Origin of the sequence: Flagellimonas zhangzhouensis, assembly GCF_900102925.1 — a bacterium.
GTDB classification, from domain to species: Bacteria; Bacteroidota; Bacteroidia; order Flavobacteriales; family Flavobacteriaceae; genus Flagellimonas; species Flagellimonas zhangzhouensis.
The window spans coordinates 575298-690640 of sequence record NZ_FNKI01000002.1 but is presented as its reverse complement, the minus strand read 5'-3'; the positions used below and the strand labels follow the sequence as shown (position 1 = coordinate 690640).

Sequence of the window (115343 nt, the reverse complement as noted above, 5' to 3'; positions counted from 1 at the left end):
GCCTCCGTCTTCCAAATCCAAAACTTGAGCTACATAGGAATTGTGACAATAGTAGGCAGATACTCCCCTCGCTTTGCCATTGCTGTTGGCCCAATCGGATTTTTCCTTGACCAATTTCAATACTCCAGCATAACGCTCTGGATCATAATCATTTTTCTTAGGATCTCCTACTGGGTTGTTCATAGCACGGTCAAAAAGCTCTAATCTAAATTCGATTGGATCTTTTCCTGATGCTTCTGCTACTTCATCCATGAAAGCTTGCTCTGCTCCCGCGATAAAATTGGAACGTGGTGCACGCCAGGCTCCCGTGGTTACATTGGTAGCCAGGGTGTGCTTTTCAGCCAAATAGTTATCCACGGCTCCTGCTGGGAAACGGTCTTCAAAAACCAAAGAATCATTGGTTCCTGCTCCGCGTACATGCCAAGCAATCAAATTGCCATCAGCATCCAATCCAGCTTTATATTTTACTTTATAAGATGGACGGTAGGTTCCTTGGGTCATATCGTCCTCACGGGAATACACCAATTTAATGGGTGCATTCATTTTTTGTGAAATCACGGCTGCTTCAATCACAAAAGGTCCGTATAAACGACGACCAAATCCACCACCCATTCGGGTCATCATAATATCAATCTTTTCAACTGGCATACCCAAACGGGCTGCAACAGTTTTCTCTGCAAACTCAGGCGTTTGGATTGGCCCCAACAATTCAGCCTTTTCTGGAGTTACATGCGCAAAAAAGTTCATGGGCTCCATGGTATTGTGTGCCAAATACGGCGCTGAATAGGTGCTTTCCACAATTTTGGCTGCATTTTTAAATGCTGCATCCACATCTCCATCCTTTCGGGCAGGTGTTTCAGTTGGTTTTTCCAATAACGCCAATAGTTCTTCATCGTGGTATGAGGTGCTTTCTGCTTTGGAGCTTTGCTCCCACTCCACTTCCAAGGCCTTCTTGGCTTGCATACATTCCCATGTGCTATCACCAACAATTGCTACCAATTCTGGAATACCTCCTTGATCGGACCATTGTTTTTCGATGCCTTCGGGATATACTTCAAAATGGAACACATCTTTGATTCCAGGCATGGATTTAACCGCATCGGCATTCATACCTTTATAGGTCATACCAAATGCTGGTGGATGCACAATCATGGCAGTCAGCATCCCTTCCTTATATACATCCAAACCATATAATGGTTGACCCGTAACGATTTTCTTACCGTCCACGTTTTTGGTATCGGTACCTATGATGGAGAAATCCGAGGTTTCTTTTAATTGCACTTCCTCAGGAACTTCAATTGAAGCTGCTGCTGAAGCCATTTCGCCGTATCCTGCAGCATTGCCAGTTCCCTCATGCGATAAAATTCCTTCTTTGGTAGTAATTTCATCCGCAGAAACGCCCCAAGATTGGGCCGCTGCTTCTTTTAGCATTTGCTTTGCAGTGGCACCAGCCATTCGGAGACTTTCCCATCCCTGGCGGATGGATTGGCTACCTCCTGCAATTTGTCGAGTAAAAATATCGGTATTCAATGGCGCTTGCTCCACAATCACATCTTTCCAAGCCACATCAAGCTCTTCGGCAACGATCATGGGCATTGCTGTTTTTATATTCTGTCCAATTTCTGGATTGGGAGACATGATGGTCACCATTCCATTATCCCCTACTTTTAAAAAACCGTTGAGTTCGAACCACTCTTTGGGCAAGCTACTTACCTGCTCTGGGGTCATTTTACAAGATGCCAACCAATTAAACCCGATAACAAGTCCACCACTGGCCAGTCCTGTATTTCGAATAAAGGCGCGTCGTCCTATTTTTGTCTTTACAAGTGTCATGATAGTTGTTTTTGGATTATGATTTAGCAGCCAGTTTTACGGCTTTTTTGATTCTGGTGTATGTTCCACAACGGCAGATATTGCCATTCATGGCCATTTCAATTTCTTCGTCAGTTGGATTTGGGTTTTTCTCCAGAAGTGCAGAGGCTGTCATTATCTGACCTGCCTGACAATACCCACATTGGGGTACGTCTACTTCTAACCACGCTTTTTGTACTGGGTGATTGCCTTCTTCCGATAAGCCTTCTATAGTTGTGATTTCGGAGTTACCTACTGATGAAACCGTAAGCATACAAGCTCTTGTTGCAGTTCCATCCATGTGAATGGTGCATGCACCACATTGTGCAATACCGCATCCATATTTTGTTCCGACCAAATTTAAATGGTCTCGTAGTACCCAAAGCATAGGTGTAGACGGGTCTACATCTACCTCTTGTTTTGTTCCGTTGATGTTTAGTGTAAATGTCGCCATGTTGTTAATTAAGTTCTTCTAATTTACAGAAAATTACCCTTCAAGGTAACTACATAAATCAAACCTCTTAAAAATATTAACAAAAGTTTTAAGAAATACACCCATTAAATAAAATGATTATAAATAATACGGCGCTACGTCACGACAAGAACTTTAAATAAGCGATAAAAAAGACCTTTAATTACCAAGACATTACTTGGACTTTCTTAAAGTCTAGTATTTTAATCTGGCAAAAACAGGTAAATGATCCGAAGGGTATCTGGTGTCTTTGGAGTCACTTAAAATGGCACTTTTTAGCACCTCGAAGGCATCGGAAACAAAGATGTAATCGATTCTTCGCTGAACAGGTTTGTTAAATTGAAACCCATTGAACGTGCCATCAGGTCCAAAAGCGTTTTTGCCTGCAGCGATATGGGTATCATTCATTTGGGTTAAAATAACCTGAACCCCAGGGCTATCGCTCTCCAAATTAAAATCCCCAGTCACCACCACTGGAAAGTTTTCGGTATTAAGTTCCTTTATTTTTTGAAGAATGAGTTTGGAACTTTCCGCTCTGGCTTGCACACCTACATGATCAAAATGGGTATTGAAGACCATGAACTTTTTACCGTCACTTTTATGTTGAAAAATGCCATACGTACATGTTCTAGGAAGAGCCGCATCCCATCCTTTGGATGGTTTTTGTGGAGTAGTGGATAACCAAAAAGTGGATTGCTCTAGCAGTTCAACGCGAGTCGTGTTGTAAAAAACAGCGGTATGCTCGCCCCTTTCATCCCCATGATCACGACCTATGCCAAAATAAGCGTAATCGGCCAAGCCCTCATCGATTTCTTTCACCTGATGAATCAACCCTTCCTGAATTCCAAATACATCAGGATTGTAAAAATTGAGTTGCGAAATAAGAAACGCCTTTCGATTATCCCAATTGTTCGGAGCATCATCGGGATTGTCATATCGGATATTATAGGAAATAACATCAATGGTCTGGCTTTTCGCATTTAATACGGTTACCAAGGCACACAAAAGGAATATAATTTTCTTCATCAGTTTTATCGCTCAATATGTAAAATAAACCAGCAAACTATCAAATTTTCGGAGCATGGATGTTACGATACCTTTATTTTATGTAGTTTTCCATGATCCTCACAGAGCATCCTTAAAAAGAAGTGTTGGGTCTTCTCTTTTGACAAACCATCAAAAAATAAACCCAACAACCACCATTCTATATGTTTGTCCTTCTATTTTAGGATAAAGGATTCCGTCAAATCGGCATCTGAATTGGTTCCCACAAAAATTTCAAATTCTCCAGGTTCGGAAACAAATTCCAATTGGGCATTAAAGAATTTCAAATCATCTGGAGACAAGGTGATGGTCACCTCTTTGCTCTCTCCTTTTTTCAACATGATTTTTTGAAAACCTTTCAATTGACGTTTGGGAGGCGTGATGCTTCGTACCACATCCCTTAAATACAATTGTACCACCTCTTCTCCATCATAATCACCAGTGTTTTTTACCGTAATTGTTGCAGAAATAGATGCTCCTTGACCAATTTCTTTTTTGTCCAACCTTAAGTTAGAGTATTCAAAAGTGGTATAGCTCAAGCCATAACCAAAAGGCAATAATGGTGCATTTGGCGCATCTAAATAGTTAGATCTGAATTTTTGGAATTCACCACTTTCGGGAGCGGGTCTACCCGTAACCTTTGCACTGTGGTACACCGGAATTTGCCCCACGTATACAGGCCAAGTAGCGGTCAACTTTCCTGATGGATTATAATCCCCGAAAACTACATCGGCAATGGCATTTCCTGCCTCAACACCTGGATGCCAAACTTGCAAAATGGAAACGGGCAAATCAAATTCTTCGGGAATGGTCAACGGTCTCCCGCTCATTAACACCAATGCAACAGGTTTTCCAGTGGCTACCAAGGCTCTGATCAATTTCTTTTGACTTTCTGGAATTGAAATATCGGTTCGGCTTGAGGATTCCCCACTCATTTCAGTAGCTTCACCCACTACGGCTACAACAACATCGGAAGTTTTGGCCAAATCCACTGCTTCTTTCAACATGGCTTCTGAGGAACGGGCATCGATTGTGATTCTTTCGCCCAACGTGTTCACGTTCTTGGCAAAAGTGGCATCATCGGAAATATTGGCTCCTTTAGCATATTGAATAGTTGCACCTGAGGCGACATTATTAAATCCTTCCAAAATGGTCACCGCAAGATTAAAATCACCTGTTGGCGCCCAAGTTCCCAACATATTCTCACGACTATCGGCCAGCGGTCCTACCAAGGCAATTTTACCTGATTTCTTTAATGGGAGTATGTTATTGTGATTTTTCAACAACACAAAGGAATGCGTGGCCAACTTTCGGGACAATGTCCTATTTTCTTCCGTTAAAATATCCTTTTTAGGACGTTTCGAATCCAAATATCTGTACGGGTCCTCAAACAATCCTGAAATGTATTTTGCTTCCAATACCCTACGACAGGCATTGGTGATATCGGCCTCGGTGACCTTTCCTTCATCCAAGGATTTTTTCAAGGTGGTTAAAAAGCCTTCACCTACCATGTCCATATCCAAACCTGCTCTTAATGCCAATGCTGAAACAGCTTGCAAATCCCCCAAACCGTGGGCGATCATTTCGTTTACAGAAGTATAATCAGATACCACAAATCCATCAAACCCCCATCGGTCGCGCAGCAAATCGGTCAACAACCATTTATTTCCAGAAGCAGGCACTCCATCCACATCATTAAATGAGCTCATCACACTTGCAGCTCCAGCTTTAATGGCGGCTTCGTAAGGTGGAAGGTATTGGTTGAACATTTTGATTTTGCTCATATCCACGGTATGGTAATCACGACCCGCTTCTGATGCTCCATACAGGGCAAAGTGTTTTACGCAAGCCAACATGGTATGGGAAGCAGCTAAATCATCGCCTTGATAGCCTTTCACCATGGCTTCGGCAATTTTTGAGCCTAAATAAGGGTCCTCTCCAGCTCCTTCCGAAATTCTACCCCATCGAGGGTCTCGGGCAATATCCACCATAGGTGAAAAGTTCCAATTGATACCATCTGCAGTAGCTTCTTTGGCAGCCAATTGGGCGGCTTTTTGCACCAAATCCATATCCCAACTTGCCGAAAGCCCCAATGGAATTGGGTAGGTGGTTTTGTACCCGTGAATCACATCTGATCCAATAAGCAATGGAATTCCTAATCGGCTTTCTTTAACGGCAATTTCTTGAGCAATTCGAACCTTGTCTGGCCCAGTTACTCCAAAAAGTCCACCTACTTGACCATTCTTGATCTTGGATTCCACATCTTTGCTCACCACCTCACCAGTAGCAACTCCACCACCAGGTGTTAATAGGTTCAACTGACCAATTTTTTCTTCAAGGGTCATTTTGTTCAATAGCGCTTCTACCTCTGGAACTCTTTTTTGTGCATGAACACCCCAAAAAGAAAGCGCTAAACAGGCTAAAAGTAATTTTTTATAGTGCATGATATAAGGTTGTTATTCTGACTTATCTGCTTCTGTATTCTTGATATGTGAAAACAACCAAGGCAATAAGTCAGGTTCCGCAAATGCAGGGTCCCAACTATTGTGGTTGGCAAAATCGTACATGGTGAATTTTGGATGTACCCCTGCTTCAAGTAAAGCAGACACCATTTCAACTGACCGCAAAGGGTGAACTACATTATCCTGGGCACCATGAAACACCCACAATGGCGTGTTGTTGGCATAGAGGGATACAGATTCTGGTTCTCCACCTCCACAAATAGGTATTGCGGCCGCAAAGGTATCTGGTTTTCTGCTCAACAATTCAAAAGTTCCCATGCCTCCCATGGAAAGTCCCATCAAATAAACTTGATTATCTTTGGTGTAGGGTTGGTCTATTGTTGTTTGAAGCAGGTCCATTACCATTTGCATAGGTTTAGTGGGACCATCTTTGTATTTAAAATCCAGACCTATCGGATAGGAACTTCTATCCACATCTACTCTGGCCCAATAGCTATCGGTTGGACATTGCGGAAATATAACTACAGCGGGATAACGTTCTTGTAGGTAATCCGTGGCAAACAATTTTGCCCCGTTCCACAGTTGTTTTTCGTTATCACTACCGCGTTCACCCGCGCCGTGAAGAAACAACACTACGGGATAATTTCCATCTTCCTTAAAATTCTTTGGATACATGATGCGATATCGTAAGGTATCGTTTCCATCAACAAGCATTTCAGATTTGTATTTGGATTGCCATTGAGCGGAAACCAAAGTACAAGCAAACATCATCAAGATTAAAGTGCAAAGTTTTTTCATATCAAAATCCTAGTTTGGTTAAACCAGCCTGAACGTCTTCATTCGCCATAAAAAGGTCCCAAAGCAATCCAGTTCTGTAGTTCTCAATCATGATGATCTGTGGTCCTTGATCAATGGCTAAATAGGCTTCGGCCACCCAGTCGTATTCTGGACTAAAGGCATCGTAAAATCCAACAGGGCCCAATAAATCATCACTATTCCTATAAAAATAATGCATTGCAGCCAAAGATTCTTCGGGCGCGTATGGAATTGAGCTAATTGCAGCGGTGGGAGATATCACTCCAGTGTCGTTACTCGGGCTATGGGCATTGTACTCCATGGTTCCGTCATTGTTACGTGAATAACTAGCCGTCAATCCCCAGCAATCCTCACCATAATCCTGAAAATAATCTGGATTGTCCACACAATACTCATAATTGATCATGGTATGGTTCACATTCACATCCCAATAATTCACATAATCATCGGAAAGATTTCTTGGATCTAATCCCAGATAAGAATAATGCGCCCAAAATAAGGGGCCTCCAAATTGCTCGTTTCCATTATGTTTTACCAATAGTGGGTAACCATATTGTGTATTCGAAGAGCGGATTCCCCCTCCCGAGGCCCATCCGTTGGTAAATACTTCCTTATCTATCCCGAAATTGGGAGATGCAGCGGCCATCACATAGGTGATCAACACCTCGTTATAGCCTTTCAACTGCATGTTCATATCAAAATTGTAGTTGGGACTCCAATGCCAATACAAGGTATTCTGATTTTGTGTGTACCAATCCCATTCTACACCTTTCCATAAATCATCGGCCTGTTGTGCCAATGCCTGTTCTGCATCGGAACCATTCTTGAAGTATTCTTTCACACAGATCAAACCTTGAGCCAGAAATGCAGTCTCAACCAAATCACCTCCATTGTCCATGGAGCTGAATGGAATTACAGCACCAGTTTCTCCATTGATCCAATGGGACCAAGCACCGTGAAAACGATCTGCATTTTCCAAAAAATCCAAAAGGGTGTTCAATCGATCGACTGCTTCTGATCGGGTCACAAAACCTCTTTCGATTCCCACCAAAATGGACATCAAGCCAAAACCTGTACCTCCAGCAGTAACCACATTGGCGCTATTCCCTGGGTCATCGGGATGATATCGCTCCCGTGCTCCGCCAGAATTCGCTTCGGCATAATCCCAGAAATATTTAAAAGTGGTTTCTTGGGTCAAATCCAAAAGTTCTTCATCAGAAATTGTAGGTGTATCATCACCATTGGAACCTTTACCAGGTAATTCTGGAGTGGTTGGAATATAGGTATAATCATCCCCTCCTCCACATGAGAAAATCAATGTGGAGAAAAGAATGAGATATAAAGCATTTTTAATCATTTACTATTTTATGTTTGGGCTTTCAAATCCCAATTTCTTTAAGCCTTTTTGAACGTCTTCATTGGCCATGAACAGTTTCCAGAACAATCCGCTTCGATAGTTTTCAACCATTACAGGGATTGGACCTTGATCAATGGCCAAATATCTGGGTAAGTACCAATCAAATTCCAAACTAAAAGCATCATAAGGACCATATTTTCCAATCAAACTATCTTGTTGATTGTACATAAACCTCATGAATTTTATGCTTTCTTCAGGCGTATATGGCATAGATGAAAGTGCGGCCGTGGGTGAAATCACGCCTAAATCCTCACCAGGACGGTGCCCTGCATACCCTTTCATGGAGTAGCTGGAGGTCATACCCCAACAATCTTCACCATAACCTTCAAAATCCATTGGGTTGTCCACTGCATATTTGTAATGGATCAATGCGTGGTTTTGGTTCAATTTCCAATAGTCGCCAAATTGATCTTTCAGTTCCTTTGGCTTCAATCCCAAATAAGAATAATGTGCCCAAAACAATGGTCCAACAGGTGCATCGCTATGTTCATAATGGTTCATTTCGGTTTCCAAACCATAATAGGTGGTATCCTTGGTGATTTGTCCATCGACTCCCCAACCTTTATCGTACACTGACTTTTCAATGGAATGTGTAGGCGATGCGGCAGCCAATACATACATGATCAAGGCTTCGTTGTAACCTCCAACAGGGAAATTCATTTCCCACTCGTACTCAGGGCTCCAATGCCAATACAGCACATCTTCGCCATTTTTAGTGTACCAGTCCCATTCCACACCTTCCCAAAGTTCTTGAATCTTTTGGGCAAGCTGTTGTTCGCGCTCATTTCCGTTTTCAAAATACGCTTTTACGGTGAGTAGTCCTTGCACCAAGAAAGCAGTTTCCACCAAATCCCCGCCATTATCTTTTTTGCTGAATGGGGTTACTTTTCCTGATGGCAATAACCAGTGTGGCCATGCACCATGAAAACGATCGGCATTATCCAAATAATTAACAATGCGCTCATAACGCTCCAAGGCTTGTTCACGGGTGATAAATTCTCTTTCCACTCCGACCAAAATGGCCATAAGTCCGAATCCTGAACCTCCCGTGGTTATGATATCCTTATCGTGATTGGGATAAATCCCATCCATGTGCATTCGTTCTCTAGCCAATCCTGAAATGGGTTCCGCTCCTTCCCAAAAATAATTGAAGGTTTGGTACTGAAGCGTGTCCAACATTACCTCATCGGCAAGGGCTAGACTGTCCGCATTAATTTCAATGGAATTGACTTTTTGCTTAGTTTTTTGGCCATCGCACCCTATGATTAGGGCAGCAATGGCCAATGGAATTAAAATTAACCTCATACAAACTAAATATTCTGATAATTTGAAGTGCTGAGCACTTAATTATTCATTATTTCTTGAATTTCTTCCTGTGTCAATGCTCTATCGAATAGGAATAGATCATCGATAAAACTTGAATCGGAAAGGTGGTTCCAACCGCTAAAATTAGGGGCTCCTGATCCTATGGAAAGGATGGTGCAATTCGCCCAACTAATGGTCTTTCCATCCATATCGCCTGTGTTCACCACAGGTTCTCCGTTAAGGTAAATCAATGTTTGTGTTTCTGTTACCGTAAAGGCCACGTGTACCCATTCGTTTGCAGTTACATCTATAACATCACCATCGTTCCAGACATCACCTGCATCGGTTCCCAAGTGAAGTTTGATACGTTGTTCATCTGCGCTTCCTTCGCGGAACAATCTAAATCCTGATGACAAATCGTTATCTGTACCATTCATTGGAGGAGCAACGGTCAAGATACCTGCTCTGTCAGGGTCTCCACTCACTTTATACCAGAATGCCCCACTAAATTGGTTACTGAACAATCCATCTATTGGGAATGTCAAGTACGAATCGGTAGCACCTGCATAGGCATCACTACCCACAACGCTTTCTCCTGCAAATCCTGGAGTTCCCTCAACAGTAGCTGTTGAACCTGAACTGTCATCTACGTTGGTCCCATCAAAAGGCATGTACAATGTTGAACCGAAGTTTTTAGGTGTTACTTCACCTCCAAAAACCTCAGCCACTTCTTCCGCAGTTAATGCTTTGCTGAAGAATCTCAAATCATCAATGATACTGTTATCGGAAGCATGACCCCAATAATCAAAGGTAGGTCCTCCTGCTCCGATCGTGAAGGTATCGCAACCTGTCCAATCGATTGGAGCGGACATGGCGGAAGACAAAACTTCTGCTCCATTAAAATAAATTACACTTTCGGTACTCGAAATGGTAAATGCAATATGCACCCATTCCCCAGCTGTTACATCAATAACATCACCATCGTTCCAACTTTCACCACTTCCTGTGCCCACATTGATTTTAATGCGTTGTTCGTCAGCACTACCTTCACGGAACAAACGGAAACCTTGGTTTCGGTCTGCAGCATCATCACCTATGGTGATAATACCCGCTCTATCTGGTGTGGAATCCACTTTGTACCAGAATGACCCACTGAATTCTGCAGACATTAATCCTTCTGCTGGATAGTTGATGTATGAATCGGTAGCTCCCAAATAGGCTTGACCACCCACTTGACTTTCATCCGTGAAACTTGGAGAACCTACTGTACTTGCTGCCTTGCTTCCAATCAAATCGATATAATCACCATCAAAAGGCATGTACAACGATTCACCTGCATATTGCGGCATATATGGGTTGGCAGCATTGATCATAATTTGAATATCACTCTGCGTCAAAGCCTTATTGAAAATACGAAGCTCGTCCATTTGACTTGCATCGTAACCATGGTTCCAGTAATCAAAAGTTGGTCCGCCTGAACCTATATGTAGTTCCTCACAACCTGTCCAGTCGATTGGGGCTGGCAAATCAGCTGTTAGCATTTCAACTCCATTGAAATAAATGGTACTCTGTGTCTGTGAAATGGAAACTGCTACGTGCACCCATTCTCCTGCGGTCACATCGATAACACCTCCATCATTCCAACTTTCTGCTGCACCTGTTCCCACATTCACTTTAATGCGCTGTTCGTCGGCATTGCCTTCACGGAACAAACGGAAACCTTGGTTTCTGTCATCAGCATCATCACCAACTACCAAAATTCCTGCTCTATCTGGTGTAGCGTTTACCTTGTACCAGAACGCTGCACTGAATTCAGGACTTTTAAGTCCGTCCATTGGGAATGTCAAATACGAATCTGCAGCTCCTTCAAAAGCATCAGCACCCAAAAATCCATCACCTGAAAAGCCAGGGTTCCCTACTTCACCTGCTTCTTGGAAGCTAATAAAGTCCATGTAATCGGCATTGAACGGCATGTAGAATACTTCACCATCAAATTGAGCACTGTAAGGTGCCAACTTGGCGAAGTTCACTTCTTCTGTAGTGGTTTTGCCTTCGATATCGGTTGCGGTAACGGTCACTACGTGGTCACCATTCCCCAATCCATCGTAGGTTACTTCTTCCAATACAATTCTATAATCCTTGAACGAAGAAAAGGAAGCAATTTGAGACCCATCCATGGCCACGGAAACGCTTGAAACTTCGATGTCATCAGTTACCTCGAACGCAATATCTATGGAAGTTTCTTCCTCGAATGGCATAAGCTCCACTCCTTCTGTCGGATATGTAATGGTCACCTGTGGCGCTGATTCGTCCACACCTGCATCCACTGCGGTAATGGGGTCAATTCCTTCGTTACAAGAAATCACCAGAATCCCCAAAAGCATCCAAATGGATTTTACTATATATTTCATCTTGTGTTGTTTATTTAGTTAGTTTAATCGTCGCTTCCACTTCCTCCCAAACTTGGAAGTGCATCCAACTGTGCTTGTGGATAAGGCAATAGCTCTTTGTCGGCCGTAAAGGTTCTACCATCGTAGCTCAATTCGGAGTAGTTGTCCAAACGGATCATATCGTAGAATCGGATACCCCACTCCATGCCCAATTCGGCAAATTTCTCATCCATTACGTCATCTGAGGATAACCCTGAAACTGAAGGCATTCCTGCTCTTGTTCTCACAAGGTTTACCGCTTGGTCCGCTGTCATTCCAGAACCACTGGCCCCACGGGTCAAGGCTTCTGCATACATTAACAATACTTCTGCGTAGCGCATTACGATCATGTTTTTACCACCTGCGTAGTCATTTCGCTGATCGGTCAATTGAACGGATGGTAAATAGTGTTTACCACTGGCAAAAAGGGCTCTTGCGTAATCGTTGATCAGATCACCATCCCTTGTGGTGTTGTTTACGAAAGCTGGCAAGGTTGCATAATTTGGATCGGCCTGTAATTCTGCAATACCTCTATCCGTAAATAAAACACTGGTTTCCAATCTTTCGGTCTCTCCTCTATCCAACATAAATTTGATGAATTTCATACTTGGCTCATAAAAGCCCCATCCACCAGATGCATTTTCTCTTGCTGGAGTCCAACCTTGAGGTCCAAACGGTGCATATAAGTGATAGAAGGTATCTCCCGTACTTGAACCGTAATCCGAAAATTGAAGTTCAAAGATGCTCTCATCGCTCAACTCTCCTGGCTTTTTGAATAAGCTGTAGAAATCTGGGTGCAATGAAAATCTATTGGAATTGATGATCGCGGCAGTAGCATCGGCCACGCCTTGATAATCTTCCATTTCCAAATGTGCCATGGCTTTTAAAGCATAAGCCGTATACCGTGTAACTCCACCTGGAATGTCGGTTCTTTCGTTCGGCCTCATGTTTGGCAATAACGGAATGGCCTCATCCATTTGGTCAGAGATAAATTGCATCATCTGCTGCTTGGAAACAGGTCCGTCCGCTATTTCAGCATCAGGTTGTGTAGATTCTATAATGAACACATCGCTCCAAACTCTTGCCAAGTTAAAATGCAACCATGCACGCATTACCTTTATTTCTGCAATGTATTGGTCTGCCATTGCGCTTTCACTTTCATTGGCAAAATCCTTGAAATTTTCAATCAACTCAATTTGCGTATTTAACTGTACGATGTCACCGTAGTGCACATTCCAAAGGGAGTTGTACATCCAATATCCTTGGGCGTATACAAAGTTATCTGTATCTGCAAAAGGTTGTTGGTCACCCAAACCACCTGCATTAACATCGTCTCCACGAACGGAAAGCAATAAAGGCTCTTCCCATCCTCTTGTGGCAATAATGTAGTAGGATCCCACCAAGGCTTGCACCATATCTTCGGTGGCCGTGTAATCCAGGTCATCGGCATTCAACTGACCTTCTATGTCTTCAAACTTATCGGTACAGGATTGCAAAGTGATTATCGCAATCAGCACCCATGCCATTCTATATAATAGGTTGTTACTATTCTTCATCACAATTTTCTTTTTATAGTTTTACATTAACACCTATGGTGTAGATGGCAGGTACTGGGTACGTTTGGCGATCTACCCCGTCTGACACTTCTGGATTAAATCCGTTGTAATTGAAAAGTGTTAGCGGTCTTTCTGCGGTTAATGTGAATTTGAAGTCGGGTGCATTCCCCTTTAGTTTATCACCACGAAGGGTGTAGGCCAACTGAATGTTCTGGATCCTGAAGAAGGCTCCATCTTCTACCCAGAAATTGCTCAAACGCTGGTTCCAGCTATCTCTTAGACCTGCTGATGATGGATAGCTATTGCTAGTTCCTTCACCATGCCATCTGTTTTTGGCCAAATCGGCATCCATGTTGGTATCGTTGGTAAAGATGACCTCACCTCGTTTTCTATTCAGGATTTTGTTTCCTGTTTGTCCATAAAAGTTCATGGAGAATCCAAAGTCTTTGTAGTTCAATCCGATGTTACCACCATAGGTGAATTTTGGAAGGAACGATCCTATTACCATCCTGTCCTCATCGGTAATGGCACCATCACCATTTCTATCATTGAAAATCAAATACCCAGGTTGAATGTCCTGTCCATCGGCAATAGCACTTTGCGCTACTGGATCGGCATCAATTTGTGCTTGGTTCTGGTAAACTCCAGTGGTTTCGTATCCGTAGAAGGCATAAAGTGGTTCCCCTACCATGGTTCTTTGTCTAAATTCAGCAGAACCTGAATCGATATATCCACTTTCGTCCTCTATTTCAATGGCCTCATTTTTTACCGTGGTAAAATTGGCTCCGATAGTATAGGTGAAGTCTGGAGAAATTTCATCACTCCAATTTAGGGCCACCTCTACCCCTGAGTTACGAATAACCCCTGAGTTTCGAGATACGGTTTGGTTTGCAATCGGAATATACACTGGCATAATCGCATCTTCTGTATCCCTGATGTAATAATCGGCTTCAACGGAAAGTCTGTTGTTCAATGTGTTCATATTGAAACCGAAGTCCAACTCTTCTACAACTTCCCAAGTTAAATCGGTAAAAGTACTCGTGGCGGTAATCCCTGTATTTGGGGTATCACCCAAGTCAACTGTTTGGTTGGAAATGGTGTTTGTCCCTGAACTTGCAGGTACATTATCGTTACCTAAACGCCCCCAAGCAGCTCTCAATTTCAAGAAATCGAAGAACCCTACATTTTCCATAAATGGCTCTTCAGAAACTACCCAACCTGCACCAATTGATGGGAAATAACCCCACTGTTCTTTGGTGAACTTGGAAGATCTATCCGCTCTGAACGTTCCATATAGAAGATATCTGTTTTTGTAGTTGTAGTTGATTCTTCCAAAGTAGGACTGACCGTAAATTCTACGATTGTTTTCCTCTACATTATTATTGAAAGACAAAGGATCGGCAAAATTTAAGTACCAAGATGTTTCGTAATCGATACCTGCAATGTCACTACCTGTTGCTTGAAACTGGTTGGCAGCCTCATCTCTAAAGGAGGTACCCGCCATAACGGTCACATTGTGATCTTCATCAAATGTGTCGGTATATGTCAATACGTTATCCCAAATTTGGTTGAAGTAGTTGTTCTGACGTCTGTTGATGGATGAGATACGTTGGTCGCCATACCCCATATTATAAGGTAGGTTTACATAGCGCTCTTCCAAGGCAGAAAAGTCAACATTATAGGTGGTCTTAAAGGTTAGTTTGTCCTTAATAATATCGGTCTGCAAATAAATATTTGCCAATAGCTTTCTAATCTTCAACCTGTTATCGTTGTAATCCATATCGGGGAAAGGGTTTTGCGTTCCCCTGTAACCCAAGGCTTGCGCATTGGCATATTGGGTTGGTGTTGCCTCAGTGTTCATTGCATCGAACACTGGCAAAATGGGCACCGCAAAATAGGCCTTGAACCATGCTGAATTTTCTGGAGTTTGTTGTGTAGCGTTACTGAAAACGGTATTCACTCCCATTTTTAAGTTGTCCAACACATCAATATCCAGTTTGGAGCGGATATTGAACCTTTCGTAGTCGTTTTTCATATCCAACAAACCTTCTTGGGAAAAGTAGTTGGCACCCATGGAATACGAAACGTTATCGGTTCCCCCAGTAACACTTAAACTGTGGTTTTGAATAACACCATCACGAATGATCTCATCGTACCAATCTGTATTCACATCTGGTACATTGGGGTTAATGCGGCTACGTCCGTAACGTTGCATGGCGTTCAATATAAATTGAACATCGGCAGCAGAACCAGACTCAACGGCCATGGTAACAAATTGCTCGGCGTTTGCCATTTGCAATACGTTTTGTGCCCTTTGGATACCTGTGTATCCGTTGTACTCAATTTGAGGTTTTCTGTTTTTACCACCAGATTTTGTCTCAATGATAATCACCCCGTTAGCAGCCCTTACCCCATAAATTGCAGAAGATGAAGCATCTTTAAGTACGTTCATCGACTTGATGTCGTTCGGGTTCAAGAAATCAATGTTGCTGTAGAACATCCCATCTACTACATACAATAAACTGGTAGCATCTGAATACGTTCCAAGACCACGAATTCTAACGGTTGGTGAAGCACCTGGCGAACCTGGTGATACAATTTGAACCCCTGCCACTTTACCTTGAAGTGCCTGCACTGGGTTGGCAGATGGTGTCTTTTCAATTTGCTCAGCATCCACCGTAACAATAGATCCCGTTAAGTCGGCCTTCTTTTGCGTACCATAACCCACAACCACAACTTCATCAAGACTTTGGGTATCAGCTTCCATGGTGAGGTCGATGGTAGTCCTATTATTTATAGGTATGGTTTGTGTTGTAAATCCGACGTAACTGAACACCAAAGTTCCGTTACTTGGAATGTTCTCCAAACGATAGTTACCATCAAAATCGGTTTGGATTCCTGTAGTAGTGCCCTGAAGCACCACACTTGCCCCAGGCAACGGCTGTCCCATATCGTCGGTCACCGTTCCCGAAATCGTTATATTGTTTTGTGCCAAAAGTACGGCCTGAAACAACAAAAACGAGATTAGCAATAGTTTGCTTTTAAATTTCATAATTGTGCAAAAATAGAGTTAGATTTTTACTAAATTAATAAACAGGCCTTTCCGCGGCCTTGCGTTGGAATACATAATAAATACATCATCTATAAAGGGTCTGAAACCCCTTGTTTTGCCTAGTTTGCAGTAGTATGAACAGGTTTTGATGTAAAAAGAATTAACATAGTGATGTAGTATTGATGTAGTGGTGAAAACATTATTTTAAGACCAGAAATCTGCTTAAAGCCCACTTAAAATGTGATAAGGAAATTGGATAAATTTTCAGAACTGTCCATATCCAACTTTTTTCGTAGACGATAGCGATGTATCTCCACTCCCCTAATTGTGATCCCCATTAAGGGGGCAATTTCTTTTGTGGAAAGGTTCATCTTTAGGTACGCGCACAATTTAAGATCCTTTGGGGTCAAGGAGGGGAAAGATTTCAGCAATCGCTCAAAGAAATCTTCATGAAGCTCCTTAAAATTGACTTCAAATCGTTTCCAATCTTCCGTATCTTCAATTGAATTGTTGAGTTGTTTGATGAAAGATCTATACCGCTGCGAATTCGAAAATTTTTCCTTGTTCATTACCAGCATATTCTTCAACTCCAATATCATTTCATTTTTACGGGCAATATTCAAGGTGGTACTTGCCAACTCATTTTGTTTTAATCGTACTTGCTTGGCCAACTCTTCCTTTTCCAACTTTGCCATGCGCTCCAATTGTTCTTGCCGCATGTGTTCTTCCAATTCCCGTTGCTTACGTTCGAGTTTTCTTCGATTATACCTTCTCACCAAATAAATAGCCAAAACACCCAAGGCCAGATAGAAAACAAGGCTTCCCCAAGAAAAATACCATGGTGGAGCTATAGTAAAGCTTAAACTATTGTAATCAGAAATGGAATTTTCCATACCTGCTGTGGCGATTCTCAATGTGTAATCTCCAAAAGGCAAGTTTTGAAAGTTGATAAAGCCATTATCAGCATATTGGGCATATTCCTTTGGGCCCTGAAGTTGATAATAATAATGTGGTGAAATGTACTCCGATGCGGCTACTTCTATGGTAATGGACTCCGAATGGCGAAATGGAATTTTTATGGATTCTTCAAGTACAGAATGTTTTCGATCTTCATCGTAAAGCACTACAATCTGAGGAACAGGCAATTCTTCATTAGTTATTTGTTTGAGGCGTGGATCATTAATTTTGGCGAAACCATCCGTCAAGGTAATATAAGAGGTACTATCATTAATTTGAACCACACTCTGGGAATCGGGAGCTAAACGTTCTCGTAGGGGCAAATCAGTAATCAACAAGCTATCCCCCTTTAAATTGGTATGGATAATGGCTTTTTCATCCTCTTCGTCCACAAACCAGAAATACTCATCATCAAAAAAAAGTAGTTCCTTGTTTTCATAAGTGGTAAACTCATCAAACTTTTCAATACGATCACCAATAGGATTGTAAGAAAACCAATTTCCTTCACTATTGAGCACAATGGTGTTTTTAATATTATACAACTTTACATTGTACTCACTTGGGGCCCCTTCGTGCTCGAACTCTTGAATCTTATCAAATTCTTGGTAACCACCTTCCGATAAGTGCAAGCGTGAAAACCCTTTATATGGATGTGCCACCCAAAGCAATTCAGGCGTTTCAAAGCACAATTGTTTCACTGGCGCATCAAAACCTTGAATTTTATTGACATTCCACTCCCCATTCTCCAATTTTTGAAATTTTGCCAACCCATTGTACGTTCCTTGCACATAGGCGGCATTCTGGCCAGGTACTTTAATGATTTGATACCCTCCTGCAATTTCGCTCACCTGTTCAAAACTATCCTCAGTAACTTTATAGGTGCCCGTATTATGTCCGCAAAGCAAATCACCTTCCACTACTTGCAAATCCCACACATGGCCCTGAGAGCCATCAACAAACTGAAGTTGGTTCCCTTCGAAATAAAAAACCCCCGTATTACTCCCTAAAAACAATTTACCGTTGTACCAAGCAATATCGTAGACCATTCCCAAGGTTCCTGTGTAATCGGTATAATAAGAGATAGGGTTATTGATTCGAACCCTTGCAATTCCGTTATCCAGACCTAGCCATAACTGATTTTTGAACAACAAGGTGGACAGCACTGTATTGTTTTGAAGGCCAGATTCCCGATTGAGAATACGGTATTGTTCAGTTGTAGAATCATACAGGTACATTCCATTTTTTATGGTTCCAAAACCAAGCATCCCATTTCCCAGAAGTGTAATCTTATTCAGCTGGTGCTGTTTTAATGCTTCATTAACTGGTGAGGACCATGGGGTTAACGAATTTCCATCAAACACAAAGCAACCGTGCAATTTGGTCCCAATCAACAATTGACCTTTGTAAACGGCCATATCGTTGACCGTTTTTCCTTTTAATAAATCTTGGTTGGGAAAGGGAACAGAAGTTTCTCCCACAACTTCATAAAGCCCAGTAGATCCTGCGGCAACAATCAATTTACCATTGAATTCGACAAAATCGGAAACTACATAATCAGGATCGATTACTTTAATTTGATCATTGGCATAAGAATAGATTGCTGAAAAGGAACGGAACATTACCTCGCCATCTTTAGATGGAAAAATCTCCCAGAATTCTTCACTGGTAAATGTATGATCCTGAATTAAATGGGTTAATGAAGTGTACTCGAGCTCTCCGAATTCATTTTTGGTCCAGTATCCAAATTCTTCATAGGATCCTGTATAAACTCTATCCCCAATACTTTCCACGGAACGAATAATCGTATTGTTGGGCAATTTGTTCAACGTCCATTCCTCTCCATTAAAATGGAGCAATCCTTTATTGTTGGCTGCAAAAAGCTCCCCGTTTTCGTTTACCGATACATCCCAGTTTTTACTTCCTCCCTTATAATCCAACAGTTGATAATTTTGGATGGGCGGCAATAATTGCTGACCTACTATTGGCAAACAAGTGATGAAAAATGCAAAAATGAAAAGCCTAAATAGCATGCTGTTTAGTTTGTTCGATAAAGGTCTTTCGAAACAATGAATATACAAAACTACTGGGCTAAATATAAAAGCAGGAAGTGCCTTATTCTGCTAGGTTTTCCGTTGTAATGGTTCTAAACGTCAAATTAATTCGTGGTGATGTCACTTTTTTAGTAGGAGGCAATCGATGCTGCCAGAAGTTTTGGGTCTCACCTTTCATCACCAAAAGACTCCCATGATCCAAAACCAACGCTACTTTTTCATTGGTTGTTTTGTGCTTGAACACAAATTGTCGTTCTGCCCCAAAACTTAATGATGCAATTGCTCCATTGGGCTGCAACTCCTTTTCATCGTCACTGTGCCAGCCCATTCCTTCTTCTCCTGAATGGTATAGGTTGAGCAAGCACGAATTATAGGTGGTAGTGGTCAATTTTTCGGTGAGTTGTTTTAATTCCAGAAGCTCGGGGGTCCAATACAGTGCTCTTTTGGTGCTATTGGAATAGGTATAGGCAAAAGGTTTGTCCCCAAACCAAGCCACCTTGCGTTTGGTTTCAATACGCTTACCAAACATAACAAGCACATCGTTTTCCCATGGAATGGTGTCCAATAGTTGATGAAAGTAATGGTCAGCTTCGGGTTGATTTAAAATTGGACCAAAATAATTTACAACGCCGTCTTTGGGCAATAGATTTTGATTTGGCTCTATTTGATTGCTGAACAAATCCATTTTTAATTGGAAAGCATTTCTTGACTTTTCGTCAATATTTCCGCTACGCGCTCCTTTAAAAAGTCTGGTTCAATAATTTTGGCATAATCACCAAACATGATGAACCATCGGGCAAATCCATTTTTCCAATCATCGGTCATAAAGGTCATTTCTACTTCCTTGCCTTTTACTTCCTCTGAAATCAATCCGTAATGCCTTGTTTGACCATGGATGTATTTTGAAACCGTTTTATCCACCACTATTTTCACTTTGGTCTTGGCAACCGCCTCTTTCTTGCTCCGATGCTCATCCATGGTGCCGTGCTCCAACATAAAGTCTTTCGATGTTCTTGTTATTTGTTGAATCCTATCGGTTCGGAAATGCCTATAATCTGTTCGCAAATGGCAATACCCCAAAATATACCAATACCCATTTTCATTAAATAGACCTACGGGTTCTATGCTTCGTTCGGATGGGTTTTCTTCCCGTAAGGATTCGTATCTTAAGAACACCTGCTTTCGCTCTGCGATGCTCTCGAACAATATCTCCAAGGCATTGGGCACCTCATCATTAAACAATACTTGTCCTGAAATAATGGAAACTTGTGATTCCAATGCCTCTACCCAATCCTTTTCACTCCCACGAAGCACGGACTTTAATTTGAACATGGCCGATTCGTAATAAGACCCTAGGGATTTATCGGTGAATTGCTGCATCAACTTTTCTGCAGCCACAAAACTTCCTGCTTCTTCGCGGGTAAACATGACGGGGGGCAATCGATAACCCTCCATAATGGAATAACCAATTCCTGCTTCGCTCACAATGGGCACACCTGATGCTTCCAAAGTTCGAATATCCCGATAAATAGTGCGCAAGCTCACATCAAATCGGTCTGCGAGTTCCTGTGCCTTTATAATCCGCTTGGTCTGTAGCTGAATTAAAATGGCAACAATCCTATCAAAACGTTTTACGGTATCCATTCCCATAATCGCGTGAGCTATCTCCCAAAGATAGGATTTCAATCCAAGGATGGGAGGTGTTTTCCAGCTCATATTACTTTATCTTAATTGATTAATTGATCTCGACTGCCTGTCCGTCCGGCAGGCGGGCGCTCGACCTGACAACAAAGCTATGGTCGCCTTATGACAAGGGATTGTCAACAAAATTTTTTTTGATTTCATTTTTTGCTACTGACACGGGGCTGTCACACACCCCTTTTAATTTTGATTTCAGAAACAATAAATCTTAAAATCACAATCAAATGGAAAAGACCATCAATGAACAAACAACAGCCCAAGTCATGAGTCCAGAGCAATTTTTGGAGCATTATCAAGGACACCGAAGATTAACTAAAAAGGTGATTGAAGCCTTTCCAGAAAGAGAGTTTTTCAATTATAGTATCGGTGGGATGCGCCCTTTTTCCGAAATGGTAAAGGAATTATTAGCCATTGCTGTTCCTGGATTATCCGAAATCGTATCTGGTACAGCTTCTGAATTTAACGAACACAGGGATTATGGAAGCACAAAAGCCGAATTTTTGGAAAAATGGGATAAAGACACGGAAGAAATCAATCAATTATGGAGCAAACTCAGCATTGAACGATTCCAAGAAATCATAAAGCTTTTTGGGCAATATGAAGGATCTGTGCTATCCAATCTTCAATATTTTGTGGACAATGAAATTCACCACCGCGCCCAAGGGTATGTATACTTGCGTGCTTTGGATATTGAACCTCCATTTTTTTACGACCGAGCTTAAAATAGGATGATAGTACATGTATTTAAAACTTCTGTTGAACGCAAGGGCGAAGTAAAAAAGCTTCGTCCTTCATTAAATGGTTTGATAGACCACAATGGGTGCTGGAATTTTGACCTTGAGGATTGCGACAACATCCTCAGGGTGGAAACCCAAAACCTTAATGCTCCAATAATTGTTTCGCTTTTAAAAAGCGAAGGTTTTAGATGTGAAGAACTACAATAAACAAAAAGCCCCCTTTTAAAAGGGGACTTTTTAAATTAAAGACCTGTTTTTTGTTTCAGCTCATTGAATTGGGTCAGCAATTCTTGGTATCGGTCTTTTTCTTCTTGACCGAGCACCTTATCGCTACTGCCCATAATATTATATAAGTATGAAATTTGGGATACCATCATATTTTGAGGATATGCACCATCTTCATTCTTCAATTGTTTTAGCGCAGATTCATAGGCTTCTAATTTAGCCTCGCCAATCTTGCTCTTTTTCAATTTCTTGATTTCAGTTTCCAATTTATCTTGGTATTTACGTGCTTCGGAAAGTAAATCCATTACTTTTCCATGTAATTCTTGCTGTTCCAAAATATCAGCTTCGGTAACGCCATCTTCGGCCAATCTTGGGTCAATTACTACGTCAAAAGGCTTCTCAAAAGACTGTTCGCCCACGGTCAGTTTTGCTTTGTAGCTTCCTGGAGGAACCATTGGACCGTTTCTGAAGCGTCTGTTCTTGTTTTTGTCCCAAGCTCCCTTTGCTCTCAAGTTCCATTCAAATCGATTGAGTCCTTTTTTGGTTTCCAACTTTTTGTCGATGTACACAAAATTCATACTCAAGCCCATATCTTCCACTTTTTCGGTGGTTGAATTCAATTGGGTAGAATCGCTAACAATTTTTGCCACTACTTCATTGCTGCTGTTTAAAATCTCCAAGGCAACACCATCTTTAGTTTCCTCTGGCAAGTAATAGTCAATGGTTACGCTTGTGGCTGGATAATTTGGGTAATCACTACCATACCAAGGTGTTCTGTAACGAATGGTGTTATCTGGTTTGAAAAGCACTGGAGAATCTCCCAAACTAGAAATATTTTCATCTTGCAAAGCTGAAATATTGTCCAAAATCCAGAAACCACGTCCCATGGTACTCAAGATCAAGTCTCCTCGGAATAAGATAACGTCCGTAATTGGAACCAATGGAAGGTTTTGTTGGAACTTTTTCCACGATTTTCCATCATCAAAAGAAACAAACATTCCGTACTCGGTACCTGCATACAAAAGTCCCTTACGAACTGGGTCTTCACGAAGAACCCTTGCAAAATGATCAGATGGAATACCGTTGGATTCTGTGCTGATCAAGGTCCAATTTTTACCGTAATCATTGGTTTTATAAAAATAAGGAGTTGTATCCCCCAATAAGTGACGCTCTACTGCGATATAGGCAGTTGCTGGATCAAATTGTGAAGGCTCCACAGATTCTACCCTTCCACCTTTTGGTAATTTTTTCGGGGTAACATTCTCCCAAGTTTTTCCACCATCTTTGGTTACAGAGATAATTCCATCATTGGAACCTGTCCAAATCAATCCTTGGGTGATTTTAGACTCACGAATGGAATACAGGGTGCTGTAATATTCTTCACCAGTGATATCCCTTGTAATTGGATTTCCTGAAATCACCTGTTTGTCTGGCTCATTCGCTGTTAGATCTGGAGAGATAATTTCCCAAACTTGACCTCCATTTTTGGTCTTGTGCAAAAATTGGGAGCCCATGTAAACCACTTCTGGATCCCAAGGTGAAACATGAATAGGGGCAACACGCTGAAATCTGTATTTTAAATCTTTTGGATTGTGCCCATAAATATTGGTGGCTCCAATCGAATATTCACGACTTAATCCTGTTTTTTTACTGTAGACACTGAAACGACCTTTACAATTATTGTAAACCATGTAGTGGTTTCCTGGCATTGGAATTGTTGGTCCTGTTTCACAACCACCTGTGCTCATCATTACACTTCCATTCGCTGGGTTTGATGCCGTTGGCGCTTTACTTGGGATGGCAATGGTAGTATTATCCTGTTGTGCACCATATACCCAATAAGGATATTGATCATCCACCGCTACTTGGTAAATTTCTGCTGTTGGTTGATTGAATTGGGAAGACCAGGTTTCACCGCCATTATGGGAAACGTTTGCCCCACCATCATTACATTGGATTAATAAATCGGGATTGTTCGGATTTAACCAAATATCGTGGTTATCGCCATGGGGCACACTCATACGTCTCCATGTTTTCCCTCCATCTATAGATTTGATCAACGGGTTCGCATTGGAGAAAATAATATCTGGATTCGTTGGGTCCAATTCTATGTTTGTGTAGTAAAATGGTCTGTTAACCAATCTTTCATCGTCGGAAACATGGGTAAAAGACTTTCCTTGATCTATGGATTTGTATAGTCCTCTATCATCTCCAGGTGCTTCAACAACAGCATACAAAATTTTGGAATCCACGGCAGAAACAGCCAAATCAATCTTACCGATCAATCCTGTTGGCAAACCTTCAGAAAGTTTGGTCCAGTCTTTACCTCCATTTACAGATTTGTAGATTCCTCCATCTTTATTTTCACCACCAGAATCGATGGTCCAAGGAGTTCTGCGTGCTTTCCAAGCAGCAGCATATACTACATTTGGATTACCTGGCAATAATTCCAAATCGGCAAAACCTACTTCGTTGGAAACAAACAATACTTTTTCCCAAGTGGCTCCGCCATCTGTGGTTTTATATATACCTCGATCTTCGTTGGATTTAAACGCGTTTCCAATAGCAGCAACCCAAACAATATTATTGTTGGTGGGATCAATTTCTACAGCACCGATCTGTCCTACATTTTCCAATCCGATATGTTCCCAAGTTTCACCGCCATCGATGGATTTGTACATGCCCTTACCTTCGATAATGTTACTACGGATTCCGTCGGAACCTGTTCCTATATAAACGATATTAGGGTCGTCCAAAGCCACTTCGATAGCTCCTATGGATGGGGTTTTGAAAAATCCGTCGGAAATATTGTTCCAAGAGGTTCCGTAGTCATCTGTTTTCCAAACACCACCTCCTGAAGCACCTAAATAAAAGGTTCCAGGTAACGCAGGGGTTCCAGTTACGGTGGTAACTCGACCTCCCCTAGCGGGTCCGATGGTACGATATTGAAGCGCTTCCAAATCTTGCGCCAATGCTCCTACCGTTATAAAAAATGATAAAAGAATTTGATAAAATTGAAGTTTAAATTTCATGAGTTAGTTATGTAGTTTGGTTTCCCTCAAATCTACTAAATACTTACCCAATTTAAAATTGAAACGGACTGTTTTGTATTCTTGGCAATAGAGCATTACTTAATTGCGACTTTTCACGGCTTAATTGGTTGATATCCGTGGAATTCGAAAACAACTACTTTAATTCATGTAATTGGCAATTACTTCTGCCACCACTGGGAAAATGTTTGGGTACTATCATTCAACCGAACAATTTCACCAATTACAGGGGTCATCACAGGAATATTCTTCACATTGTTTTCTATGATTTCATCCAAAGGCTCATCCCAAGGATGACTGGACAAGGCAAATTTAGAATTGTGTACTGGAAAAATCCGTGATGCTCTTAATTGTTCCGCAGATTCGAAAACCTGCCTTGGCAATAAGTGGATTTGATTCCAATTTTCGCTGTATTGTCCTTGCTCTAAAATGGCTAAGTCAAAAGGTCCATACTTCTCACCTATCTCGGTAAAAAAAGTATCGTATCCCCCATCACCGCCAATGTATAAATTATACTCGTTTATCTTCAAGGCATAAGAAGTCCAAAGGGTTTTGTTTCGTTTTAATCCCCGTCCCGAAAAATGACGTGCTGGCGTTGCCGTAATTTCCACGGCTTCCTGTAAAACTTCTTTGTCATGCCAATCCAATTCCATAATCATGGATTGCTCGTATCCCCAATATTCAAAATGCTGTCCAACCCCAAGTCCACAGATTACTTGACCCACTTTTGACTTTAATTCAAGAATAGTCGGATAGTCCAAATGGTCCCAATGGTCGTGGGAAATGATCAAATAATCAATTTCTGGAAGGTCACTGCTATCATAAATATCGGTTCCCTTAAATGCTTTGTTCACAAAAGAAAAGGGCGAGGCATAGTTGCTAAAAACTGGATCGACCAAAAAAGTTACGCCATCCTTTCTTATAAAATAGGATGAATGACCAAACCAGACCAAAACATCTTCTGCTTGGTCGATTTCCTTGACATTGGTCTTTATGGCTAGAATTTTGCTTTTTGGAGTAACGTTCACCTTTTTGGAGAACATAAAATCCATCATGGTTCCGAAACTACTTTTGTCAGAAGTCATAACCGAAGTCTCGCTCAGGTTTTTGAATTCCCCATTTTGATAGTTAGGGGATTTTTTTATGCGTTCCAATCGTTCTCCTTTAGGAGCTTGGCCAAATTTGGCTTGATTCAAGATTATCATTGTAGCAACAGCAATTAATAGAATTAATCCCAGTAAAACTTTAAGTAGTCGTTTGAATATTCGCATGGACGTTTTTATGTACCTATTGAACCAATGCTGGTTTCACATTACAAATAACGGTTGGAAAACACCTATTTTGAATACCAGAATTACGGATAAAGTTACCCGAATTACTTGAAAAGTATTCCATGCACCCTTAAGGTATCTTTTCAAATCGCCAAAAAACAAAAAAGCTCCTTGAAGAAAATTACCTTTCTTTTGGAGCTTTTGATTTTAACTTGTCGGGATGACTGACCTCTTGACGAGGTGCTAACCCATTAATATCCAGAATATTATGTCGATTTTCCCAAAATAGGACATCCCATAGGACATCTTCGTGTGAAATAATGATTTTCACAACGTAAATATCGATATTTAAAATCAAACCACACCATCTTGTTTTATTTAATTTTAAATCAAAATAGACAAAGGAATTTTTGTGAGTTCAAAAGCTCATCACAAACAAGTTAAGCATCTATTCGGCCTATCGACAAGCAGATATAATAAGAACTTTGATTGTCAATTTTAACCTAGCCGTATAAATTACAAGATTTAGATTTTTGCCACCGGTGTTCCAGCCAAGCCATTACTGGTCCACCTTACATGATGGACACGATCGAGTTTAGAGATTTTGATTGCAGTGATACCTGAATCTTGTGATGTTTTCAATACTACCAATGACCATGCCTATACCGAAGTTGTGTAGAAAAATCCAATAAACTTATACAACCCGAATAGGATTAAGGTAACCCCCAATCCTATTCGAACCTTTTAATATATTCTTCTGGACGTTCCTTTTATTTCTTGGTCAAATGATATCCAGCCGATTCAACGGCAGAAGTGATTTCCTCTTCCGTGGCACTTGTGGTCTGTACGATCAACAATTTGTCTTGGGAAGCAAAGTCTACAGACCAATCGGTCACGCCATCCACCTTATCCAAAAATGGTTTTACGGTATTGGCACACCCACTGCACTTAATATTTGATTTGAATTGTAATGTACTCATGTTCATCGATTTTAAATTAGAAAATTACTATAGTTTAATCGTTTTAAGCCTCAAACTGTTCAATACGACCGATACACTGCTAAAGGCCATAGCGGCACCAGCTATCATCGGGTCCAACAAAAATCCATTGATCGGATACAGCAGCCCTGCAGCTATAGGAATTCCAATGATATTGTATATAAAGGCCCAAAAAAGATTTTGTCTTATACCTATAACGGTCTTATGGGAGAGCTTCAGCGCTTTGGGAATCGCATTTAAATCAGAGGTGATCAGGGTCATTTTCGCGACATCCATGGCTATGTCGGACCCTTTGCCCATGGCGATGCTGACATCTGCTTGGGCAAGTGCCTGCGAATCATTGATACCATCGCCCACCATGGCGACCACCTTTCCACTTTCTTGAAGACTTTTTACAAAATCAGCTTTCTCTGATGGGAGCACTTCGGCTTCATAGCTTTTGATACCCACCTGTTGTGATACGGCTTCGGCTGTCATCTTGTTATCACCGGTCATCATGTAAACTTCCATACCATTCCCCTGCATTTCCCGTATGGCTTCCTTTGAGGACTTTTTTATGCTATCCATAATGGCCAAAATCGCCTTTACCTTGCCTCCACCGCCAAAGTATATGACCGTTTTGGCCTCCTGCTCTAACCCTTCGACCATGTGCCCCAGGTTGTCATCCATGGCGATTCCTTTTTCGACCATCAACTTATGATTGCCCACAAGGTATTGGGTTCCATCCAATGCCTCAGCTCGAACACCTTTTCCTGTAATACTATTGAAGTTCAAAATTTCGATCGGATTTACCTTTCTATTTTTTAAAAAGGAGACCACGGCTTCAGCCAAGGGATGTTCGGACTGTCCTTCCATGGCATATAAAATTTGCTCCAGGCCCCTGTGATCGGTCACATGGTCCGCAAAGACCATATCGGTCACCACTGGCTTTCCTTCTGTTATGGTTCCCGTTTTATCCAGGACAATGGCATTTACTTTGTAACCCAACTCCAAACTTTCCGCATCTTTGATGAGGATATTGTGTTCGGCCCCCTTGCCGATTCCCACCATGATGGCCGTGGGGGTTGCCAAACCCAGCGCACAAGGACAAGCTATTACCAATACGGCAACTGCGGTCAACAGTGCATGGGTAAAAGCGTCCTCACCTCCCAGGAACATCCAGGTGATAAATGTCACCACTGAAATCGTCATTACCACGGGAACAAAAATACCGGCAATCCTGTCCACCAATTTTTGTACGGGCGCCTTGCTCCCCTGTGCTTCCTGCACCATCTTGATGATCTGGGACAAAAGGGTCTCCCCTCCCACCCGGTCAGCTACAAACTGAAAGCTTCCTTTTTGGTTTACGGTACCGGCAAAAACTTTTTCACCCTTTGTCTTTTCTACAGGGACGGGTTCGCCCGTGATCATACTTTCATCAACATAGGAACTTCCTTTGGACACTGTTCCATCCACAGGGATTTTCTCTCCCGGTCTGACCAATATCGTTTGACCTACCTTGACCGAAGAAATAGAGATTTCCCTTTCCTCCCCATCTTCTATCACCTTTAAGGTCTTGGGCTGCAACCCCATCAATTTCTTTATGGCGGAGGATGTATTTGATTTCGCCTTTTCTTCCAATAATTTCCCCAATGAAATAAAGGTGATGATCACTGTGGCCGCCTCATAATATACATGGGGTTCCATGCCTTTACTGAGCCAAAATTCAGGAAAAAAGGTATTGAATGCACTGAACAAAAAGGCAATGCCCGTACTGAGTGCGACCAAGGTATCCATATTGGCCTTACCGAATCTGGCCTGTTTGAGGGCATTTATGAAAAAACTTCGGCCAAACCAGAACAGGATAGGAACGGCAAGTACCAACGAAATCCACCTACCCAGGACCCAATCCATAAAAAACATCCCCAGAAGGAAAATGGGAAGTGTCAAAATAGCGGACCAAAGGGTTCGCTTTTTTATGGATACATAATGCTTTTTCGAAAGCTCTTCCTGTACTTCGGTAGGATCCTCGGCATCCACAATTATATCATAACCGATTTGACGTACCGCATTTTGAAGATCGCTTAGGTCCATAGCACTGTCATACTCCACAAGGACCGTACTATTGGCAAAGTTGACACTGGCATTGTAGACCCCTTCCGTATGGCCCAGCATGGATTCCACGCTGGATGCACAGGCAGCACAGGTCATTCCAGTGACCGGGAAAGATTTTTTTGACACCGTCTTCGGTTTCCTTTCGGTGTCCTCAATAATATCGATTGCATCCATTTTCTACTCCGATTTGTATGGTACAAATTTCAGAATAGACCTAAAATGCACTGTTACGTTATTTACTGAAAGAGTTGTAGAATTTTCCGAAAAATCAACCTTTACCTTTCTTCGTCAAGTACTTAACCTTAATTGGTGAGTGGTTTTTAGAATTCGGCAACATCTATGAGATCAGGTTCGCCCACGTCAATCTTTTTTGGAGAATTTGCCCCGATCAGTTTAGAATATATTCGATAGGACAAACCATTGTAGTGAACTTGGGGCAAAACGAAAGCATTGGTAGTAAGTAATCGCCTCTCATTCGGCCAGATTCTTTGTTTCTTCGCTAAGCGATCCCTCGAATTTAGGAATAGGCCGCTTTTCTTTCCCAGCTTCGGTTTCCACTATTCCATTTTCCTTGATGTCGTTTATCAACCATTGCATTTCCATTATCTCCCTGCGTTGTGCCTTGATAATTTCATTGGCAAGCTCACGTACCCTGACATCTTTTATTTGAGAACGTTCACTGGTCAAAATAGCAATGGAATGATGGGGTATCATTCCTTCCATGTAGTCGACTCCTGAAACGGTAACCTGACTCCTGACCAGCCATATCCCACCTGCAATCAACAAAACACCCAAGGCTAAAATTGACATGTTCTTGCGTCGGTCTTTATACATCTGTAGCATATATAGCAGCATAATAATGATCATCGATCCCCCCATTATCAAAGTCATGAAAAATCTAGTCTCACTATACCAAAAATGATCAATGATTTGATATGAGTGGGTGTACATTAAAAAAAACATGGCGACCATTGAGGTGCCAATCATCGCAAAAAACTTTAAATAATTATTGGATTTCCTTTGACTATCTTCCATTGTGCAAATTTTATCTGGTTATTGTGATTATTCCTTGACTTTCGATTATTGTATTGTTCCATTCCAATTGTAGGCCTGACAATTTACCTGTCCCAGTTATCATATATTGGTTCAATTGGCTTTGCTCATCGCTTGTATTTTATATTGACCTCCGTTATTTTCCAATGCCTTTTGTAGATTTTCAAGGGGGACCTCAAATTGCGACTCCACTGTAGCTTCTGCGTTTTTTAGATTGACCGCTACATCGGCTACACCGGCCACATTGAAAAGAGCTTCTTCAACGTGCCCCCTACAGCCATCACAAGTCATTCCTTCTATTTGGTATCTTCTTTTCATGTTGTGATGATTTTATATTTTAACAATTTTACACATAGAATCAACAATGTTGGTTCCAACACGTATGGGAAAAGTAACACTTTCTGTATAAGGGCATTGTTTGAAAAAAAACAAACCTTGACCCATTTGCGAAGAAAGATGTTTTTTAAATAGCGTTTAGGAAGCTGGTTCCTTGGAAAGGTATTGCGCCCTTAATGGTAGAGGTTAAATATCATCAAGCGATATTCTATTTTGAATGGCACTTTTCTTAAATTGTGTAGGTGTCATTCCAGTTACTTTTTTAAATTGGTTGCTTAAATAGGCAACGCTGCTATAGTCCAATTGAAACGCTATTTCCTTTAAGCCCAATTCGTCATAAACAAGAAACTCTTTGATCTTTTCAATCTTTTGGTTGATGATATATTGCTCCAAGGTAATGCTTTCCACCGCGGAAAACAGCGAACTAAGATACTTATAGTCAAGATGCAATCCATCGGAAAGGTATTCGGGCCATTTGACCTTTTCCATGGGTCCGGTGTAGTGTATCGCCTCAATCACTAGGTTTTTGATCTGTTCTATCAACTGACCTTTACGATCGTTGATGATCGTAAATCCAATTTTCTCAAGTCGTTCGTTGAGACCTTCCCGTTTTTCAGGCGTGATTTTCCCATTGAGGGTTATTTCACCCAACGACACATTCATATAGGGAATGCCCTCATCGTCCAAAATACCTTTGACGGCCATGATGCATCTCGGACAGACCATGTTTTTGATGTACAACACATCTTTCGATTTACTGGACCCAACTTCCATATCATGCAGTGAATTTCCACAGGGCCTTCAAAAAAATGACGACCACTGCCAATATAATGATCAATATCAAGGCCAATATGCCAAGGATTTTCATTCTTTTTTCCTTTCTTTTCTTGGCCGAATCCCGTTTCTTTTTCGCCAGATCCCTTTTTTTCTTTCGTCTTTGCCTCCTAAGTTCGCTCATTTTTCCCAAAATGGTTCAACTGGCACAATAGTCAACTATTTGCTCCTAACAGGAGTCCTTTGCCAAATAAGTATGTCAATGTGTTTGAACTATCGCCTTTTCCATAATTTTCTGATCGTTGGTGAGCTGACATACCACAACAAGAATCCGCTCAAAACGGTAATCAATCCCATCAGGGAAAAAATCCGTAAAACCATGGTGTTAAAATCGTCCCGTCCCTCATAGTCCATGGTATGGGTCATCCACAAAAAATCGAACCATCTCCAGGACCGATACCTTACACGTTGAAACGACCCATCGGTCTCTGAGACATACGCTTTTAGGTTTTCATCCGTTTCATAGGTGATCACATAGGCCGGTAATGGACGTCCACGATACTCGTGCTGCCCACCTGTTTGGGTGAGTCTTTCGACACTTTTGACCTTAAGTTCGGGCAACATATACTGTGAAGCAACGGCCAAGGCCTGTTGTTCATCGATACCCTTTTTGATCTCCCCCGTTTGTGCATCCATCAAAACCCCACCATTGATCCAATAATAGGGACTTCCCCCTATATTTCTCATTTCCAAAGATTTGATTTTAACGTTCCCGTGTCCATTGGGAGCAATTAAATTCCCAAATTCTGACTGGTCCGGATGCTCCTTGATGAATTGATCTCCATGGATCTCGTCAATGTCCGTCCAACTAAAATATAGTCCACTGATGGTCCACATTAGGAACTGGATCCCAATAAATAGGCCAAGATATCTATGTATCTTTCTGACCTTCATCGATGTTTTTCTTCCGACCATTAGTTCTTCCCGTTGTTCCGTGAGGAGTTATGCATCTTTACAATTTTCCAATCCCCATCCGTTTTTTTAAGGATGGTGGTGGCAACCCCTTTTCTGCTGATCGTTTTGCCCTCACCTCCATTTTCCGATTTTAGGCCAATGGTATAGACATAGCTTTCCGTAGTAAAGGCAAAGGGTAGCTCCACCTTCACTTCAATGGTATAATCCGAGAACTTAAAACTGTTGAAATGTCCAAGTTCTGGACCTATATGATGGTCGTGATAATGTTGATAGGTGCCTTCCACGCCCCCGGATTCAAAAACTTCGGAATCTTCCGCAAAAAGCTCCAAGGTACCTTCCGTGGTCAAGTTTTGCAGTGCTTCTTTATAGCTTTCCAATATCCTCAGCACAGCGGCCCTGTCCTGGTCTAGGTTTTCCTTGTTAGGGTTTGTTTGGCCAAAGCTTGTCCCTGTGAGAAATACGGCCATTAGAAAAATCTGTAAAGTAATACGTTTCATTGGTTTGTTTTAACATTGTTTAGGTTAGTATATATTGTATGATAAAGGCTCCCAGGACAATCGAAATGACGATCCCATACAGGATATGGGCCAACCATTTTTTTAAAATGGCCTTTTTCGGCTGCACAGGTCCATTGTCACGACAACAATCTTTCATCCTTTTTTTCCATTAGTGCCTGACAAGGGAAGGGAACGATTAACTAACTAACTCACCAACCAATCAACTTTGGGTGTTCCCCTCCCTTTCAGGACTTTATTTCCTCATTCATAGTAACCGGACATGACCAACAACAATAGCAATATCGTTTGTCCCGGTTTTAGGGTAATTTCCATGTCATTTTCAATTATCCAATTCTTCCATTAGATCATTTACCAAGGTCAATATCCGTTCTTTCTCTTCCACCGATAATTTTGCATCCTTATGGATCAGGGTATAGGAAGATAGGGGCATCTTATCGTCTTCGATCTGACTTGCGATGGACTTTAGTTTGCTCCTTTTTCTTCGATCCGAATAGTCGCCCCATTCATTGAAATTGAGTTCTTCCTTTCCCTCTTTGATGTGTTCTTCCAAAAACCAGGCGATGGGTTGGACCTTATTGTACCACGGGTATTGGGTGTTGTTACTGTGGCAATCATAGCAAGATACCCGCAAATCGTGTTCGATATCCTTGGCAACCTGGTTCACCGACATGAAGTCCGTATCGGGAACCACATCGCTCAAGTTGGGTTCTGTGGGCACAAACTGGATGCCCACAAATCCCAATAGCACTACCAATGCTATGATTTTCAGCACTTTCATTTAATTGATTTCCTTTTGCACCTTACCACAGGTCAACATCTTACTTCCAAAAAATGGATTCTGGATTTCGTTGCTTGCGCTGAGCCACGTTCCTCCTTGGTTGTTGTTGTACATGGGGCAGAATTGTTGGTACAAGGTTTTGGAAGTCCCGGTTATGGCAATAAAATCGACCATATCCTTGCCCAGTCCCTCAAAGTGTTCCCGTTGGTGACCGATATCACTTTTGGCGATATGCTCCCCATGTTCCTTGGCCACTTCAATGATATCGGACAGCTCCTTCTGTTGCTGTTCATCGTATCCGCTGATATCAAAGCTGCCCAAGGCACTGGCCAAGGCTTGGCCCGATTTGGCCGCTTCATCCTTATTGTCCGCCACCAGGGCATCCTTCAGTTGGAGGTAGCTGTCGATCACAGATGTGCCCTGTGCATCGGACGAACCCATATCATGGTCCATGGTCCCGTGGTCCATTTCCCCCGCAGAGCTCTCATGGTGATGGCCCTCTTCCGTTCCCATCTCCATATGGGCTCCTTCCTTGTCATTTGTTTCCTTCTTACCGTCCTTACAGGAAATCACGGTAATGGTCAAAAGCGCAATGGCAATTGTACTTAATGTAACTGTTGTTCTTTTCATTGTAATTGATTTTAAGATTAATTCCTCATTTTGATTGCCCAGGGTCGGCATATTTGTATTATCCCCCATTATTGTTGCTATTTTAATTTTTTCATCTAATTTTCCATTTCTCCCACGCAGGCACTCTACCCTTATTCTTCCTCGACCGTACGCTTTTTCCCCAAAAACAATCGTTCCCCGAAAAAAATAAGCACCATCAATACCAGGGCAACAATGACCACCAAAAGATCACTACCGGCCTTTGACCAAATAAAGGCGCCCAACACCAGTACATCCAGCACAAGGGCCGTAATGAGGATAATGGGATTTGCACCGATTTCCTTTCGTAGATTGTTTAGGACCCCCCAATGGATCCCGATATCCATGATCAAATAAAAGATGGCCCCCAATGCAGCGATCCGGCTCAGATCGAACAACATGGTGAGCCCTATGGCAATCACCACGGTATACACCAACATATGTTTCTGTATGTCCCCGGGAATCCCAAAATGTCGATGTGGTATCAATTCCTTTTCAGTGAGCATGGTGGTCATCCGGGAAACGGCAAAAATGCTGGCAACGACCCCGGAAACGGTGGATATGATCGCCAGACCAACGGTGAACCAGACCCCATATTTTCCAAAAGCGGGTCTGGATGCCTCGGCCAGCGAATAGTCCTTGGCCGCAATGATTTCCTGGATGGAAAGATTGGAAGAGACCGCAAATGCCACCATGAGATAGACCAGGGTACATATCACCAAAGAAATGACAATGGCCCGTCCCACGTTACGTTTGGGATCGACGATCTCATCCCCACTATTGGTAATGGTGGTAAAACCCTTATAGGCCAATATCGACAGTGCCAATGCCCCCAAATAATCCACCAGGGAATGCTCGGTCAAGGACTGGGAAGGAACGACCTGATCAAAGGTAAATCCAGCTGCCCAAAGGCCACCAATGGCAAAAACCGCTATCCCGCCGATTTTTAGTATGGCCATGACCAAGGACGATCCCCCGATAGCTTTGTTTCCCATCACATTGACAATAAAGGCTGTGATCAACAACAATACCCCAAGGATCGGGGGCCAGAATCCTTTCGACTCCACATCAAAAAGCTCCAATACGTAGGTCCCGAACGTCCGGGCCACCAAACTCTCATTGATGACCATGGAAAGGGCCATCAGCAGTGCACCGGTAGCGGTCCAGGCCGTTTTACCGTAAACCTTTTTGAGGTACATGCCAATGCCCCCGGCAGAGGGGTAGGTATTGGACATTTTGACATAGGTGTAGGAACTGAAACCTGAGATGACTGCCCCGATTAAAAAAGCAAAGGGAAACCATTGGCCGGAGAGTTCGGCAACCTGACCCAAGAGCGCAAAAATTCCCGCACCGATCATCACACCGGTTCCCAAAGCAATGGTATTGGTCAGACTCAGGCTATTTTTTTTGTATTCTGCCATTTAAAAACGGGCTAGCAGGCCTCCGCCCCAACCATATCGGTTGTTGTAATTGGCCTGGATTGAAAAATTACGTGAAAGGATATAGGAGGCCCCTACCAGCCATTGGGTCTCACTTTCATAGGATGAATTCCCCAAATCGTTGACCCATCCAAAATCGGCCCGAAATTCATATTCCCCCTCGAGGAAAATCCTGGGAAAAAGCAATAGTTCCCTATCCAACCTTATTCTTGGACGCAGCTGGTGGTCCATACTCACATCCATATTAAAGCGGTATGGGGTAAAATACTTGACCCCTATCAGTCCCACTGTATTGAAACGGTCATAGGAATCAGGGATGGAGGTTTCCGTGTTTACCCCTGCATAGACCCGTACCCAGTCATTGAGATACCTGTTATAATTGACTTCCACCTCGGCATTTTGGTCGTAGTCAAATTCTGCCCGTACCCCAAATTCATTCCTGATATTACTTGAAACAAGGAAGAGTTCATTAAAATTGGAACCCAATCTGGCAGCACCCCAAGCATAATAATGGTCAGTTTCATCTACCAACTTTTGAACAGGAAAATCCTTCATCCTCAGATCCCTTGGGGTATCATAACTGAAAACCCTGGCCATGCCCCCCATCATGTGGTAGAGGATATGACAGTGGAAAAACCAATCCCCGTACTCTTCATTATAAAATTCGATGACCACTTTCTGCATGGGCGGCACATTGACCGTATGTTTCAAGGGTGACTTTTCACCATTCTCATTGATGACCCTGAAATAATGCCCATGGAGGTGCATCGGATGGTGCATCATGGTCAGGTTGTTGAGGGTGATCCGGGTTACTTCCCCACCTTTGATCTTGATCTTATCGGTTTCTGAAAGTGGCACACCGTTCATACTCCAGATATACCGTTGCATATTTCCCGTCAGGTTCAACAGAATGTCATTGACGGGCAGATCGGCATTATAGGTAGTACTTTCCTTTGCTTTTAAGAAGTCATAGTTGAAATACGTTTTACGGGTATCGTAATCAAAAGCTGAAGTGTCTTTCTGCATCATTGGCATAGTCTGAACCATAGGGTTTTCCATCTTGTCCTTATGTCCGGTGGATTTCATTGACGTTGAATCCTTTTCCATTCCTGCCATATCCCCCATCTTTTTATCCATCTCCATGTGCCTATGATCTTCATTCGCATTCATAGGCCTTTTATCATCCATCTTCGCAATGGGTTTATCCTTTTGACCGCTCATTTCGGTCTTATCCATCGACATCCCATTGTGCATACCCATATCCATGCTGCCATCCTTCATGTCCATCTGCATCCCATACTTTTGCATCAAATATTCGGGTGTATTTTTCTTCTTGTTGCCGGCCATTGCCGGAGCTCCCATTTTCATGTCCATTTGGGCCATTTGTTTCATCATCGCCACTTTGTCGGGCCTATCGATGGTCGTTGCGGGAAAAAGCGTTCCCTGCCCTAAATGCAACGAGGTATGCCCGGAGCCGTCCTGTGCCGTGGCCGTTACCTCCAAAGTGCCTTCAGGAACGGTCACGATGACATCATAGGTCTCGGCAATGCCAAAAAGAAAACGACTTTTGGAAACAGGCTCCACATCGACACCATCCCCGGAAACCACCATGGGGTTACCGCCACCGAAATCTATCCAATAATAGGTGGAGGCAGAGGCATTGACGAACCGGAGCCGCACTTTTTCCCCTGGTTTGAAATCAGGGTATTCGGCCAATGTTTTCCCATTGGTCAAAAATGCGGGGTAGTAGATATCCGCAATATCCGCTCCTTCCATACGATCTCGCCAAAATTTGAGTTGTGCACCTAGTGCACCTTCCTTGATGACCCTGCTCAAGGGCACCGCGGTCCCTTTTTTGACCTGGTACCACTCGTTTCCCCGTTTAAGGTTTCGGAGCACGTTCATGGCCTTTTCGTTCGTCCAATCGGAGAGCACCACGACCAAATCCTTATCGTAGTCCAACGTCTTTTCCTTGGGATGGATCAGTATCGAGCCATACACCCCCTTTTGCTCTTGCAGCATGGTGTGGGAATGGTACCAATAGGTACCTGATTGGTTGATCGGAATCCGATATTGGAAAGTTGTGCCAGGTTCTATGGGCGGTGTGGTCAAATAGGGAACCCCGTCATAAAAATTGGGCAAGATCAATCCATGCCAGTGTACGGAGGTTTCCACATCCATCTTATTGGTCACGTTGATCAGGGCGAAGTCACCCTCGTTGAATTCCAAGACCGGTCCCGGAATACTCCCATTGATGGTCATTGCATCGGCAGTGACCCCACCGAGGGTCAATTTGTTCTGTTCCAGTACAAGATTGTATTCCCGAACGGGTCTACCTTCCTCTTTTCTGTCCTCACCATTTGTCCCCACTTGCCCAAAAACATGGGTCGTCAAGGCAGTTAGGACAAAAAACAAGATTTTAGATTTCAATATTTTCATCATTCATTCATTTACATTTGTTCAATTACATTTCATCGGTGATTTCACCGCAGGTCAACATAGCCTCTCCGAAATAGGGATTTTTGATCTCTTTGGTCGTACTCAACCAATAGGCACCTTTGTTGTTATCGGCCATCGGGCAAAACTGTTCGTATATCTTTTGATCGACCCCAAAAAGCTTGACACCTTTGGATAGATGGGCGGACAGATGTTTAAAATGATCGCGTTGGGCTTTGATATCCGATATCTTTGAAATGGAATTCGCCGAATTGGAGATTTCCTTCGATATCGTCATCCAATGGCCGTGCGCCTTTTTGTCCGTCAATTGTTTCATATCCACATGTTCCAAGGCCGACAACACTTTTTTTGCAGCGGCATTGGACTTGGCGGCATTATCATTGACAAGCGCATCCTTTAACTCCAAGTAGGCGCTCAACACCTGTTTTAATTGGTTTTTAAAAGTCGCTGTCGCCGTCATTCACTGGTTCATATCAGAATGGTCTGTTTTGTTTTCCAAGCCGGGATCCCCCATATCCATTTCCGAATGATCGCTACCGCCTGTACCCTTGTCATCCCCCATCTTCATGCCTCCGTGGTTATGTCCCGTCATGGCGGGCCCACCTTCAGGATTCATCATGCTCGGTTTCCCGGCCAATTGGGCCGCCGCGTCGATACTAAAGGTCCCGTTTACCGCGATCTCATCCCCTTCTTGCAGCCCCTCCTTGACAATGAAACCATTTCCCAACGATGGTCCCAAGGTGACATCGCGCAACACAAAATTCACCCCATTGGATGTGGTATTCTTGATGTATACCACAGAACGTTCCCCGGTCCACATCACTGCCGACTTAGGAATGGTTATCGCTTCTGATGCAATGGGCTGTTTTGCTTTTACGGTTCCGGAAGCGAACATTTCCGGCTTTAACCTTAAACCGGTGTTCCCGATCTCGATTCTGGCCTTGGCAACCCTTGTCATGGGATTGATCACCGGGTCGATATAGGAAATCCTGCCTTTGAAGTTTTCGCCCGGGAGCGAGGGTATGGTAAAGACCACTTCATCGCCTTTTCTTACCCAGGGCATGTCGGACTCATAAATATCGAACAGTACCCAAACGCTGTTCAGGTTGGCAATTTGATATAATGCCTTGCCCTTGTTGACATAGTCGCCAAGGTTTACCATTTTTTCGGTAACGTAGCCTGAAACATCGGCATGTATCGGCAATTCCTCCTTAACGGTCCCGGATTGAAGTATCTGTGCGATTTGGTTGTCGGAAAGCTTCCAGTTTTTTAATTTTTCCTTGGCGGCATTAAAAAACTGCGGTTGGGTGTCCGCCACCTTTCTTGCTTCAAAAAGTTCCTCTTGTGCAGTGACCAGATCAGGGGAATAAATATAGGCGATGATCTGCCCCTGCTTGATATACTCCCCTGTAAAATTCACCATTAGCCGTTCCACCCTGCCGGGAATATGGGAAGATTGGGAATAGATCGATCGTTCATCCGCTTCCACCTTGCCATTAAGATCGATCAATTTGACCGGGGCGGTCTTGCCCACGATTTCCGTAGTGACATTGGCAAGCTGCATGGCGGTTTTCGACATGCTAACGGCCATGGGGTCCAGTTCCGAACCGTTGTCATTTTCCAAAGGGATCAAGTCCATCCCACAAATGGGACAATCTCCCGGTTCCGTCTGTCTGATCTGGGGATGCATGGAGCAGGTCCAAATGGTTTCTCCCGATACTTCCGAAGTATGTTGGTGTTCCTCTGTGGCATTGCCCTTGGAGCCCCCGAACAATAGCCATCCCAGCAAAAGTCCAAGAACCAAGGTGGACAAGGCTATTTTTACTATTTTTTGTGTTTCTGATTTCATCTGATTATTTTTTTGCCGTGATATAGTTAAACTTGGCCAACGCTATTTCATATTGCGTCAATGCGCTTATTTTCAATTTAGTATACTTCAACAATTGTTGCTGCATTCGTAACACCTCCTCGAAGTCCTTCCCGGAATTCCCATAGGCTGTGAACAACAGATTGAGTGCTTGTTCCGATTCCATGATCTGTTCATCAAAGAGGGAAATCAAATCCGTCTGCTGCCTTATGTCAAAAACGGCCATTTCATAATTGGTCTTCAATGTATTGGTGACTTCCTTTTTTTGCAGTGCATAACTTTCCTGCATCAATTGGGCCTCCTTTTCGGCTGCCCTGTACTTACCCCTGAATAGGGGCAGGCTCAAGGTAACCATGGGCATCAATACATCCTTGCCATTATCGGGAACCACCATGTCGGTACGCTTATCAACCATTACATAGTCCAGTCCGACCCCCACTTTTGGCAGGCCTTGTTTAAGGGCTGCCCTTTCGGATGCCGCTGCAGCCTTGACCTTTAATTCCAGGGAATTCAAGAGCGGATGGTCCACTACCAAGGAATCTTTGACATAATCAATGGGCAGTACATTGACCCCAAAGGTCTCAGGGATGTTTATTTGTTCATCTTCCTTACGGTCCAATAGTTTATTGAAGGACGCCAAAAGGGGGATTTCCTTATGTTTAAGGATACCCAGATTCGTCCGGGCTTCCTTTAAAAGCACGTCCACCCTTAAGACATCGACCAATGATCCCAAGCCATTTTTGAATTTCGTATTGGAAACCGTCCTGTAGGATTCCAGAATGGCAATGTTGTCCTCTTCGATCCGTACCCACTCCTTAAGTTCGTACAATGGAAAATAAGCTGCTGAAACCTCGTAATAAAGTTTGTTCCTGGCATCCAAAAAAGACTGGTACTTGGCCTCTGCCATAAGTGCAGCGGCATCACCTTGGGCCTTTAAGGTTCCAAACCAAGGAAACATCTGAGTCAGTGAAAACCTTGCCTTTTGGGGCCCTACCCGGGTTTCGACCGGGGAGATGAAGTACCCAAAGGACAGGTTTGGATCTGGTAAAGCCTTCACCTGCGGTACTTTTTGTAACGCCGCCTCAAAATCTTTGTACTGTGAAAGCAACCCTGGATTGTTCTCAGCCGCTACCTTAAAGTAATCCTCCAAGGTCTGGCCGTTGGAAAGGATACTTGTCAAGACAAATATGATGGTCAATACATTTTTCATTTTACTGTATTTTTTTCAATGCTTTGTTGCGATTTATAATGACTGTTTCCCTCCAATAGGCTTGGAGTACCGGGACCACGAACATGGTCATGATCTGAATGGCCATTCCCCCAAAAGTCGGGATGGCCATGGGAATCATAATGTCGGCCCCTTTTCCGGTAGAGGTCAGCACGGGCAAAAGGGCGATGATGGCCACGGCGGCCGTCATCATGGCGGGACGGACCCTTTTTTTCCCTGCCTCCAAAACCGCCGCTCTTACATCCGGTACGGTTTGAGGGTTCTTTTCCTCAAAAACCTGGTGGATGTACGTACCCATGATGACACCATCATCGGTGGCAATACCGAAAAGTGCGATAAAACCAACCCAAACCGCAACGCTTAAATTGATCGTGTGCATTTGGAACAGATCCCGCATGTTGACCCCTGAAATGGCAAAATTCATGAACCAATCCTGACCATAGAGCCAGAGCATTATGAAACCTCCCGCAAAAGCAACAAAAACTCCGGAAAAATGGATGGAGGATGCGATGACCGTCTTGAACTGAAAAAACAGGAGCAAGAAAATAACGATCAAACTGATCGGTATGACAATGGACAGTCTTTTCACTGCCCTGATTTGGTTCTCATAACTCCCAGAAAACTTATAGCTTATTCCGGCGGGAACCGTTAATTCACCTGCATCGATTTTTTTCTGGATGGCTTCCTGGGCATCGTTCACCACATCGACTTCCGCAAAACCGTCCCGTTTATCAAAAAGCACATAGCCCACCAAAAAGGTGTTTTCGCTCTTGATGGCCTGAGGCCCGCGGACATATTCAAAATCCACCACTTGGGATAAGGGAATTTGCGCCCCTACCGGTGTGGGAATCAAAATTTTCTTCAACGATTCCGGGTCGTCCCTCAATTCCCTCGGGTAGCGCACCCGCACGGGAAAACGTTCCCTACCTTCAACGGTGGAGGTGATTTTCATCCCACCGATCGCTGTTTCGATGCTTTGCTGCACATCTTCAATGTTCAAACCATATCGGGATATCCCGTCCCTGTTGATATTGAGGTGCAAATAAGGTTTGCCCACTATTCTATCGGCGAATACGGCTTCTGCCTTGACCGAGGGCACTTCCTTCAAGATACCTTCCAATTGCATCCCAAAATCCTCGATGGTCTTCAGATCGGGACCAAAAACCTTGATCCCCATGGGAGCGCGCATTCCGGTCTGCAACATCACCAACCGGGTTTCTATGGGCTGTAATTTGGGAGCAGAGGTTATGCCCGGGATCTTGGTGACCTTTACGATCTCATCCCAGATATCGTTGGGGGATTTGATATGAGGCCTCCAGTTTCGGAAAAACTCACCGTCCTCATCCACGATCAGGTCCTTCTCGGCAATCCCTAACTGCAAGGCCTCCTCATTGGTCAAAGTGTCTTTATGCTGGGTAATGAACCTGTCCTTTCGATCTACTTTATAACGGACCCTATGTCCGTCTTCATTCACAATGAATTCAGGTTTATAGTTGATGATGTTCTCATACATGGAAATGGGTGCAGGGTCCAGTGCGGATTCAACGCGACCGAGTTTACCGACAACCAAGTCCACTTCGGGTATGCTTCCCAAGAGCATATCCAACTGTCCAACCACCCTTTTGTTGTATTCCACCCCTGAATGCGGCATGGATGTCGGCATCAACAGGAACGAACCTTCATTGAGCGATGGCATGAACTCGGATCCTATGCCCGGGAATCTCTTGGAAGCTGCCTGCCATCCCGAGGTCTGTCTGACACTTTTCCAACCTACCGATTCAAAGCCTTTGGCCACGATTCCAAAGGTGCTATCGAACCCCAGCCAAACCAATACCCCAAAAAACAGGGTCACGAATGGGATGAGCATGAACTTTCCTTTGTTTTCCAGACACCACTTTAGGACCGGGGTATAGAAATGTACGATTCCCATCAAAGCGGCCAGGATAATGCCCACTAGGAACAACACAAAAAAGTAGTTGACCACAATACCGTTTTGGGGTCCCAAGGGCATCCATTCCTCGGTCAGGAAGAAGGAAGCGATAAAAACGGTCAGTCCCAAATTGATATAGTTGGGAAACGATTTATAGTGCTCCGGCCATTTGGGTTCCATCAAATTGTTCAACCCAATGAGTGAAATGACCAATGGCAACCACATCTGGGCATAAAATGCAAAAATAAGCCCGGTGGATATCAATAGAATGGACCAAAACCGTCGCACCCGTTTCTTGTCATAATCCACCCCCATTACAAAATGGGCCAATGCCGGAAGCACAACGATTCCCAGCACAAAGGCGCTCAACAGGGCAAAGGTCTTGGTAAAGGCCAAGGGCCTAAATAGCTTCCCTTCTGCCGATTGCATGGCAAAGACAGGCACAAAGCTCACGACGGTGGTCGCCAATGCGGTCGTAATTGCCGAGGCCACTTCCACGGTGGCCTTATATATTACCTGAATGAGTTCCTTGCCCTTGGCACCATGGTTCTCGGGCATTTCCAAATGACGGATAATGTTCTCGACGAACACGATCCCCACGTCCACCATCACCCCTATGGCAATGGCTATCCCGGAAAGGGCCACCACATTGGCATCTACCCCGGCATATTGCATGACAATAAAGGTCATTAGGACCCCGACAGGCAATAGACTGGATATGATCACAGAGGCCCTCAGGTTGAGGACAAGTACCAGTACAACGATGATGCTGATCAGTATTTCGTGGGACAGGGCATTTTCCAAAGTACCTATGGTCTCGTGGATGAGCTGTGTCCGGTCATAAAACGGGACCACGGTCAATTGGCTTTCCACACCATTGGCCAATGTCTTTTTGGGCAAACCGGGTGCGATTTCCTTGATCTTGTCCTTCACATTATTGATGACCGCCAAAGGATTGGAACCATAACGGGCGACCACGACGCCACCTACCACTTCGGCGCCCCCTTTATCGAGCACGCCCCTTCGTGTGGCCGGTCCCAAGCTGACCACCCCAATATCCTTGACCCGAACCGGGACATTGTCAAAGACGGCAACCACGGCCTTTTCTATGTCTTCCGTATTTTTGACATATCCCAAGCCCCTGACCAAATATTCTGCTTGATTGACTTCAATGGTCTTGGCGCCCACATCCCTGTTCGACTTCCGTACGGCCTCCATGACCTTGTATAAAGGAATATTATAGGCTTTCAGGGCATCTGGATTTACATCCACTTGATATTCTTGGACGAAACCACCGATCGAAGCCACTTCGGACACCCCGTCCACGGCATTCAACCCGTATTTCACATAAAAATCCTGGGCAGTCCGTATTTCGTGCAGATCCCATCCTCCTGTAGGGTTCCCATCCTTGTCCCTTCCTTCCAGGGTATACCAATATACCTGTCCCAATGCCGTGGCGTCAGGACCCAAAGTCGGGGTTACCCCATCGGGCAACAGCCCTGCGGGAAGTGAATTCAATTTTTCAAGGATCCGGGAGCGCGACCAATAAAATTCCACATCATCATTAAAAATGATATAGATACTGGAAAATCCAAAGATGGATGAACTACGGATCGTTTTCACCCCTGGAATTCCAAGTAAATAGGTCGTCATTGGATAAGAAATCTGATCCTCGATATCTTGTGGCGATCGCCCGGGCCATTGCGTGAAAACAATTTGCTGGTTTTCCCCAATATCGGGAATGGCATCCACGGGCACCGGGTCTTTTGGGAGAAAGCCCGTATTCCAATTGAAGGGGGAAGTGACAATCCCCCAGGTAACCAACGTTATTAAAACGAGAACGGTCACCAGTTTGTTCTCTAAAAAGTATTTTATGATTTTATTAAGCATATCATGAGTTTATTGTGTTGGAAATAGTGAAAATGTTCCAAAGGCAATAAATACCTAGGGCCATGCCAAAAACCATAGCACGGCCAAACGTCATCGATATGCTCTTAAATAAGGAAAGTTTGATCAAGAATCTGAATATCCTTGACCAAAAGGGGCGGAGGGTAATGTACGACAGAAACTATATTTTCCTGTAATCCCTCAAAAAGATTGATGTAACTGTACGTGAAGGCAACCAGGAACTGATGCTCCCCAACACTTAAATTTTCAACGGAAAGCAATAGATCCCCATTTCCTTGTACGGAAAGCGTTTCGTCATCGCAACACTGTTTTTTCTGCAGCTTGTGCTGGTGTGAATCCGATGGCTGCTGCATATCCATTCCACAGGATTCCGCTTTACCGAAGAAGGAAAAATCAACAAGATCTTCCCCACAATAGTGTTGTGCCACCGCAAAGGAAAAGGTGGATGCCAGCACGTTGAGTGCCATAAAACAAGATAATATTTTGAACCAAAATATTCTCATAAGCGGTTACAAAACTACAAAAATTTTAACAACCTCATTAAATTTAACACAATTTATACAAGGATTCCGCATAAAGCCCCTGCTTTTCAAAGTACCGACCATGGCACCCCATACTTTTGACCATCAATCATTTATACGACCATCGTATCTGGTCCGGGACGGTATAAAGCACATCGTGGTTCGAAGGCCCTCCTTACTGGCAACGGATGGAACCCTGACCAATAGCATTGTATTTTCAACCCGATTAAAGGTGGAACCCTTGTCTTCAATCGAACCATAACAGACCTTAAAGTTCCTCGATACCGAATCCGATCGTTGGACAGCTGACGGTCATTCCTTTCCCCACATATTGTATACCAGTATAGTATTGTGATCCTTGTGGTGGCCCAATGCCAGTACTTTTGGTAAACCTGATATTTGTCATGTTTTTTCCGAATCCCATACCTTACATTTGGAACCAAATCCTGCTGAAATCACACACAAACAGTAATCATATGGATAACTGCATAATTGATTACAGTTTGATTTTTAGCGAGTTAAACAAAATTTAGTAACTTTAGGAAGTGAAGCAAACCACATCGAAAATATTGTCCCTGTTTCTGGCCTGTTCTGTATTGATCAGTACCACTTCCTTTGCATCGAATGCCCATTTTTGCTGTAACAAGTTGGTCAGTTTTTCTGTGACCGGCAAAGCAAAACCCTGCGACCAAAAGCTTCAAAATCCCAAAAACACCTCAAGGAAGTGCTCTTTGGAACAAAAGGATTGCTGCAGCACCGATACCTATGCCAATATTGGCAAGGATGACCTGATGCTGGATTCCTTTGACCTTGATTTCGGCACACTTGTATTTCTAAATGCCTTTATTTTTTACCATATCGATCGTTTCGAAGGGCTACAGGAAAACATAATCCCTTTTAAAGACTACGATCCCCCGTGGATCGAACAGGATCTCCTTGTCCTTCATGAAACTTTCCTAATTTGATTTTTACACTGGCGGAACGTCAATGCAATCGTTCGCTCTTCACATTGGTCATGGCCACTAAATGACCTTTTTTGTCGTGTGCTATCTCCACGACGGCATATCCTGATCGATTCTCCTATCGGGTTTTGACCCGATATTATTTACGCTTAACAATAACTCAGACACCATGGATTCCAAAAAGGAATACTGGATAAAGCATATGGTCTGTAGGCGATGCCTCAAGGTCATAAGACAAGAATTGCATGACCTGGGCATTGAGGTTCTATCCCTTGAACTGGGGAAACTTACGGTAAATGCCCCGGAAATAGGGATTGCCGAAGTTGACCAAAAAGTCGTGGACGTCCTACATTCCAATGGCTTTGAAATAGCCAAAAGCGAAGAGGAAATGATCGTTGAGAAAATCAAGATAGGCTTGATTTCCTTAGTGACCAACGTCCCGATTAACCACAAAGGGAACACCTCGGACTACCTTGTCGATTTATTGCATCGCGATTACAAAGTACTGAGCAAGGTTTTTTCCAGAAATGAAAACATCACGATCGAAAAGTACTTTATCAAGCTCAAGATCGAAAAGGTAAAGGAGCTTATCCAACTGGGACAATATTCATTTTCCGATATCGCCTATATGCTCGATTACAGCAGCGTCAACCATTTGTCCGCACAGTTCAAGGAAATTATGGGGATGAGCATGACGGATTACAAAAACGGACAAATGTGGCAAAGGGATTTTCTTGACGAAATAATATAAAAATCCAGGAATATTATGAAGATGGCCTGTCAGGTCAAACAGTAGTTTTAACGCAACAACCTAACAAATAATAAAATGAAACTTACACAAAAAAAATCAATACCCATAATGCTAACGTTCCTAATGACCCTTTTGGCCCTACAGGCGACCAGAGCACAGACCCAATGGGAAGCCCCGGCCAGTGCGGACAATTTGAACAATCCCTTAAAAAATGATGCCACGGCGACAGAAAGCGGCAAACGGACCTTCAGAATGCTCTGTGTGATCTGCCACGGGGCCAAGGGTAAGGGAGACGGCATGGGCGGAGCCGGATTGACCCCAAAACCCACCGACTTGACCAGTGCCAAGGTACAGTCCCAATCGGACGGTGCCCTATTCTGGAAATTGACCAACGGTAAGCCCCCTATGGCTTCCTATGAAACCGCACTTCCCGAAAACAAGAGATGGGAATTGATCAACTATATCAGAACCTTGAAAAAATGAAAAAACTACTAATGACCCTAATTATCTTAGGGTTGGGATCTTCGGCTTTGGCCCAGACCTACAACACCTTTGAACCCAGTAAGACGCAGTTCATGCTGCGTGGTTACGGACACACCGGATTTGAATATTTGGATACCGGTGGTGAACAAGAATCCACCTTTCTAGGGGCCACATTCGCCCCTATATTCCTCTACAAGCATTCCGACAAGCTCATGTTCGAGGCCGAACTGGAGTTTGAGCTCGAAGGAAATGAATTGAAAACGGGACTGGAATATGCCGATGTGATGTATGTGCTCAACAAGCACATGACCGTAAGGGCCGGTAAATTCCTGCTTCCCTTTGGAACCTTTATGGAGCGTTTGCACCCTGCATGGATCAACCGACTTCCAAGCAGACCCCTTGGATTTGGTCACGACGGAATTGCACCGGCCTCCGATATCGGTGTCGAACTCAGGGGGGCATTCGATCTGGGCGGTCCCAAAATGAACTATGCGGTTTATGTGACCAACGGTCCGCGCATCAAGGATGGAAGTGAGGAGCCTGAAGAAGCGGGTATGCTGGATTTCGGTTATTATGAAGATGTGAACCTGGCCAAGGCCTTGGGTGGCAGGATCGGCCTACTCCCGCTCTCGGATTCATCCATGGAATGGGGGATTTCCGCCTATACCACCAACAGTACCGGCGCAGAGGACTCCGATTACAAGGAAGTGGGTGCCTTTCTTTGGGCGCTGGATCTTTCCTATGTAAAATCGATCACCCCCTTACAAGGGGTTGTGGACATCAAGGCCCAGTACAACAGTTCCAATGTGGATACCGCCACCTACTATGAAATCGAAGATGGGATTTCCGAACCTTACTCCTTTGACAACCAAAGCAGCTCCTTTTATACACAATTGAGCTATCGCCCCATCATGTCGGGAAGCGACTTTATAAAGCAACTCGAATTTGTGGGTCGATATTCCGATTTTAACGCCCCTGAAGGAGCGGAGTGGGAAGAGAAGTCAACGCAGTACGCTTTTGGTTTGAACTATTGGCTGAGTTGGCGTTCCGTGGTCAAACTCAGCTATCAAACCACCAAGATGGAAGGTGGTCATGACAGTGATGGCACGACCCGAACCAATGGATTGTTTGTGCATTGGGCCATTGGATTTTAAAATCAAAAAAAGAAAGTGAAATGAAAACAACAACGAATTTTAAAGCAGCAATAATCCTGTCCGTCATGGCATCGATCATGGTCGCCTGCTCCTCCAATAAAAAACCCATTGCGACGGATACCGCGACCGAGGTGGCGGGGAGTGAAGTGGATTTCAAAATTGAAAAATCCGGGGCGCAGCTCTGGGGCGAGGTGTGCAACCGATGTCATATCGCCCCTTCACCCGCGGATTACAACGATACCGATTGGGAAACCATAAGCCTGCACATGCGGGTTCGGGCCAACCTGACGGAAGAGGAGATCACCAAAATCGAAACCTTTCTGAAATCAGCCAATTGACGTATAATCTTTAATTCATATACAATGAGAACTTTAGTAATTTTTTTTTCAGTGATGGGTCTTATGTCCTTAAACGGTTGCAAACAATCAACCGATGTAGAAGCCTTGCTTCAAAACGAGGAAACAAGAAGCGAGATCCTTAAAGATCTGGTACAAAACCATGATTATATGATGGAATTCATGGAACAGATGCAAGGGAGCGACCATGCCATGCAAATGATGCAGGGAAACAAAAAAATGATGGGCACCATGATGAAGGGACAAGGCATGCAAATGATGATGGGCGACAGCACCATGATGAACCAAATGATGGGCAACAGACAAATGATGCATTCCATGATGAACGGAATGATGAAGGATGGCGAGATGATGGGCGAAATGATGCAAATGATGCATGACAAAGGGATGATGAGCGAGGAATGCATTCAATCCGGCATGAAAATGATGGGGGACAAAGGAATGGGGATGAACCATTAGACCATGGGTTCGATCGGCCATGCCGAACACTTTGAATTCTTGACAACTAAAACGGATATCTCATGAAAAATCACTGGATATGGATGGTCCTGGGATGTGGACTACCACTGCTGTTCATTTTTTTGGCGCCTTCAATCGGGATGGGCGATGGCGCTTCCCTTTTCATTTTCATCCTGGTCATGTTCGCCATCCACCTGTTCATACCGCACGGTTCGCATGGACATGGTGGAAATGGCCACACCCATGACAGGGAAAACGAACAGGGTTGATCGGAACAATAGCACCCATGGACTCCAAGGAACGAAATATTTTAATACAACCTTAAATCAAGTATCATGCATTATTACGACGGACATTTTGGAGGTATGCACCTTATATGGTGGATTATCTGGATCATCTTTTTGGCTTGGATATTCTTTATCCCATCGGACATTCCCTATAAAAGGCACCAAGAGGATAGCCCACTGGAAATTTTAAAAAAAAGATTTGCGAAAGGCGAAATTTCCAAGGAGGAATTTGAGGAATCAAAAAAGGTCCTTCAAACTGACAATGAATCTAAAACAGAAAAACCATGAATCGATTTAATGTAAAAAAATTAGGCTTTGCCTTTGGTCTTACTGGGGCCATAATCTATTTGGGCTGTATGATCGTAATGGCAACGGCCGGCAAAGAGGGTACGATATCCTTTTTCAACAGTCTACTGCACGGATTGGACACCACCAGCATCATACGAATGGATGTGCCCCTGTCCGAGGCTTTTTTGGGGCTTGTACAGACCTTCATCATAGGTTGGCTCATCGGGGCGTGCATAGGTGGGCTTTACAATGCCCAGATCAAACATCGAAAATAGCCTTACGTTTCGAAGATCATGCAGTACGTTTGGTTCATATGGTCCCTTATCATCCTGGCACTCTGGGCACTCCTTTTTGTGTTGAAAAAAGGGTATAGGGAAGAAATGCTCAAGATGAGTCTTATCACCATGCCCTTTGGATTGACCGAGCCCCTGTTCGTGCCGGAATATTGGCTTCCCCCCTCTTTGTTCCAATTGGCCGAAAAAACGGGTTTTGACCTGGAAAGCTTGCTGTTTTCCTTTGCTATAGGTGGGATAGGCACCGTGCTCTACAATTTGATATTTGGAAGGGTCCTTTCCAAAATCCCTTTGATCGAGCGCCATCATAAAAGGCATAATCTGCACCTATATCTTCTTTTTGTGCCCGCATTGGTCTTTGTCCCCATGGCGTTGTTCACCAAGCTTAATCCCATTTATTGTGGTGTTTTGGCCCTGCTTGCGGGTGGGTTGGCCACCCTTTATTGCAGGCCCGATCTAAAGGGAAAGGTCTGGGTGGGCGGCTTCCTGTTCACCTTGTTGTATTTTTTGTATTTCGGGAGCATACTTCCCTTCTACCCCCAATACGTCGATCTGTACTGGAACCTGGACAATCTTACCGGTATCCTTGTTTTCGGCATTCCCATGGAAGAGCTATGGTTCGCTTTCACTTTTGGAATGTACTGGTCCGGTTTGTACGAACACCTATTCTGGAGAAAAACCGTGAAATCCGAAACCCTATCCATTGACCCAAACCCTAATTGAACATGGACACAACAAATTGCGACACATCAAAGATAATCTGTCTACCAGAGCCGGGTATGCCCCGGATAGTGGTCATTGGCGGTGGTTTTGCCGGACTGGCCTTGGCAAAGGAATTGAAAAACAAGAAGGTTCAAGTGGTCCTATTGGACAAAAACAACTTTCATGCGTTTCAGCCTTTATTGTACCAAGTGGCAACGAGTGCCCTGGAACCGGACAGCATAGTTTTCCCATTCAGAAAGCAGTTCAATGGCTTCAAAAACCTAGTGTTCCGATTGGCGGAAGTATCAGAAATCCAACCTTTGTCCAATACGGTAGTGACCGACAAGGGGGCCGTTTCCTATGATTACCTGGTTTTGGCCACTGGGACAACGACCAACTTTTTTGGTATGGAAAGCGTTGCTAGGAACAGTTTGGGCATGAAGGGCATACGTGATGCCCTCAACATCCGGCATTTGATGCTGCAAAATCTGGAGCAGGCCGCCATTACCTGTGATGGGGAGGAACGCGATGCCCTCACCAATTTTGTCATCGTGGGCGGCGGTCCGGCCGGGGTTGAAATGGCAGGGGCCTTGGCCGAATTTCGTAGATACATCCTGCCAAAGGACTATCCAGAGTACCCATCCTCCACCATGGAAATCTACTTGGTGGAAGCCCTTGACGAACTATTGGGCACCATGTCGGACAAGGCCTCCACCAAGACACTGGCCTATTTAAGGGAACTTGAGGTAAACGTACTGTTCAACGAATCGGTAAGTGGGTATGACGGTAGTGTGGTCACCACAAAAAGTGGAAAGGAGATCAAGGCAAAAAACCTCATATGGACCGCAGGGGTGCAGGGGCAGTTCCCCAAAGGCATTGCCCCTGATAAAGTGGTAAAGGGCAACCGGCTCAAGACCGATCCCCATTTACATGTTGAGGGGTATGGGAATATTTTTGCCATTGGGGACATAGCCGCCTTGATCGGGGAAACGACTCCCAAAGGGCATCCCCAAGTGGCGCAGGTAGCCATCCAACAAGGCAGGTACCTTGGGCGGTCTCTTTGGGCCACCCTTCATGGAAAACCAACAAAACCCTTTTCCTACAAAGACAAGGGATCATTGGCCACAGTGGGCAAGCGCAAGGCCGTCGCCGATTTGGGCAAATTCAGGTTTGGCGGGTATCCCGCCTGGCTATTGTGGTCCATCGTTCACCTTATGTCCATCAGTGGTTTTAGAAATAGAATCCTGGTCGGTTTGAACTGGGCCGCAAGTTATTTCACCTATGAAAAGGGCAACCGTTTGATTATAAGGAATTTTAGCCCTCCAGACCAAGGCCCACCTAAAAAATCCAGAACGGGAAACTTCGGGAACCATAAAGAAAAAGTCCAATGAAGCGGAAACCAATATCCTATGATGTGATCAAAGGGAGGCTGATTTTTGAAAGAAAGGCCTTCCATGGACCCTTCAGGGGTAGCATCCAATTTTTGAACAACGTCCAATGGATATATCTGGACGACACGACCACAATTGCAGAACACATAAAACCCTATGAGCCATGAACAATATTCTAGTACCCACCGACTTTTCCAAAAACTGTGAAAAAGCAGCACAATTGGCCTTGGAAATGGCCAAGGCATACCAATCCGAGATCCATTTTTTGCACCTTATGAAAACACCCGTGGATTGGATAAAGCTGGATAAGGAAAAGGAAAAGCGCTATCCGGAGACCCTTAAACAGATCGGCAAGGCCAAAGCCGCCTTACGGGAGTTGGAAAAAACGGCCGAACGGAAGGGACTGAAGTGCCGGACCTTTCTTCAGTTTGATGCCGGACAAGCAGATATCCTGGAGCATTCGGGACATTTTCACCATGACTTCATCATTACCGGGAGCAGCGGTACCAAAGGAGTCGTCCGCGAATTGACGGGAAGCAATGTGGAACAAATTGTACGAAAGGCCCATGTCCCCGTTATCGTTGTAAAGGATGAAAAGCTACACTTTCCCTTCAAGAACATCGTGTTCGTTTCGGACTTTGAGGAAGATTGCAGCCAAGCCTTCGAGAAGGTCATCTCCATTGCCAAAAAATGCAATGCCCGGATACACTTCTTGCGCATCAATACCGAAACCGACCACAACAGTATCCGATTGGGCCTGTCCCCCATTGAAAATTTGCTGAAGAAATTCCCGGGATTGGAAAACTATGCGCTGGCGGTCTATAATGAACCTTCCGTTGAAACGGGGATCAATACCTTTGTTGCACAGCATCCCATTGATCTTATCGCCATGGTCACCCACGGCAAAACAGGGTTTTTAAGCCTGTTCCGAACCAGTATTGCCGAGGGCGTCACCAACCATGCGTCCTTGCCCGTAATGACCTTACACCTCTAAGCCATGGCCAAATCCGTTAACCTTATCAAACATTCGGGCGATGTAGTCCCGTTCGATCGTAAAAAACTGATCCATTCCTTACAACGTGCCCGCGCAAGCGATGTACTCATACAACAAATTGTGGAGCAAGTCGAGCACCAGATCCAGGATGGCATGACCACAAAAAAAGTATATCAGCTGGCCTTTACAATGCTTCGGAAAAAGTCCCGTGTGAGTGCCTCTAGATACAAGCTCAAAAAAGCATTGATGGAATTGGGCCCCTCCGGTTTTCCCTTCGAGAAATTGGTCGGTGAACTCATGGGGCGCGAAGGATTCTCCACCCAGGTAGGTGTCATAGTAGCGGGCAATTGCGTACAGCACGAAGTGGATGTCATAGCCCAAAAGGAAAATGTACATTATATGATCGAATGCAAATACCACAGTGACCAAGGCCGGTTTTGCAATGTCAAGACCCCTTTGTATATCCATTCCCGCTTTCTGGATGTGGAAAAGCAATGGGTCCGCCAAAAGGGACATGGTGCCAAACTCCATAAAGGTGGGGTGTACACCAATACCCGGTTGACCACTGACGCCATCCAATATGGGAACTGTGTTGGATTGCTCCTGTGCAGTTGGGACCATCCGAACGGAAACGGACTCAAGGATAGAATAGACAAGGCGGGTCTTCATCCCTTGACCGCCTTGACGACCCTTACCAAAGGGGAAAAAACAAAATTACTGGATAAGGGCATCGTCCTTTGCAAGGACATCCACGAAAACCCAATGTTGTTGGATGACATGGGAATCTCCAGATCCCGGCAAAAAAACATCTTGAACGATTCAAGGGAATTATGCAAAACCCATAGTCATGGACCTAGATAAAACAAACATTCATTTTTTGGGGGCGTCAGGTACGGTCACCGGCTCAAAATATCTTTTGGACACAGGAGACAGAAAAATACTGGTGGATTGTGGACTGTTCCAGGGACTGAAGGAACTGCGCCTTAAAAACTGGGAATATCCACCCGTAACGGTTTCGGAAATAGATGTGGTATTGCTCACCCATGGCCATATGGACCATACGGGATATCTTCCCCGATTGGTGAAACAGGGATTCAATGGGTCCATTTATGGAACATATCGCACCTTGGACATCACAAAGATCATTTTAAACGACACTGCCAAAATACAAGAGCAGGAAGCCGAACGTGCGAATAAGGAGGGCTATTCGAAACACCGTCCTGCCCAACCTCTCTACGACCTAAAGGATGTGGAAAAGACCCTTCCGCATTTCAAGGGGGTTCCCCAATCCCAATGGATTACCCTATTCGATGGCATAAGGGTACGGTTCCAATACAACGGACACATCCTGGGAGCCACACATATCGACTTGGATATACACGGAAAGCGCTTTGTTTTTTCAGGGGATATTGGAAGAACCAAGGACCTATTGCTTTACCCACCCCTAAAACCGAGAAAGGCCGATGTGCTTTTCATTGAATCGACCTATGGTGGAAGGTTCCATCCCGATGAGGCGGAAGCCCTCCCCTTGATCGAAAAATTGGTCCAGGACACCATAGCCAGGGGCGGTAGCCTTTTTATCCCCAGCTTCTCGGTAGAACGGGCCCAGCTCATGATGCTCATTTTTTGGAGGTTGCTGAAGGAGGGCAAAATCCCCAAGGTCCAAATGATCATGGACAGTCCGATGGGTACCGATGTATTGGAGCTTTTCCATCGTACAAGGGATTGGCACAAGTTGGAAGACCATGAATGTGATGAGATGTGTTCCCACTTCAACGTGGTAAGCAGCTATCGTGAAACCATGGAGCTGCGTATGGACCATAGCCCCAAAATCGTCATTGCGGGAAGCGGGATGCTAACCGGGGGGAGAATGCTCAACTATTTAGAGACCCAGGCCCCAAACCCGAACAATACCTTGCTTTTTGTAGGGTATCAGGCCGAGGGTACCCGGGGCAGAAAGCTGTTGGAAGGTGAAAAAGAACTAAAAGTATATGGAAAATGGGTGCCTTTCAACATGCAGGTCTGCGAGGTCGAAGGCCTATCGGCACATGCGGACCATGAGGAACTCCTGGGCTGGATGGACAGGATGGCCAATGCACCGGAACGGATATTCATCGTCCATGGGGAAAAGGATGGTGCCATTGCCCTACAAAGGGGCATCAAGGAAACCTATGGTTGGGAGGCCGAGATCCCACAATTATATCAAATCGAAGAAATCGCATAGACCATGGAACCCAATTCAAACACCTTAACATACAAACACCTTGGCATATACACCCAAAATGAAAATGTGGTGTACATGCGGTATGATTGCCACGTCTGTAAATCGGAAGGATTCGAAGCCCTTGTCCGGATAAGGGTCTCCAAGGCACCCCGTTCCATTGTGGCAAGCCTGAACGTGGTAAGTTCGAACATGCTCTTACCCGGTGAGATCGGTCTGTCCGATGCTGCGGCCCAGAAACTGGACGTTTCCGAAAACGACCTGTTGCACGTCTCCCATTTGGAGCCCATAGCGTCCCTTGGCCATGTCAGGGCAAAGATCTACAACAACAAACTCGACCGTGAGGCCTATGGGCATATCATTACGGATATCCTTGCGGGGGACTATTCCAACATCCACCTGTCGGCCTTCATCACGGCCTGTGCCGGTGACCGTATGGACTTGGATGAGATCACCGACCTGACCAAGGTCATGATCACCTCGGGCAAAACCCTGGACTGGAACCAAAGCATCATCGTCGATAAGCATTGCATCGGTGGACTTCCCGGCAACCGCACGACTCCCTTGGTGGTGGCCATGGTCACCGCATATGGGCTAACGATGCCCAAAACATCCTCAAGGGCCATCACCTCCCCGGCAGGTACTGCGGACACCATGGAGGTCATGACCAACGTTACGCTTTCATCGGATGAAATAGAGCGGGTCGTAAACCAGGAAGGAGGCTGTTTTGTGTGGGGCGGAACAGCGCAACTGAGCCCTGCGGACGATGTGCTCATCAAAATTGAAAAGGCCTTGGATATCGATAGTGAAGGGCAACTTATCGCCTCGGTCCTATCCAAAAAAGCGGCCGCAGGCTCCACCCATGTGGTCATAGACATTCCTGTGGGCGAGACCGCCAAGGTTCGAAGCATGGAGATGGCCCAAAAACTTCAGAGGGATATGGAGGCGGTCGGCAGGGCCGTTGGCCTCACGGTAAAGATTGTGATAACGGACGGTACCCAACCTGTGGGAAGGGGCATAGGACCATCCCTGGAGGCCATGGATGTGCTCAGTGTGTTGAAAAATGAGGCCAAGGCCCCACAGGACCTAAAGGAACGTGCTGTTTTATTGGCAGGCGAACTGTTGGAACTTTCAGGAAAGGTGGTGTCAGGGGAAGGCAACAGAAGAGCACTTCAAGTATTGGAATCGGGAAAGGCCTACGATAAATTCATTTCCATTTGTGAAGCCCAGGGACGTTTCTCCCTCCCCGTCCCGGCACCCCATACCTTGGAGGTCAAAGCTGAAAGATCAGGTGTCCTACACCACATTGACAACAGAAAAATTGCCAAGCTCGCCAAGCTTTCAGGGGCGCCCCGGGCCAAATCCGCAGGGATTTCACTGTACGTCCGTTTGGGGGACCGTATAACAAAGGGCCAAACCCTTTATACCCTGCATGCGGTAACAGAGGGTGAACTACGATATGCACTGGACTATAAAAACGATCATGAAGACATCATAACCATCCTATAAAACTTAAACAACACCTATGGAAACCATTTTGTTCAGTCTACCCGGAAATGAAGAGCTCACTGCCCTTATGGCCAAGCAAATGAATGCCGAAGTGGGAAGGGCCATCTTGAGGAAATTCCCCGACGGGGAATCCTACACACGCATCCTTTCAAAGGTGGAAGGCAAGTGTGTTGTCCTGGTCTGTACCCTTCACGAACCGGATGAGAAACTGTTGCCCCTCTATTTTTTAAGCCACACCGCCAAGGCACTCGGGGCAAAGTGTACCTGTTTGGTGGCCCCCTATCTCGCCTATATGCGACAGGATACGATCTTTCAGGAAGGGGAAGGTGTGAGCGCTGCATTTTTCGGAAAGTTGGTTTCGGGCTTTGCCGATAGCATGGTCACGGTGGATCCCCATCTGCACAGGATCACCTCCTTGGGCAAGGTCTATACCATCCCCAACAAGGTCATCCCCGCGGCCGACAACATATCCAAGTGGATAACGGAACATATCAAAGATCCGGTATTGATCGGCCCCGATTCAGAAAGTGAGCAGTGGGTCTCGGAGGTCGCCAAGAATGCCGGTGCCCCATTTACCGTATTGCAAAAGATTCGCCACGGCGATCGGGACGTGGAAGTTTCGGTCCCCGAAATAGATACCTACAGGGATGCCACCCCGATCTTGGTGGATGATATCATATCCACGGCACGAACCATGATCGAGACTGTCGGCCATCTTAAAAATGCGGGCATGAAACCACCAGTTTGTATCGGTGTCCACGCGGTATTCTCGGGCAATGCCTATGGTGACCTATTGGCCGCCGGGGTCGGGAATGTGGTGACCTGCAATACCATCCCCCACCCATCGAATGCCATCGATTTGAGTGGTATATTGGCAAGTGAAGTACAAAAAATGATGCATCACTTATGAAAAAACAAGGTTTTTTGTTATTGTTCCCATTCCTGATGTTCGCTCTCACCGCGAACGGACAGACGGACATGCTTATCGGCCAAATTTCAGGCCGATCCATCGTACGGGAAAATTTTGATGGCCAAGGAGCATTGCTCAACAAACAAACGTTCAAAGTCGGCGCGATCATGGAGAAAAATGGCAATTATGCCATTAAGGTGGTCGCACAAATGTTCGATAGGGACAACGAACCGACCGACACCTACTCCACCCTCTATAGCTGCAAGCCCGATCAGGCCAGTATGATGGTCATGGCCTTCCCGTTTTCCGACCCAGGTTCAAAGGAGACCGAGATCAACGCCACATCCACGGGATTCAAGGGGCTGTATGACTTGGACCACCTTGGGGACATTGAGATGAAGTTGACCTTTGATTCGGGCCTTTTGAACTTTTTTGGATCCAAGAGCCTGATACGGATCTACGGGCGGACTTGGGACAACGGGCAAAATGAACTTGATTCAAAAATCGAGATCAAGGCCTATGCCCTGGGCATACGGATAAAACAACTCCACTATACCGTCAAGGAGGAATTGAACGAGGACGGTTTATTGAAATTTCAGAAATTTACCGAAGAGGACCAAAGTTATTTCACGATGACCTATAATTGAAAGCCCATGAAAAATTACGATACCCTTTCAGAAGCCATATCCGATTTACAGGCAAAGGGCTATACCTATGATTTTAACCTCAAGCCCCATTGCCTGGAATGCGCTTCCCTTAAAATCGAAATTCGACCGGAGGACTTTAAGGTCGACCAGACCCATCGTTTTGAGGGGATGAGCAGCACCGATGACAACAGCGTGCTGTACGCCATATCCTCCAAGGATGGCATCAGGGGCATCCTGGTGGATGCCTATGGCGTCTATGCCGAAAACATTTCTGAAAAAATGAGAAAAAAATTACGATAACCCATAAAAAGGACCGATCATGGAAAAGCACCAACACCACGACCATTCACAGATGAACCACGATAAGACCGACCACTCCAAAATGGACCATGGCCCCGGGGGCCATTCGGGGCACAACCCCGCACATGGCCAAATGGGCCACGACCACCACAAAATGATGATCGCCGACTTTCGAAAGCGATTTTGGGCAACGCTGGTACTCACCATACCCATCTTGTTCCTATCGCCGATGATCCAGGATTTCTTTGGATATGAATTCCTGCTTCCCGGTAACCCTTACTTTCTTTTCGGGCTTTCCACCATTGTATATTTCTATGGGGGATGGCCTTTTTTGAAAGGTTTTTGGTCAGAAATAAAACAGGGTGCACCGGGAATGATGACCTTGATCTCCATGGCCATTTCCGTAGCCTATTTCTATAGCACGGCCACCGTATTCGGACTGAAGGGCCAAGACTTTTTCTGGGAACTGTCCACCCTTATAGCCATCATGCTACTCGGGCATTGGATAGAGATGAAGAGCGTCCTTGGTGCCTCAAAAGCCTTACAGTTGTTGGTCAGCATGATGCCTGCCGAAGCACACCGTGTCAAAGGGGAAACCATAGAGGACATACCGTTGGAAGCGGTATTGAAAGATGACATCATACTGGTCAAGCCGGGGGAAAAGGTCCCAGCCGACGGTACCATCGTCGAAGGCAGCAGTTACCTGAACGAATCCATGCTCACGGGGGAATCGAAACCTGTAAAGAAAGAGGAAAAGGACAAGGTGATCGGCGGTTCGGTCAATGGCAACAGCACCTTAAAGGTCAAAGTGGAGCACACGGGCAAGGATAGTTACCTCAACAAAGTGATCACGATGGTGGAAGAGGCCCAAAAGACCAAGTCCAAAATGCAGAACCTTTCCGATAGGGCCGCCAAATGGTTAACCTATATCGCCTTGACCATTGGTTTTGGAACCCTGGCGGTATGGCTGGCCCTGGGTTTCCCCTTTGTTTATGCCCTGGAACGCATGGTGACCGTTATGGTCATTGCCTGTCCCCATGCCCTGGGTCTTGCCATCCCTTTGGTGGTGGCCATTTCCACCGCGGTATCCGCCCAAAACGGCCTATTGATCCGCAACAGGACCGCCTTTGAGGAATCCCGGAAGATATCGGCCTTGTTATTTGATAAAACGGGGACCCTGACCAAAGGTGATTTTGGCGTTACCCGAATCCAATCGGTCGATGACAACTATTCCCAGGATGAAGTCCTTCGCCTGGCAAGTGCCTTGGAACAAAGCTCGGAACACCCCATTGCCGTGGGTATCATCAAAAGGGCCCAAGAGAAAAAGGTCACCATTCCCAATCCCTTGAACTTTCATGCGATCACTGGAAAAGGGGTCGAGGCAACCGTGGAGGACAAACCGGTAAAAGTGGTCAGTCCCGGTTTTTTAAGGGACAACAACATTCCCATTCCCAAAGACGCCTATAGCGATGCCGCCGAAACCGTGGTATTTGTGTTGATCGAGGAAAAACTGGCCGGATACATTGCACTGGCCGATGAGATACGATCGGAATCCCAAGAGGCCATTCAGGTATTCAAGAAGAACGACATCAAGGTATTGATGGCCACTGGGGACAATGAAAAAACGGCCAGGGCCGTTAGCGAAAAACTCGGTTTGGATGGCTATTATGCCGAAGTGTTGCCCCACCAAAAAGTGGAAATAGTGGAAGAACTCCAACGTAAGGGCGAGTTCGTGGCCATGACCGGGGACGGTGTGAACGATGCCCCGGCCCTTGCAAAGGCCAATGTGGGCATTGCCGTTGGTTCCGGTACGGACGTTGCGGCGGAAACCGCCGACATCATCTTAGTCAACAGTAACCCCAAGGATATAGCCAATCTCATCCTGTTCGGCAAGGCCACCTACAACAAAATGATCCAGAACCTGATTTGGGCAACGGCCTATAATGTGGTCGCCATTCCGTTGGCCGCCGGTGTACTGTATTCCTCAGGGTTTGTCATGGGCCCTGCCGTCGGTGCTGTGTTCATGAGCCTGAGCACCATCATTGTGGCCATCAATGCGCAGCTGTTAAGACGTAAGATAGGAAGGTAATCGAAGGATGATAGGCAATTAGAGCAATTTAGCATATAAAAGGGTGCATTCCCAATAGCAATACGAATTTTCAGTGTTCCCGCAATCCTATTAGGCCACTACGAAGAGAATACTGGATTCTCGTATTAATACTGCTGGAAGCCAGTTCCATTTTTCCTGAGGTGTACCATTCCTAATTTATTTCCTTTCTTGGTAACCATTATAACCTTTGTTATGGCAAAATTTTGTTTTCATGTTAAAGTGTATACCCTATAAGGGATTCCACTTCTCTTTATCGATAGGTCAATAGTTGAGCTCCAACCTTCTGCCTCCACGGCTTTCCAAGAGAATCAGTCTTAGATGCTCCTTATGGAATAGGACAAATTTGGGTAGCACAAGTACAAATCGTTGGGAAGTCCCGGTTTTAATAATTTTGGGTCGTTCAAAGATAAAGTGGGGTTCCAACCTGGTTTCTTGATACGAGGATCTCCGTTTCAAGCTGCCATTTATCCTTAGGGCCTCAAGGGTGCCTACTTCAAAATCAATGCCTGATCGGTTGCGCACCTCTACAACCATAAATACTTGAGCGTTTCGGTAGACCAACCTTTTCAACAGCAATCGGATTCCCTTTCTTCGCACCGATGCCAAGGCACCATTCCCATCACTTGATGGCAATCCCCTTAAAAGAGGAAATCGAGCTGTGTGGGAAGCCAAGGAATCCCCTTTTTTACCAGGTAATGGCTGTACTGGACCAATGCTATGCGCCTTGTCCACAAAAAAATGGGTTTGGGCAACGTTTTCCCTATAGGCCACCTTAAATTCATATGCTTGTCCGTCCATGGTGACCACCAAAAGGTTGGTAATGGTGTTGGCTGTGGACTGCAATAGCCCAAAATATTGAGCTTCTTCCCGGTTATAGGTAAAGATCGCTTTAGTGTTTCCCGTTATAGCCTGTTTGATGGGACTGGGAAAAAAGAGGGCCACGTTCATTTGTGAATTGGCTTGGATGGTGTCCAAAACCTTTTGGCCCGATACGGTGTGCCCATAGGCCATTAGCATTACTGCAATGATGACGTTTAGTGTTTTCATGATCTAGGTATTAAGAAAAATTGATAATGGTCGGAAATCTGAACTTTAACGGTACGTTGATCACGCTGAAATATGCGTTTGATCCCATTGAACTGGGGCACACCCGGCACATTGATCTCTCCAAGGCCCTCATCCAAAGACCGATCCACCACTTCACCCCGCAGATGGTTCTTCACATAAATCCCTTCCTGCCCATCCTGGGCATCATAGGCTTGCATATCCATAAGGGTTGTCCCCAATCGGGTAAGTTCCACCATCACCCGGTTGGGCCTTATCTTTACAAAGCCATAGAGGCGGGTACCTCCTGGCATCCTTTTCCCATCCACAACATAGTCATGGGCGAGTCGCAAGTCCAATCGTTGTCCATCCCGAAGGGTCTGGTCCCCATCCACATACACCTTGGCCACAGCAGTAGTTGGTAAATTTCCATCGGAACGGTTCCTTTTTGGATTGGAGGCAAAGAACAGTTGATGTACCAATCCTAGCTCCGTTTCCGTCCTTGGGGAACCCATTGTCAACTTTTCATCGTCTACCTTTACCTTCTTTACAGTCCCCAACCTGGGCATTACGCCTGCATCCGACACAGAAACTTTTTTCGCAGTAAAGGCATTGGTATCAAAGACACTGTCTATGATACGCTGCTTTTCATATTCCATATAATCGGGATTGAAATACCCTTTATCATCCACCATGTGGTCGGGATACACTTGTGGTGCCGTGGATTGTTTTTCCACCTTGATGGCTTCCACGGCTTCCAGTTTGGTTTCAAACTCCACCGAAGTGTCCTCCAGATCCGGCATGGGGATCCTCCCTACATCAAGGCTTTCCTTTTTTGGCTTACCAAAAGTGACGATGCTATATATGGTGATAAAGAGTACCATACATGCCAGTACCAGCACAAAAACTATTTTATTCTTCTGTGTTTTCATGAGTTTCTAGTTTACGAAGTGAGTTTTCAAAAAAATCAGTGATCAACAATCCATGAGGATTATGGGGAAAATTCCGTTCCACCTGGATCAAATGTCCCGAGGTCACCAGTTCATAGGTATCGGTGACGGTTCCCCGATTGATCCGTATGTGCAATTGGGTCCTAAACGCAAAGGAAGACCCATCCCAATCCAGCTCTGTATCGATTCGGATGACCTCTTGCACAAGGGAATATTGCAACAACCGGTTATAGAAACCGTCTGCCTTTTTCTGTTGAAAGACAGCACCAACGGAGGCATTGCCCAACCAAAGGGCCTTCTCCATGTTCTTCTCATAACTGCCGGCATCCACCCCATAAAACCACCTATGAAACTGTTCCAAATGGGCCAGGGCCTCCACTTCCAGATGATCTCGTTGTTCGGCCCAGGAAAGCGGTATGACCTCCCCTTCCCCATTGACCACGAAGGCCCCGTTCAACGATTCACGGTATATCCTGCCCACTAGGACCATAGCAACCATACAGACCAAACCCGAGGCGATAACCACGCCAAGAACCACAAAACGGTTGAGCCGCAGCACATGAACAATACTTTTAAAAGGTGTTTTCATAGACTTCAATTTAACCGGTGAACAATCGAAGGGTAAAACTGGTCGCCCTTCGGTACAATTTAAATTTGAGCAAGACAATAAAGCCAATGGTCCCGAGTTCAATGATGGAGGCAAAGAATTCACGCCCAAAATCAAAACCAAAGAGGTTCCCCCAGAAGTTGGTACTGATCTCCGTATAAAGGTTGTTGACGAAGACATTGACCAAAAAGAAGGCGGGAACCAGCATATATACTGCTGCATAGAGCTTGAAATAATTATAGGCCAATGGCCTGAACTTTTCAAAGACGGCCAAGCTGATGACCAAGGGAAAAAAGGCCTGTAGGATCCCCAATAGGAAATATCGCTCTGCAAGGAACAAAGGATAGATGAACAGGTCCATAAACCAAAGAATGACCCCGATGATAAAGGCCAAGACCTTTAATCCGTACAAAGGAGTGACCAAGGCCTCATACAAGAGTGCCATGGCCTTTTTGGCGGCTTCCAAGGCACCCACATCCCGTTCCAGGTCCACATCCTGCAACTGTAATGGGAGGAGTGCCGGAGCCGTGTCCCGGTATTGGGTCTCAATGGCGACCAAAATCCCATCAAAAACTCCCAATACCTCAGTTGAAAAGATGACCAAGAGCACCACCAAAAAATTCTTGGCCAGTTCCGTTGGGGTCAACCCCCAGGTATGGCCATCGGTAGAAGCTATTCCCTCATTGTATTTCTTCAAAATATTGATCAGAAAGAACAGCACGGCCAGGGTCTTCATCCCCACTATCGTGTATTGGGAGAAATCACTGTCCTTGATGGTCTGGAAGACCGCATCCACATATTCCAATCCTATGCCCAAAAAGTATCCCGCCATCAGTATTCCGTTTCCCGGTTATTGATGATATCCTGCATCCTCCGAAAGGAAATAATCTCTCGATAGCGTCGGGTCTTGACCTCCAACTCGGCCACCATTTCCTGCGACTGCACTTTTTTTTCCATCAAAATGGCCGTGCGCTCCGCATCGGACATCTTCAAAAAATCACTGGACAAAATCTGGTTTACAAAATCGAGATCATCAATGGCCGTATCCATGATCTGTTCAAAGGCTCTGGATACCTGTTCCACCTCCCCGGCTTTGATATAGGGGGAATTCAAAATATCCCTCAATTCATTTTGCACGGTATTGAAAAGGATTTCATTGTTCCGTGCGAGTTCCCGCACCGCCTTCAATTGTTTAATGGTATTGTTGACTTTGACAATATTGTCCTTCTGTTCCTTTAAAAACTCCACGGTCTTTAGCAGTTCAGAGGTCTGCTTTGCAGATTCCAACAGGGATTTGGTCATGCTGATAAAGTTCGTATTGTCATACACCGGCATCCCTTGGCAGGCAGCGCCTGCGGGCAATAACAGGGCCAAGGACAGCGCTAAGATCCATAACCGGGGATTTTTCCATAAGGTTTGTTTCCAATCTATTCTCATATTATTTTCTTTTGTTGATTTATGAATTCCGTAATGGCCCGTTCCATATCCCCAAACTGGTCAAAGAGTTCCATGATCTGACCATGTTCCACCCCATCGGTGAGATAGGCCGCATAGACCTCTGGGGGCACCTCCAGGCGAAAGACATTGCTTTCCTTCCCGATCTTGATAAAGATTTCGGTGTATTTGCGTTCCCCTGTTAGGTTGTTCCGAATAGATCGGAGTTGGTTCAAATCATGGTCGGAGAGGTTCAATCGCCTTGCCAGCTCATCATAGCCCTTTTCATTTCGTAAACTGTACACGACCTGCGTGTTCTCCAGAATACTTGCCGAAGTGGCATTTTCAGGTAACTGGTTGATGGATTGAAGGATGATCCCAATGGCCCCGTTCTGTTTTCGGATGGCCTGGTAATAAAACTCCACACTCTCCAATACATGGGGAAACTTGAGCTGCTTGGCAAACTCATCGAACAGGATAATGCCCCTTTCCGAGCGGTTTCGCCAAATGGTGCGTTGGATAGCGGACTTGATCAATTTGAGCATTACGGACAGGATTTCCTTATTATCGCGCACCTCGTCCAGCTCAAAGACAATCAGGCGCTTGTCTTCTATTTTATAGGTCTGATCTTCTGCCATATGGAACAGAAAACTGTACAGTCCCCCGTCCACATATTCGGAAAGGATGTGCAAAAAAGTGTAGACATTGAAATCGGATTCCTGCACCCGGGTCTCTTCGATCAAGGTATCTTTGTTCCTATCAACAAACTGGTATAGTGAAGCTAGGGAATGCCCTTCCCTGACCTTGCCATAGTAGTACAACAACACTTTTTTCAAGGCCACTTCCTTGGATTTGGTCACCTGGCTTTCAGCCAAGAGCTCCAAAAGAAATAGGGCCAGATCTTCCAATCGTTCAGGGGTCAAATCGGACGGAACGGCGATATAAAAGGGATTAATGCCCAAGTTCTTGCCTTGCTCATAGCGAAGGACCACGTGATGATCGGGATACAATTGGGCAAATTTGGCATAGGAACCACCAAGGTCGATAATGACCAGTCGTACATCCGCCTCAAAGTATTGGCGCAGAATGTTATTGGCCAAGAAGGATTTCCCTTCCCCTGTCGGGGCGAATATGGCAAAGTTCCGGGCCTTGATACGCCGTTTCCCCTCGTCCCATACATCCTTGACCACAGGAATATTGTACTGTCTATCATTAAAAACGATTCCTGTTACATCAGAGCGATAATTGGTATTGTTAATGTACAGACAAAGGGCCGCCTTCAGGTCCATCACAAAAAGATCTTCATTGGAAAAGTTGGAGGCATAACTGGGATAGGAGTTCAAAAAATAATTTTTGCGCTCCTCCCCGTTGGGATAATAGGGTCGTATATCCAGTTCCTTCAATTGCGCCTTGATGTTGGAGGCAATGCGCTTTAACACTCCAACTTCCGTATGCCAAAAAACAATGTTCACATGGCCACGAACAATCCGTGCGGTATCATCCCCATTGATCTTGTCCAAGATATGTTGGACCTTTTTGCGAACCACTTTGTTCTGGGAACCAAAATTGGAGCTCTTGGAGAGTTCTTCTATTTTTTTGTCCAATCGTTTACGCCATTGATGGGTATCATCCAGATATAGTATTTGGTTGATGATGTGGTTCTCGCCCAACTCCAACCCGAGACCGTCCAAAAAACCCTTGTGAAAGCTGAACCCATCCGAACTGAATTTCCCTTTGGGCACACTGCTCTGTACGGTTTCACCAAAACAATCTTCATTATTGATGGCCATCACATCAAAATAATGGTCACCAATTTCTATGGGGCCTTTTCCTAGCTGGATATCCGTATCAAAACCTAGGTTGAACCCATTGAAATGATCATGGGTATGCTCCAATATTGCTTCAGGTTCCATGGGAACCATGGACATGCTTTTGGAATTGTTGACATAGGATACCGCATCATTGATTGTAGTAATAAATTCCGCTACCTGCACATCCAATTTGCGGTGCAATCCTTTCTCCACTTTCCGAAAGGGATTGACATATTTGGTGGCATTAAGGGCCTTATCAAGAGGAAGTACAAAAAAGAGATAACTCTGATGGTCCAAATGCTCCCTACCTACAAAATAATCATGGGTGGCCTTGGCCAAAAAGGTATCCCTTGGAAAGTTCCTAGCATCATATCCTTTCTTTTGGTACATATCCTGCTTATGGATAACCGTACCCACAGGCAAGGATTTAAAGGCTTGGAACCACATCCCGTGCAGCTCCTCAAAATCCGTTTCAGAAAGGGAGTAAATCTCCGGTTGTACCACCTGATAACACAACACCACATTACCATTGCTCCCAAAGACCACATGGTTCTGGATATCCATTATGGGATGATATGCATTGAAATTGAGCTTAGACATAGTCAATGGGGTTCATTTGTTTTAGGCTTATGGTCTTGGGAAAGGTTTGCACCACCTTCAATTGGAAAGGCTTCTTCACCCACTGCAACAATGCCCCATAGAGCAGGGCATTGAAGAGCAGTAGGCCCACGATGACACCAAAATGAAACGAAAAAATGATAATCAAAAGCGAACAGATGATAGACACCATCATCAGGGCAAACAGGGAAATGGACAGTCCCATGATCATGGCCCGCTTTCGTATATTTCTATAGACCTCGAACTGTTTCATCAGACCACGATTCCGATGAGATAGGTAAAGATGCCCACAACGGCCCCGGCAATCAGCACAAAGACTAAGACCCGGGTAATGCCCCTTTTTAGGTCAGCGTTCTCCCCAAAGAAATGTCCGGCATTAAAAAGGAAGCCCACCAAAAAGATGACCCCAAGAATGATAGGGAATATGGCCCGAATGGTATCGGAAATATCGTTGACCGAATCCTCGATGCCCCCGATCTGGGCCAAAAGAGCACTAGATGTAAAAAGTAAGAACAGGGTAATGAAGAAAGATTTTCGCATATCGTAAACGTTTAAGAATTAGACGATTATTGATATGTGAAAAGTACAGGAATATCCAATTCAAATAACTGATAATCAGCAATTTGTCAGTAAAATTAAATTTCGTTTTAGATATATTCTTTTGATGTCGATTTGCATCAAATTAAAAGGCAGGTTCACAAACTAATGTTGATAAAATTTAACCATGACCTACGAATTGAGTCAAAAACGTCAACTTATTACTGTGATTGACCTACAACTTGACGAATATCCAGTTCCATATTCATATATTTGACAGGTTTTGACAAGTTAATATTTGACAAATGGACAGCCTGTGTGATTTATTAAAAACCAACAGAGAGAAAAAAGGGCTACTGCTTAGACAAGTGGCTTCCAAAATTGATGTTGATACAGCTCTGATAAGTAAAATCGAAAATAATGATAGGAGACCCACAAAGAAACAACTTCAAAAACTATCTAAAGTTTTGGAGTTGGACTTCAATAAACTTTTAACCTTATGGTATGCTGAGAAATTTTATGAAGATTTAAAGAATGAGCCTAATGCCTTTGCTATCATAAAAATCCTATCAAAAAAAGTCAAGACGAGTAACATGTAGATATTAAGAACATATAACCATCCCCAAAGTGTAATGGAACCGGAGTATTTAGACAAACCACCGAATAGAGATTCTACCCTACCGATTCGCAAGAATCAAATGGAACTTCCCATACGGGATATGGGTTGGGAAGATTTTGAAAAACTCTGTTTGAGGATGGTCGAATTCGTTGAAGGCTTTCAAAGATCCGATTGTGAAATCCTAGGAAGGAAAGGTCAAAAACAAGATGGTATCGATATCTATGCTAGAAAAGAGCCGGAAAAGTATTATACATTTCAATGTAAAAGATATAGCTCAATAACCGTCACGGACCTAAACAAAGTTATATCAGCATTTAAGGAAGGGGAATGGTTTGATAAATCCATAAAATTCTATATCTGCACTACGGCCGATTTCATGGATGTAAAGCTTCAAACGAGGTTTGAGGAAATAAAAGATGAATTTGAAAAAAAGTATACTAAACAGATTGTAAAATGGGACAGCTCCTTCCTGAATAGCGCTCTCAAGACCCATCCACAAATTGTGTGTGATTTTTTTGGTGATGAGTGGTGCAAGGCTTTTTGTGGGGAAGAGGCCTATAATCAGATAGTATCAAAAATCGATTTTGAAGTTTTTGACAAATCGTTTACCAAAGCATCATACTTCCTATCAAATTTAAAAAACTACTTTGCAATAAATCCCAATACCCATATACACAGAAAAGAATCAAAGGAGATTATTGATTGGATAAACGCAGATTTAAAATCCCCCAAAAGAAATCTCCTTGTCCTCGAAGGAGAAAAAGGGATGGGAAAATCCGTAATTCTTAAGGACGTTTATGATCAATTGGTGAAGGACGGCCATTTGGTCTTAGGCATCAAAGCGGACAAATACTATGCCCTATCTCCTAAAGAATTGGAAAATAAAATCTTTTTGGATGATCGGATAAAATTTTCAAGTATCATAAGAGCATTAAATATCCATAAAAGGAAACTTACTATTATTATTGATCAATTGGATGCCCTGTCCCAAACGCTCTCTTCCAACAGGCAGTATATTCAAACCTATAGTAGGGTAATAAATGAGCTGTTGGATGAAAAAAATATTAAAATCATAATATCTTCCAGAACCTATGACCTGAAATATGATGCCGAATTAAGTATCTACAAATCAAACCAATTCCATAACATCAAGGCGTCTTTGTTAAATGAAAATGAGGTTTCCGAAATCCTTCAAAAGTTTAAAATCAATTGTTCCCAAAAAAAGGTCATTGAACTGTTAAGGACACCAAACCATTTGGAAATATTCTGCAAACTGCCCCATAAGGATAAAATTAATCTTAACACACTTTTCTCCCTAAAAGACTTGTATGACACGCTTTGGGAAGAATTGATAGCTAAGGAGCAAAATCCAAACCTATCCAAACTACTCTATGAAATTGCGACCAGGATGTATGATGAACAGCAGATAATTGTTAAAAATCAATTCTTTTCTGAGTATGGAAATGAGCTAAACTACCTTTTAAGCAACCAGTTAATAGTATCTGAAAACAAGAACATTCAATTTTTCCATCAAACATTTTATGACTATTGTTTTTCAAGGCAATTTGTTGAAAAAGGAAACAGCATCTATACATACCTTAATGAAAACGAACAAAATTTAGAGGTAAGGTCCATACTAAAAATGGTCTTTGAATATTTACGTGAATATGACCATAAAAAATATATCCTTCAGATTCAATCCATCCTAAAATCATCCAAATATCGTTTTCATATAAAATCCCTTATTATTAACAATTTAGGTATTTTGGAAAGCCCATCTTACCTAGAAAAAGAGGTTGTCAATTCTATTATTTTGAAAAACAAAATATATGAAGACATATTTCTTCATTCCATACTTTCCAAAGATTGGACAAACTATCTAATTGAATTGGGAATACCGACTAAGTTCCTGTTATGGGACAATGAGGTATTGACGAAGGTTTATACATTGTATAAGAGGCAAACCTTAATCCACTGGAACTTTTTGGAGCAAAAAAATCCTGATAAAATATTTGAATACAAGAGAAATGTTGCCTGGATCTTTTTAAGGAACAATGTAAACTATGCCCCCTTACAGGTAATGCAGTATTTGGAGGGGTTACCGGATTTTAAGGACAAGGATTATTTTATTGAAAGAATCCTGATGAATCTTGATGACTGGGAGGAAAAGGAATTACTCCCCTATTTTGAAAAATATATGTCTTTTCTTGAAGAATCCAAAGGGAGGGACAATTTTTGGTTTTATCAAAAACTTGAAAAAATATTTGAACACCATGAGCTGTATGTATTCAATTTACTCTTGCCAATTTTCAACAGTATCTTTTACTCTGATAGTTCATGGCATCATAATGAATTTTCTCACGACCAGGAAGAGTTGATCAAAAAGCTCTATGGACATAGTCCTGAGAAGACATTCAAATTTATATTCCAGTTATATGAAAAGGTACTCGATGATAATCAAGAGCCTTCCAATTATGAAGGAATAGATTGTCCGTTCTACAATTGTACAAAATTCATTGATGGTTTGAGTACCCAAAAGGATGCACATATTTTCCTGCAAGACTTTTTGGTCAAACATCTCAAATCAAAGTTATCCGACAAAAAGTATATCATCGACTTTTTTGATAAGTATAAGGATTCCAATGCAGTCTTTATTCTTAGAATTTTGGTTTTGGCCTTAAATGATGATAGTATTAGATACCCCAAACCAGTTTTTGAATTAATCAATATCATCCACCATAAAAGTGGATTGAATGGTTATGACGATAAATTCCAATTGTACATCAGACAGCTTATTGGAACTTACTTCTCCCATTTTTCCGATGAGAACAAAAAAAGAATCGCCCAAATTTTGTTGACCATTAAGAGCCCCTATGATTTAGGTTACCACAAATATGAAGATGAAGATGGAAAGCAGAAAATTCAATTCCGTGGTTTTGGCAAAAAGTGTTACTACTTTTTAAAACAACTCCCGAAAAATGAGCTTGACCAGATACCTGAATTGAAAAAGGCCTATCAGGAATTTTTTAGGAGATTTGGGGCCGTCAACAGTGATAAGGCCCATGATATTTCATCCTCTTCCGGGGCATATGCCGTTGGTCCCCCGTTATCTTCCAAAGCATATGAACATATGGATTTGGAAAACTGGAAGAAAAGTATGTCCAAATTCAATGATTCTTATCGCGAAGGCTACGGTCCTAAGGGAGGGAAGCATGAGCACTCAAGGGCATTTGGCGAAAATGTCAAAAATGATCCTGATAAATACTATGACTTTATCAAAGGATTGTTTGAGGAAAAAGGTATCTCCGCAGATTATATCTCCAAGGGGATAGATGGTCTAATTGATGCTAAATATTGCCCTAAACAAATAAAATGGCTTTTTGATTTGTTTGTTCAGCTCGATTTGGACATGAGCAACACTCTACATGCCATTTGGCAATCCGGCTATCTCATCCAAAATAATCAGGTAGATGAAGTTTTAGTCAACTTTTTGAGTGATAAGGCCAAAAACCATCCCAATCCCCAAAAGCCAATGAATGAAAATGACCCTTCATTTGACAGTTTAAATACAGTCAGAGGGGCTGCCATCCATAAACTGATGTGGTGCTATGAACATAGTGAATTTGAAGAAATCATTTTTGATACGGTGGAAAAAGCTGTCCACGATCCCCAGGTTTCTGTCAGGGTTGCCGTAATGCAGGAATTAGCATATTTGAATTATCTGGACTTACAAAGGAGCTTTACGGTTTTCATGAGCCTTATCCAGTCCGATGATATTCACATCCTTAGAAACTCCTTTAGTACCTCCCAGTACTTTAACGTTAAGTTTCATAAGGAAATGTATCCGTATTTCATGAAAATCATCAAAAACGAGGAGTTGCATAGTGAAGGTAATGTAATCGTACTTAGCTGGCTCGATGATAATATAGATGATGGTAAGCTTTACAGAAGATTTGTACGTTCAAGTGATAAAGCAAAACTCTGTGCCCTTAAAATTGCAGAGGCCAATTTATTCGAAAGGAACGGAATGCCTAATGAAAAGTCATTTAAAATCTTGCATCAATTTCTAAATCAGGATAATGAAGAGATAGCTTCCGCATATTCAGGATTGGTTTTACGGAAATTTAAAAATAATAATTTCAAGGAAACCTATTCTTTTCTTATTGCATACTCCAAAAGTAAGCTATGCCTTGCCCAACCTAGCTATTTCTTACAGTTGCTCATGGGTTGTACTAAAGAATATCCCGTAGAATGCCTCAAACTGGTTGGAAACATGAAATTTGATAGATTACCGGATATACAAAGAAGAGGATATTATAGGGATGAACCTGTCCAATTAATTTTATCGATTTATTCCAAACTTAACATGAATTTGAAAGAAAACAGAAAATTGGTCAATCGAACCCTGGATATTTTCGATTCTATGTTAAGGCACAATCATTTACGGGTTTCTGTTAATCAAGCAATTCGATTGACAACCTAGAGGGTTTTAAGAAAGTAAATAAAAGTTTTACTCTTTAAAGTATCCACTAGGATTTAGCAAAATCACCGTAGCTTTTAGGTATAAGTTGTTGTTGAAGCCAAATTCGAAAAAGAGCACAAACATATTGTAAATCAGACCTAACTTTATTTTTATGTGATATTTTAGTCTTTTCTTCACTTAAATAAAATATGGATAGATAAATACTAAAAATGAGCTGCTTTCATATATATTTTATTCAACAAAATAACAATTAATTCATGGACCATATCGCAACGCCTATTTGCTTTGTCTATACTTAGAGTGGAAAATCTGAAAAATATCCATCAAAAAATGTATCTCACCTAACCTTTAGATTAGATCCTAAATTAAAAACCATTGTTTATGATATTGAAAAGAGGGGGCATACTTCTTTTCTTATTTGGGAATCCTTCATTACTTCCTCTTATCCCCTGTCCCCTTATCAAAAGCAATCAAATTGAACAACTGTCGCATCCTTGAGCGAACTCGATTTCCATAGCGATCTTCAAGTTCTTGGGCATTCAGGTTGGTCGTGGTATGGGTCTTTAACTTATGCTCAGTGAACAGTTCGTATCGAGACAGCAGAATCTCCCCCATGACATTGCATTCCTTACCAAAATGGACGCCTTGAGGTTCTACTCCCAGGTCATCAAAACAAAAGGATTGAGAATTACCATAATCCCCAATGATTTTATATCCGAGATGATTGAATCCAAATACAATGTTTCGACTGGGGATGACCTCATAAGGCCTTTGGTGTGGGACCATGTACTTGAACAGTTTCATCAGACTGGTTTTCCCACAACCTACCGGACCAGAGAGAAGAAGACCCTTATCCACATCGATTCCAAACTGTTTACAACGGTCGCGGTCCCGGATAAAGTAGAGGCTAAGTTTATACAAAATCTCCCGGTCTTCTTTGTATATCTTGAATTTTCTGCCAAACAGGAGTTTTCCCTTTGCATCGAGATAGAACAGGATTTTTTCAAAATCATACCTTATCTCACGGCCCTTCAATGAACCCAGCTCATAGTTGATGGCACCTTCGGTGATGATATGTGGAGCCCTGTAATTCATAGAGGTTCATTGTAGTCCTTGTCCTTACCGGTCCTAAGGTTGTCTTCATTTGGGACAGTGCGAGTGCGTTTGCCATTGTTTTCATTAACCTGAAAGAATTTCTTTTTTAATTTTTCTTGTTTCTTCCTGTTTGTATTGTTTTTATTTGTTTGTTTATGTTTGTTTATAGGTACCAACGCTTGTCCATTGCTTGTCCCAATTTTGGTACGGTGCTGGTCCAATACTTGTCCATAGCTTGTCCCAAAATTGAACATCTTGATACGACTGCCTTTATAGGGATTGTGAGATGGGGAATACAGGATATATTTCCAATGGCTGAGCTCACGTATACAGCGATGATAGGTCGATTTTGAACCTATCTTGGCATAGGCCATTGCCTCTTCCCTGCTGATATAGAAATCAGCTACGAAATAATTTTGGTTCCATAATTGGAAGAGCCCAATATACAGGCTGATATGGGTCGGGTTCAAACGGTTGTCCTTTGCAATTTGAGCCAACACGCCGTTCAGGTGCTTGATATAATTGATTTCTTCCAAGATTTAGATTCGGTTTTGGATCTTGTTCTTTTCCAGTACTTCCATGATTTCATGGTATTCGTAGTACAATACACCACCGATCCTGGTATAGGGCAGTGTCCCATTGACTCTCAAGTTTTGCAGTGTTCCGGGTGAGATGCCCAATAGGTCCCTGACCTCATTGGATTTGAGCCACTTTTTTCCCGATTGGGTCTGGCTGTTCTGTAATAGTTCCTTGATGTCCTCCAGTAGTTCGATCTTGAACTCCATGAGGTCCTCTGACGTGATAATGGTCGCTCCCATACTTTTTACGTTTTAAAAAAGGACCACCGCCATGGGTTCATTCAATTTGGTGGCCCTTCCACTGATTTGACTTTCAGGAACAAAACTGAAAAAGCTTTTTGGAAAAAATTCCCAAGTTGTTACCAACTTGGTAAGGATTTTTTTTAATAAAATTTAGATTGTATTGATGCCAATTGGACTTTTGGAATCATTGAAATTTCTTGAAAATGGGCAAAATGATTCCTCGAAAGGTCTGAAAACAAAAATTCCCAAGTTGGTACCAACTTGGGAAAAACAAATCCTATTCTTCGAGGGATTCCATCCGCTCATTGAGCTTCTCGATAAGCCTTTCCAAAAACCTTGTGCGACTGCTCTTTCGAGATCGGATATCAATAAAAGTGTGATAGTAATTGCCCAGGTCCACATTGTAAAAGTGTTCAAAATGAGATGCCATTTCCTTAATGTCAACAGTCCCACTATTGATACATTTACTGGATTGAAGTGCATATAACAATTCAATGAGATCGGTCTTGCTACCGGTCCAAAATAATTTTGAAGGTTTTTCCATAAGTGTGTTCTTTTGGGGTTCCAAATTGTTTTGCAGGTCGTCCACTTCCTTTCTGAGGTACACAATAAGCATATCATAGGCCATGATGATGGCCACAGTCCCATCCTGACAGGTGGAGAACTGGTCATCGATAAGGAAATGAAATGATTCCAAGGGTAATCGTAGGTCTCTGTTGCCCCTTACAAAATATTGTTCATCAAGGGACATGGCCCCTCGACGGTAATAGTTATAAAATTCAAGGTTATCATTAAAAAAGGTCTGGAACTTATCGATTTGGTGCTGCAGGTATTTGATCTGGGCGGCATTGTTTCCCCTGGGCCGTTTGCTCTCGATGTTGAAGAGTCGAACATAATAAATCAACTTGCTAAAGATCTGGGGTTTGACATGCTTGAAAAAGTAAATTTCATCAGCTTGGGTCTCAAAAGATTTCCCCGTTATCTGTTTTTGAAGTTTACGGATGCTTTTTTCCACCAGGGCAATGCCTTTTTCCGCTTTGAAGAGCACGTCCCCGTTCCCACTCTCCAAGGTATCCAATTGTCCCTCAAATTCTGATAGCAGCTTTTGATATTTCATGGTATTCCATATTTATTACTGTCCTTCCATGACTCCCAATAGCTCCAGGATAAAATTATCACGTGTATGCAGATAGGCATATTTTTCATGAACCACAGCGCCTAGCTTCCGTTTCTCGAAAGAAGCGGTCATCCCAAAATCGATCTTAGGGATTTTCAAGGCAATGGCCCTGTCAATGGTTCTGTAGAGCAATTGCCTATAAGTAGAAAACGTTTCCAAACCATCATAGTCCATTCCGACAAAGGCAGGCACATAGACCTGGCCACCGTTGTTATAACAGAACATGACACCAACAATTCGATTTGGTCCATTTTTAGGACACAGAACAATGAATTCCCATAATGGGTTTTCGTTCATTCGTTCAAACAACCCTTCCGGGAATGAAAATGTATTGAGCCCCAAGTTTCTGGCCTGCACCTCCCCAAAAAGTGTCCTTACTTGTGCTAATTGTAAAGCGGAAAGATTTGAAGACACTCGACAATCCACCAAATCCAAAAAGGGTTGGATATCGGTCCTGAAATGCCGTCTGTTCCTCGCTGAGAGTTGCTCCACATAGGTTTCAATACTCTCCGATCCATTTAGATCCACGGTACAGGAATTGGGCATTTGAATACGAAGAAATCCCTGTCCATAGAGTTCATTGTTCCACAGTGACTCCTTTGGAAAATCCCGAAGTACGGTCATTTTAGCACCTAACGCCAGTTCCTGTTTTTCCATAAACTCCAAAAAGAAGTTCGTTGCTTTATCCACCAATGGATGTTCAGCATTCCAATACAGATGATCTCCTTCGGTGAACAGACATCCCATGGAAAGAACCATGGATGAAAGTTTATAAGGTGCCAACTTGCGCTCTTCCTCAATGGCTGCTGAAACCTTGGCATCCGCCAACATATCATCCTTCCAAAGCCCCAGTGCCATAAAGGTCATTAAAACAGGGATGTCATGATCATCCGAAATGACCACATATTGGAAGGTCCAATTATGTTCCTTTTGAATATTACCTTGGAATACCGTTTCCAGGAATTTGAGTCCATCCCAGTCATAAACCCCTTGCCCACCCATATAGGAGTTCCACACTTCCTTGTCCACCTGATCGATGGACTCCACCACCTTCATTGTCAATCCTTCAAAAGATTTCTGTGTCTGCTCTTTTTTGTATTCCAATTTAAAGGCATGGAATACCCGCTGGGCATCTGTACCGGTTTCTTCCAATGCTTTGGGAAAGTGATAAGCCATGGCCTCTACCAAGGCTTTAATTTCATCCTTTTGATTATGCCTGGAGATTGTAATACGCACCCCGGTGTTCTTTACCGGTACAGCAGGAAAAATACCGAGGTTCACATAAAACCCTTCCTGCATCAATCGGTTGACAAAGTTGTACCCTGTCTTGGGCATCCCGGTACCGATATAAAAAACAGGAGAAGTATTTTGATCAATCAAAGGTAGTTCCGTATCCAACAAACAGGCATTGAAATAATCGATCCGTTCCCGCAACTCCCCTTGCAAGTCATAGATCTCATCCGACAAATGAATCCCTGCGGAGGCAATGGCAGCGGCCACCGAGGCCGGTTCCAACTGTGCCGAAAAGGTCAATGGCCCACCAAAGGTCTTGATCTTGTCGTACATTTTGGCATTGGAGCAGGCCAATACGGCCCCACTGGCCCCAAAAGTCTTGCTCAAGGTCCCGAACAATAGCACATTTTCGGGAAGCTCCCCCAATTGATCCAACACATAGCCCGTCCCGTTTCGGCCCACCCAGCTCATCCCGTGCACATCATCGAAATAGAAATGCAATTGTGGGTATTTTTCAGAAAGCTTCATCAAATCCTTAACAGGAGCATAGTCCCCGTACATGGAATAAATACCATCGGCCATATACCAGATATGCCTTATGGAATGTCGGTACTTCTTAATCTTATCCTCTAACATCTCCAGATTATTGTGGCGTATCAGTTCAATGGGAATGCTGCGTGTTTTCAACATTTTGGCCGCATTTTGGACACTCCAATGGACTTGATGGTCCAAGATGATCACATCGTCGTCATCAACGGCACTGGGGATTACCCCCAAATGCCCTAAGGTACTGTTCTTGGTTATGATGATGGGATACCCATACATTTTCCCGATGGACGCTTCCAATTCCTCGTACAATGGATTGGAAATATAGGATTTGGAGAGTGGAAACTGGGTCCCATATTTAGCTATGGCATCCATTGCGGCTTTCTTTAACCTAGGATCTTGTTCCAATCCGAGGTAACCCGTTGTCCCAAAATGGTACAGTTCCCTCCCCTCGACTTCAATGGTCCTTCCCGAAAAGGAACTGCCCCCTGCATAGAGGTGCAATACCCCAGCCTGTTTTGCATCTGTGAACACTTCGTGTACGGTATTCAAAAAATTGTGGTGTTTGATCTTGGCCATAATGTTTGCTTTAAATTGTGATAAAAAGAAACGGTTTTTGTCAGTTAATAGATAGTTTATCTATTATTTAATCCTTTTTAGATAACATATACTCCTTTTCAGATAACTGAAATCCTTTTATTAAGGTCAATGGCGCCTAAACGAACAACTCAATTACAATAATTTTGTAAATTACTTGTACTAACCAGTTTTCAGCTATGAAAAAAACACATGAAAACACTTATACCGTTTATCTATTGACCGATCGCCTAATACATATCATTTACAAGAAAGCACCTTGTATAGACCTCAAGGCAGCCCAGGTCATTGTTATGGACAGGATGCAATTACAGGAAGGAAGAGAAATGCCCGTACTCTGTGACATCCGCGAGGTACGCAATATAAATAAAGCGGCCAGGGATTACCTAGCCTTGGAAGGATCTCTTTGGATAGAGAAACTGGCCTTTTTGATCGATCCCCCGGTTACGGACATGATCAGTTCCATTTATTTGGATACCCATGCCCAAAAGGTACCTACACAATCCTTTGACAATAAATCGGAGGCCTTGGCCTTTTTGGGCATAGAAGAAAAGGATGGAAACTAACCATTATATAAAGGAATATGCCGAACAGTGATGACTTTAGGGTGAAACGAATCCAAAAGATGCTCTTGGAAATGGCCAAGGGCAATTTCTTTTATTCCATTGAACCTTCAGATAAAAATGACAATATCGCTTCCTTGGTGGTCCTGCTGAACATGGTCAATGAGGAAATAGGTGCTGCCTTTATCCATCAGGGTTTTGCCAATGCGCACAACACCCCACAGTGTGTCATCCAACTGTCCCTTATCCTAGATGCGCAGGGTCAAATAGAATTGGTCACCAACGGAACCTGCTCTTTAATGTCTTATCTCCCAAAAGATCTTATCGGAAAACATATCACTGAATTCCTAAGTGAAAAGTCTGGAAAAAAATGGACCAAGAAGATGGCCAAACATCTGAAAAGGGAGCGATCAGAAACGGTATTGTTCTTGGAATTCGTTACGAACGATGGTCTTGTGCTCTCCAAGGATTGTCAACTATCGGTCTATCAAGCCTTGGATGGGAGCGGTCAAAAAATCCTTTTGGACTCGGTCTTCTTTTCCAAAGGGGAGCCTTTTGACACTGGACTTCCCAAAAAAACGCTCAAAGTGACCAAGGGAATCAAGGAACACAAGGTCACCTTGACCCCAGAGGATATCCAGATCATCAGGGATGTCCACGATATGATCATCAACAATCTGGAAAAGGACCTTCCAAGGTTGAATGACCTTGCACGACAGATGGGCACCAATGAGTACAAACTAAAATATGGTTTCAAACAGATCTACGGTACGACCATTTTTAGATTTCTGACCAGGGAACGTCTCAGAATGGCAAAGACCCTGATCAAGCACAGTACCTTGACCATAAAGCAGATCATCCAAATGACCGGGTTCAAGAGCAAGACCCATTTTTCAAGGGCATTCAAGGATAAATATGGAATGTCCCCAACTGATTTAAGGTCTTAAAAAACTCATAATCATGCATTTACTCCGTATCAGATAACAATTACTCCCTTAGAGATACTTCAAACTTCCGAAATTTGTCATATCAATCCAAAGGATATGAAAGGTTCAAAAAAAATATATGCCTGGTTCCCTTTTTCCATTAGTATGCTTTGTGCCATCCTATTCATCTATGCGGCTACCAGCAAACTTATGGATTTCCAACAATTCAAAATTCAGTTGGGACAATCCCCGATCTTGACTGCCTATGCGGATGGGTTAGTATGGATGGTTCCTATTACCGAATATGTTTTGGCATTGCTGCTTTTAAAGGATTCCTTTCGTTTGGTGGGTCTTTATGCTACAATTGCCTTGATGACCATGTTCACGACTTATATCATTTTGGTTCTCAACTTTAGCGATTACGTTCCGTGTTCCTGTGGTGGTGTTCTTGAAGAACTGGGTTGGACGGAACATATCATTTTCAATTTGGCCTTTATAGTTTTATCCATAATGGGCATTGTGTTATTGGAGTCCAAAACAAAACCTAAACCAACACAGCCATGAATCTAAAGAAGGTTTACATAAAATTATTGGGCACATTAAGTACTGCTGTTGGTGTTATGATTGTTCTCTTCCTCTCATCCGAACAACAAGTACACTATAACAATGCCTTCAGTAGGAGATATCCGCCACACCCTATTATCAAAAAATATTACATGGATCTGGGGTTTAATTCCTACTATATTGCCGGCGCAGATAAAAACAACCTTTACTTAGGTAATTCAACGGCGCCATGGCACTTGCTTCAAGTTGACTTGAACACCAAGGATACTTTTCATCTTAAATTGATTCCACAGAACAGGGACCTATCCTATCGTTCCCTGCAAATAAAGGTCCTTTCACCTTACTTTTTCGTCATGGACGGTACGATTCCATTCATACTGAGGGGGCGTCTTGGAGAATGGCGTGCTGACCCTTGGATGTATGGGCGTGCCTATTTCAGTAAGGCCCTTCCTATAGATAGCAATCGAATCATGATCAGAACCATTAGCACCCAAACACAGAGGGCTACATTGGGTATGATTACCAGGGAACAAGGAGTTTCAGTCCATTTGGACACTACGATTTTAAAACCAAGTATTGATGGCATCATGGATGTTGACGGGGAATTGAACTACGCTCATGATACCAACATGGCCGGCTATCTCCATTTTTATACCAATGAGTTCTTGGTAATGGACAACACCTTGAGCCAAATTATAAGACGTACTACAATAGATACCACAAAATGGGCTCAGATAAGGTTAGCAAAGAAAAGTAGGGAGCAAGGCGTGCAGATTAGTGCTCCACCAGTAATTATAAGCAATACTGGTGCGATTGCTGATGATTTAATGTTCATAAATTCTGATCGACTAGGTAAAAATGAGCCCAATAATAACTTGGAAGAAATAGCCATCATCGATGTTTATAACTGGAAGAAAGGCACATATGAATTCAGTTTTTCTTTAAACCATACCAAAAAAGAAAAACTAAGGGAATTTGACATTGTAGGAAATCGATTGGTAAGTATGCAGGGGAATAAACTTGGCATCTACCATATGGTAGAGAAATATTTTATTTCAAATAAGTAAGGAACACGAAATAGAAAGTAACCTACTGGCCAGTAGCGGGATGAAGATCGAAAACCCGTAATAAGAGTAGATCGCAGTAATAATTAAATTTTAGTACAATGAAAAGAATGAAAATTAAGTTTTTGATTCCAGTAGTGGCCATAGCATTGGCGTTTGCCACAAGTGCCTTTGGCACTGAGGACAGTGAGAAAGTGAACAAGGAGGGGCTAATGATCGGTTATGTATATCAATCGCAGGCCAATCCTTGTGATGAACAGTATGTCGATTGTAATATTGAGGGGGACTACACCTGTGAATATAACAATAGCCCTGTTTTTAAAGATCTGAGCCTTAACGGAACATCCTGTATCAATGAATTGAAAAGGGATTGATTCTGAGTGTTTTTAGAAAGGAAGGTTGGTCAATAGACCAACCTTTTTTGTGCCCCATCATTTTTTGATATGATTTAAGCACCACTTCAAATGGATTCTGGTCATCTCGTCTTCTGTGCTACGTAAACTTTTCTTGACATCCTTTTCCAAAGCAACGAGCTCGTTCTCAAATATGGCCTTTGTGTAATCCGCATGCAAATAGGAGTTTTCCTTTGATTCCGGGCGCCCGTAATTGAGGTTTTCTGAAATGGCCTTGGTCAACAATTCGATGAAAGCCTTTTGTAACTGTTGCCGCCGTTTTCCGATGCTGACATGAGTTGATTCCAATTCTTGAAATAGTTGAACTCGTACTGCTTGTATTAACTTTAGGGATATTAAATTGTATCCCATATTGTCCTCCATCCATTTCAAACGATGCCAACGAGAAGAATTTAACACATCTGACAAGAGTCTTAATTGGCTGTCCATCAAAAAGTCCTCATCTGATGAATATTGAATTCGATAAAGGAATGATGGATGCGAAAGCCAATCTGGAACTCTAAAGGCATGGGAACTTAAAAATTCCACTGCCTCCTGTTGACGTTCAGCACTGATAGGATTATAGAAATTGCCTTGCTGTCCACATGACATATTGTGTACGGTATAGCCCCCAATTAAGGATAGTACCTGCTGCATCTGATCATACCACAGATTTATGGTCTTTTGATATAACCGTTTTAAAAATGTAGGGTCCGATTGTTTTTGTTCGACTTTGGGAAGTAGTTCCAAAACTCGCTGAATATTTTTCAGTCCGAAATAAGTTGTTGTCATGGGCTCATTGTTGTCCATGACCTCGTTGGTCATATCGGGTCCAATAAGATTGAAAGCCCCTCTATTAAAACGGTACCAAGCTATTGAATCTTGTTGATGAATCCATTTTTGCAAGTGCTCTTGTTCAGAAGTAACCAAGCTTTCCAGTGCTGAATAACCCCATTGGATCTGATACACATCCATAGGTCCAACCTTCTGTAATAATAGGGACGGGGGAATGCTATCTTCAGGCTGTGCCATATAATTGTGCCTGGCATAGTTCATTATGCTGGGGGTATGGCCCATGGTTTCCAACCAATGTGTATCCCTCATTTTCTGGGCAGGATAACTGAATTCCCCAAAGTTTCCATCCTTTAGGCCAAGAGCGTGTCCCGCCTCATGGGCCGTTACGACCTGAATAAGCTGTCCCATAAGCCCATTTGGAAAAGGATATTGTTGGGCGCGAGGGTCCAATGGGGCGCACCGTACAAAATATTCATCAGCTAGGCTTTGGTATGAGCTGCCCAAGACAATGTCCGCTTTAAGGATTTCCCCAGTACGGAAATCCACATATTTTCTCACGGTAGACCCTTTTTTTGACTCACTGCCCCTTATCCCATCATAATTTTTCCAGCGAACGACAGAGAATTGCATACTCCGTGTAACCCACTGGTCAATGTCTTGGGGAAATTCCCTGACCACCAACGCATTTTTGAAGCCTGCCTTCTCAAAGGATTTGGTCCATTCTAGGATGCCTGCTTTGACATAGGGCTTCCATTTATCTGGAAGATTGGGTCCATAGTAAAATATTATGGGTCGTACAGGTTCACTGATTAAACTGTCCTTATGTTTTTTTTCCAATCGCCAACGCATGATACTGCCAATGCTTGGTGTAGTTTCATAAAGATCCTCAGTGGCAAATCCCATTCGATGATCGAACAACCTTGGCCTCATGGGGTCGGGCAAGGAAAGAAAACTATAATCAATGACAACCGTTTTTTGTTGCCTCTTGTATTCCACGGTTTTTTTTACACGAATCAAGGTCTCAAACTCTAAATGACCGACCGATTCTATAAATGATAATTGGGATACCGCTGGTTCGTCTACATAATTGGGATACCATGGAATATGGCCTCCCAACATAAAATCGGTGGCATCTATTACGGAGTTTTTGGGGCCACTTGGCCCCAATAGGATTGGAAATCGTCCTAAGATCATTTGTTCGTTTCTGTAATCCTGATTTATCGGAATAGTTGTTCCGGATAAGGAAACAATTGGAAATACTTGAAGCAGCAAGTGATCATTTTCTTTTGTCCATGTTACTTGGAGTTGGCCCACATCCTGCCTTATAAATAGTATGGGTTGCCCTAATATGCTATCCTCTACATATAGGAACAACCTGTTTTCGTTCAAATGTGCTTTGATTCCATTGTTGGCCTGCCCCACTACAGGGCAGACCGCTAATTCAAAAAACAATGAAAATAAAAAAATAAGACGGTTGGTTGGCCTGCTTATGGCCAACCCAATTGTCCTTCGCACCAAGTGTTTAATAGCCTTCATTCTGAGGGTTGAGATTGGGATTAATGGACAGTTCCGAATCTGGTACCGGCAATAATATGTCGGTGGGATCCCAGTTTAATTTTATTCTTGAAAGAATGGTATTGGCCATGTTTGTACGTTTTAGGTCAAAAAAACGATGGGCCTGTTCCGTGAAAAGCTCCACTCTTCGTTCTTGGGAAATAGCGTCTAACAGTTCTTCTTTGGGCATTGGGGAGAGGAAGGATAAGCCTGCCCTATCCCGAATGGGGTTTAGGTAGTCCAAAGAAGCTGTGGTATTTCCCAATTGGGCAAAACTTTCGGCAGCGATCAAATACTGCTCTGACAATCGAAATAATATAGAGCATTCCTGTGTGGTTTCCGTGCCGGAAACCTGTTTGTATTTGTAAGGGAAATGCCATTGGGTTTCCCCATCAATCACCGTACCTACCCATTGGCTTCTTCGTCGATCCCCGGTCTCAAAACTATCCAATAGATTTTCGGATAGCACACAGTTTGGAGGAGGACTGTTCACGATAAACGAAAAACCCTCATGGGTATTCCTTCCTTCCAAACCTGGACCCAATTGCCAAATGGTTTCCCCACTATCTTTTAAGAAAACTTGATCAAGTGTTGTGCGGAGTTCAAAACCACCTTGGGATATCAAATCGATTGCCTGCTTGTTGGCACTTTCCCAATTTTCTTGGTACAGATAGACCCTTGCCAACAAAGCCACAGCGGTCCAATGATCGGGCCTGAAATTATCATCGTTTATTTCAGTTGCCGAAAACAGATCTTTGGCCATGATCAAATCCTCCACTATGTGCTCATAGACCAACACTTCTGATTGTCGGGATACAGCTTGGTTTTCGGTATAATCTGTACTTGTGATGTAGGGAACCGGGCCAAAAAGGTTCACCAAATAAAAATGAAGGTATGCCCTCAAAAAATAGGCTTCACCCAAATAATTGTTTCTTTCTACTTCTGGGATGCCAGAATCAACCGTAAGACCTTCTATGATACTATTGGTCGCATAGATCAAATTGTATCCTTTGCTCCAGAAACCCAGTACAAAGTCGTCGGTGGGCAGTACGTTGTTTTCCTCGTAGTACAGGATATTGTTCAGGTTGGGATTGACCAAATGGAGTTCATCGGCATAGTGTCCCATCAGATAGGATACACCCAAACTTTTACCGCTGGTAAAGGCATTGTCCCTAAGCTCTGCATAAATATGCTGTAGTGAGGCCTGAACGGTTCCCGATTCTTCAAAGACGGCCTCACCTGTAATTTGATCTTGTGGAAGGTCCACTTCCACAAAGGATTCACAGGAAACCGTTATCATTAAAATCACGGATAAAACTTTGTAGATCCCTATTAAAGGATTTCTATAAATTGGTTGTTTATACTTTTTCATACCTATTGATTTAAAATTTAATGATTGTCCCTAAGCTTAATATCCGCAATGAGGGTACTGTTTGGGTACTCTGTGTTTCTGGGTCCAAGCCAAAGTAATCGGTCCATGTCCACAGGTTTTGTCCTCTAGCATATATTTCGCAGCCTATACCACCCTTTATTTTATCCATCAAAGTATAGGAGATGGACAATGTCTTTAATCTGAGGTAGGATGCATCGGACACCACGGCATCACTTTGCTGATGGTTGAAATAACCGATGAGTGGATCAAGGCTCCTGCCGACCGTCATCCGTTGCACAGGTGCCATATCACCTTCAGTTTGCCATCGTTGGAGTAGACGTTGGGGGAGGTTTCTGTTGCTCCCGGGAATGCTTCCGTTTCGCCAATAGTTGAATCCCATCTGTTTGCTGAACTGGAACAATACGTCCAAGTTGAATTTTCCCAAGGAAAGACTATTGTTTAAGCCACCAAAGAATTCCGGGTTCATATGCTTTATGACCTGTTTGTCATCAACGGAGGTGATTTCACCATCCCCATTGAAGTCCTCAAACTCATAGAGTCCAGTTTCTGGATCGACCCCATTTAATTGATAAAGTTTGATGCTATTCAACGGTTCCCCTATGACCAATTGATTGGCATAGGTAGAGCCTTCCAAGTCTGGAAAGGATACCAATTTGTTTTTGGGAATAGTGAGATTAAAGGAACTCGACCAACGAAAGTTTTTGTTTTGAATATTCACTGTGGCCAATTCCAATTCAATTCCCGTGTTTTCCACGGTAGCTTCCAAGTTCCCGATTATACTTCCGAAACCTGTAGTAGCCGGTAACGGTATCCCGACCAATTGATTGGAGGATCGGCTGCGGTAATAATTTCCTATAAAGCGAATACGATCTTTAAATAGGCCCAATTCCAAGGACACCTCCATTTTTTTGTTCAGTTCCCAACTAAAGTCAGGATTGAAAAGACGGGTCGGGTACAATCCAAGACTATTTTGGTACTGTAGGTTGCTAAAGGAATACGTATCCAAATATTGATAGTCCCCAATCTGGTCATTGCCCGATGTCCCATAACTTCCCTTGATCTTTGCAAAACTGAGAAAGGGAAATGTCTTTTGCATAAAGGGCTCTTCCGAGAATACCCAAGCCAATCCGGCAGCGCCAAAGTTTGAAAAGCGCTTGTTAGGTCCAAATCGACTTGACCCATCCCTTCTTCCGGTTAGGTTTACTATATATTTGCCTTGATAATTGAAGTTCAACCTTCCAAAAATGGCTTGATACCGATACTTTTGGTTTATATCCCCAAAGACGCTGAGGTCATTGGCCGCTGCTTTACTTTCAATTAAACTATTGCTACTGAACCCAAAGGCTTGAAGGGACAATTGTTCACTGGATTGTTCTTGAAAGGATAGGCCTACCAAGCTCTGCAGGCTCAACTTTCCGAAACCATGGTTCCATACGAGTTGGGGCTCAATGATCCAAGAATTCCTTTCCCCTGTGTTGTGCACCGCATAGGAATTTTCACTTCCTATGCCAAAAGCAGGGTCGATTCTTGTAGATGGAACCAATCTGATTTCTTTGATGTGGTTTTCGGTATATCCCAAATTGGCCATGAATTGAAGCTCGGGCATCAATGTATATGCAAGTCTCATATTCCCAATAAAGGTTGTGGTACGGGAATTGTAACTATCTTTCAAATGCCGCAAGGGGTTGTCCCAAGTGGAGTTTTCCCAATTCAAACTGCCATCTTCCTGGTAGAGTTCAGGGGCATTGGGGGGAAGAACGATACCTTGGGTAACCATGGAATTGGCATTGGGCAAATTGTTCACTGCGGACGAGTAGTTGGTTGAAAGCTGAACTGAAAAGCGGTCATCAAGTGTCCTATGGCTAATATTGGCCAACCCGGAGACCTTGCTACTTGTATAATCACCGGGCAATACATCGGTCTGGCCATGGTAATTGCCACTGACCAAAAATTGGGTGTGTTGGTCTCCTCCAGATATCGAACCTTGAAGGTTGGTCATAAAAGCTGTTTTGCCAAATAGCTCCTTTTGCCAATTAGTGTAACGATTGGGATTCCATGTGCCATTGACATCATAGGCATTGTCGGGAATGGGGTCCACACCATCATTGGCATAGGCCTCGTTACGCAGTTCAAGATATTCCGCCGTATTGAGCATATCCAAGGTATTGGTGACACTCCCAAGACCTGTAAAGACATTAAAGGATATTTGGGTAGGGCCGCCTTTTCCTTTTTTTGTGGTAATTAGGACAACGCCATTGGCACCGCGGGATCCATAAATGGCCGTGGCATCCGCATCCTTTAAGATCTCGATGCTCTCAATGGTATTGGGGTCCAGGTTATTCAAAGGACTGATGCCTGTGCCCGGCAAGGCAATGGAAGCTTGCTGTTCCCCTAGGCTGACCGAGGAAAATGGTACACCGTCAATAATATAGAGGGGATCATTGCCCACGGAGCGTATACTGTTCTGTCCTCGGATTTGGATATTGAAATTAGCACCTGGCAGACCCGAAGTCTGTTGGATTTGCACCCCTGTTGCCCTGCCTTGAAGACCGGCAATCGGATTGGAAATGGGTTGCTTTTCAAGGTCCATGGATTTTACCTTGACAATGCTACCGGTACGTTCCTTTTCTGAAACAGTATAATATCCTGCATTGAGTACTACTTCTCCCAAAGCGGTCACATCCTCCTGCATTTGGACAATTATTTCATCCCTTCCAAATATGGGAACGGACAAGTGTTTAAAACCTACCATGGAAAATACAAGGACATCGTTCGGACCAGCTTGGATACTAAAGGACCCATCCATGTCCGAGATGCTCCCAACATTCTTGGACTCTACCACAATATTGACCCCCGCAATGGGCAACCCGTCGCTATCGGTCACTTTTCCGGTGACTTTTGATTGAATGGAAAGACCAGCCACCATGGATGACGTTAGCAATGGTGCCAACAATAAGTGGAATAGTAAGAACAGGGTTTTCCTGTTTACATAAAAAGATAATTTCTTCATAATTTTGAGTTAGTTTAATTAAACAGCAAGTTTCAATTGAATCATGCCTCCAGCCAATTACTACCCTGTCTGGAGGTTTTTTGTATACACTGCCCCCAAGTCACCACAAAATTGTAACTTGATAAGGCCAAGGTTCGGACAAAGGCCATCCTGTCCAAGCAGCAAACGCTCTTGAAATGGGACTCCTAAATGAATTAGACTAGAAAAGTTTACTAGGGCCGGTTGCCCTAAAAGTGTAGTCGTCGGTTGTGAGGCAAAGAAATATCGTGAACCGGAAAATAGTGTAACGTGTATCCCACAACCCTAGTCTTGGAATTATACGGGGTTCTTTGGCTTCTTTTTAAATAGGATATCGAACACCGAGTGCGCTGCCCCAAAAACAGAACAATAACACGAGGTGAACCCTACAAAAAAATGTTGCCAAATGTTTCCCATAACCTAATTGGTTGGGCGATGCCCCGAAAGGACCAAAAGAAACCAAACGCCAAGAAACAAGTTGGGCGTGAAACTCAACTTATCGCACTGTGGTACTGGTATACCTTGCACCGATAAGAGAGCTCACGCCCGGGTCGTGAGCCAATCTGCTTATCATCTCAGTGCAAAAATTACCAGTTTTCAGTGTGAGATTCAAAGCGATAGCTTCAAATATGTTCTAAACGAAGAATCGCAAATTTATGTTATTGGGATAAATATAATAAACCTTTTTAAACTAACACATATATGTGTTGATAAAATATAAATGAATTGGCAATTTTTGATAGATGTCAAAGGAAGACCTCAATATAATTTTATCCAATATTGGTGCTATTGTCAAAAGGCACCGAAAAGAAAGAGGTTTATCACAACTTAACATGGGGTTAGATATTGATATGTCCGCTAATCAAATTGGCAGGATAGAAAGAGCTGAAAGTAATCCGACGGTCGAAACGCTTCACACAATTGCTAATTACTTTGGATTTGATATAATTGAATTCTTTAAAAAGCAATAATTACCCTACCTCCTATTTTTTTATCTTTTAACAACTTCCTTACAGAATTCCACATTTTCATTTTATAGAAAATTCTTACATTTAACGCCATCTCCCCCAAATTTTATTAAACGACAAAAACAGTGCCTTGTTTTTAAAATGCAAAGTTTTGGCAAAGTCAATCCTATTTAGAAGAAAGTTGGCCATATAAACAAGTCGTGAGTACTAATAAAAACCAATTGAATAAATGCCAAGAGAAATATTAAAATTCCACTTCTACTCATTAAAATTTACAGCTTATTCAAAGCTTGAAAGTGAATATAGTAGTACAACAATTTTAAAAGATGTAATTACTTTCTTAACAAACGAACTGCATAAAGGTCAAGGCTATTTGATTGATAAACATAGGAATCGAGAAAATGAAAGTCCACGTGAATTGTTTATGACGAGCGCAGTATTTATGCCAAAGGAAAGAAGAATTAGATGTACTCTTGCACTTCTACGTTCAGGACGAGTTCCAAAAATTAAACCTGCTGATGAATTTAAATTGGTGCCTATTAAAACACTTGGTTCAATTGCGGAAGAAACTCATTTTTTCATCGATTATAGCAGAAATTATGGAGTTGTTTGCATTGAGTACAACCATTATGGACCAAGAATGTCTGATGTTGAATATTACTTAAGGAACGTCGCAAGGGACAAATTAAAACTCTCAAAGGCTTTAGATGTCAATTTGTATATGAGTAATACAATTGACAAAACCTTGGAAAATCTTCAAAATGTTTTGAATATGCAAATTAAGATTCAGCCGAGTAAGATTGCTCAAATGGACAACGATATTAAAGGTCAGTATTTTACTGGTATCAATACTATTGGGAATAGGCTCAAACCAAATTATATAAGAGTTGAGACCTACTTTCAAACACCTGGAGGAAATATCACAAGTAAGGAGTTAAACAAAGAGGCAAACTCAATGGTAAAAACACTTCTTGGAAAATTTAAGGCAAGACCTTTTAACATCGATTGTTTTGAGGATTTTGTAATTAAATACGAGGACAAAGAAGGAAACGAAGAACTTTTCAATTTACTTCGAGAAAAAAAGGAGCTAGAATATGATGTGGAGATGTCAACTTTAAAAAAGAAAAGAAATTGGTACGAACTTATAGAAGAGGATTTTAACGAGTTTATGGTGAAATTTAATTGATGATGCTCGACAAATATTTCAGAAGACCGGTATTGTACGATTTTATTATTTCCATAATAATAGGAGTCATTTTGTTATTGACTTTTAATAATGGACTTTTTAATTTGCCAAAAGATGAACGTTCATTATCAATGACATCTGATTTAGCAAATGTTGGACTGACAAGTGCTGGCTTTATTCTTACTCTCTTAACTGTTTTAATAACTTTTAAGAGTAGCTCAAATATAAATAAGAATAACTATTCAGAGGATGAATCTTTATTTGATTTGTTCTTTGCATCTGAACTTTACTTTACAACAGTCCGAATTTTAAAAAACTGCATAAAATCGTTAATCTCAATTTCGGTCATTGGTTATGCATTAAAATTAGGGTTGCCAAAAGAATATTTGAAATTTGTATTCTTCTATAATGTGATTGGATTAATCATTATTGCTATGACACTTTACAGATGTTTACTGATTTTGACAAAGATTTTAAAAATGCAAAAATGAATACTAACAACAAGAATACCCAGTTATCAGCCTTTTGAACAGTGGATAAAAACCTTTTTTCAGCTACTAAAAGGTACTATCTCAAATCAGCCGGGCAGAGTTAAACATGTATTAAAGCGCCTTGGAAGCATGGAAAATGAATAACATCAAAATACCCACCATTTCCATATATTTGAGAATAATAAGATTTCACTTACCCAGAATTAAATACACTTCATGTCCGAAGAACAAAAGAAACTGCTGGAAACGCAATTGTGGAACATTGCCAATGAGTTGAGGGGCAAAATGGATGCCGACGAGTTCAGGGATTACATTCTAGGCTTTATTTTCTACAAATACCTCTCCGAAAAACAATATCTATACGCTAACTCTTTACTGGAAACCGAGGAAATTAAGGATTACCTTTTGGTTACCGATGCAGGCGATTTGGAAGCCATCAAGGAAGAATCCTTATTAAAATTGGGGTACTATCTAAAACCTGATGAACTCTTTAGCTCCATTGCCAAAAAGGGCAATGCTAATACCGAAAACGAGAGCAATTTTATCCTTGCTGACATGGAAAGCATTCTCAACGGTATTGAGCAAAGCACCATGGGTACGGAAAGTGAGGATGATTTCAACAAACTATTTGAGGATCTAGACCTCAACAGTACCAAACTGGGAAGAAGCACCGAAGCCCGAAACAGCCTTATCTCCAAGGTGATGTTCCATTTGGATAAAATAGACTTTGCCTTGGAGGATGCCGAGGCGGATGTGCTGGGCGATGCTTACGAATACCTGATTTCCCAGTTTGCCAGTGGAGCGGGTAAAAAGGCAGGAGAATTTTACACGCCTCAACAAGTCTCCAAAATATTGGCCAAGATAGTGACCACGGGTAAAAAACGCCTAAAGAGTGTATATGATCCCACTTGTGGCTCCGGCTCGCTGCTGTTGCGTGTGAGCAGGGAGGTGCCGGTTGATGATTTTTTCGGGCAGGAACTCAACCGCACCACCTACAATTTGGCTCGGATGAACATGATTTTGCACGATGTTCATTATAGGCATTTTGATATTAGGCAGGAGGACACGCTGGAACAACCCCAACATTTGGAAATGCGTTTTGAGGCCATAGTTGCCAATCCACCATTTTCGGCCAAATGGAAAGGGAAAAATAACCCTCTGAACGAAAACGACGAACGTTTTAGCCAATATGGGCGTTTAGCACCTAACAGTAAAGCCGATTTTGCTTTTGTACAGCACATGCTATTCCAATTGGCGGACAACGGCACCATGGCCTGTGTATTACCTCACGGTGTATTGTTTAGGGGAAGTGCCGAAGGTACGATTCGGGAATATCTGATAAAAGAATTGAATTATTTGGATGCAGTAATAGGCTTGCCAGCAAATGTCTTCTATGGCACCAGCATTCCCACCTGTATTTTGGTATTGAGCAAATGCAGGGTGCATAGCGATAATATTTTGTTTATTGATGCCTCCCAAGGTTTTGAGAAAGATGGTAATAAAAACAAATTGAACAATGAACATATTGATGCTATTATTACCACTTACCGCACCCGAGGCACAAAAGATAAATTTAGTTGCGTAGCGAGTTTGGACGAGGTAGCCAAAAACGATTACAACCTCAACATATCTCGCTACGTGGACACCTTTGAAGAAGAGGAACCTGTGGATTTGGACCAAGTGGCCGCCGATTTACAATCCCTACAGAAAGACTTGTCCGAAACCAATGCGATGATTGCCGACTTCTGCCAACAACTCAACCTTAAAACCCCGTTTTAACTATGGAAGAACAAAAACGGGTGCCGAAACTGCGGTTTACCGAGTTTTCAGAAAATTGGAATGGTGTATTATTTGGAGATATAGCCGCTTTTACAAAGGGTAAAAATATCTCAAAATCTGATATTGTTGATGATGGACAAACTGAGTGCATTAGGTATGGTGAATTATATACAGACTACAATGAAATCATCGAAGAGATTGTTTCAAAAACTAATTTACCCAAAGATGAATTAGTTCTAAGCAAAATAAATGATGTGATAATTCCATCTTCTGGAGAAACTCAATTGGATATTGCTACCGCTTCATGTGTTCTTAAAAATGATGTGGCATTAGGCGGAGATTTAAATATTGTTAGGACTAAGCAAGATGGTTTGTTTATTTCGTATTATCTAAATAGTGCAAAGAAAAAGGATATTGCTTCACTAGCGCAGGGCAACTCAGTAGTTCATTTATATAATCATCAATTAAAGGGTCTAAAGCTAAACCTACCGAACCTAGTAGAACAACAAAAAATAGCCACTTTCCTTGCAACGGTTGATAAAAAAATTGCGCAATTACATCAAAAGAAACGTTTGTTGGAAGACTACAGAAAAGGGGTGATGCAGCAAATCTTTTCTGGGGAATTGCGATTTACGAAAGAAGATGGAAGTGCTTATCCTGATTGGGAGGAGAAAAAATTCAAAGAAATATATTCATTCTATTCAACCAATTCTTTTTCCAGAGACAAATTAAACTATGAATCAGGTAAGGTGAGAAACGTTCATTATGGGGACATTCACACTAAATTTTCAACCCTATTTGATATTAATGAAGAATTGGTGCCTTATGTAAACAATGATGTTGATTTGAGTAAAGTCAAAAAAGAATCTTTTTTGCAATTAGGAGATTTATTAATCGCTGATGCATCTGAAGATTATGATGATATTGGAAAAACCATTGAGGTTGTAAACCTAAATAGTGAAAAAGTAATTTCTGGGTTACACACTTTTCATGCAAGACCAAATAAGCATAAAATGGCTTTAGGGTTTTCTGGATATTTGCTTCAAAACTGGATGATAAGGAAACAAGTGATGAAAATTGCACAAGGAACAAAAGTTTTGGGAATTTCGACTGGAAGACTAGGAGAAATAAAGTTCTTCATTCCTTCTTATCCAGAACAAACCCAAATCGCCAATTTTTTAATTGCCATCGATAAAAAAATAGCTGTGGTACAAACTCAAATAAGTCAAAACCAACAGTTTAAAAAAGGCTTGTTGCAGCAAATGTTTGTATAGTCCTATTGATGATGAAGTACACCAACGAAAAAAAACTGATCAAGGACGCCAAAAAAATCATTGCCCACCACAATGAGATATCGAGACTGAAAGGGGAAAACTTTAATATATTTTCCATTCTTAACATGGAACACAAAGAGAACGGTACCCATTCCGCTTTCTTGGGGGAATTACTCGATCCAAAAGGTTCGCATGCAAAAGGGAACTTGTTTTTACGATTGTTCTTGGAATCCGTGGACAATAACACCATCCATTTGGAGAAGGCTAGTGTTATCTTGGAAAAACATATTGGTAAACGAGATGATGCCAAGCTATTAGGAGGCAGAGTAGATATTTATATAACCGACCATGTCAACAGCATTTGCATAGAGAATAAAATCTATGCAGCCGACCAAAATGTTCAACTACAACGGTATTGCAACCACAATAAGGAAAACAACACGGTATATTACTTAACGCTCGGTGGTTCTGATGCTTCACCCGAGAGTAAAGGCAAACTGGTTTTGGATAAGGACTACCATTGTCTTGCATTTAAGACAGATATCATAGACTGGCTGGAAGCTTGTTTAAAGGAATCAGCAGAAGAACCGATTCTTAGGGAGTCCATACGGCAATACATTATTTTATTAAAGAGACTGACCAACCAATTAACCGATAAAGCCATGGAAAAAGAAATGCACAAGCTTGTCAAGGAAAATTACAATGCTGCCCAAAACATTGGCAATGCAATATCCGATGTAGAGCTGGAAACTACCAAACAGTTTGTGGATGAGATTGCTGAACGTCTTGAAAGGGAGTTGGATGACGATTGGAATATACAAGTGGACGATGATTTAAATGACCCATGGACGGGAATAACCATTACCAATGTTAAGTGGCCAGAAAATATTGCTATCAAACTCGAAGGGCAATCCAAAATACCTTGGCAAAAATCGATCTATGGTATAATAGCAGCTCAAGATAAAGTGGAAAGAGCCCCTATAAAATCAATCTTGGGGCAACTAGAATATTTTCAGTCAGGGTTTAGGGGAAGCCAAGTTTGGCCATTTAACAGGGATATTCTGTATTTTAATGAGGTAAGTGAGAGATCCAAGCTGTTTAATGCCAGCCAAAGGGAAGATTTGATTGCGTTTGTTGAAGAGAAATTATTGGAGATATGTAAGGTCAGTGAGGCTCCTTTGGCTTCTTTGAAATAGTGTAAGTATAAGGCTTACATCAGTTTATAGGAGATTTGTTGCAGCGTCGATTTGTATTGGGAATAAATGTTAAAAACGATAAATTATGGCAAATTATGGTAAAAAGTAGTATTTTTGCACTAACAGTACACACCACGCTACATCATAAGAACAGCGTCCCAGGGTGTGTCTTTTGCTTTATGGGCTTTAGTTTACTTACCTTAAACTATACAACAAATGTTTGAAAAGCCCGCATTTACCAAGGAACAACAATTAAAGCAATTAAAGGATAGGGGGCTCCACTTTTCCAATGATGCCATTGCGTTAAAGTATTTGTCGCATATCAGTTATTACCGTTTGGGGGAATATTGGTATGTCATGCAAGAGGATAAAGAAAACCATACATTTAAGGCTGACAGTAAATTTGATGATGTAGTTGCTCTATACAATTTCGATGCCGAATTAAGATTACTTTTGTTTGGAGTGATTGAAAAAATAGAGATCAGTCTTCGCACTAAATTAATTTATCACCTCTCCCATGAATTCGATCCATGGTGGTTTCAGAATTTTGAACTTTTTTCGGATAGTAGGGCTTTAGTCAAAACCCTATTCAATCTTGAGGAGGAAATCAGCAGGACAAAGGACAAGACGATAAAAAATCACTTAAAAAAGCACAAGGATGACCAAAGATTTCCCCCTTCATGGAAATCGTTGGAACACACCAGCTTTGGTTCATTGTCCAAGTTATATGGAAATTTAAAAAACACCATAAAATCAAAGGATACCATTGCGGAAGAGTTCGGGGCTGTAAACCATACCTACCTTCCCAGCTGGTTGCAATCCATAGCTCAAATACGCAATTTTTGCGCCCACCATTCCAGGCTATGGAACCGTAACCTGCCTGGCACCGTAAAATTATTGCCAAAACCGCCAAATCCTTGGATAAGCGATTTGGACAATGTGCCCAAACAACATGAATTTTCAAAACTATATGTGCATTTGTGTTTGATGAAATATTTATTGGACACCGTTCAGCCCAATAATAATTTTGGAGAAAAATTAGTTGAGTTATTCACAAAATTTCCGAATGTTGATCCTGATGCACTTGGAATGAAACCTGATTGGAAAAAAGAACCCCTTTGGAAATAGTATGACCACCCAACCCGAATACATTTTAGAAGAAAACCTAGTTGAACAGCTACAGGACTTAGGGTACGAAAAAGTCATCATTAAAGATGAAGATCAACTCGTTTCCAACTTAAAGGGTCAGTTGGAAAAACACAACCGGACCACCTTTTCGGATGCAGAGTTTAAGCAAATATTAAATCAGCTCTCCAAGGGCAACATTTATGAAAAGGCTAAAACCCTCCGTGACCGAATTACCTACCCCAAAGACAATGGGGAAACGGGATACGTGGAGTTGATCAACCAAGTGCATTGGTGTAAAAACCAGTATCAAGTTACCCATCAGGTCACCATGGAGGGCTCCTATAAAAACCGCTATGATGTCACCATACTCATTAACGGTCTGCCCTTAGTACAGGTTGAACTTAAAAAGCGGGGCTTGGAAATGAAAGAGGCTTTTAACCAAATCAATCGCTACGAAAGACATTCGTTTGGATCGGGAAGTGGATTGTTCCAATACGTGCAGCTCTTTGTCATCAGCAATGGCGTAAATACAAAGTATTTTGCAAACAACCCTGTAAAAGCACGTTCCTTTAAACAAACCTTCTTTTGGGCGGATAGGGAGAACAACATCATTACGCAGTTAAGTGAGTTTGCCAAAGAATTTTTGGAGCCTTGCCATCTCTCCAAAATGATCACCAAATACATCGTGCTGAACACCTCTAATATCCTAATGGTATTGCGCCCATATCAGTATTATGCTACTGAAGCCATCGTAGAGCGTGTGAAAAACAGTAACAAATTTGGTTATATATGGCACACCACTGGTTCGGGAAAGACATTGACCTCGTTTAAAGCCGCCCAGATACTAACCAATTTAGAAGATGTGCCCAAAGTGGTCTTTGTGGTAGACCGAAAGGATTTGGACTATCAGACCATCAAAGAGTTCAATAGCTTTAGCGAGGGCAGTATCGATGCCACGGACAATACAAGCACATTGGTCAAACAGCTCTCCGATGACACCAAGCTTATTGTAACCACCATACAAAAATTGAACACGGCCATCTCCAAGCCCAAACATATGGCGAAAGTGGATCAGCTAAAAAACGAGCGTATCGTGTTTATTTTCGATGAATGCCACCGCAGCCAGTTTGGCGATACCCATAATGCCATTAAAACCTATTTTGGCAATGCACAGATGTTCGGTTTTACGGGTACTCCCATTTTTGCCGACAATTCAACAAAGAACAAACTGGGTAGACGAACCACCAAGGATTTGTTCGAGGAGTGTTTGCATAAATACGTTATTACCGATGCCATACGGGATAGAAATGTGCTCAAGTTTTCCATTGAGTACATGAACACTGTAAAGCTTAAAGAAGAGGTTGTGGACTTAAAAGTGGAGGACATCAATACCGCAGAAGTGCTGGAGGCTCCTGAACGACTGGAGAACAACGTGGATTTCATCATCAACAACCACAACCGTAAAACGCACAACAAACGATATACGGCCATTTTCTGCGTCCAGAACGTTAAGACACTTATTACCTATTACGAGTTGTTCCAAGCTAAAAAAGTATCAGGAGAACACGATTTAAAAGTAGCTACCATTTACTCTTACCAGGCCAATCAGTTGGATGAGGATGCTATGGGTTTTATTCCTGACGAAGATTTTGAGGATCTTGAAAAAGATCCGTCGTCTAGATATGATACAAAGCATACAAGGGATAAATTGGACGAATATATTTCCGATTATAACCAAATGTTCAAAACCAATTATTCCACCAATGCGTTTTATTCCTATTACAAGGATATAGGGAAACGTGTTAAAAACAGAGAGGTGGATATTTTGTTGGTGGTCAATATGTTCTTGACAGGATTCGACAGTAAATTATTGAACACCATTTATGTCGATAAAAATTTAAAGTATCACGGCTTGATCCAAGCCTATTCCCGCACCAACCGCATATTGGACGAGGTCAAATCCCAGGGAAATGTCGTGGCCTTTAGGAATTTAAAAGAGGCCACTGATGAGGCAATTACCTTGTTTTCCAACAAAGAAGCCATTGAAGAAATTGTGGTTCAACCTTATGAGGACTACATTGAAAAGTTTGATGAAGCCGTGGAACGAGTAAAGGCTATTGCTCCAACCTTTGACAGTGTAAACGATTTGGTATCTGAAGCTGAAGAACTGGAGTTTGTAAAGGCCTTTAGGGAGTTGATGCGTGTGAAAAATGTATTGGGCACATTCACCGAGTTCAGTTTTGAGGATTTGGGCATGGACGAGCAAACCTTCGAGAACTACAAGAGCAAGTATTTGGATTTATATGATATCATAAAATCAGAGACCCAAAAGGAGAAAGTATCCATTTTGAACGACATCGATTTTGAACTGGAACTGATTCGTAGGGATGAAATAAATGTAACCTATATCTTGACCCTGTTGGCCAAACTCCACGATTCAGCGCCAAAGGAGCAAGAAGAACAGCGAAAAGCGATTTCAGACATATTGGCCTCAGAATCGCAATTAAGAAGCAAAAAAGAACTGATTGAGAAGTTTATTGCGGAAAATCTACCGTTGATAACGGACTCCGAACTAGTGGCCAATGAGTTTGAGTCCTTTTGGACTGTAGAGAAGAAAAAGGCCATAATGAACTTGGCAAAAGAGGAAAACTTGGATTATCAAAAGTTGGTCGACCTTGTAAGCAATTATCTTTTTACAGAGAAAGAACCATTACGTGATGAGATCATTGCCGTAATGAATGAGAGGCCTAGCCTAAGGGATAGAGCAACTTTATCTGAACGGATATTAGGGAAGGTAAAAGGCTTTGTAGAAACGTTTATTGATGGGATGGGGTAAACAGTACAGAGTAAGAAAGTCCTTTTATCATCGCCCTAGTACAGATGTCCCCAACCCTTTTTCGTAATTTTATCTCCTAGTTGCCACACCGCGGTTAAGGATGGGCCAGCACCTTGCGGGTGATGGGGGCACAGACGGCTGATAAAGACAGCGTGGTGTGGCAATGAACCCGCTTATTCAAACATAAACGACAGTGCACATAGAAAAAGTCATTCCCCTACCCCCTCAAAAGCACAATTTGTCCCAACTTCCCAACACCCTTTAAATCTCCGGTTTTCCCATAGGCACCGGAGAAACCCTAGATGGCTTTATGCCATTTCATAAACGGTCTGGAACAACTCCTTGTCTAAACGCTCCTGACGTGAAAAGCTTTTTTTGAGACTGCTATGGAGCACGGCATTAAAGGCATTGTAACCCAACCAAAGGTTCGGTGTGACACCTAGCTGAATGGCCTCATAATTAAGGATGTCAATAACCTCCCGAGCTCTTTTAGAGGGGTCATCATTGGTATCACTACACTCATAGCGGAAAAGCTTGGTCTGCTCCAGCACTTCTTTCACAAAGGCCTTGGTATCCAATAGTTCCACAGTCATCATTTGATGGAATCTATCGGATATGGTATAGAACTCATTATCCATGAACTTTTGAAAAAGCCCTTCCAGTTCAGGCATGATCAAATGGACACTGTTCTTATGATGCTTGATCGAAAAGCCTATTTCGGTCTTGGCCACATGCAGGCCATTGGAGCATACCTTGCGGTAGAACCCAAAATGTCCAGAGGTGCGTTCGCTCCCGTCATAGGAGTTGGTGAATCGGAGCATGGGCAGGATGGCATCCTCTCGGTTCCCCACGGAAAACTGGGTATTATCGGTCAGGATGAAGTCCATACTGAAACTTCTGTCAGAGCGGTTAATGGTCTGGCGAGAATATTCCAGACCGGTTTTGATGACCCGGTTCTCGGCTTTCCCAAAAAACAGTTCATTCGGGATATGCCCATAACGTTTTGAGACCACGTTCACAATCTTTCCATGGCTCACAACGGCCTGTTCCATACCCTTTCTAGTGGGTATTCCGGTCAATTCTTCCAAAGGTCTTAGTTCAGCTGGTACAAAGACCTCGTCCTGTTGCAATCTGTTCAAATACATAATTTATGGATTTAAGGTTAAACAATAAGTGCCGGACGCAGCAAACGGAAGACAGGCTGAGGAGTGGCAAGGAAACGGAATATAAAGGGACGCAAGGAACGGTTTATGCCGTCCCTTGTCCGACAACAGGCTGCGACGTTTACCTTTCGACACCTATTGATGGAACACTTATTCCGGACCGTCCTTTGTCAACCCATCAATTCTTTAGAAGTTCGTAATATTGCCGACCATTAAAAAACCAAACAAAACCAAATCCTTAGCATTGAAACGTACCAAAAATCACAATCCGTTTTATGTCATCACTGGAGGCCCGGGAGTGGGCAAGACTACGCTCCTAAAGGAACTACAGCAAAGAGGCATGGCAGTAGTCCCGGAAATCGCCCGCGAACTCATCAAGGAACAACAGGCCGTAGATGGCGATGCCCTACCTTGGAAAAACAAAAAGCTTTATATGGAAATGATGTTTCATCGTTCCCTTGCAAGTTTTGAAAAGGCCAAGAACGACCACAAGGAAACCACTCTCCTTTTTTTTGACCGTGGCTTTTTGGATGCCCTATGTTACGCCTCCTTGGAAGGTATTCCAATTGATCAAGAAATGAGGACCTACGTTGAAACGGCCAGATACAACGACCATGTTTTTATTTTACCCCCTTGGGAAGAAATTTATCAAACGGATGAACAGCGAAAACAAGACTGGAATGAGGCTGTATTTACCTACAACAAAATCATCCAGACCTATCGCAGCCATCTATACGACCTAATTGAAGTTCCCAAGACCTCTGTAAAAGAAAGGGCGGATTTCATTTTGAATCACATCCAGAACTCCTAATTTTCTTAAACCTAAAATTTAATTGCTTTGCTTTAAAATGGGATTTCTCAATCCAATTTACCATGGAAATTGTGGTGTTGTGTAGCCGTGAAATAGTCCCTAAATATTTGGTTCACTGTTTGACCTTCCGTGATTCCTCGAATGCCCAAAAAAGGAAATACTTCAATGATTGCTTTCGAAATAGTACCAATAGACCGAGAAGCCTCATGATGTATTTCATTGATAAAATCAATCGGTACAGATAGTCCAATCTCAATACTATATTCCAGCTGTTTTGCAAATATCATAACTTGATAATTAGCACCAATCAAAATATCTTGAAGTTTATTAAAAAAGGTATTTGACTTCTTAAACATTTGAGCCTCCTTCAAAAAGTGATCCGCCATCCCCAAATAATTGACCCATAAGGTCAAATCTGCAAATACCGAGAATGGAATTTTAAAGATGGGCTGAGGCAGATAAAATTCATCATATACGAAACTGTACTTGTTATCCACCCATTTGGATCGCACTGCAAAAGAGTCGGTAACCGTAGCCCTTAACCCCATGGCATTCCAATCCCGTATAATTTCGACATCATCTTTTTTGAGCACAAAAGATTGTTTCATAGGGCTACCATCCTCTAAAAGGATATCCTCGCCTCCTTCCTGAATCTTTGCGTTCAAAGTGAAATGTGTCAGATAGGGTGCTCCTGTGGCATACTTCCAATGTCCATTGATTATATAGCCATCGTCCATTTTCTCAGCAGTCCCAAATGCACCTCCACTCCCCCCAAAGCGAACCGCTTTTTCGGATTCTAAAAAAATCTCGTCCGCAACGCCCTGCTTTAAATTCCCAATAAAGAAATTGGCTCCGCTGCACAAGGTCACGGTCCAGCCCAGACTACCATCGCATTGGGCAAGTGAATGTAAGGTTTTCAAGCCCTCGGACAAGGACATTTCCATTCCACCATATTCTTTTGGCACCCAAAGGTTCCACAAATTTTCGGCATCGATCCAATCCAGAACTTCTTTTGGAAACTCCTTTTTCCCAAAACAGCGTTGTTGAATGCTATGCTGCGGCTCCATCCAATTCCTTTTCAATGATTTTGGACCATTTGATATAACCCGATATGGCCACCAAGAATAAAAACGTTGTCAATCCCGCATATATGTATAGTTCTTTGTACACTAACAGTGGTATGGAAATCAAGTTGCTAATATTCAAATAAATCCAGTTTTCTATCTTTCGTTTGGCCATTAACCACATCCCTGCCCAAGCAAAGGCAACGACCATGGCGTCCCAATAGGGGACATCGGAATCCGTATGTTGTCCCAACCAATAGGCCATAATGAGAAAGCATCCTAATACAATGCCTACTGCAATCCCATGATCTCTACCATCAGAATAAGAAATGGGCGATTCTTTTTGTTGCTTTCCCATCTTCCAATAGAACCAACCATAGATACTCATGACCAAATAGTAAAGATTTAGAAGAATGTCGGCATATAATCGGGATTGGTACAACACCCAAATACTGATCAATATGGCAATGATTCCAAAAAGGTAATTATGTACGTTGTTCTGGCGTGCCATAAGGACCTGAACCACACCAAAGGCGGTTCCTACCCATTGTAAAACAACTAATTGTGAAAATATTTCCATTTTTTGGGTTTCTCTACTAATTATAATGACATCGGAATCCCAAAATGGAACAAAGGCCTGAATCGGCTTTTCCAAAATCCCTACGCCAGCATTATCTGGATCAGGTGCGAAGCAAAGTGCTTCCGGGTTTAATCTCAGCCCTTACGGACACCCCTTGTGTTATTGTATAAAGGTAGAATTGTTTTTTGGAAATACATATTTGAAATGCAAACATTCCTAAACTAGGTTATTTAAAAATCGTCCCAATATCATGGTGTACCTTTAAATAATGCTGTTCCAATTCCAGTTCAGTTACCTCTAAAGGTTTAGGTAATCCCTTTTGAATTTCTGGTTTGACAAACCGCACCTTCCGATCTTTTCCATCTGCGAACACCACAAACTCCCCTTGCCTTAACCGAAAGAACACCTCTGCCCTTCGTTTGGACACTTCCTTCTCCCCTTCCGTTATTCGACTTTCCAAGTTGAGCCCTGAACTCTTGCTCACACTTCGGGTCGGAATCTTGACCAGCTCAAAAAAGCGTTCATAGTATCTTGCTGTATCTGGGTCGTTCACCTTCCCAAAAAACTGATAGGATAGATTGGATAGGATTGCCTTACTCGCCTTTTCCCCATACATCATATCATTTTGGATCTTGTCCTGAAGGACATAGACACTCACAATATCATAGCTTCGTAAAGTAGCAGGTATTCGATGCATGTTTAATAACCGTAAGGTGGAAGCCTCTTCCAACAACATAAAGGAAGGTTTACGATTGCGCTGGGACATTTGTTTGGAGATGGTATGGATGATGGTGGCAATAACCGGAGATAAGGAAGCATCCTTTTGCGGATTGTTGACCAAGGCTATGACTGCAGGATTCTTTTCATTATTGATATCCAAGGGAATCTCATCCGCGGAAAGCACCATAAAAATCTTCCGTGTACTGATCTTTTTAATGGCATTGGCCAGGGTACTGAGTACTCCTGCTGTCTGTCGTTCAGAACCCACACCACTGATAAAGGCATCGGCCATGGCCCTTGCGGTAATGTTTCCTCGTAGAAATTTGATCAGGCTTTTGGTGGACAACTGTTGGAACAAAGCTATCAGATGGGGCAAGGTGCAATAATGCGGGTAGTCTTTTTTTAGACGCCATATCAGCCCGCTGACCAACCCTTCTGCAGCATCCTTAAAAAAGCGTGAGGTGCTATTCTCATCTGAGTCCTTATGTTCCATCAGATTTTCCAAAAGCACCCGTGATACCTCATGCACACTTTCTTCATCGGGCAAGTATCTTGGGGCTATTGGATTCACTCGATGATATATAGGTCCGAAAGAAACAATCCGAAAGGGAATCTTTTCATCTTGCCATAAGGGGTAGGCCATTTCCGTGATCTCAAAATCCTTGTAATCATGTATAATCCCGGAGAAATGCGCTTTCTGAAAATGCCTCAAAAAATTATAGATGACACTTTCGGTCTTTCCACTCCCTGCAGAGGCCATTACGGAAACTCCTCTTCGAATATTCTCCATAACCAAGGGTCTGCCACGCACTTTCATCTTTACTACAAAGGTTTTGGAAGGTTTCTTATCGTCCTTGAAATAGTCCACAAAACTATAAATGATGATGTGCAGGAACATCAAAGGCAACCATAGGGTCAATGTCCTTTTTATTAAATCATCCCATCCCAAAATCAAACCATTGGCCATGGCCAAAAGTACGATCCCCAAAGCCCAAATCACAAAGCCATATTCGAGATACCGATTCACCACAACCGAAATCCCTCCCCCAACCAACAGGCAACCTATAGTTCCAATCCATCCTAAATGCTCCATATCTTTATCTTTTACATACCAATCGATCCCGATTCCATAGCCTTCCCGATTCCTTTCTTCAGTTGCATCATGGCCTTATAGGCCAATTGGGCCTTGTTTGTGGGGATGCTCGGAACATGGACACCGGCCTTGAACAATAATTGTTTGGCCACTTGCTTCTCGTTTGTGGGCAAACCCAATAGCGCTGCAAAGAACTGTTTGGGATTCTTGTCCAACAAGTTTCGGGCATGGTAGGTTTCCACAAAATTTCTTCTATACCCAAACTGTCTATCAAAAGTTTTTTCAGAGGCACGATAGAATTTATCCCTATCAAAGCCCTGCTTTACTTTCTCCCCGTTCAATGTTGTCTCGGAGGTCCGAAATTTAGATCCAGGTGAAAGGCTATGGGAATTGGTCACATCCTTACGGCTGACAATGATATGGATATGGCTCTGGTGGCCTTCCTTGGCCATGCCTGGAACGATACGTTTGCCATGCTGTTTATGGGGCGCTTCTAGTTCCAATGCCTGTATTTTTTCTTTGAGTTTACCGATATCCCCATGCTCCCTACCTTGTTTGATGTCCCTAATCTTATGTTGTAGTGCCAGGATCTTACTGGCAATGGGTTGGTTTTCTTTAACTGCTTTATCTTTTTCGGAATAGGTTCGTTCCCGTTCCAACTTCGCGAAATACAATACCTCCTTTACGGTCACTTCCTTGTCTCGATAAAAGGAGGCAGCATAGGTCTTCATCAGTTCCCGGGTGTACTCTTTCAGTTTTTCGGAATCGTTCCCGATATGTTTCAGTTCTGCTTGTGAGGGACTTACCATAATGGAATAAAACTTAGGATCTCGCTTGGACAACTTGGAGGTATTGGCATCGATTTCGGCAATGACCCGTTGGGCATCAATGTCATTTTCCGTTTGATTGAAAAAAAGTTCCTGCTCTTCTGGAGCCTTCCCTTCGTTCTCCTTTTCCAAATACTTGATAAAATCACTGGCACTGCCATGATAGTTATCTCCCAAGTGTTGTCTTGTGATGGCGATGTACATACTTATAGATTTTTGAGTTTGGTACGGTACTGTTCAATGGCCCCAGGTTTGAGATCCACTTTGAGTTGATCCTTCCCAAAATGGTTTTTGGTTATGGCCACATGGTCCAGGACATGTGTAAAATCCTGCTTCAATTCTTCCATTTGTTCCCTCAACCGTTCATGCACGATCTTGGGCACCGTGGTCTCCTTGTCCAAGAGTTCAGGATTGGAGGGGGTATTGATCTCGGTCAGTTGTTTTTCAAAAAACTCAAAGTCCCCTTCCCATTCCTCGCCATCCCCAGATTCCAGTTCCTGCTGAAATAGGGCCTGTATCATACTGACCGTGGGCAGGGTCTGCTCTTTTTCGATACTGCGCATGATGGCCACCATGGCATTGAATCGCCTTTTGATCAAATATTTAAGGCTTGCAATGGTCTCGTGCATCCGTTCATCGGGCGATATACCATTATGATCAAAGAACTCCACCATGGCCAACAAGGTCATGGAATGGGACTTTCCTTGCCGTTTGGAAAAGCTCCGAAATTTCATGGCCACCGAGATTTTGATCCTCAGTCCCGCAAACGTCTCTTTTTCATATCCTTTATCCATTTTTTCAACAAAAATTCCTTGGTTTTACTGGGCCCGGCCCATTTTTTCAACAAAAACCAAATGCCCGAAATCTTCAAGATTCCCCGAAACCCCCATAAACAGGGCCTTGCGAAGCAACCATGATCGGTAGCGCTGCGCCAGCACGCTATCCTCTTGCTTCTCCTTTTTGCGCCAAAGGCCCAAAAAGCATCGCACAAACCATCTTAAAAAGACAGCCGTCCCTTTTCATATTTTACCCTATGGAGCACGGACTTTTGGAAAGTCAGATCAAGTTGGGTTGCCGTGCAAACTTTGCTACGATGTAGCATCTTAAATATACCCACATTCCTTCAGGCACAAAAATGCGTTCTGCGGGCAAATGGCATCATTTGCCCGCAGCAAATATGAAACGTCCATTTTTGGGTTTCCACAACGTCGGGAGTTCCACGGGAACGCCAAAAAAAAGACCCTTTTTCAAGGGTCTTGTTCCCGTCAGTCCTCTGATGGAACAGTATTGGTCTGTTCCCTGTAATACTCATACCGAAATATCCAGAGATTGACCACCAGGGAGTAGGTTTTGTCCACCGTGGCATCCGCTGTCTTTTTGACAACGCTTTTCTTTGGATGTTTCTTTGCAGGGATTTCCAATGACTTTTTTACAATTGCTTTCATAATACATGATTTTAGATTATTAATTATTTGAGGGCATCCCCGCACTTCACAAAAATTTCAGCTCAAAAGGAAACGGAATAAGGAGTGAGGTACGAACGGTTTATGCCGTAGTCTTTTGATGGGAACATTTTTGAAGGGCGAACTTGCGGTCAAATAAGGGATAGGTATACTTTGGGGTTGCCCAATACTTTGCAAACAAGAATTTCCCAAATTGGTTTTTGGGTGTTCGACCCACCTAAAAACCAACCATGAACCCATAAAAAAAGCCCATCGTGATGGATGGGCTTCGATGGTGTGTTTTGGCATTCACATATTGAATACGAAATCATAACTGTAGAGATTTCGCATTGCCTCTTCTTCCAAGAGGGTATCATAGTCCTTATCATGCGTTTCTGCAAATTGGAGCAATTCGGTCCCGGAACGGCTTTCCACATCTTCTTTGGATACGGAAAGCAAACGTTCCTGGGTCTCGCTATCAAGGTTGGTAAAGTTCAAATAGACCATTATTCAAAACTTTGATAGTTCATTGCTCACAGATCATATAGGCTTGGATCGAACCCATCGGGGTAATACCTTGGGTCATATTGTTCTTCCAACCATTTTTCAAATTCCGTCATTTCTGTATTCGCTGTATTCGCTTCCATGACCATTGGATTAAAGAATTCCATTATCAGCAAAACTGTAATACCGTCCGTCTGGGGCAAGGATGATATGGTCCAAAATCTTGACGTCAAAAAGCTGTGCTGCCTCTTTGATTTTTTGGGTCAATTGTTTGTCCTGATAACTGGCCTTGAGTTGCCCAGAGGGATGGTTATGGGCGAGTATGATCCCCACGGAAAGAGTCTTTAGCGTAATGGCAAAAAGGATGCGCAGATCTACCAAGGTACCTGTGATGCCCCCATGGGATAAGGGGTAAATGCCCTTTACCTTATTGGACTGGTTGAGCAGCACGATCTTAAAGGTCTCGTGCAGGCCTATGGTCTTGTTGTCCCAGTTTTGGAACAATAGATTCGCTACCTCATTGGAGTTCGTCACGGACAGGGATTTCAGGGTACTGAGCTTTTCCCGATAACTGATCTGTATTTCATTGACACGGTGTTCCATTTCAAATATGTTAAGGATGAAAAAAGAAAGGGATGCCCAAAGACTGGACACCCCCTATCCATTTTACTCGGTGGTATTGTTATCACCACCACCCAAAAGCAGGATCTCACTGGCCACTACCTCGGTCACATACTTTTTATTGCCCTCTTTGTCCTCATAGGATCGGGAGGTCAATTTCCCTTCGATGGCAACTTCCTTGCCCTTGGTCACAAAACCTTCGATGATGTCGGCCAGTTTTCCCCATGCGATGATGGTGTGCCATTCGGTATTGGTCACCCGTTCCCCTTCGGAGTTCTTGTAATGTTCATTGGTGGCCATGGTGAACCGTGCCACACGTTTCCCCTTGTCAAGGTCTGTAATGGTGGGGTCCTGCCCCACATTTCCGATAAGTTGCACTTTGTTTCTCAATGTACTCATGATAAAAAGTTTTAAAGGCCTGCCGTCCTCCAGTATGGACAGATCAGCAAACAGGGTTAAAAATTTCCCCTCTATTTTTTTGGTTTTTGTCTCCCAAATTTTAAGGGGCGTTTGTTTGCTTCTTACGTGCGTAGCACAATAAAAGAAGGGGGTTCTGTCAAGGCTTTTGGACAGAAATCGGGAGGCTCCGCGACGTAGTAAAACCTTAAGGTTTTCAAGGAAGTGGAAACCCTATTTATGGACAAAACCTGCCTTGGCCTTGACAGGTTCGATGAGGGCCCTAGGAATTCCATCCGACCCATTGGCAAGGGAGCGTACGGGAAGTTAAGCGACTGCAGGCGATGGTGTCCTGATTGGAAGTCCTTGGGCCCTGCCCTGTTTTTCGATGCCCCGAAAAACAATCAGGGCTTCTTTTATTACGGGACCCTTAAAATTTGATGGGCGGACAAGCGGATTTGCGGCCTTATAGGCAAAACCCCAAGAAGGGTTTGCAAAGGAAGGACGCACCAAAAATCCGTTTGGGCGACTTCCGTTTTGCCCAAATGAAGTTTCATCAAACATTACGACAATAAGGGAACAAAAGTATTGGAGTTACCCTACGACCGGATTATTTTTCATCTACAGTGATAAGCATTTCGTAATTGTTCGGATAAGATTCTTTATGCCCGGAAGCTTTCATATTGTCTCATAAGTCCTGTCGCCGTTTCTCGAAGAATCAGACCCCTAACCTTCCTGAAGTCCCCTCCAAAACAAGGAAAGTTGTTTGGGTGTCTCAACCTGCGAAGCGTCTCATGTACAATTTTATTGAAGGTCTTGGCCAACCATGGAGCTGCCAACAACGGCTGAAATATAAGTTAGCCCAAAAAATAGTTCCTCTTTGAAACTAAGTGTTCCACTTCATCCGCTGAAGTCGAACAGCATTCAATATTGCCAATAAGGCAACCCCCACATCAGCAAAAACTGCTTCCCACATCGTGGCTAGGCCTCCCGCTCCAAGGATGAGCACAAATGCCTTCACGCCAAAAGCGAGCCCAATATTTTGCCAAACTATCTTTCGGGTGGAGCGTCCTATTTTAATGGCCCGTGCCATCTTGCTCGGTTGGTCGGTCTGAATGATGACATCTGCTGTTTCAATGGCCACATCACTACCCAAGCCTCCCATGGCAATGCCCACATCGCTGATGGCCAGAACGGGCGCATCATTAATGCCATCGCCCATAAAGGCCACTTTGGTGTCTGATTGTTTTTTGAGTTCTTCGACTTCGCCGAGCTTATCTTCTGGTAATAGGCCGCCCTTTGCCCAATCAAAGTTTAACTTTTTCGAGACTTGTTGCGTTATGGAATCTTTGTCACCCGAAAGCATTATGATTTTCGAAATCCCGGCATCCCTGATTTGTTGGATGGCTAGATGGGCATCTTCCTTGAGTTCATCTGCAATGGTAACATAGCCTGCAAATTTTTCATCAATGGCCAACATTACAATAGAATCTACAATATCATCGGTTTCTGGAGGCACATCAATGTTGTTTGAGGCCATTAGCGCTTTATTGCCCACCAGCACTGTTTTCCCATTGACCGTTCCCCTTAATCCCTTTCCGGCAACTTCCGAAACATCGGTTGCCTTTATATCCGTTCCTTCGGCTTTGTATTCCAAAATTGCTTTTGCTATGGGATGGGTAGATTGTTCCTCCATGGCCATCAAGTATTTCATAAACTTGGCTTCCTCAAATTGGGCAGTCTTGATCTCCTTGATTTTAAAAACCCCTTTGGTAACGGTTCCCGTTTTGTCCATCACTACCGTGTTCACTTTGGTGATTGCTTCCAAAAAAGATGCACCTTTGAAAAGAATCCCATTTCGGGATGCCGCTCCCAGACCACCAAAATAGCCGAGCGGAATGGAAATGACCAAGGCACAGGGACAGGAAACCACAAGGAATATTAAAGCGCGATAAAGCCAATCCCTAAATACATAGTCATTTAGAAAAAAGTAGGGCAAGAACGTTAATCCAATGGCAAGGAAAACTACAATGGGCGTATAAATTCTCGCAAATCTTCTAATGAACAGTTCTGTCTTTGATTTTCTGGCTGTAGCGTTTTGTACCATATCCAAGATTCGAGTGATGGAACTATCCTTGAATTCTTTGGAGGTTTCTACATCGATAACACCCTCAAGATTAATACTTCCGGCATAGACTTTTTCGTCTCTATTTATCGTATCGGGCTTACTTTCGCCAGTAATTGCCGCCGTATTGAGGGAAGCTCTTTCGGATAAGAGAATACCGTCCAAGGGGATTTTCTCACCCACACGTACTTGTATCCTTTCGCCAATCTCGACGGTTTCGGGGTTTACGGTAACGAAATTCCCGTTACGAAGCACCAAAGCTTCGTCCGGTCGCGCATCCAAAAGGGCCTTAATATTTCCCTTTGCCCGATTGACTGCTGCATTTTGGAACAGTTCGCCCACGGCGTAAAACAACATTACCGCCACGCCCTCTGGGTATTCGCCTATGGCAAAGGCCCCTAAAGTGGCAATGGACATCAGGAAAAATTCAGTAAAGAAATCACCATGCTTTATACTGTTCCAACCTTCTTTGATGACAGGAAAACCAACAGGCAAATAGGCAAGGGTGTACCATGCGATTCTTATCCAGCCCTTGAAAAACGGGAAAGCATCAAAATAGTCCACTGCTATGCCGATGATGAGCATTACAAAACTGAAAATGGCCGGTAAATAGGTTTTGAATTTAGATACACCTTCAGGACCACCATGGTTATGGCCACTTTCGTGTCCGTTTTCGCCCTGGCGTTCCTTTGAACCTAGATCACGTAGTTTTACTTTTTTCTTTTTCATAGACGGTAAGGTCGTAATTAGTTTCGTGCAACGGAAGTGCATTTATTGACCGCTGCATTTGTCGCAAATTCCCTTAATGACCAAATTGGCATTTTCTGCCACATACCCATCAGGTAGATTGATATGGGGAATCTTATGCTCAGTGAGACAGACCGTTTCATCACAGTTATCGCAATGAAAGTGCAGGTGCAGATCTTGTTCCATTTCACAATTGCAACCTGGTTCGCACAGGGCATACTTTGAAATATTGGTGCCATCATCTATTTGGTGCACAATTCGTTTTTCCTCAAAGGTCTTCAGGGTCCGGTACAATGTGGTTCTGTCCGCTTTTGAGAAAGCGTTCTCCATATCGGTCAGGGCAATGGCCACTTCCTTTTCAGCCAAATATTTATAGATCAAAATACGCATCGCCGTTGGGCGTACACCTTTGTTTTCCAATGTTTTTTCAATTTCTGTCATCATATTGTAATTTTATCAATGGCTATGTCCCGCATCCCCTTTTTTCATTTGGGCCATTAAATAGTAGGCATTGTTGTATGCAAATGTAGTATATGGCCCAACGGAATCTACAAAATCGATGGCGACCCAATCCCCGTCATTTGGGCCTGTGCTAATTTCGACAGGTTTGAAGCTCCAGTCATTGCCTTCACGCTCCGCTTTAAAAATATACTTCTTTCCTTCGTTTGAACTTATTGCACTTTCAGGCACCGCAACGGTCTCGGATTTTTGGATTTCAATCCGTCCTTCAACATACATCCCTGGAATCAGCTGCCCTTCCTTGTTCTCGATTTCAGCATGGACGTGTATCGCTTTGGGATTTTGCTCGAAAGTTTTCCCTACGGAATAAATTTTCGCAGTAAGTTCCTTTCCGGGAATGGATTGCACATTGAAGGATACTTGCTGGCCTACCTTTACTTTGTACACATCCTTTTCAAACACCATTAAATCGGCATGGACGTGATGGGTGTCAACGATTTCAAATAGGTCGGTCTGCGGTTCTACGTACTGCCCGGTTTTGACCGCTACTTTTTGGACAAATCCCTCAATGGGACTTCGCAATGCCACCCGTTGGTAAATCGTACCGTTTCTGACCCCGGATGCACTAATGTTCAATTGTTCCAACTGTGCTTCCAATCCTTTTGCCAGGCTTTGGGAGGCCCGGTATTCCGCTTTGGCCTTTTGAAAGTTGGCCCCGCTGCCCACCCCGGCATCATACAGGGTTTTTTGTCTTTCAAATTCCTTTTGCAGAAACTGGCTGTTACTGTAGGCGTTCAGGTAATCGGTCTGTTTCTGGATGATATTGGGGTGGGACAAATAGGCGACCGTTTGTCCCTTTTTTACTTTGTCGCCTTCAATGACCTCTATGGACACCACATTGGCACCCACGACCGTCGTAATGGTCGCTTCATTCTGAGGTGGGACCTCCAGTTGGCCATTGGCTTCCACATACTGCTTCATAACACGTTGGGCAACGGTATCGATTCTCATGTTAAGGTTCCGGCACTGCGCCTCCGTAAGCATGGCTTCTTTGGCTTCACTTTCTTTGTGCATTTCGCCCATTTCAGGTTTTTTTTGCTTTGCTTCTTCAGTATCGGCTTTGGAATTCCCACAGGAAGTAAGAACCAAGAGCATCGTCACGAGCCCGATAACGCTATATTTAAAAAGATTGTTCATTTGTCTATTGTTTAAAATATTGTAATTCAAATACTGATTCTAGATAGTTGTCAAGAGCGTCAAGTGCATCCGTTTCCGTGTTTATGGCATCCCGAATAATCTGTGTGAACGCTGCATAGTCCACCGCACCCTCCGCGTAGGCCAACAACGCTCCCCTGCGCTGCTCTTGGGCAAGCGGCAAGGCCTTGTCCCTATAAAATTGCCACGATGCGCTCCATTTCCGATAGGCTTGCACCGCCTGCCGATATTCGGATTGCAGCTGGCGTTTGGTATAATCCGCATTGGTCTTTGCGATTTCACTTTCAATTTTGGCGGCCTTGGCTTGACTACGCTGTCCACCTGAAAACAAAGGAACCGAAATGCCGGCTTGATAGGTGTAGAACCCGCTATTGCCATTGACCTGTTGCAGTCCGCCCTGAAGGTTGAACTTAGGCAGCAAGTCAGCCCGTGCCGCATCGTATGTCGCCTCGGCCTCCTCGATGCGCCTTTGTGAAAGTTCCAGCGCTGGGTGTTTTCCCAAATCCCCGTCCCATCCTAAAACCGTTACCGCACTTTCATCAAGTTTTTCTGGAACGGAATAGTAGATGTCCGAAAACAACCAAAGATTGAGCTTTTGTAGGGCAATGGCATAATCACTTTCGGCCTGTTGCAGTTGATTGTTGATTTGTAAGGCCTGATTTGTGGCCGATGAATATTCCAGCCGGGAAATGGCCTCTACCTTGAAGTTGAGTTCTATTGCTTTTTTAAACTGTGAATAAATGGAATCCAGTTCACGGTACAGTTCAAATTTCTGTCGTTGTCGATAGGCTTCTGACCAAGCCTTTTTGACCTCCTGTTCCACTTGCAGTTCGGAAAGGTCAAGAGCTGTCTCGGCCAAAGCGATGCGTTGTCTCTGCAAACGCCTTTTTGCACGGATGCTTAAAAGGTCGATATTCTGTTGTCCAACCCCAACCAAGGTATAAATTCCTTGTCCGTCCACAATTTCTTCGCCACCTGTGAAGACCTGGGTATTGCCAAGGTCGTAAGCCATACCTTTTAGGGCGGTTTGTTTTTGGACCTCCCATTGTTTCGCTTTCAACAGCGGGTAGTTTTTCTTGGAAACTTCCACCGCCTCTTCCAATGAAATAGCGGGCAGTGAATCTTTAGGC

At 43.1% G+C, this 115343-nt stretch carries 100 protein-coding genes (2 of these 100 cut by a window edge); 37 read left to right on the top strand and 63 right to left on the bottom strand.

Features of this window, described 5'->3' with window-relative positions; translation table 11 throughout:
* The 13 genes from BLQ18_RS09965 to BLQ18_RS09905 form a co-directional block, all read right to left on the bottom strand.
* Positions 1-1833, bottom strand: the 5' portion of a protein-coding gene (locus tag BLQ18_RS09965) for a xanthine dehydrogenase family protein molybdopterin-binding subunit (protein ID WP_090294951.1). Its footprint begins 372 nt before the window's first position; 1833 of the gene's 2205 nt are visible here — the first part of the coding sequence; the start codon lies at positions 1831-1833; its stop codon lies beyond the left edge, outside the window.
* A 16-nt stretch (positions 1834-1849) separates the two neighbouring features.
* On the bottom strand, positions 1850-2305 hold the full coding sequence (locus BLQ18_RS09960) for a (2Fe-2S)-binding protein (RefSeq protein WP_090294948.1): 456 nt from the start codon (positions 2303-2305) through the stop codon (positions 1850-1852).
* 213 nt (positions 2306-2518) lie between these two features.
* On the bottom strand, positions 2519-3349 hold the full coding sequence (locus tag BLQ18_RS09955) for an endonuclease/exonuclease/phosphatase family protein (RefSeq protein ID WP_090294946.1): 831 nt from the start codon (positions 3347-3349) through the stop codon (positions 2519-2521).
* Positions 3350-3543: 194 nt separating this feature from the next.
* The gene (bglX, locus tag BLQ18_RS09950; protein ID WP_090294943.1) at positions 3544-5811 is read right to left on the bottom strand and encodes a beta-glucosidase BglX; all 2268 of its coding nucleotides are present in this window, start codon (positions 5809-5811) and stop codon (positions 3544-3546) included.
* A gap of 12 nt (positions 5812-5823) precedes the next feature.
* Entirely contained in the window at positions 5824-6627 is an 804-nt protein-coding gene (locus tag BLQ18_RS09945) for a carboxylesterase family protein (RefSeq protein ID WP_090294940.1), read from the bottom strand.
* Between the two features lies 1 nt (position 6628).
* On the bottom strand, positions 6629-8002 hold the full coding sequence (locus BLQ18_RS09940; RefSeq protein ID WP_090294937.1) for a glucoamylase family protein: 1374 nt from the start codon (positions 8000-8002) through the stop codon (positions 6629-6631).
* 3 nt (positions 8003-8005) lie between these two features.
* On the bottom strand, positions 8006-9367 hold the full coding sequence (locus BLQ18_RS09935) for a glucoamylase family protein (protein WP_090294934.1): 1362 nt from the start codon (positions 9365-9367) through the stop codon (positions 8006-8008).
* Positions 9368-9405: 38 nt separating this feature from the next.
* Positions 9406-11778 (bottom strand): LamG-like jellyroll fold domain-containing protein, encoded by a 2373-nt coding sequence (locus BLQ18_RS09930; RefSeq protein ID WP_090294931.1) that lies wholly within the window; start codon positions 11776-11778, stop codon positions 9406-9408.
* 23 nt (positions 11779-11801) lie between these two features.
* Positions 11802-13352, bottom strand: coding sequence for a RagB/SusD family nutrient uptake outer membrane protein (locus BLQ18_RS09925; protein WP_090294928.1), 1551 nt, complete (start codon positions 13350-13352; stop codon positions 11802-11804).
* 13 nt (positions 13353-13365) lie between these two features.
* On the bottom strand, positions 13366-16404 hold the full coding sequence (locus BLQ18_RS09920; RefSeq protein ID WP_090294926.1) for a SusC/RagA family TonB-linked outer membrane protein: 3039 nt from the start codon (positions 16402-16404) through the stop codon (positions 13366-13368).
* A 233-nt stretch (positions 16405-16637) separates the two neighbouring features.
* A complete protein-coding gene (locus BLQ18_RS09915; protein WP_090294924.1) occupies positions 16638-19391 on the bottom strand; it encodes a Two component regulator three Y domain-containing protein in 2754 nt (917 codons plus the stop codon).
* A gap of 82 nt (positions 19392-19473) precedes the next feature.
* On the bottom strand, positions 19474-20097 hold the full coding sequence (locus BLQ18_RS09910; RefSeq protein ID WP_090294922.1) for an alpha-ketoglutarate-dependent dioxygenase AlkB family protein: 624 nt from the start codon (positions 20095-20097) through the stop codon (positions 19474-19476).
* 2 nt (positions 20098-20099) lie between these two features.
* Positions 20100-21062: a helix-turn-helix transcriptional regulator gene (locus BLQ18_RS09905; protein ID WP_245668129.1), complete on the bottom strand. Its 963-nt coding sequence runs from the start codon at positions 21060-21062 to the stop codon at positions 20100-20102.
* Positions 21063-21337: 275 nt separating this feature from the next.
* Here BLQ18_RS09905 and BLQ18_RS09900 point away from each other — a divergent pair, with 275 nt between their 5' ends.
* Both BLQ18_RS09900 and BLQ18_RS09895 read left to right on the top strand, forming a co-directional pair.
* Positions 21338-21835 carry a DinB family protein gene (locus tag BLQ18_RS09900; protein WP_090294917.1) on the top strand — a complete coding sequence of 166 codons (498 nt, stop codon included), beginning with the start codon at positions 21338-21340 and terminating at the stop codon, positions 21833-21835.
* A 6-nt stretch (positions 21836-21841) separates the two neighbouring features.
* Positions 21842-22057, top strand: coding sequence for a hypothetical protein (locus tag BLQ18_RS09895; protein ID WP_090294914.1), 216 nt, complete (start codon positions 21842-21844; stop codon positions 22055-22057).
* Between the two features lie 35 nt (positions 22058-22092).
* On the opposite strand, the gene BLQ18_RS09890 is transcribed toward BLQ18_RS09895, so the two are convergent.
* The 18 genes from BLQ18_RS09890 to BLQ18_RS09805 form a co-directional block, all read right to left on the bottom strand.
* Complete coding sequence (locus tag BLQ18_RS09890) at positions 22093-25107, bottom strand: WD40/YVTN/BNR-like repeat-containing protein (RefSeq protein WP_090294912.1); 3015 nt, start codon at positions 25105-25107, stop codon at positions 22093-22095.
* Positions 25108-25286: 179 nt separating this feature from the next.
* On the bottom strand, positions 25287-26330 hold the full coding sequence (locus BLQ18_RS09885; protein ID WP_245668102.1) for an MBL fold metallo-hydrolase: 1044 nt from the start codon (positions 26328-26330) through the stop codon (positions 25287-25289).
* An 836-nt stretch (positions 26331-27166) separates the two neighbouring features.
* Entirely contained in the window at positions 27167-27376 is a 210-nt protein-coding gene (locus BLQ18_RS09880) for a heavy-metal-associated domain-containing protein (protein ID WP_090297511.1), read from the bottom strand.
* Between the two features lie 27 nt (positions 27377-27403).
* Positions 27404-29662 carry a heavy metal translocating P-type ATPase gene (locus tag BLQ18_RS09875; RefSeq protein WP_090294906.1) on the bottom strand — a complete coding sequence of 753 codons (2259 nt, stop codon included), beginning with the start codon at positions 29660-29662 and terminating at the stop codon, positions 27404-27406.
* A gap of 297 nt (positions 29663-29959) precedes the next feature.
* Positions 29960-30331, bottom strand: a complete 372-nt coding sequence (locus BLQ18_RS09870) for a DUF305 domain-containing protein (RefSeq protein ID WP_225604822.1) — start codon at positions 30329-30331, stop codon at positions 29960-29962.
* A gap of 303 nt (positions 30332-30634) precedes the next feature.
* Complete coding sequence (locus BLQ18_RS09865) at positions 30635-30859, bottom strand: heavy-metal-associated domain-containing protein (protein WP_090294903.1); 225 nt, start codon at positions 30857-30859, stop codon at positions 30635-30637.
* A gap of 204 nt (positions 30860-31063) precedes the next feature.
* Positions 31064-31621 carry a helix-turn-helix domain-containing protein gene (locus tag BLQ18_RS09860; RefSeq protein ID WP_313790835.1) on the bottom strand — a complete coding sequence of 186 codons (558 nt, stop codon included), beginning with the start codon at positions 31619-31621 and terminating at the stop codon, positions 31064-31066.
* 303 nt (positions 31622-31924) lie between these two features.
* The gene (locus BLQ18_RS09850) at positions 31925-32626 is read right to left on the bottom strand and encodes a PepSY domain-containing protein (RefSeq protein ID WP_067035945.1); all 702 of its coding nucleotides are present in this window, start codon (positions 32624-32626) and stop codon (positions 31925-31927) included.
* Positions 32626-33123: a YybH family protein gene (locus BLQ18_RS09845; RefSeq protein ID WP_036385862.1), complete on the bottom strand. Its 498-nt coding sequence runs from the start codon at positions 33121-33123 to the stop codon at positions 32626-32628. The genes BLQ18_RS09850 and BLQ18_RS09845 overlap by 1 nt, the downstream gene beginning before the upstream one ends.
* Before the next feature lie 340 nt (positions 33124-33463).
* Positions 33464-33922 (bottom strand): heme-binding domain-containing protein, encoded by a 459-nt coding sequence (locus BLQ18_RS09840; protein WP_090294899.1) that lies wholly within the window; start codon positions 33920-33922, stop codon positions 33464-33466.
* The gene (locus BLQ18_RS09835; RefSeq protein ID WP_090297508.1) at positions 33923-34552 is read right to left on the bottom strand and encodes a DUF3347 domain-containing protein; all 630 of its coding nucleotides are present in this window, start codon (positions 34550-34552) and stop codon (positions 33923-33925) included.
* 131 nt (positions 34553-34683) lie between these two features.
* Complete coding sequence (locus BLQ18_RS09830) at positions 34684-35991, bottom strand: APC family permease (protein ID WP_036385867.1); 1308 nt, start codon at positions 35989-35991, stop codon at positions 34684-34686.
* The gene (locus BLQ18_RS09825; RefSeq protein ID WP_090297505.1) at positions 35992-38448 is read right to left on the bottom strand and encodes a multicopper oxidase domain-containing protein; all 2457 of its coding nucleotides are present in this window, start codon (positions 38446-38448) and stop codon (positions 35992-35994) included. It abuts the gene before it with no gap.
* A 25-nt stretch (positions 38449-38473) separates the two neighbouring features.
* A complete protein-coding gene (locus BLQ18_RS17185; RefSeq protein WP_313795024.1) occupies positions 38474-38926 on the bottom strand; it encodes a DUF3347 domain-containing protein in 453 nt (150 codons plus the stop codon).
* Complete coding sequence (locus BLQ18_RS09820) at positions 38927-40315, bottom strand: efflux RND transporter periplasmic adaptor subunit (protein ID WP_313795023.1); 1389 nt, start codon at positions 40313-40315, stop codon at positions 38927-38929. It lies immediately after the preceding gene.
* 4 nt (positions 40316-40319) lie between these two features.
* Positions 40320-41543 carry a TolC family protein gene (locus tag BLQ18_RS09815; RefSeq protein ID WP_090294896.1) on the bottom strand — a complete coding sequence of 408 codons (1224 nt, stop codon included), beginning with the start codon at positions 41541-41543 and terminating at the stop codon, positions 40320-40322.
* A gap of 1 nt (position 41544) precedes the next feature.
* The gene (locus BLQ18_RS09810) at positions 41545-45381 is read right to left on the bottom strand and encodes an efflux RND transporter permease subunit (RefSeq protein ID WP_036385877.1); all 3837 of its coding nucleotides are present in this window, start codon (positions 45379-45381) and stop codon (positions 41545-41547) included.
* 104 nt (positions 45382-45485) lie between these two features.
* A complete protein-coding gene (locus BLQ18_RS09805; RefSeq protein WP_036385878.1) occupies positions 45486-45902 on the bottom strand; it encodes an HYC_CC_PP family protein in 417 nt (138 codons plus the stop codon).
* A gap of 100 nt (positions 45903-46002) precedes the next feature.
* On the opposite strand from BLQ18_RS09805, the gene BLQ18_RS17015 reads away from it, so the two are divergent.
* Positions 46003-46182 carry a hypothetical protein gene (locus BLQ18_RS17015; RefSeq protein WP_139297725.1) on the top strand — a complete coding sequence of 60 codons (180 nt, stop codon included), beginning with the start codon at positions 46003-46005 and terminating at the stop codon, positions 46180-46182.
* 6 nt (positions 46183-46188) lie between these two features.
* Here BLQ18_RS17015 and BLQ18_RS17010 read toward each other — a convergent pair whose 3' ends face one another.
* Positions 46189-46344, bottom strand: coding sequence for a hypothetical protein (locus BLQ18_RS17010; protein WP_175443744.1), 156 nt, complete (start codon positions 46342-46344; stop codon positions 46189-46191).
* A gap of 172 nt (positions 46345-46516) precedes the next feature.
* On the opposite strand from BLQ18_RS17010, the gene BLQ18_RS17215 reads away from it, so the two are divergent.
* The 6 genes from BLQ18_RS17215 (at position 46517) to BLQ18_RS09775 (ending at position 50085) form a co-directional block, all read left to right on the top strand.
* Entirely contained in the window at positions 46517-46885 is a 369-nt protein-coding gene (locus tag BLQ18_RS17215) for an HYC_CC_PP family protein (RefSeq protein WP_417935112.1), read from the top strand.
* A 166-nt stretch (positions 46886-47051) separates the two neighbouring features.
* Complete coding sequence (locus tag BLQ18_RS09795) at positions 47052-47633, top strand: helix-turn-helix domain-containing protein (protein ID WP_036385881.1); 582 nt, start codon at positions 47052-47054, stop codon at positions 47631-47633.
* A 108-nt stretch (positions 47634-47741) separates the two neighbouring features.
* Positions 47742-48116, top strand: coding sequence for a c-type cytochrome (locus BLQ18_RS09790; RefSeq protein ID WP_226789941.1), 375 nt, complete (start codon positions 47742-47744; stop codon positions 48114-48116).
* On the top strand, positions 48113-49270 hold the full coding sequence (locus BLQ18_RS09785) for a hypothetical protein (RefSeq protein WP_090294894.1): 1158 nt from the start codon (positions 48113-48115) through the stop codon (positions 49268-49270). The genes BLQ18_RS09790 and BLQ18_RS09785 overlap by 4 nt, the downstream gene beginning before the upstream one ends.
* 20 nt (positions 49271-49290) lie before the next feature.
* Positions 49291-49608: a hypothetical protein gene (locus tag BLQ18_RS09780; protein ID WP_139150385.1), complete on the top strand. Its 318-nt coding sequence runs from the start codon at positions 49291-49293 to the stop codon at positions 49606-49608.
* Positions 49609-49632: 24 nt separating this feature from the next.
* Positions 49633-50085 (top strand): hypothetical protein, encoded by a 453-nt coding sequence (locus BLQ18_RS09775; RefSeq protein WP_090294890.1) that lies wholly within the window; start codon positions 49633-49635, stop codon positions 50083-50085.
* Between the two features lie 131 nt (positions 50086-50216).
* On the opposite strand, the gene BLQ18_RS17005 is transcribed toward BLQ18_RS09775, so the two are convergent.
* Positions 50217-50363, bottom strand: a complete 147-nt coding sequence (locus BLQ18_RS17005) for a hypothetical protein (protein ID WP_175443743.1) — start codon at positions 50361-50363, stop codon at positions 50217-50219.
* Between the two features lie 57 nt (positions 50364-50420).
* Here BLQ18_RS17005 and BLQ18_RS09765 point away from each other — a divergent pair, with 57 nt between their 5' ends.
* From BLQ18_RS09765 to BLQ18_RS09710, 12 genes are all read left to right on the top strand, one after another.
* Entirely contained in the window at positions 50421-50660 is a 240-nt protein-coding gene (locus BLQ18_RS09765) for an SHOCT domain-containing protein (protein ID WP_090294886.1), read from the top strand.
* A complete protein-coding gene (locus BLQ18_RS09760) occupies positions 50657-50935 on the top strand; it encodes a DUF5676 family membrane protein (protein WP_090294883.1) in 279 nt (92 codons plus the stop codon). Before BLQ18_RS09765 ends, BLQ18_RS09760 begins: the two co-directional genes overlap by 4 nt.
* Before the next feature lie 18 nt (positions 50936-50953).
* Positions 50954-51676: a lycopene cyclase domain-containing protein gene (locus BLQ18_RS09755; RefSeq protein ID WP_090294881.1), complete on the top strand. Its 723-nt coding sequence runs from the start codon at positions 50954-50956 to the stop codon at positions 51674-51676.
* Positions 51677-51678: 2 nt separating this feature from the next.
* Complete coding sequence (locus tag BLQ18_RS09750; protein WP_090294879.1) at positions 51679-53046, top strand: NAD(P)/FAD-dependent oxidoreductase; 1368 nt, start codon at positions 51679-51681, stop codon at positions 53044-53046.
* 163 nt (positions 53047-53209) lie between these two features.
* Positions 53210-54040, top strand: coding sequence for a universal stress protein (locus tag BLQ18_RS09745; protein WP_090294878.1), 831 nt, complete (start codon positions 53210-53212; stop codon positions 54038-54040).
* 3 nt (positions 54041-54043) lie between these two features.
* Positions 54044-54901 carry an ATP cone domain-containing protein gene (locus BLQ18_RS09740; protein WP_090294876.1) on the top strand — a complete coding sequence of 286 codons (858 nt, stop codon included), beginning with the start codon at positions 54044-54046 and terminating at the stop codon, positions 54899-54901.
* Positions 54888-56264: an MBL fold metallo-hydrolase RNA specificity domain-containing protein gene (locus BLQ18_RS09735; RefSeq protein ID WP_090294874.1), complete on the top strand. Its 1377-nt coding sequence runs from the start codon at positions 54888-54890 to the stop codon at positions 56262-56264. Before BLQ18_RS09740 ends, BLQ18_RS09735 begins: the two co-directional genes overlap by 14 nt.
* Before the next feature lie 3 nt (positions 56265-56267).
* Positions 56268-57770, top strand: a complete 1503-nt coding sequence (locus BLQ18_RS09730) for a thymidine phosphorylase family protein (RefSeq protein WP_090294871.1) — start codon at positions 56268-56270, stop codon at positions 57768-57770.
* 16 nt (positions 57771-57786) lie between these two features.
* Entirely contained in the window at positions 57787-58680 is an 894-nt protein-coding gene (locus BLQ18_RS09725) for a ribose-phosphate pyrophosphokinase (protein ID WP_090294868.1), read from the top strand.
* Positions 58681-58715: 35 nt separating this feature from the next.
* On the top strand, positions 58716-59327 hold the full coding sequence (locus BLQ18_RS09720; protein WP_245668101.1) for a hypothetical protein: 612 nt from the start codon (positions 58716-58718) through the stop codon (positions 59325-59327).
* A 6-nt stretch (positions 59328-59333) separates the two neighbouring features.
* On the top strand, positions 59334-59627 hold the full coding sequence (locus tag BLQ18_RS09715) for a phosphoribosylpyrophosphate synthetase (protein ID WP_090294862.1): 294 nt from the start codon (positions 59334-59336) through the stop codon (positions 59625-59627).
* 19 nt (positions 59628-59646) lie between these two features.
* Positions 59647-61716, top strand: coding sequence for a copper-translocating P-type ATPase (locus BLQ18_RS09710; RefSeq protein ID WP_090294860.1), 2070 nt, complete (start codon positions 59647-59649; stop codon positions 61714-61716).
* Between the two features lie 282 nt (positions 61717-61998).
* Here the strand turns inward: BLQ18_RS09710 and BLQ18_RS09705 are convergent, their stop codons facing one another.
* From BLQ18_RS09705 to BLQ18_RS09670, 8 genes are read right to left on the bottom strand one after another with little or no spacing between them, the layout of a single operon-like run.
* Positions 61999-62784, bottom strand: a complete 786-nt coding sequence (locus tag BLQ18_RS09705) for a DUF4138 domain-containing protein (protein ID WP_090294857.1) — start codon at positions 62782-62784, stop codon at positions 61999-62001.
* On the bottom strand, positions 62781-63713 hold the full coding sequence (traM, locus tag BLQ18_RS09700) for a conjugative transposon protein TraM (RefSeq protein WP_090294854.1): 933 nt from the start codon (positions 63711-63713) through the stop codon (positions 62781-62783). The genes BLQ18_RS09705 and traM overlap by 4 nt, the downstream gene beginning before the upstream one ends.
* A complete protein-coding gene (locus tag BLQ18_RS09695) occupies positions 63694-64320 on the bottom strand; it encodes a conjugal transfer protein TraK (RefSeq protein ID WP_090294852.1) in 627 nt (208 codons plus the stop codon). Before BLQ18_RS09695 ends, traM begins: the two co-directional genes overlap by 20 nt.
* 10 nt (positions 64321-64330) lie before the next feature.
* Positions 64331-65170 (bottom strand): hypothetical protein, encoded by an 840-nt coding sequence (locus BLQ18_RS09690; protein ID WP_090294850.1) that lies wholly within the window; start codon positions 65168-65170, stop codon positions 64331-64333.
* On the bottom strand, positions 65170-65775 hold the full coding sequence (locus BLQ18_RS09685) for a conjugal transfer protein (RefSeq protein WP_090294848.1): 606 nt from the start codon (positions 65773-65775) through the stop codon (positions 65170-65172). The genes BLQ18_RS09690 and BLQ18_RS09685 overlap by 1 nt, the downstream gene beginning before the upstream one ends.
* Positions 65772-68183, bottom strand: coding sequence for a TraG family conjugative transposon ATPase (locus BLQ18_RS09680; RefSeq protein WP_090294846.1), 2412 nt, complete (start codon positions 68181-68183; stop codon positions 65772-65774). Before BLQ18_RS09680 ends, BLQ18_RS09685 begins: the two co-directional genes overlap by 4 nt.
* Entirely contained in the window at positions 68176-68454 is a 279-nt protein-coding gene (locus BLQ18_RS09675) for a hypothetical protein (protein ID WP_090294843.1), read from the bottom strand. Before BLQ18_RS09675 ends, BLQ18_RS09680 begins: the two co-directional genes overlap by 8 nt.
* Positions 68454-68741: a hypothetical protein gene (locus BLQ18_RS09670; protein ID WP_090294840.1), complete on the bottom strand. Its 288-nt coding sequence runs from the start codon at positions 68739-68741 to the stop codon at positions 68454-68456. Before BLQ18_RS09670 ends, BLQ18_RS09675 begins: the two co-directional genes overlap by 1 nt.
* Positions 68742-69043: 302 nt before the next feature.
* Between BLQ18_RS09670 and BLQ18_RS09665 the strand changes: the two genes are divergently transcribed.
* Positions 69044-69337, top strand: coding sequence for a helix-turn-helix domain-containing protein (locus tag BLQ18_RS09665; RefSeq protein ID WP_090294837.1), 294 nt, complete (start codon positions 69044-69046; stop codon positions 69335-69337).
* A 33-nt stretch (positions 69338-69370) separates the two neighbouring features.
* Positions 69371-73840 (top strand): restriction endonuclease, encoded by a 4470-nt coding sequence (locus BLQ18_RS09660; RefSeq protein ID WP_090294835.1) that lies wholly within the window; start codon positions 69371-69373, stop codon positions 73838-73840.
* A 432-nt stretch (positions 73841-74272) separates the two neighbouring features.
* Here BLQ18_RS09660 and BLQ18_RS09655 read toward each other — a convergent pair whose 3' ends face one another.
* The 5 genes from BLQ18_RS09655 to BLQ18_RS09635 all read right to left on the bottom strand — a co-directional run bounded on the left by BLQ18_RS09655 (position 74273) and on the right by BLQ18_RS09635 (position 79291).
* On the bottom strand, positions 74273-74935 hold the full coding sequence (locus tag BLQ18_RS09655) for an ATPase (RefSeq protein ID WP_090294833.1): 663 nt from the start codon (positions 74933-74935) through the stop codon (positions 74273-74275).
* Positions 74932-75471: a hypothetical protein gene (locus BLQ18_RS09650; protein WP_090294831.1), complete on the bottom strand. Its 540-nt coding sequence runs from the start codon at positions 75469-75471 to the stop codon at positions 74932-74934. Before BLQ18_RS09650 ends, BLQ18_RS09655 begins: the two co-directional genes overlap by 4 nt.
* 3 nt (positions 75472-75474) lie before the next feature.
* Positions 75475-75753 carry a helix-turn-helix domain-containing protein gene (locus BLQ18_RS09645; protein WP_090294828.1) on the bottom strand — a complete coding sequence of 93 codons (279 nt, stop codon included), beginning with the start codon at positions 75751-75753 and terminating at the stop codon, positions 75475-75477.
* Positions 75754-76033: 280 nt separating this feature from the next.
* Entirely contained in the window at positions 76034-76873 is an 840-nt protein-coding gene (locus BLQ18_RS09640; RefSeq protein WP_090294826.1) for an RteC domain-containing protein, read from the bottom strand.
* A 15-nt stretch (positions 76874-76888) separates the two neighbouring features.
* Entirely contained in the window at positions 76889-79291 is a 2403-nt protein-coding gene (locus BLQ18_RS09635) for an aminotransferase class I/II-fold pyridoxal phosphate-dependent enzyme (RefSeq protein ID WP_090294825.1), read from the bottom strand.
* A gap of 197 nt (positions 79292-79488) precedes the next feature.
* Here BLQ18_RS09635 and BLQ18_RS09630 point away from each other — a divergent pair, with 197 nt between their 5' ends.
* From BLQ18_RS09630 to BLQ18_RS09610, 5 genes are all read left to right on the top strand, one after another.
* Positions 79489-79875: a DUF7793 family protein gene (locus tag BLQ18_RS09630; RefSeq protein WP_090294824.1), complete on the top strand. Its 387-nt coding sequence runs from the start codon at positions 79489-79491 to the stop codon at positions 79873-79875.
* Positions 79876-79892: 17 nt separating this feature from the next.
* On the top strand, positions 79893-80819 hold the full coding sequence (locus tag BLQ18_RS09625) for a helix-turn-helix domain-containing protein (protein WP_090294821.1): 927 nt from the start codon (positions 79893-79895) through the stop codon (positions 80817-80819).
* A 96-nt stretch (positions 80820-80915) separates the two neighbouring features.
* Positions 80916-81362 carry a MauE/DoxX family redox-associated membrane protein gene (locus BLQ18_RS09620; protein WP_090294819.1) on the top strand — a complete coding sequence of 149 codons (447 nt, stop codon included), beginning with the start codon at positions 80916-80918 and terminating at the stop codon, positions 81360-81362.
* A complete protein-coding gene (locus BLQ18_RS09615) occupies positions 81359-82429 on the top strand; it encodes a hypothetical protein (RefSeq protein ID WP_090294817.1) in 1071 nt (356 codons plus the stop codon). The genes BLQ18_RS09620 and BLQ18_RS09615 overlap by 4 nt, the downstream gene beginning before the upstream one ends.
* A 98-nt stretch (positions 82430-82527) precedes the next feature.
* The gene (locus BLQ18_RS09610) at positions 82528-82800 is read left to right on the top strand and encodes a DUF6520 family protein (RefSeq protein WP_090294815.1); all 273 of its coding nucleotides are present in this window, start codon (positions 82528-82530) and stop codon (positions 82798-82800) included.
* 57 nt (positions 82801-82857) lie between these two features.
* On the opposite strand, the gene BLQ18_RS09605 is transcribed toward BLQ18_RS09610, so the two are convergent.
* Genes BLQ18_RS09605 through BLQ18_RS09595 form a run of 3 tightly spaced genes read right to left on the bottom strand, consistent with a single transcriptional unit; the run spans position 82858 to position 89570 of the window.
* Positions 82858-85149, bottom strand: coding sequence for a zinc-dependent metalloprotease (locus tag BLQ18_RS09605; RefSeq protein WP_090294813.1), 2292 nt, complete (start codon positions 85147-85149; stop codon positions 82858-82860).
* The gene (locus BLQ18_RS09600; RefSeq protein WP_090294810.1) at positions 85136-86539 is read right to left on the bottom strand and encodes a RagB/SusD family nutrient uptake outer membrane protein; all 1404 of its coding nucleotides are present in this window, start codon (positions 86537-86539) and stop codon (positions 85136-85138) included. Before BLQ18_RS09600 ends, BLQ18_RS09605 begins: the two co-directional genes overlap by 14 nt.
* A gap of 10 nt (positions 86540-86549) precedes the next feature.
* The gene (locus tag BLQ18_RS09595) at positions 86550-89570 is read right to left on the bottom strand and encodes a SusC/RagA family TonB-linked outer membrane protein (protein WP_090294807.1); all 3021 of its coding nucleotides are present in this window, start codon (positions 89568-89570) and stop codon (positions 86550-86552) included.
* Positions 89571-90331: 761 nt separating this feature from the next.
* On the opposite strand from BLQ18_RS09595, the gene BLQ18_RS09590 reads away from it, so the two are divergent.
* From BLQ18_RS09590 to BLQ18_RS09555, 8 genes are all read left to right on the top strand, one after another.
* The gene (locus BLQ18_RS09590) at positions 90332-90559 is read left to right on the top strand and encodes a helix-turn-helix domain-containing protein (protein ID WP_090294804.1); all 228 of its coding nucleotides are present in this window, start codon (positions 90332-90334) and stop codon (positions 90557-90559) included.
* A gap of 226 nt (positions 90560-90785) precedes the next feature.
* The gene (locus tag BLQ18_RS09585) at positions 90786-91742 is read left to right on the top strand and encodes a hypothetical protein (protein WP_090294802.1); all 957 of its coding nucleotides are present in this window, start codon (positions 90786-90788) and stop codon (positions 91740-91742) included.
* Positions 91742-92233 (top strand): hypothetical protein, encoded by a 492-nt coding sequence (locus BLQ18_RS09580; protein WP_090294800.1) that lies wholly within the window; start codon positions 91742-91744, stop codon positions 92231-92233. Before BLQ18_RS09585 ends, BLQ18_RS09580 begins: the two co-directional genes overlap by 1 nt.
* A 216-nt stretch (positions 92234-92449) precedes the next feature.
* A complete protein-coding gene (locus BLQ18_RS09575; protein WP_090294798.1) occupies positions 92450-94012 on the top strand; it encodes a type I restriction-modification system subunit M in 1563 nt (520 codons plus the stop codon).
* Positions 94013-94014: 2 nt separating this feature from the next.
* Positions 94015-95286: a restriction endonuclease subunit S gene (locus BLQ18_RS09570; RefSeq protein WP_090294795.1), complete on the top strand. Its 1272-nt coding sequence runs from the start codon at positions 94015-94017 to the stop codon at positions 95284-95286.
* A gap of 8 nt (positions 95287-95294) precedes the next feature.
* Positions 95295-96482: a PDDEXK-like family protein gene (locus BLQ18_RS09565; protein ID WP_090294793.1), complete on the top strand. Its 1188-nt coding sequence runs from the start codon at positions 95295-95297 to the stop codon at positions 96480-96482.
* Between the two features lie 216 nt (positions 96483-96698).
* Positions 96699-97610, top strand: a complete 912-nt coding sequence (locus tag BLQ18_RS09560; RefSeq protein WP_090294790.1) for an Abi family protein — start codon at positions 96699-96701, stop codon at positions 97608-97610.
* Between the two features lies 1 nt (position 97611).
* On the top strand, positions 97612-100446 hold the full coding sequence (locus BLQ18_RS09555; RefSeq protein WP_090294787.1) for a type I restriction endonuclease subunit R: 2835 nt from the start codon (positions 97612-97614) through the stop codon (positions 100444-100446).
* Positions 100447-100754: 308 nt separating this feature from the next.
* Here BLQ18_RS09555 and BLQ18_RS09550 read toward each other — a convergent pair whose 3' ends face one another.
* Entirely contained in the window at positions 100755-101591 is an 837-nt protein-coding gene (locus BLQ18_RS09550; RefSeq protein ID WP_090294785.1) for a DUF932 domain-containing protein, read from the bottom strand.
* A gap of 262 nt (positions 101592-101853) precedes the next feature.
* Here BLQ18_RS09550 and BLQ18_RS09545 point away from each other — a divergent pair, with 262 nt between their 5' ends.
* Entirely contained in the window at positions 101854-102420 is a 567-nt protein-coding gene (locus BLQ18_RS09545) for an AAA family ATPase (RefSeq protein WP_090297501.1), read from the top strand.
* 47 nt (positions 102421-102467) lie between these two features.
* Here the strand turns inward: BLQ18_RS09545 and BLQ18_RS09540 are convergent, their stop codons facing one another.
* From BLQ18_RS09540 to BLQ18_RS09470, 13 genes are all read right to left on the bottom strand, one after another.
* Positions 102468-103487: an acyl-CoA dehydrogenase family protein gene (locus BLQ18_RS09540; protein ID WP_090294782.1), complete on the bottom strand. Its 1020-nt coding sequence runs from the start codon at positions 103485-103487 to the stop codon at positions 102468-102470.
* On the bottom strand, positions 103471-104064 hold the full coding sequence (gene pnuC, locus BLQ18_RS09535) for a nicotinamide riboside transporter PnuC (protein ID WP_090297496.1): 594 nt from the start codon (positions 104062-104064) through the stop codon (positions 103471-103473). The genes BLQ18_RS09540 and pnuC overlap by 17 nt, the downstream gene beginning before the upstream one ends.
* Positions 104065-104290: 226 nt before the next feature.
* Positions 104291-105877 carry a type IV secretory system conjugative DNA transfer family protein gene (locus tag BLQ18_RS09530; protein ID WP_090294780.1) on the bottom strand — a complete coding sequence of 529 codons (1587 nt, stop codon included), beginning with the start codon at positions 105875-105877 and terminating at the stop codon, positions 104291-104293.
* 11 nt (positions 105878-105888) lie between these two features.
* Entirely contained in the window at positions 105889-106908 is a 1020-nt protein-coding gene (gene mobB / locus BLQ18_RS09525; RefSeq protein WP_090294777.1) for a MobB family relaxase, read from the bottom strand.
* A gap of 2 nt (positions 106909-106910) precedes the next feature.
* Positions 106911-107498 carry a BfmA/BtgA family mobilization protein gene (locus tag BLQ18_RS09520; RefSeq protein ID WP_090294774.1) on the bottom strand — a complete coding sequence of 196 codons (588 nt, stop codon included), beginning with the start codon at positions 107496-107498 and terminating at the stop codon, positions 106911-106913.
* Between the two features lie 471 nt (positions 107499-107969).
* Positions 107970-108149 carry a hypothetical protein gene (locus BLQ18_RS09515; RefSeq protein ID WP_067036202.1) on the bottom strand — a complete coding sequence of 60 codons (180 nt, stop codon included), beginning with the start codon at positions 108147-108149 and terminating at the stop codon, positions 107970-107972.
* A gap of 306 nt (positions 108150-108455) precedes the next feature.
* Positions 108456-108653: a hypothetical protein gene (locus BLQ18_RS09505; protein WP_090294768.1), complete on the bottom strand. Its 198-nt coding sequence runs from the start codon at positions 108651-108653 to the stop codon at positions 108456-108458.
* Between the two features lie 150 nt (positions 108654-108803).
* Entirely contained in the window at positions 108804-109253 is a 450-nt protein-coding gene (locus tag BLQ18_RS09500) for a JAB domain-containing protein (RefSeq protein ID WP_090294766.1), read from the bottom strand.
* A gap of 63 nt (positions 109254-109316) precedes the next feature.
* Positions 109317-109670, bottom strand: a complete 354-nt coding sequence (locus tag BLQ18_RS09495) for a single-stranded DNA-binding protein (protein ID WP_036385938.1) — start codon at positions 109668-109670, stop codon at positions 109317-109319.
* A gap of 883 nt (positions 109671-110553) precedes the next feature.
* Positions 110554-112521 (bottom strand): heavy metal translocating P-type ATPase, encoded by a 1968-nt coding sequence (locus BLQ18_RS09485; RefSeq protein WP_090294760.1) that lies wholly within the window; start codon positions 112519-112521, stop codon positions 110554-110556.
* A gap of 42 nt (positions 112522-112563) precedes the next feature.
* Positions 112564-112980: a Fur family transcriptional regulator gene (locus BLQ18_RS09480; protein WP_067036187.1), complete on the bottom strand. Its 417-nt coding sequence runs from the start codon at positions 112978-112980 to the stop codon at positions 112564-112566.
* A gap of 15 nt (positions 112981-112995) precedes the next feature.
* Positions 112996-114195, bottom strand: coding sequence for an efflux RND transporter periplasmic adaptor subunit (locus tag BLQ18_RS09475; protein WP_090297494.1), 1200 nt, complete (start codon positions 114193-114195; stop codon positions 112996-112998).
* Between the two features lie 4 nt (positions 114196-114199).
* Positions 114200-115343: the 3' end of a CusA/CzcA family heavy metal efflux RND transporter gene (locus BLQ18_RS09470; RefSeq protein ID WP_090294757.1), read on the bottom strand. It continues 3230 nt past the right edge of the window; 1144 of the gene's 4374 nt are visible here — the last part of the coding sequence; its start codon lies off the right edge, out of view — the gene reads right to left on this strand; it ends in the stop codon at positions 114200-114202.

Coding starts and splice junctions, on each gene's coding strand:
- BLQ18_RS09960 (WP_090294948.1), bottom strand. CDS start 2,305: ATGGCGACATTTACACTAAACATCAACGGAACAAAACAAGAGGTAGAT.
- BLQ18_RS09955 (WP_090294946.1), bottom strand. CDS start 3,349: ATGAAGAAAATTATATTCCTTTTGTGTGCCTTGGTAACCGTATTAAAT.
- bglX (WP_090294943.1), bottom strand. CDS start 5,811: ATGCACTATAAAAAATTACTTTTAGCCTGTTTAGCGCTTTCTTTTTGG.
- BLQ18_RS09945 (WP_090294940.1), bottom strand. CDS start 6,627: ATGAAAAAACTTTGCACTTTAATCTTGATGATGTTTGCTTGTACTTTG.
- BLQ18_RS09940 (WP_090294937.1), bottom strand. CDS start 8,002: ATGATTAAAAATGCTTTATATCTCATTCTTTTCTCCACATTGATTTTC.
- BLQ18_RS09935 (WP_090294934.1), bottom strand. CDS start 9,367: ATGAGGTTAATTTTAATTCCATTGGCCATTGCTGCCCTAATCATAGGG.
- BLQ18_RS09930 (WP_090294931.1), bottom strand. CDS start 11,778: ATGAAATATATAGTAAAATCCATTTGGATGCTTTTGGGGATTCTGGTG.
- BLQ18_RS09925 (WP_090294928.1), bottom strand. CDS start 13,352: ATGAAGAATAGTAACAACCTATTATATAGAATGGCATGGGTGCTGATT.
- BLQ18_RS09920 (WP_090294926.1), bottom strand. CDS start 16,404: ATGAAATTTAAAAGCAAACTATTGCTAATCTCGTTTTTGTTGTTTCAG.
- BLQ18_RS09915 (WP_090294924.1), bottom strand. CDS start 19,391: ATGCTATTTAGGCTTTTCATTTTTGCATTTTTCATCACTTGTTTGCCA.
- BLQ18_RS09910 (WP_090294922.1), bottom strand. CDS start 20,097: ATGGATTTGTTCAGCAATCAAATAGAGCCAAATCAAAATCTATTGCCC.
- BLQ18_RS09905 (WP_245668129.1), bottom strand. CDS start 21,062: ATGGGAATGGATACCGTAAAACGTTTTGATAGGATTGTTGCCATTTTA.
- BLQ18_RS09900 (WP_090294917.1), top strand. CDS start 21,338: ATGGAAAAGACCATCAATGAACAAACAACAGCCCAAGTCATGAGTCCA.
- BLQ18_RS09895 (WP_090294914.1), top strand. CDS start 21,842: ATGATAGTACATGTATTTAAAACTTCTGTTGAACGCAAGGGCGAAGTA.
- BLQ18_RS09890 (WP_090294912.1), bottom strand. CDS start 25,107: ATGAAATTTAAACTTCAATTTTATCAAATTCTTTTATCATTTTTTATA.
- BLQ18_RS09885 (WP_245668102.1), bottom strand. CDS start 26,330: ATGATAATCTTGAATCAAGCCAAATTTGGCCAAGCTCCTAAAGGAGAA.
- BLQ18_RS09880 (WP_090297511.1), bottom strand. CDS start 27,376: ATGAGTACATTACAATTCAAATCAAATATTAAGTGCAGTGGGTGTGCC.
- BLQ18_RS09875 (WP_090294906.1), bottom strand. CDS start 29,662: ATGGATGCAATCGATATTATTGAGGACACCGAAAGGAAACCGAAGACG.
- BLQ18_RS09870 (WP_225604822.1), bottom strand. CDS start 30,331: ATGCTACAGATGTATAAAGACCGACGCAAGAACATGTCAATTTTAGCC.
- BLQ18_RS09865 (WP_090294903.1), bottom strand. CDS start 30,859: ATGAAAAGAAGATACCAAATAGAAGGAATGACTTGTGATGGCTGTAGG.
- BLQ18_RS09850 (WP_067035945.1), bottom strand. CDS start 32,626: ATGGTCGGAAGAAAAACATCGATGAAGGTCAGAAAGATACATAGATAT.
- BLQ18_RS09845 (WP_036385862.1), bottom strand. CDS start 33,123: ATGAAACGTATTACTTTACAGATTTTTCTAATGGCCGTATTTCTCACA.
- BLQ18_RS09840 (WP_090294899.1), bottom strand. CDS start 33,922: ATGAAAGTGCTGAAAATCATAGCATTGGTAGTGCTATTGGGATTTGTG.
- BLQ18_RS09835 (WP_090297508.1), bottom strand. CDS start 34,552: ATGAAAAGAACAACAGTTACATTAAGTACAATTGCCATTGCGCTTTTG.
- BLQ18_RS09830 (WP_036385867.1), bottom strand. CDS start 35,991: ATGGCAGAATACAAAAAAAATAGCCTGAGTCTGACCAATACCATTGCT.
- BLQ18_RS09825 (WP_090297505.1), bottom strand. CDS start 38,448: ATGAAAATATTGAAATCTAAAATCTTGTTTTTTGTCCTAACTGCCTTG.
- BLQ18_RS17185 (WP_313795024.1), bottom strand. CDS start 38,926: ATGACGGCGACAGCGACTTTTAAAAACCAATTAAAACAGGTGTTGAGC.
- BLQ18_RS09820 (WP_313795023.1), bottom strand. CDS start 40,315: ATGAAATCAGAAACACAAAAAATAGTAAAAATAGCCTTGTCCACCTTG.
- BLQ18_RS09815 (WP_090294896.1), bottom strand. CDS start 41,543: ATGAAAAATGTATTGACCATCATATTTGTCTTGACAAGTATCCTTTCC.
- BLQ18_RS09810 (WP_036385877.1), bottom strand. CDS start 45,381: ATGCTTAATAAAATCATAAAATACTTTTTAGAGAACAAACTGGTGACC.
- BLQ18_RS09805 (WP_036385878.1), bottom strand. CDS start 45,902: ATGAGAATATTTTGGTTCAAAATATTATCTTGTTTTATGGCACTCAAC.
- BLQ18_RS17015 (WP_139297725.1), top strand. CDS start 46,003: ATGGCACCCCATACTTTTGACCATCAATCATTTATACGACCATCGTAT.
- BLQ18_RS17010 (WP_175443744.1), bottom strand. CDS start 46,344: ATGGGATTCGGAAAAAACATGACAAATATCAGGTTTACCAAAAGTACT.
- BLQ18_RS09795 (WP_036385881.1), top strand. CDS start 47,052: ATGGATTCCAAAAAGGAATACTGGATAAAGCATATGGTCTGTAGGCGA.
- BLQ18_RS09790 (WP_226789941.1), top strand. CDS start 47,742: ATGCTAACGTTCCTAATGACCCTTTTGGCCCTACAGGCGACCAGAGCA.
- BLQ18_RS09785 (WP_090294894.1), top strand. CDS start 48,113: ATGAAAAAACTACTAATGACCCTAATTATCTTAGGGTTGGGATCTTCG.
- BLQ18_RS09780 (WP_139150385.1), top strand. CDS start 49,291: ATGAAAACAACAACGAATTTTAAAGCAGCAATAATCCTGTCCGTCATG.
- BLQ18_RS09775 (WP_090294890.1), top strand. CDS start 49,633: ATGAGAACTTTAGTAATTTTTTTTTCAGTGATGGGTCTTATGTCCTTA.
- BLQ18_RS09765 (WP_090294886.1), top strand. CDS start 50,421: ATGCATTATTACGACGGACATTTTGGAGGTATGCACCTTATATGGTGG.
- BLQ18_RS09760 (WP_090294883.1), top strand. CDS start 50,657: ATGAATCGATTTAATGTAAAAAAATTAGGCTTTGCCTTTGGTCTTACT.
- BLQ18_RS09755 (WP_090294881.1), top strand. CDS start 50,954: ATGCAGTACGTTTGGTTCATATGGTCCCTTATCATCCTGGCACTCTGG.
- BLQ18_RS09750 (WP_090294879.1), top strand. CDS start 51,679: ATGGACACAACAAATTGCGACACATCAAAGATAATCTGTCTACCAGAG.
- BLQ18_RS09745 (WP_090294878.1), top strand. CDS start 53,210: ATGAACAATATTCTAGTACCCACCGACTTTTCCAAAAACTGTGAAAAA.
- BLQ18_RS09740 (WP_090294876.1), top strand. CDS start 54,044: ATGGCCAAATCCGTTAACCTTATCAAACATTCGGGCGATGTAGTCCCG.
- BLQ18_RS09735 (WP_090294874.1), top strand. CDS start 54,888: ATGGACCTAGATAAAACAAACATTCATTTTTTGGGGGCGTCAGGTACG.
- BLQ18_RS09730 (WP_090294871.1), top strand. CDS start 56,268: ATGGAACCCAATTCAAACACCTTAACATACAAACACCTTGGCATATAC.
- BLQ18_RS09725 (WP_090294868.1), top strand. CDS start 57,787: ATGGAAACCATTTTGTTCAGTCTACCCGGAAATGAAGAGCTCACTGCC.
- BLQ18_RS09720 (WP_245668101.1), top strand. CDS start 58,716: ATGTTCGCTCTCACCGCGAACGGACAGACGGACATGCTTATCGGCCAA.
- BLQ18_RS09715 (WP_090294862.1), top strand. CDS start 59,334: ATGAAAAATTACGATACCCTTTCAGAAGCCATATCCGATTTACAGGCA.
- BLQ18_RS09710 (WP_090294860.1), top strand. CDS start 59,647: ATGGAAAAGCACCAACACCACGACCATTCACAGATGAACCACGATAAG.
- BLQ18_RS09705 (WP_090294857.1), bottom strand. CDS start 62,784: ATGAAAACACTAAACGTCATCATTGCAGTAATGCTAATGGCCTATGGG.
- traM (WP_090294854.1), bottom strand. CDS start 63,713: ATGAAAACACAGAAGAATAAAATAGTTTTTGTGCTGGTACTGGCATGT.
- BLQ18_RS09695 (WP_090294852.1), bottom strand. CDS start 64,320: ATGAAAACACCTTTTAAAAGTATTGTTCATGTGCTGCGGCTCAACCGT.
- BLQ18_RS09690 (WP_090294850.1), bottom strand. CDS start 65,170: ATGGCGGGATACTTTTTGGGCATAGGATTGGAATATGTGGATGCGGTC.
- BLQ18_RS09685 (WP_090294848.1), bottom strand. CDS start 65,775: ATGAGAATAGATTGGAAACAAACCTTATGGAAAAATCCCCGGTTATGG.
- BLQ18_RS09680 (WP_090294846.1), bottom strand. CDS start 68,183: ATGTCTAAGCTCAATTTCAATGCATATCATCCCATAATGGATATCCAG.
- BLQ18_RS09675 (WP_090294843.1), bottom strand. CDS start 68,454: ATGAAACAGTTCGAGGTCTATAGAAATATACGAAAGCGGGCCATGATC.
- BLQ18_RS09670 (WP_090294840.1), bottom strand. CDS start 68,741: ATGCGAAAATCTTTCTTCATTACCCTGTTCTTACTTTTTACATCTAGT.
- BLQ18_RS09665 (WP_090294837.1), top strand. CDS start 69,044: ATGGACAGCCTGTGTGATTTATTAAAAACCAACAGAGAGAAAAAAGGG.
- BLQ18_RS09660 (WP_090294835.1), top strand. CDS start 69,371: ATGGAACCGGAGTATTTAGACAAACCACCGAATAGAGATTCTACCCTA.
- BLQ18_RS09655 (WP_090294833.1), bottom strand. CDS start 74,935: ATGAATTACAGGGCTCCACATATCATCACCGAAGGTGCCATCAACTAT.
- BLQ18_RS09645 (WP_090294828.1), bottom strand. CDS start 75,753: ATGGGAGCGACCATTATCACGTCAGAGGACCTCATGGAGTTCAAGATC.
- BLQ18_RS09640 (WP_090294826.1), bottom strand. CDS start 76,873: ATGAAATATCAAAAGCTGCTATCAGAATTTGAGGGACAATTGGATACC.
- BLQ18_RS09635 (WP_090294825.1), bottom strand. CDS start 79,291: ATGGCCAAGATCAAACACCACAATTTTTTGAATACCGTACACGAAGTG.
- BLQ18_RS09630 (WP_090294824.1), top strand. CDS start 79,489: ATGAAAAAAACACATGAAAACACTTATACCGTTTATCTATTGACCGAT.
- BLQ18_RS09625 (WP_090294821.1), top strand. CDS start 79,893: ATGCCGAACAGTGATGACTTTAGGGTGAAACGAATCCAAAAGATGCTC.
- BLQ18_RS09620 (WP_090294819.1), top strand. CDS start 80,916: ATGAAAGGTTCAAAAAAAATATATGCCTGGTTCCCTTTTTCCATTAGT.
- BLQ18_RS09615 (WP_090294817.1), top strand. CDS start 81,359: ATGAATCTAAAGAAGGTTTACATAAAATTATTGGGCACATTAAGTACT.
- BLQ18_RS09610 (WP_090294815.1), top strand. CDS start 82,528: ATGAAAAGAATGAAAATTAAGTTTTTGATTCCAGTAGTGGCCATAGCA.
- BLQ18_RS09605 (WP_090294813.1), bottom strand. CDS start 85,149: ATGAAGGCTATTAAACACTTGGTGCGAAGGACAATTGGGTTGGCCATA.
- BLQ18_RS09600 (WP_090294810.1), bottom strand. CDS start 86,539: ATGAAAAAGTATAAACAACCAATTTATAGAAATCCTTTAATAGGGATC.
- BLQ18_RS09595 (WP_090294807.1), bottom strand. CDS start 89,570: ATGAAGAAATTATCTTTTTATGTAAACAGGAAAACCCTGTTCTTACTA.
- BLQ18_RS09590 (WP_090294804.1), top strand. CDS start 90,332: ATGTCAAAGGAAGACCTCAATATAATTTTATCCAATATTGGTGCTATT.
- BLQ18_RS09585 (WP_090294802.1), top strand. CDS start 90,786: ATGCCAAGAGAAATATTAAAATTCCACTTCTACTCATTAAAATTTACA.
- BLQ18_RS09580 (WP_090294800.1), top strand. CDS start 91,742: ATGATGCTCGACAAATATTTCAGAAGACCGGTATTGTACGATTTTATT.
- BLQ18_RS09575 (WP_090294798.1), top strand. CDS start 92,450: ATGTCCGAAGAACAAAAGAAACTGCTGGAAACGCAATTGTGGAACATT.
- BLQ18_RS09570 (WP_090294795.1), top strand. CDS start 94,015: ATGGAAGAACAAAAACGGGTGCCGAAACTGCGGTTTACCGAGTTTTCA.
- BLQ18_RS09565 (WP_090294793.1), top strand. CDS start 95,295: ATGATGAAGTACACCAACGAAAAAAAACTGATCAAGGACGCCAAAAAA.
- BLQ18_RS09560 (WP_090294790.1), top strand. CDS start 96,699: ATGTTTGAAAAGCCCGCATTTACCAAGGAACAACAATTAAAGCAATTA.
- BLQ18_RS09555 (WP_090294787.1), top strand. CDS start 97,612: ATGACCACCCAACCCGAATACATTTTAGAAGAAAACCTAGTTGAACAG.
- BLQ18_RS09550 (WP_090294785.1), bottom strand. CDS start 101,591: ATGTATTTGAACAGATTGCAACAGGACGAGGTCTTTGTACCAGCTGAA.
- BLQ18_RS09540 (WP_090294782.1), bottom strand. CDS start 103,487: ATGGAGCCGCAGCATAGCATTCAACAACGCTGTTTTGGGAAAAAGGAG.
- pnuC (WP_090297496.1), bottom strand. CDS start 104,064: ATGGAAATATTTTCACAATTAGTTGTTTTACAATGGGTAGGAACCGCC.
- BLQ18_RS09530 (WP_090294780.1), bottom strand. CDS start 105,877: ATGGAGCATTTAGGATGGATTGGAACTATAGGTTGCCTGTTGGTTGGG.
- mobB (WP_090294777.1), bottom strand. CDS start 106,908: ATGTACATCGCCATCACAAGACAACACTTGGGAGATAACTATCATGGC.
- BLQ18_RS09520 (WP_090294774.1), bottom strand. CDS start 107,498: ATGGATAAAGGATATGAAAAAGAGACGTTTGCGGGACTGAGGATCAAA.
- BLQ18_RS09515 (WP_067036202.1), bottom strand. CDS start 108,149: ATGAAAGCAATTGTAAAAAAGTCATTGGAAATCCCTGCAAAGAAACAT.
- BLQ18_RS09505 (WP_090294768.1), bottom strand. CDS start 108,653: ATGGTCTATTTGAACTTTACCAACCTTGATAGCGAGACCCAGGAACGT.
- BLQ18_RS09500 (WP_090294766.1), bottom strand. CDS start 109,253: ATGGAACACCGTGTCAATGAAATACAGATCAGTTATCGGGAAAAGCTC.
- BLQ18_RS09495 (WP_036385938.1), bottom strand. CDS start 109,670: ATGAGTACATTGAGAAACAAAGTGCAACTTATCGGAAATGTGGGGCAG.
- BLQ18_RS09485 (WP_090294760.1), bottom strand. CDS start 112,521: ATGAAAAAGAAAAAAGTAAAACTACGTGATCTAGGTTCAAAGGAACGC.
- BLQ18_RS09480 (WP_067036187.1), bottom strand. CDS start 112,980: ATGACAGAAATTGAAAAAACATTGGAAAACAAAGGTGTACGCCCAACG.
- BLQ18_RS09475 (WP_090297494.1), bottom strand. CDS start 114,195: ATGAACAATCTTTTTAAATATAGCGTTATCGGGCTCGTGACGATGCTC.